A 99016-nucleotide genomic window follows, 5' to 3' on the forward strand; every position below is an offset into this window, starting at 1 on the left:
GCTCACTAAATGCCTGCACCAGTGCTGATGACGGACGGTGCAGGGGGCGAATCAGGCTAACGGTGAACGGAACTGCAATACTAAATCGCCGCACCACTAAACCGCTTGCCGCATAATCCAGTGCGGTGAGCGGGTTAACCACGGAAACTCCCGCCCCCGCCCGTACCATCGCGCAGACTGACGCGGCGCTATGGGTTTCCACAATCATGCGGCGTTTAACCTGATGTTCATTAAATAGTTGATCCAACAACTGGCGATAGCTATCAGTACGGGAAAGGCTGATGTAATTCTCACCCTGAAAATCTTCCGGCGTTAATACCTCTTTTGCCGCCAGCGAATGCCCCTGTGGTAAAACACAGACTTCATCTAAAGACAGTAATTCAGTACGTTCCGTACCCGCAGGCGTATGCAGCGTCTCGGTGAGGCCTAAATCATGGCGCTGGGCTGAGAGCCACTCTTCAAGTAGCGGCGATTCCTGCGGCACAATGTTTAAGCTGACTTCAGGATAGCGGGCCAGAAACGGTTGCATCAGTGGCGGCAAAAAAGACTGCGAAAAGACCGGCAAGCAGGCAATAGACAGTTCGCCCTGGCGAAATTCGCGCAAACTTTCTGCGGCACTGACAATGCGATCCAGGCCGTACCAGGATCGCTGCACCTCTTCAAACAACCGCAGCCCTTGCACGGTAGGATGTAATCGTCCGCGTACGCGCTCAAACAATTTCATCCCAATTACTTTTTCAAAGCGCGCCAGTTCGCGGCTGACGGTGGGTTGTGAAGTATGTAGCAGTTGTGCTGCTTCAGTCAGGCTTCCGGCGGTCATTACCGCATGAAAAATTTCAATATGACGTAAGTTAACGGCGGCCATCTGCTTAATCTCATTCTCCGGTAATCCATATCATTTTTGCATAGACCTGGCATAAATCGATATTTTTTATTCTTTTTATGATGTGGCGTAATCATAAAAAAGCACTTATTCGGAGTTTGTTATGCCACATTCACTGTTCAGCACCGATACCGATCTCACCGCCGAAAATCTGCTGCGCTTGCCTGCAGAATTTGGCTGCCCGGTTTGGGTCTACGATGCACAAATCATTCGTCGGCAGATTGCGGCTCTGAAGCAGTTTGATGTGGTGCGCTTCGCACAGAAAGCCTGTTCCAATATTCATATTTTGCGCTTAATGCGAGAGCAGGGCGTGAAAGTAGATTCCGTCTCGTTGGGCGAAATCGAGCGCGCGCTGGCGGCGGGTTACAATCCACAAACGCATCCCGATGACATCGTCTTTACCGCTGATGTTATCGACCAGGCGACGCTCGAGCGTGTCAGTGAATTGCAAATTCCGGTGAATGCGGGTTCTGTCGATATGCTCGACCAACTAGGCCAGGTTTCGCCAGGGCATCGGGTATGGCTGCGCGTTAACCCGGGGTTTGGTCATGGGCATAGCCAAAAAACCAATACCGGCGGCGAAAACAGCAAGCACGGTATCTGGTACACCGATCTTCCCGCCGCACTGGAAGTGATACAGCGGCATCAATTGCAGCTGGTCGGCATTCACATGCACATTGGTTCCGGTGTTGACTATGCACATCTGGAACAGGTGTGTGGTGCGATGGTGCGGCAGGTTATCGACTTTGGTCAGGATTTACAGGCGATTTCTGCTGGCGGTGGGCTTTCTGTGCCTTATCAGCAGGGAGAAGAAGCGGTTGATACCGAACATTATTATGGCCTGTGGAATGCGGCACGTGAGCAGATTGCTCATTATCTGGGTCACCCTGTGAAACTGGAAATTGAACCAGGTCGTTTCCTGGTGGCGCAGTCTGGTGTGTTGATTACCCAGGTGCGAAGCGTCAAACAGATGGGGAGCCGCCACTTTGTGCTGGTTGACGCCGGATTTAACGATCTGATGCGCCCGGCAATGTACGGCAGTTACCATCACATTAGCGCACTGGCGGCTGATGGTCATTCCCTTGAGCACGCACTAATGGTGGAAACCGTTGTCGCCGGGCCGCTATGTGAATCGGGGGATGTTTTTACCCAGCAGGAGGGGGGGAATGTCGAAACCCGTGCTTTGCCGGAAGTGAAGGCGGGGGATTATCTGGTACTGCATGATACTGGCGCATATGGTGCGTCAATGTCATCAAACTACAATAGTCGCCCACTGCTGCCAGAAGTTCTGTTTGATAATGGTCAGGCGCGGTTGATTCGCCGTCGCCAGACCATTGAAGAATTACTGGCGCTTGAGTTGCTTTAATCGCGGCTAGTTGCTGGAGGCGTTATGACTTGCCTCCAGTGACGGTGTTGAAACTGAATGGCGACGTACCAGCGTTGGACTAAAGACGTTGGTAATTTCAGGAAGCGGGTGATTGTTCGCCAGTGCCAAAGCCAGTTCGGCAGCCTGAGTCGCCATCGTTACAATTGGATAGCGTACTGTCGTCAAACGCGGACGAACATAGCGCGATACCAGCACATCATCAAAGCCAATCAATGAAATCTCACCCGGTACATCAATACCATTATCATTGAGTACACCCATCGCGCCCGCCGCCATTGAGTCGTTATAACAGGCCACGGCAGTGAAATTTCGCCCCCTTCCCAGCAGTTCAGTCATTGCCTGTTCGCCGCCGCTTTCATCCGGTTCGCCAAAAGTTACCAGCCGATCATTGGCCGGAATACCGCTTTCGGCAAGGGCATCGTAATAACCCTGCAGACGATCTTCGGCGTCAGAAATAGAGTGGTTAGAGCAGAGATAACCAATGCGAGTATGGCCTTGTTGAATCAAATGACGCGTCGCCAGCCAGGCGCCATAACGATCGTCCAGTGCGATGCAACGATTCTCAAACCCCGGAAGGATCCGGTTGATCAGCACCATGCCGGGCATTTGTTTCATCAATGCTGTCAAATCGGCATCGGGAATCATTTTGGCATGAACGACCAGTGCGGCGCAGCGATGGCGGATCAACTGCTCAATGGCCTGACGTTCTTTTTGCTCGTTGTGGTAACCATTACCAATCAATAAAAAATTACCCGTGTGATAAGCCACCTGTTCAACCGCTTTCACCATTGCGCCGAAAAAAGGATCGGAGACATCACCAACAATCAACCCAACGGTTTCGGTGGCCTGTTGTGCCAGCGCCCGGGCGTTGGCGTTCGGGTGATAGCTAAGAGACTCCATTGCACTATGTACAGCCAGCCGGGAAGCTTCGCTGGCTTTGGGAGAATTATTAATGACGCGGGAAACTGTGGCGACTGAAACGCCTGCCAGTCGGGCTACATCCTTTATGGTCGCCATGAAAATACCTTTGTGGGTAAACGCTTACATTCTGTCAGTGTTACGGAAAACGTCCGTTGGTTCAAGGGGCGTGGTACTTTCAGCGCGGGGATTGTGAGCGAAACGCAAATAAGTAAGACAAAAAAAGAGATTGCAAACCTTTGGTTACACTTTGCGAAACGCTGTTGCGATTGACCGCTGGTGGCGTTTGGCTTCAGATTGATAAAGTGGTGATCCCAGAGGTATTGATAGGTGAAGTCAACTTCGGGTTGATCACATGAATTACACCAACCTGCGCAGATGCGCAGGTTTTTTTTGTCTGTCATCAATCTGTAACAGTAACCGATAATTTACACACCTGGTTGCATTTCCCTTCACTCCTTTGCGTTTTCTCGCTGGCGAACAGTCTGTGTACAGACCACAATCAAGATCCCAGAGGTATTGATTGGTGAGATTATTCGGTACGCTCTTCGTACCCTGTCTCTTGCACCAGCCTGCGCGGATGCGCAGGTTTTTTTTCGCCCCCATTTTACTGTCGCTCGTGTTCTCCTTCTGGTGTAATCTCGCACCATTCGCTTTTACTGAAGATTGAGCAAAGGGAGTTGGAATGCTTTTTAGCTTTTTTCGTAATTTGTGCCGTGTCCTGTACCGTGTTCGCGTGACAGGCGACACCAAGGCACTGAAGGGCGAGCGTGTTCTTATTACGCCCAATCACGTCTCATTTATTGATGGCATATTGCTGGCGCTGTTTTTACCCGTTCGCCCTGTTTTTGCCGTTTACACCTCTATCAGCCAGCAGTGGTATATGCGTTGGCTGAAATCATTTATCGACTTCGTTCCTCTCGACCCGACGCAACCCATGGCAATTAAACATCTGGTACGTCTGGTTGAACAGGGGCGACCGGTGGTTATTTTCCCTGAAGGACGAATTACGACAACCGGCTCGCTGATGAAAATCTACGATGGCGCGGGTTTTGTCGCTGCGAAGTCAGGTGCGACAGTCATTCCAGTGCGTATTGAAGGGGCGGAACTTACGCACTTCAGCCGCCTGAAAGGTCTGGTTAAACGTCGCTTGTTCCCGCAAATTCATCTGCATATTTTGCCACCAACGCAAGTGCAGATGCCGGATGCGCCGCGTGCCCGTGACCGTCGCAAAATCGCTGGCGAAATGCTGCATCAAATTATGATGGAAGCGCGTATGGCTGTGCGCCCGCGTGAAACGCTGTACGAATCCTTTTTGAGTGCAATGTACCGCTTCGGTGCGGGTAAAAAGTGTGTCGAAGATGTCAATTTTACCCCTGATACCTATCGCAAATTACTTACCAAAACGCTGTTTGTTGGTCGCATCCTCGAAAAATACAGTGTTGAAGGAGAGCGCATCGGCTTAATGCTGCCCAATGCGGGCATCAGTGCGGCAGTGATTTTCGGGGCTATCGCTCGTCGTCGTATTCCGGCCATGATGAACTACACCGCCGGGGTAAAAGGGCTGACCAGCGCCATTACGGCGGCTGAAATAAAAACCATCTTCACTTCCCGTCAGTTTCTCGATAAAGGCAAACTCTGGCATCTGCCGGAACAGCTTACTCAGGTGCGTTGGGTTTATCTGGAAGATTTAAAAGCGGACGTCACCACTGCCGACAAAGTGTGGATCTTCGCGCATTTGCTGGTGCCGCGCCTGGCACAGGTAAAACAGCAGCCAGAAGAAGAGGCGCTGATCCTCTTTACCTCCGGTTCTGAAGGCCATCCGAAAGGCGTGGTCCATAGCCATAAAAGTATTCTGGCGAACGTCGAGCAGATTAAAACTATTGCCGACTTCACCACCAATGACCGCTTTATGTCGGCATTGCCACTGTTCCACTCTTTTGGTCTGACTGTTGGCCTGTTTACGCCACTGCTGACGGGGGCGGAAGTGTTCCTTTATCCAAGTCCGCTGCACTACCGCATTGTGCCGGAACTGGTGTACGACCGCAGTTGTACCGTGCTTTTTGGCACCTCGACCTTCCTCGGTCACTACGCGCGCTTTGCCAACCCGTATGACTTCTATCGTCTACGCTATGTGGTGGCAGGTGCGGAGAAATTGCAAGAAAGCACCAAACAGCTTTGGCAGGATAAATTTGGCCTGCGCATTCTTGAAGGTTACGGTGTGACGGAATGTGCGCCGGTGGTGTCCATCAACGTACCGATGGCGGCGAAACCAGGTACGGTAGGGCGTATTTTGCCTGGTATGGATGCTCGACTGCTGGCGGTTCCGGGTATCGAAGACGGTGGTCGCCTGCAACTAAAAGGGCCGAACATTATGAACGGCTACCTGCGCGTGGAGAAACCGGGCGTGCTGGAAGTGCCCACCGCCGAGAATGTTCGCGGCGAGATGGAGCGCGGCTGGTATGACACGGGCGATATCGTGCGTTTCGACGAACAGGGCTTTGTGCAGATTCAGGGGCGCGCGAAACGCTTTGCCAAAATTGCAGGCGAAATGGTGTCGCTGGAAATGGTGGAACAACTGGCCATTGGCGTTTCTCCAGACAAGATGCATGCCACTGCGATTAAGAGCGATGCCAGCAAAGGTGAGGCGCTGGTGCTTTTCACCACGGACAGTGAACTGGCGCGCGATAAACTGCAACAGTATGCCCGCGAGCACGGCGTGCCGGAACTTGCCGTACCGCGCGACATTCGCTATCTGAAACAGATGCCATTACTGGGCAGCGGTAAACCTGACTTTGTCACGTTGAAAAGCTGGGTAGACGAAGCGGAACAACACGATGAGTGAGTCAGTGCACACTAACACTTCGCTGTGGTCGAAGGGGATGAAAGCAGTTATCGTCGCGCAGTTTCTTTCTGCGTTTGGTGATAACGCGCTGCTGTTTGCTACTCTGGCGTTACTGAAAGCGCAGTTCTATCCGGAGTGGAGTCAGCCTGTCCTGCAAATGGTGTTTGTAGGTGCTTACATTCTTTTTGCGCCGTTTGTCGGGCAGGTGGCGGATAGCTTTGCCAAAGGCCGGGTAATGATGTTTGCTAACGGCCTTAAGCTGTTGGGCGCTGCCAGTATCTGCTTTGGCATCAATCCCTTTCTCGGCTATACGCTGGTGGGAATTGGTGCGGCAGCGTATTCACCGGCGAAATACGGGATTCTTGGTGAATTAACCACGGGTAGTAAGTTAGTGAAAGCTAACGGTTTAATGGAAGCATCCACCATTGCGGCGATTTTGCTCGGTTCCGTAGCCGGTGGTGTACTGGCAGACTGGCATATTCTGGTCGCCCTGGCGGCATGTGCGCTGGCCTACGGCGGGGCGGTCGTCGCCAATATCTATATTCCAAAACTGGCGGCGGCGCGTCCGGGGCAGTCGTGGAATCTCATCAACATGACCCGCAGTTTCCTGAATGCCTGCACCTCGCTATGGCGCAATGGTGAAACGCGTTTTTCGCTGGTAGGCACCAGTTTGTTCTGGGGAGCGGGCGTCACGCTGCGTTTCCTGCTGGTGCTATGGGTGCCGGTGGCGCTGGGCATTACCGATAACGCTACGCCGACCTATCTCAACGCCATGGTGGCGATTGGCATCGTGGTTGGCGCAGGTGCGGCAGCGAAGCTGGTCACGCTGGAAACCGTTTCACGCTGTATGCCTGCCGGGATTTTAATTGGCGTGGTAGTGCTGATTTTCTCCCTGCAACACGATCTACTTCCTGCCTATGCCTTGCTGATGTTGATTGGCGTACTTGGCGGCTTTTTTGTCGTTCCGCTCAATGCGTTGTTACAGGAGCGGGGTAAAAAAAGCGTCGGGGCGGGGAATGCGATTGCAGTACAGAACCTGGGCGAAAACAGTGCCATGTTGCTGATGTTGGGGATTTATTCACTGGCGATCATGGTAGGCATCCCGGTCGTGCCCATTGGCATTGGCTTCGGTACGCTGTTTGCGCTGGCAATAACGGCGCTGTGGGTCTGGCAACGCCGTCATTAATATTTAACGCCGGTTTTAACCGGCGTTAATCCTTAAGGTGCCGGATAAGTATAAACCTGATGCACCGCTTCAATTTCAGCCAATACGTCTTCGCTTAACTCCAGATGCAAACTTTCGATGTTGGTTTTCAACTGTTCCATCGTCGTTGCGCCCAGCAGCGTGCTGGCAACAAACGGTTGGCGGCGTACAAAAGCGAGCGCCATCTGAGCAGGATCCAGGCCATGACGTCTGGCAATATCAACATACGCCGCGACGGCTTTTTGCGTTTGCTCACCACTATAACGGGTGAACCGACTAAAGAGCGTATTACGCGCACCAGCCGGTTTTGCACCATTGAGATATTTACCGGTCAGCGTGCCGAAACCCAGGCACGAATAGGCCAGCAACTCGACGCCTTCATACTGGCTGACTTCCGCCAGACCCACTTCAAAGCTGCGGTTTAACAGACTATAGGGGTTCTGAATAGTGACGATGCGCGGCAGATCGTGTTTGTCCGCCAGATGTAGATAACGCATTACGCCAAATGCGGTTTCATTCGACACGCCGATATAACGAATTTTCCCTGCGCGTTGGTATTCTGCCAGTGCATCCAGCGTATCCAGCAGCGAAACCGCAGGCGCGGAATCCGTCCAACTATAACCGAGTTTGCCGAAGCAGTTGGTCGGGCGCTGCGGCCAGTGTACCTGATAAAGATCGAGGTAATCAGTCTGTAGGCGCTTGAGGCTGTCATGCAGAGCTTCGCGGATATTCTTCCTGTCCAGCGCCTGATCCGGGCGAATTCCCTTGTCATTATTGCGCGACGGTCCGCTCACTTTGGAGGCGATAATTAACTTTTCGCGGTTGCCATGTTTTGCCAGCCAGTTACCGACATAGGTTTCAGTCAATCCCTGCGTTTCGGGGCGCGGCGGTACAGGGTACATCTCGGCAACGTCAATAAGATTAATGCCCTGAGCGACGGCATAGTCGAGTTGTGCGTGGGCGTCGGCTTCGCTGTTCTGTTCACCAAACGTCATCGTGCCAAGCCCCAGCGTGCTGACTTCCAGCGAGCTGTGGGGTATACGGTGATATTGCATAGCCGTTTCCTTTTTATAATCACGACATAAGGAATATAAAAATGGCAGAGGGAAGGGAAAAGGGAAAGCGAAAAATCTTAAGGTCAGCCGGATGCTGACCTTATTTTTTAACGTTCAATAATTTGCGAGACATCATCGCGGTTAATTTGCATCGCGTTACCTTGTTGATCGTGATAACTCACAAGCCCGGTATCATCGTCAATTTCCGGTTTTCCATCAGTCAGGATCATTCGACCATCTTTAGTGGCCATCACATAATCACTACTACAACCGGAAACAGCAAATGCCAGTCCGACTGCGGAAATTAATACTGCCCATTTTTTCATCCGGTTATCCTCATTAAGCCCATCAATGATAATAGTCTGTTTATAATCTGACGTTATACATCTTGAAAGCAGGAAAGTCTTAAACTGTGAGAATAAAGGGAAGACGTTCGCTCTCCCACTGGAGAGCGAACGGAATATCAGAGCGGATTCTTTTTATTGCGAATCAGGTTGAGGCTTTCTACTGCAATGGAGAAGAACATTGCGAAGTAGATGTAACCTTTCGGTACGTGGATATCGAAACTTTCCAGTATCAGGGTAAAGCCCACCAGAATCAGGAAAGAGAGCGCCAGCATTTTTACCGAAGGGTGGCGTTCAACAAAATCACCAATCGAACGCGCGGCGAACATCATCACACCTACTGCAATGACGACGGCCGCCATCATAATAAACAGATGATCCGACAGACCCACGGCGGTAATCACTGAATCGAGGCTGAAAATAATATCCAGCAGCATAATCTGTACGATAGCACCGAGGAATGATGAAACGCGTGTTTTCAGCCCTTCTTCTTCACCTTCGATAGATTCGTGGATCTCCTTACTGGCTTTCCAGATAAGGAACAGACCACCCAGCAGCAGAATCAAATCACGAGCGGAAATTTCCTGACTGAAAATTGTAAAAAGCGGATTCGTCAGGCGCGTAACCCAGGCAATCGACGCCAGCAGCGCCAGACGCATAACCATGGCTCCAGCCAGTCCCAGACGCCGCGCGTGACCACGCTGTGCGGTGGGCAACTTTGCGACCACCAGAGAAAGGAAAATAATATTATCGATCCCAAGAACGATCTCCAGCAGCGTCAGCGTACCGAGCGCAAGCCAGGCGTTAGGATCGGTTATCCATGCAAATAACATCTAAAAAGCCCTGCCAAAAAAATGAAGCGGTAATTATATGCCCGGAATGCAGCAGGTCAAAGCGATGGCTACTGGATCAAAAAATGACGGGCCAGCAGTGCGCTGGTGAACTTCTTCTTCAGATAAAATCCGCGCGGCAATGTCAGAATTCGTTCGCCCCGGGCGCCAATGGCTTCGGTGAGAGCTTTCGCATTCGCCGCTTTCGGTCGTATTTGCAAATATTCCCCGTGACGAGCGGTGATTCGCTCAACCTGACCGAGGACAATCATATCCATCAATTCTTCCCAGTCTTCGCGTAGCTGTCGGTCTTCCTCTTCGTTCGGACTCCACAACAACGGTGCTCCTACGCGACGCTGCGCCAGCGGGATGCTGCGCTCGCCTTCAACCGGTATCCATAACACCCGTTTAAGTTTGTGGCGGACGTGACTGGTTTCCCAGGTCACACCGCTATTGCCGGTTAATGGTGCAACACAAACGAATGTCGTTTCCAGCGGACGACCAAGACTATCCACAGGGATAGTTTTGAGTTCCACGCCTAATGCGGCAAAATCTTGTTCAGGTTTACTCCCTGCGCTGGCGCCAAGCCAGATCTCCAGTAACACACCGATCCAACCTTTATCGCGTTTTAAATTCTCCGGCGCAACCAACCCGGCAAGTGCTGCCAGTTCACCCAGGGTATAGCCAGAAAGTTGCTGTGCTTGTGCTAATAACTGCGCTTCAGTTTCGGGAGGAGAGGACAATGGGCGAGGTTGAGACATGGCATTACACCTTGGTTAAAAAATAAGCAGCTATTTTGTACCGAATATTCAGAGTGTAACTTTTTCCACAAGCGTTATTCAATTCTATGATTTATCTTGTTTTTTAATCCACAGGTGACGGTGTTGCGCAACGTCCTGGTGGGTTTTCCAATTCTGGTCACTGAAAATAAACAGGATCTTACACCATGTTATCCACAGAAAGCTGGGATAACTGTGAAAAACCCTCACTACTGTTTCCATTTACAGCCTTGACGTGCGACGAAACTCTAATTTTTAGTGGTGCGGTGCTTAACTTAGTGGCACATTCTGTGGATAAATACGACGTTGGTTGATCTTTCACCAATGCGAAAATGAGTGGTGTGACATGGGTCACGAATTTCTCTGTTTTATCAATATTTATGTGTTTAATATATTGATTAATAACGAATATTTTAAATTGTATTTTAGCGACTGATTCAGAATGCTCTGGGTTTTCCCGTGGTAATTCCGTAGTTCTTCACAACTCTATCCACAGAAAAGGTGAATAAAAACGGCTATCCACCCCGTCCTCTGTTTATAACTCTGCACTTAACTGTGAGTTATTCAATTGTTATTAGTGTGTAATGCCCTGCAGAGAGTGGTTTACCGTCTTCCTGGAGTATGAAACAATCATTCGTATATAAAGCTTTATTTTGAGGTAGTCCGGTGATTGATGACGATGGCTACCGCCCAAACGTAGGTATCGTGATTTGTAATCGTCAGGGGCAAGTGATGTGGGCCCGGCGATTTGGTCAGCACTCCTGGCAATTTCCGCAAGGCGGAATTAATCCCGGAGAATCCGCAGAACAGGCGATGTACCGTGAATTGTTTGAAGAAGTAGGATTAAGCCGTAAAGACGTTCGAATCCTTGCTTCAACGCGTAACTGGTTGCGCTACAAATTACCGAAACGTTTGGTGCGTTGGGACACGAAGCCGGTTTGTATCGGCCAAAAACAAAAATGGTTTCTCTTGCAGCTGGTGAGCGGCGATGCGGAAATCAATATGCAAACCAGCAGTACACCAGAGTTTGACGGCTGGCGATGGGTAAGTTACTGGTATCCGGTCAGACAGGTGGTGTCATTTAAACGTGATGTCTACCGTAGGGTAATGAAAGAGTTCGCAAGTGTTGTGATGGCGCTGCAAGAAAATACGCCTAAACCACAAAACGTATCTGCTTATCGACGTAAAAGAGGTTAAGTCACGCCCATTATGCTCACTCGCCTGCGCGAAATAGTCGAAAAGGTAGCCAGCGCACCACGCCTGAATGAGGCGTTAAATATTCTGGTTACCGACATCTGTCTTGCGATGGATACCGAGGTCTGTTCGGTCTACCTGGCCGATCACGACCGACGTTGTTACTACCTGATGGCGACCCGAGGATTAAAAAAGCCACGTGGTCGCACCGTAACGCTCGCGTTTGATGAAGGGATCGTCGGCCTGGTTGGCAGGCTGGCGGAACCGATAAACCTTGCGGATGCGCAAAAACACCCCAGCTTCAAATATATCCCCTCCGTAAAAGAAGAACGTTTCCGCGCGTTTTTAGGCGTGCCAATTATTCAACGTCGCCAGTTACTTGGTGTACTGGTGGTACAGCAACGAGAGTTGCGGCAGTACAACGAAAGTGAAGAATCTTTCCTGGTGACGCTTGCCACCCAGATGGCAGCTATTCTTTCTCAGTCGCAGTTGACTGCCTTGTTTGGGCAATATCGCCAGACGCGAATCCGCGCATTACCGGCAGCGCCCGGCGTGGCGATTGCTGAAGGCTGGCAGGATGCCACGTTACCCTTAATGGAACAGGTATATCAGGCATCAACGCTGGATCCGGCTCTGGAACGCGAGCGACTGACCGGGGCGCTGGAAGAAGCGGCTAACGAGTTTCGTCGCTACAGCAAACGCTTTGCTGCCGGTGCACAAAAAGAAACAGCGGCTATTTTCGATCTTTACTCACACCTGCTTTCTGACACGCGTCTGCGTCGCGAATTATTTGACGAGGTGGATAAAGGCTCAGTTGCAGAGTGGGCGGTGAAAACGGTCATTGAAAAATTCGCCGAACAGTTTGCTGCGCTAAGTGATAGCTATCTCAAAGAGCGAGCCGGTGATTTACGTGCGCTGGGTCAGCGATTGTTGTTTCACCTTGATGATGCCAACCAGGGGGCGAACGCCTGGCCGGAACGTTTCATTCTGGTGGCAGATGAACTGTCAGCGACAACCCTTGCAGAGCTGCCTCAGGATCGCTTAGTCGGCGTTGTCGTGCGCGATGGCGCAGCCAACTCCCATGCTGCGATTATGGTACGTGCGCTGGGGATCCCTACCGTGATGGGCGCGGACATTCAGCCTTCGGTGCTGCATCGTCGCACACTGATTGTTGATGGTTATCGCGGTGAATTGCTGGTCGATCCGGAGCCGGTACTGCTGCAAGAATATCAGCGGCTGATTAGCGAAGAGATTGAGCTTAGCCGTCTGGCAGAAGATGACGTCAATTTACCTGCGCAGTTAAAAAGCGGCGAGCGCATAAAAGTTATGCTCAATGCGGGATTAAGCCCGGAACATGAAGAAAAACTGGGCAGTCGCATTGATGGTATCGGTCTTTATCGCACCGAAATCCCTTTCATGCTGCAAAGTGGTTTCCCGTCGGAAGAAGAACAGGTGGCGCAGTATCAGGGGATGCTGCAAATGTTCAATGATAAACCTGTCACCCTGCGTACGCTGGATGTCGGTGCTGACAAACAATTGCCCTACATGCCGATCAGCGAAGAGAATCCATGCCTGGGGTGGCGTGGGATTCGCATTACGCTCGATCAGCCGGAGATCTTTTTGATCCAGGTGCGGGCGATGTTGCGCGCCAATGCTGCAACGGGCAACCTGCACATTCTGTTGCCAATGGTCACAAGCCTGGATGAAGTTGACGAAGCACGCCGCTTGATTGAACGTGCCGGACGTGAAGTCGAGGAGATGATCGGTTACGCAATTCCCAAACCACGCATCGGTATCATGCTGGAAGTACCTTCAATGGTATTTATGCTGCCGCATCTGGCAAACCGGATCGATTTTATCTCTGTTGGCACCAACGACCTGACTCAATACATCCTGGCCGTTGATCGCAACAACACCAGAGTAGCGAACATTTATGACAGTCTTCATCCTGGGATGTTACGTGCTCTGGCGATGATCGCCCGTGAGGCGGAAACGCAGGGAATCGATCTGCGTTTATGCGGTGAAATGGCGGGCGATCCCATGTGCGTGGCAATCCTCATTGGGCTGGGGTATCGCCATCTGTCTATGAACGGACGTTCTGTCGCGCGCGTAAAATACCTGCTGCGGCGCATTGATTTTGCCGAAGCAGAAAATCTTGCGCAGCGCAGTCTGGAAGCGCAACTGGCGACCGAAGTTCGTCATCAGGTAGCGGCATTTATGGAGCGTCGCGGTATGGGCGGGCTGATTCGCGGGGGGTTATAGCGCGGATCATATACATATCTTTTAACGGTATCCGGCAACCAGCCAGGTTCCCTTGTGCTATTATTCGCACCTTTGGAGCGCCTGAAACCTGCGGCGCGCATTTCAATCGCTGTTCTCTTTCAGCGAAATAACAAGAACTTGTGGTGACAGATGACCAGTAGCTATCTGCATTTTCCGGAATTTGATCCGGTCATTTTCTCAATAGGACCCGTGGCGCTTCACTGGTACGGCCTGATGTATCTGGTGGGTTTCATTTTTGCAATGTGGCTGGCTGGGCGTCGGGCTAGCCGTCCAGGCAGCGGCTGGACCAAAAATGAAGTTGAAAACTTACTCTATGCGGGCTTCCTCGGCGTCTTCCTTGGCGGACGTATTGGTTATGTTCTGTTCTACAACTTCCCGCAGTTTATGGCCGATCCGCTGTATCTGTTCCGTGTCTGGGACGGCGGCATGTCCTTCCACGGCGGTCTGATTGGCGTGATTGTGGTGATGATTATCTTCGCCCGCCGCACCAAACGTTCCTTCTTCCAGGTCTCTGATTTTATCGCACCGCTCATTCCATTTGGCCTTGGAGCCGGGCGTCTGGGCAACTTTATTAACGGTGAATTATGGGGGCGCGTTGACCCGAACTTCCCGTTTGCCATGCTGTTCCCTGGCTCCCGTACCGAAGACATTCTGTTGCTGCAAAACAACCCACAGTGGCAATCCATTTTCGACACCTACGGCGTACTACCGCGCCACCCGTCGCAACTTTACGAGATGCTGCTGGAAGGTGTGGTGCTGTTTATTATCCTCAACCTGTATATCCGTAAACCGCGCCCCATGGGGGCTGTCTCAGGCTTGTTCCTGATTGGCTATGGCGCGTTTCGCATCATTGTTGAGTTTTTCCGCCAGCCCGATGCGCAGTTCACCGGTGCATGGGTGCAGTACATCAGCATGGGGCAAATTCTTTCCATCCCGATGATTGTCGCGGGTGTTTTCATGATGGTCTGGGCATATCGTCGCAGCCCACAGCAACACGTTTCCTGAGGAACCATGAAACAGTATTTAGAACTGATGCAAAAAGTGCTCGACGAAGGCACACAGAAAAACGACCGTACCGGAACCGGAACGCTTTCCATTTTTGGTCATCAGATGCGTTTTAACCTGCAGGATGGATTCCCGTTAGTGACAACCAAACGTTGCCACCTGCGTTCCATTATCCATGAACTGCTGTGGTTCCTGCAGGGCGACACTAACATTGCTTACCTGCACGAAAACAATGTCACCATTTGGGACGAGTGGGCCGATGAAAACGGCGATCTCGGTCCGGTTTATGGTAAACAGTGGCGCGCCTGGCCAACGCCAGATGGTCGTCATATTGACCAGATCACTACGGTACTGAACCAGCTGAAAAACGATCCGGATTCCCGCCGTATTATTGTTTCGGCGTGGAACGTAGGCGAACTGGATAAAATGGCGCTGGCGCCGTGCCATGCGTTCTTCCAGTTCTATGTGGCAGACGGCAAACTCTCTTGCCAGCTTTATCAGCGTTCCTGTGACGTTTTCCTCGGCCTGCCGTTTAACATTGCCAGCTACGCGTTACTGGTGCATATGATGGCGCAGCAGTGCGATCTGGAAGTGGGTGATTTTGTCTGGACCGGTGGCGATACGCACCTGTACAGCAATCATATGGATCAAACCCATTTGCAATTAAGTCGTGAACCGCGTCCGCTGCCGAAGCTGATTATCAAACGTAAACCTGAATCCATCTTCGACTACCGTTTCGAAGACTTTGAGATTGAAGGCTACGATCCGCATCCGGGCATTAAAGCGCCGGTTGCTATCTAAATTACGCAACATCCTGCCAGAGCCGACGCCAGTGTGCGTCGGTTTTTTTTATCCTTCGCTAAATTCTTCGAGACGCCTTCCCGAAATTTTGCAACGCCCTGCAACAGCGTAAATAGTCCGGAAGACGCGCCGAAGAATGAGAAACTGACCCTCGTCTTTTTTTCTCCTCGTCGCATACTGCCGGCATGAAAACACAACGTGGTTATACGCTGATTGAAACGCTGGTTGCGATGCTGATTTTGGTCATGCTAAGCGCAAGTGGACTTTATGGCTGGCAATACTGGCAGCAGTCGCAACGGCTATGGCAAACCGCCAGCCAGGCGCGGGACTATTTGCTCTATTTACGTGAGGATGCCAACTGGCATAACCGCGACCACAGTATCAGCGTCATCAGGGAGGGGAAGTTATGGTGTCTTGTGAGTTCTGCCGCAGGGGCGAATGCCTGTCATGGCAGTTCACCGCTGCTCTTCGTGCCACGCTGGCCCGACGTAGAAATGAGCGACCTGACGCCTTCGCTCACTTTATTTGGCATGCGCAATACCGCATGGGCAGGGCATATTCGCTTCAAAAACTCAACGGGCGAGTGGTGGCTGGTGGTTTCGCCGTGGGGAAGGCTCCGGCTTTGCCAGCAAGGAGAAACAGAAGGATGTCTGTAAAAGAGCAAGGATTTTCTCTGCTGGAAGTTTTGATTGCTATGGCGATCAGTAGCGTACTGTTGCTGGGGGCTGCACGATTTCTGCCTGCATTACAGCGTGAAAGTTTGACGAGCGCCCGTAAGCTGGCGCTGGAAGATGAAATCTGGCTGCGGATATTTACAGTCGCGAAGCATCTCCAGAGAGCGGGTTATTGTCATGGTAGCTGCACTGGCAAGGGGCTGGTCATTGTCGGGCAGGGTGACTGCATCATTGTTCAGTGGGATGCGAACAGTAACGGTATCTGGGAGAGCGAACCGGTAAAAGAGTCCGACCAGATTGGATTTCGTCTGAAGGAGCATGTGCTGGAAACGCTACGTGGTGCGACATCTTGTGAAGGTAAGGGCTGGGATAAAGTCACTAATCCGGATGCCATCATTATCGACACTTTTCAGGTCGTGCGTCAGGATGTCAGCGGTTTCTCGCCGGTGTTGACGGTTAATATGCGGGGCGCCAGTAAGGCTGAACCACAAACCGTGGTGGATGCCAGCTATAGCGTAACAGGATTCAACCTGTGAATAGTGAACGGGGAGTTTCATCGCTGGCACTGGTTCTGATGTTGCTGGTTTTGGGCAGCTTGCTGCTACAGGGAATGAGCCAACAGGATCGCAGTTTTGCCTCTCGGGTGACTATGGAAAGCCAGTCATTGCGTCGCCAGGCTATCGTACAGTCGGCGCTGGAATGGGGCAGAATGCACTCCTGGCAGACGCAGCCCGCAGTTCAGTGCTCACAGTACGCTGCAACCGGTGCCCGGGTTTGTCTGCGTTTACTGGCAGATAATGAAATCTTGCTGATTGCCGGTTATGAAGGCGTTTTGTTGTGGCGAACAGGCGAAGTCATCGATGGAAACATTGTTTTTTCGCCACGCGGCTGGAGTGATTTCTGCCCGCAGAAAGAGGGAGCGTTATGTCAGCTTCCCTGAAGAATCAACAAGGCTTTAGCCTGCCGGAAGTGATGTTGGCGATGGTGCTGATGGTAATGATTGTCACTGCATTATCGGGGTATCAGAGAACATTAATAAACAGTTTTGCCAGCAGAAACCAGTATCTGCAACTCTGGCGGCATGGCTGGCAGCAAACGCAACTGCGCGCGATTTCGCCACCTGCCAACTGGCAGGTTAACCGAATGCAGACATCGCAGGCGGGATGTGTCAGCATCAGCGTTACGTTAGTTTCACCCGAGGGCAGAGAAGGCGAGATGACCCGCCTGCATTGCCCGAATCGTCAGTAGTCAGGAGCCGCTATGTTAAGGGTCTACCATTCCAATCGTCTGGACGTGCTGGAAGCGTTGATGGAGTTTATCGTCGAACGCGAACGGCTGGACGATCCTTTCGAACCAGAAATGATTCTGGTGCAAAGTACCGGTATGGCGCAGTGGCTGCAAATGACGCTGTCGCAGAAGTTCGGCATTGCGGCAAACATTGATTTCCCGCTGCCGGCGAGCTTTATCTGGGATATGTTCGTCCGCGTATTGCCGGAGATCCCCAAAGAGAGCGCCTTCAACAAACAGAGCATGAGCTGGAAACTGATGACTCTGCTGCCGCAACTGCTGGATCGCGAAGATTTTACCCTGTTGCGTCATTACCTGACTGACGATAGCGACAAGCGCAAGCTGTTTCAGCTTTCCTCAAAAGCGGCGGATCTGTTTGACCAGTATCTGGTCTATCGCCCGGACTGGCTGGCACAGTGGGAAGCGGGGCGCCTGGTTGAAGGGCTGGGAGAAGCGCAGACCTGGCAAGCTCCTTTGTGGAAGGCGCTGGTGGAATATACCCATGAACTGGGGCAACCGCGCTGGCACCGTGCCAATCTCTATCAACGCTTTATCGAAACGCTGGAGTCCGCGACGACCTGCCCGCCGGGGTTACCTTTGCGTGTCTTTATATGCGGTATTTCCGCGTTACCGCCTGTTTATCTACAGGCGCTACAGGCGCTGGGTAAACATATTGAAATCCATCTTCTGTTTACCAACCCTTGCCGTTATTACTGGGGTGATATTAAAGATCCGGCTTATCTGGCAAAGCTTCTGGCTCGCCAGCGGCGACACAGTTTTGAAGATCGCGAATTGCCGCTATTCCGCGATAGCGAAAACGCCGGACAGTTGTTTAACAGCGACGGCGAACAGGATGTTGGTAACCCGCTACTGGCCTCGTGGGGCAAACTGGGGCGCGACTACATCTATCTGCTTGCCGATCTCCAGAGCAGTCAGGAGCTGGACGCATTCGTTGATGTTACGCCAGACAGCCTGTTGCATAACATCCAGTCCGACATTCTCGAACTGGAAAATCGTGCCGTTGCGGGCGTGAATCTGGCAGAGTTTTCCCGTAGCGATAAAAAACGTCTGCTTGATCCACAAGATAACAGCGTCACCTTCCACGTATGCCACAGCCCGCAGCGCGAAGTGGAAGTTTTGCACGATCGCCTGCTGGCGATGCTGGAAGAAGATCCGACACTTACTCCACGCGACATCATCGTGATGGTGGCCGACATCGATAGCTACAGTCCGTTTATTCAGGCTGTATTTGGTAGCGCACCTGCGGATCGTTACCTGCCTTATGCCATTTCCGACCGTCGGGCGCGTCAGTCGCATCCGGTGCTGGAAGCGTTTATCAGCCTGTTATCACTACCTGACAGTCGCTTTGTGTCAGAGGATGTGCTGGCGCTGCTGGATGTGCCGGTGCTGGCGGCGCGGTTTGACATCACCGAAGAAGGGCTGCGTTATTTACGTCTGTGGGTTAATGAATCCGGCATTCGCTGGGGGATTGATGACGACAACGTTCGCGAGCTGGAACTCCCCGCCACCGGGCAACACACCTGGCGATTTGGCCTGACACGCATGTTGCTGGGCTATGCAATGGAGAGCGCCCAGGGCGAGTGGCAATCGGTTCTTCCTTATGACGAATCGAGCGGCTTAATTGCAGAACTGGTAGGGCATCTGGCGTCACTGCTAATGCAACTGAATATCTGGCGTCGCGGCCTGGCGCAGGAGCGTCCGCTTGAGGAGTGGCTGCCGGTTTGTCGCGATATGCTCAACGCCTTCTTCCTGCCGGATGCGGAAACCGAAGCGGCGATGACGCTTATTGAGCAGCAGTGGCAGGCGATTATCGCCGAAGGTTTAGGTGCGCAGTATGGCGACGCGGTGCCGCTGTCACTGTTACGTGATGAACTGGCACAACGCCTCGATCAAGAACGTATCAGCCAGCGTTTTCTTGCGGGTCCGGTTAACATTTGTACGCTGATGCCAATGCGTTCAATCCCGTTCAAAGTGGTTTGCCTGCTGGGGATGAACGATGGCGTTTACCCACGCCAGCTTGCACCATTGGGCTTTGATTTAATGAGCCAGAAACCGAAGCGTGGCGACCGTAGCCGTCGCGATGACGACCGCTATCTGTTCCTGGAAGCGTTAATTTCCGCGCAGCAAAAACTCTATATCAGCTATATCGGGCGTTCCATCCAGGATAACAGTGAACGTTTCCCGTCGGTGCTGGTGCAGGAACTGATCGACTACATCGGACAAAGTCATTATCTGCCGGGTGATGAAGAGCTTAACTGTGATGAAAGCGAGGCAAGAGTAAAAGAGCATCTTACGTGCCTCCATACCCGGATGCCGTTTGATCCGCAAAACTACCAGCCTGGCGAGTTACAAAGCTATGCGCGTGAGTGGCTACCGGCAGCCAGCCAGGCAGGCAAGGCGCATTCTGAATTTGTCCAGCCTTTACCGTTTACCTTGCCAGAAACCGTGCCGCTGGAAACGCTACAACGATTCTGGGCGCATCCGGTGCGAGCGTTTTTCCAGATGCGTTTACAGGTGCATTTTCGTACCGAAGACAGCGAAATTCCCGATACCGAGCCATTTATTCTCGAAGGGCTTAGCCGTTATCAAATCAATCAGCAGTTATTAAATGCGTTGGTGGATCAGGATGATGCAGAACGTTTGTTCCGCCGCTTCCGGGCGGCAGGGGATTTACCGTACGGTGCTTTTGGTGAAATTTTCTGGGAAACGCAGTGTCAGGAGATGCAGCAGCTTGCCGACAGAGTCATTGCCTGTCGCCAGCCGGGGCAGAGTATGGAAATCGATCTCGCGTGCAACGGTGTGCAGATTACTGGGTGGTTGCCGCAGGTTCAGCCGGATGGCCTGCTGCGCTGGCGTCCCTCTTTGCTCAGTGTGGCACAGGGAATGCAACTTTGGTTAGAACACCTTGTCTACTGTGCCAGTGGTGGTAACGGTGAAAGCCGCCTTTTTCTACGCAAAGACGGCGAGTGGCGTTTCCCGCCGCTTGCAGCCGAACAGGCTTTACATTACCTCTCACAACTGATTGAGGGGTATCGTGAAGGAATGTCCGCGCCGTTGCTGGTGTTACCTGAAAGTGGCGGCGCATGGCTAAAAACCTGTTATGACGCGGCAAACGATGCCATGCTGGATGACGATTCCACGTTGCAAAAAGCTCGAACGAAATTCCTTCAGGCTTACGAGGGCAACATAATGGTGCGTGGTGAAGGTGATGATATCTGGTATCAACGGCTCTGGCGGCAATTAACGCCAGAGACAATGGAAGCCATCGTTGATCAGTCGCAACGTTTCTTGTTACCGCTATTTCGTTTTAATCAATCATGAGTTCTGTATAAAAATTGCGCAATCCATCTGCTTACTTTATGATGCGCACCAGTCACGGACTGATGGTTATATAGACACAGGCTGACTCGTTCAGCACAAGATTATATTCTGCCGGATGATTTTCTTTAAGTTATTGAATCTGGTTGAAAAATAAAGTTGATAATGAGGTTCGTGAATGCCCCGCAGCACCTGGTTCAAAGCATTACTGTTGTTTGTTGCCCTTTGGGCACCCTTAAGTCAGGCAGAAACGGGATGGCAGCCGATTCAGGAAACCATCCGTAAAAGTGATAAAGATAACCGCCAGTATCAGGCTATACGTCTGGATAACGGTATGGTGGTCTTGCTGGTTTCTGATCCGCAGGCGGTTAAATCGCTTTCGGCGCTGGTAGTGCCCGTTGGGTCGCTGGAAGATCCTGAAGCGTATCAGGGGCTGGCACATTACCTTGAACATATGAGTCTGATGGGTTCGAAAAAGTACCCTCAAGCAGATAGCCTCGCTGAATATCTCAAAATGCACGGCGGCAGTCACAATGCCAGCACGGCACCATATCGCACCGCTTTCTATCTGGAAGTTGAGAACGATGCCTTGCCCGGTGCGGTAGATCGCCTGGCTGATGCTATTGCAGAACCCTTGCTCGACAAGAAATATGCCGAACGTGAACGTAATGCAGTGAACGCTGAATTAACCATGGCGCGCACGCGTGACGGGATGCGCATGGCGCAGGTCAGCGCAGAAACCATTAACCCGGCGCACCCAGGTTCAAAGTTTTCTGGCGGTAACCTGGAAACCTTAAGCGACAAACCCGGTAATCCTGTGCAGCAGGCGCTGAAAGATTTCCATGAGAAATATTACTCTGCCAATCTGATGAAGGCGGTTATCTACAGCAACAAGCCATTGCCGGAACTGGCAAAAATGGCGGCGGACACCTTCGGTCGCGTGCCTAACAAAGAGAGCCAGAAACCGGAAATCACCGTGCCGGTAGTCACCGACGCGCAAAAGGGCATTATCATTCATTACGTCCCGGCGCTGCCGCGTAAAGTGCTGCGCGTCGAGTTTCGCATCGATAACAACTCGGAGAAGTTCCGTAGTAAAACGGATGAGTTGATTACCTATCTGATTGGTAATCGCAGCCCAGGTACACTTTCTGACTGGCTGCAAAAGCAGGGATTAGTTGAGGGCATTAGCGCCAACTCCGATCCTATCGTCAACGGTAACAGCGGCGTATTAGCGATTTCTGCGTCCTTAACCGATAAAGGTCTGGCGAATCGCGATCAGGTTGTGGCGGCCATTTTCAGCTACCTCAATCTGTTACGCGAAAAAGGGATTGATAAACAGTATTTCGATGAGCTGGCGAATGTGCTGGATATCGACTTCCGTTATCCGTCAATCACCCGTGATATGGATTACGTCGAATGGCTGGCGGATACCATGATTCGCGTTCCCGTTGAGCATACGCTGGATGCAGTCAATATTGCCGATCGGTACGATGCTAAAGCAGTAAAAGAACGTCTGGCGATGATGACGCCGCAGAACGCGCGTATCTGGTATATCAGCCCGAAAGAGCCGCACAATAAAACGGCTTACTTTGTCGATGCGCCGTATCAGGTCGATAAAATCAGCGCACAAACCTTCGCTGACTGGCAGAAAAAAGCCGCCGACATTGCACTCTCCTTGCCGGAGCTTAACCCCTATATTCCTGACGATTTCTCGCTGATTAAGTCAGAGAAGAAATACGACCATCCAGAGCTGATTGTTGATGAGTCGAATCTGCGTGTGGTGTATGCGCCGAGTCGCTATTTTACCAGCGAACCCAAAGCAGATGTCAGCCTGATTTTGCGTAACCCGAAAGCCATGGACAGCGCCCGTAATCAGGTAATGTTTGCGCTCAATGATTATCTCGCAGGGCTGGCGCTTGATCAGTTAAGCAACCAGGCGTCGGTTGGTGGCATTAGTTTTTCTACTAACGCTAACAACGGTCTTATGGTTAATGCTAATGGTTACACCCAGCGTCTGCCGCAGCTTTTCCTGGCTCTGCTCGATGGGTACTTTAGCTATACCGCTACGAAAGATCAGCTTGAGCAGGCAAAATCCTGGTATACCCAGATGATGGATTCCGCAGAAAAGGGCAAAGCGTTTGAGCAGGCGATTATGCCCGCGCAAATGCTCTCGCAGGTGCCGTACTTCTCGCGAGATGAGCGACGTAAAATTTTGCCCTCCATCACTCTGAAAGAGGTGCTGGCTTACCGCGACGCCTTAAAAACGGGGGCACGACCAGAGTTTATGGTTATCGGCAACATGACCGAAGCCCAGGCAACAACGCTGGCACGCGATGTGCAAAAACAGTTGGGCGCTGATGGTTCAGAGTGGTGTCGTAACAAAGATGTCGTGGTTGAGAAAAAACAGTCCGTCATCTTTGAAAAAGCCGGTAACAGTACCGACTCTGCCCTGGCAGCGGTTTTCGTACCGACTGGCTACGATGAATACACCAGTTCAGCCTACAGTTCTCTGCTGGCGCAGATTGTTCAGCCGTGGTTCTACAATCAGTTGCGTACCGAAGAACAGTTGGGCTATGCCGTGTTCGCGTTTCCTATGAGTGTGGGTCGCCAGTGGGGCATGGGCTTCTTGCTGCAAAGCAATGATAAACAGCCCTCATACCTGTGGGAGCGATACAAAGCCTTTTTCCCAACCGCAGAGGCAAAATTGCGGGCGATGAAGCCAGAAGAGTTCGCGCAAATTCAGCAGGCGGTCATTACCCAGATGCTGCAAGCTCCACAAACGCTCGGCGAAGAAGCATCGAAGTTAAGTAAAGATTTCGATCGCGGCAATATGCGCTTCGATTCGCGTGATAAAATCGTGGCTCAGATAAAACTGCTGACGCCGCAAAAACTGGCCGATTTCTTCCATCAGGCGGTGGTCGAGCCGCAAGGCATGGCTATCCTGTCGCAGATTTCCGGCAGCCAGAACGGGAAAGCCGAATATGTGCATCCTGAAGGCTGGAAAGTGTGGGAGAACGTCAGCGCGTTGCAGCAAACAATGCCCCTGATGAGTGAAAAGAATGAGTGATGTCGCCGAGACACTAGATCCTTTGCGCTTGCCCTTACAGGGCGAGCGCCTGATTGAAGCCTCTGCCGGCACAGGCAAAACCTTTACGATTGCGGCGCTCTATTTGCGCCTGTTACTTGGACTAGGCGGTTCCTCCGCCTTTCCCCGCCCATTGACCGTTGAAGAACTGCTGGTAGTAACCTTTACCGAGGCTGCCACTGCAGAATTGCGCGGTCGTATCCGTAGCAATATTCATGAATTACGCATCGCCTGTCTGCGTGAAACCACCGACAATCCGCTGTATGCACGCCTGCTGGAAGAGATCGACGATAAAGCGCAAGCCGCGCAGTGGTTGCTGTTAGCTGAGCGACAGATGGATGAAGCAGCAGTCTTTACCATCCACGGTTTTTGCCAGCGAATGCTCAACCTGAATGCCTTTGAATCCGGCATGTTGTTTGAGCAGCAGCTGATTGAAGACGAGTCTCTACTGCGCTACCAGGCCTGCGCCGATTTCTGGCGTCGCCATTGCTACCCGTTACCGCGTGAAATTGCCCAGGTCGTCTTTGAAACCTGGAAAGGGCCGCAGGCGTTACTGCGAGATATTAACCGTTATCTGCAAGGGGAAGCGCCGGTTATCAAAGCGCCGCCGCCCGATGATGAAACTCTGGCTTCCCGCCATGCGCAAATTGTGGCGCGTATCGATGCCGTAAAACAGCAGTGGCGTGACGCAGTAGGTGAACTGGATGCGCTGATCGAATCTTCCGGTATTGATCGCCGCAAGTTTAACCGTAGCAATCAGGCTAAATGGATAGACAAGATCAGCGCCTGGGCAGAAGAAGAGACCAACAGCTATCAGTTGCCGGAGTCGCTGGAAAAATTCTCTCAGCGTTTCTTAGAAGATCGCACGAAAGCCGGGGGGGAAACCCCGCGACATCCACTGTTTGAGGCGATCGAACAACTGCTTGCAGAACCATTGTCGATCCGTGATGTGGTGATCACCCGCGCATTGGCTGAGATCCGCGAAACAGTAGCGCGCGAAAAACGCCGCCGTGGCGAACTGGGCTTTGATGACATGCTAAGTCGGCTCGATTCCGCGCTGCGTAGCGAAAGCGGAGAGGCGCTGGCAACGGCGATCCGTACGCGCTTTCCAGTGGCAATGATCGACGAATTTCAGGATACCGACCCCCAGCAGTACCGGATTTTTCGCCGTATCTGGCACCATCAGCCGGAAACCGCATTGCTGCTGATTGGTGATCCGAAACAGGCCATTTATGCGTTCCGTGGTGCGGATATCTTCACTTATATGAAGGCGCGTAGCGAAGTTCACGCCCACTACACCTTAGACACCAACTGGCGCTCCGCACCAGGAATGGTGAACAGCGTGAATAAGCTTTTCAGCCAGACTGATGACGCGTTCATGTTTCGCGAAATACCGTTTATTCCAGTGAAATCAGCCGGGAAAAATCAGGCGTTACGTTTTGTATTTAAAGGTGAAACGCAGCCAGCGATGAAAATGTGGTTGATGGAAGGCGAAAGCTGCGGTGTTGGCGATTATCAAAGTACCATGGCGCAGGTATGTGCTGCGCAAATCCGCGACTGGCTACAGGCCGGGCAGCGGGGCGAAGCATTGCTGATGAATGGCGACACCGCGCGTCCTGTTCGCGCCTCGGACATCAGTGTGCTGGTACGCAGCCGCCAGGAGGCCGCCCAGGTGCGCGATGCCTTAACGCTGCTGGAAATCCCTTCCGTTTACCTTTCGAACCGCGACAGTGTTTTTGAAACACTGGAAGCGCAGGAGATGCTTTGGCTGTTGCAGGCTGTAATGACGCCTGAACGTGAGAACACTCTGCGCAGTGCGTTAGCAACGTCGATGATGGGGTTGAACGCCCTGGATATCGAAACATTGAATGATGACGAAAATGCGTGGGATGCAGTCGTCGAAGAATTTGATGGATATCGACAAATCTGGCGCAAACGCGGCGTTATGCCGATGCTGCGGGCGCTGATGTCGGCGCGTAACATTGCAGAAAACCTGCTGGCCACGGCAGGTGGCGAGCGGCGTCTTACCGATATCTTGCATATCAGCGAACTGCTACAAGAAGCCGGAACGCAGCTGGAAAGTGAACATGCGCTGGTACGCTGGTTATCGCAACATATCCTCGAACCCGACAGTAATGCCTCCAGCCAGCAAATGCGCCTCGAAAGTGATAAACATCTGGTGCAGATTGTCACGATCCATAAATCAAAAGGGCTGGAGTATCCGCTGGTCTGGTTGCCGTTTATTACCAATTTTCGCGTCCAGGATCAGGCGTTCTATCACGATCGCCACTCGTTTGAGGCTGTTCTGGATCTTAACGCTGCGCCAGAAAGCGTCGATCTCGCCGAGGCCGAACGTCTGGCGGAAGATCTGCGTTTGCTTTACGTGGCGCTGACGCGTTCGGTTTGGCATTGCAGTCTCGGCGTTGCGCCGCTGGTGCGCCGTCGTGGTGATAAAAAAGGTGACACCGACGTCCACCAAAGTGCGCTCGGGCGTTTACTGCAAAAAGGGGAACCGCAAGATGCGGCAGGGCTTCGCGCCTGTATTGAAGCGTTATGCGATGATGATATTGCCTGGCAAACGGCGCAAACGGGTGATAATCAACCGTGGCAGGTTAATGATGTTTCTACAGCTGAACTGAATGCGAAGACGTTACAACGATTGCCCGGCGATAACTGGCGCGTCACCAGTTATTCAGGTTTGCAGCAGCGTGGTCATGGTATCGCTCAGGATCTGATGCCACGGCTGGATGTTGATGCCGCAGGCGTGGTCAGCGTCGTTGAAGAACCGACGTTAACACCGCATCAGTTCCCGCGTGGTGCCTCACCGGGGACGTTCTTGCACAGTTTGTTTGAAGACCTCGATTTTACCCAGCCGGTTGACCCGAACTGGGTGCGGGAAAAACTGGAACTTGGCGGCTTTGAACCGCAGTGGGAACCGGTGTTGACTGAGTGGATCACCGCTATTCTTCAGGCGCCGCTCAATGAAACTGGCGTCACTCTGAGTCAGCTTTCCGACCGCGATAAACAGGTGGAGATGGAGTTTTACCTGCCGATTAGCGAACCGCTCATCGCCAGCCAGCTTGATGCACTAATTCGCCAGTTTGACCCGCTATCGGCTGGCTGCCCGCCGCTGGAGTTCATGCAGGTACGCGGCATGTTAAAAGGCTTTATCGACCTGGTGTTCCGCCACGAAGGGCGTTATTACCTGCTCGACTATAAATCCAACTGGTTGGGTGAAGACAGTTCGGCTTACACCCAACAGGCTATGGCAGCGGCAATGCAGGCACACCGATATGATCTGCAATATCAGCTTTATACCCTGGCGCTGCATCGTTATCTGCGCCATCGCATTGCTGATTACGACTATGAGCGTCACTTTGGTGGCGTTATTTATCTGTTCCTGCGTGGCGTTGATAAAGAACATCCGCAACAAGGGATTTACGCAACCCGACCCAACGCCGGGTTGATTGACCTGATGGATGAGATGTTTGCCGGTATGACCCTGGAGGAGGCGTAATGAAATTGCAAAAGCAATTACTGGAAGCTGTGGAGCACAAACAGCTACGCCCGCTGGATGTGCAATTTGCCCTGACTGTGGCGGGTGATGAACATCCTGCCGTCACCCTCGCGGCGGCACTATTAAGTCATGATGCCGGAGAGGGACACGTCTGTTTGCCGCTTTCACGACTGGAAAATAATGAGGCGTCGCATCCGCTGTTGGCGACCTGTGTCAGTGAAATCGGTGAGCTACAAAATTGGGAAGAGTGCTTGCTGGCTTCACAAGCGGTCAGCCGGGGAGATGAACCAACGCCAATGATCCTCTGTGGCGATCGTCTTTACCTGAATCGCATGTGGTGTAATGAGCGCACAGTGGCGCGATTTTTCAACGAAGTGAATCATGCCATTGAGGTGGATGAAGCTCTACTGGCGCAAACCCTGGACAAACTTTTTCCAGTAAGCGATGAAATTAACTGGCAAAAAGTGGCGGCAGCGGTGGCGCTGACGCGGCGGATCTCGGTGATTTCCGGCGGCCCTGGCACCGGTAAAACGACCACCGTGGCGAAGTTGTTGGCTGCGTTAATTCAGATGGCCGACGGTGAACGCTGCCGTATCCGACTGGCCGCGCCAACGGGGAAAGCTGCTGCGCGCTTAACCGAATCGCTTGGCAAGGCTTTGCGCCAGTTACCGCTGACCGATGAACAAAAGAAACGCATTCCGGAAGATGCCAGCACTTTGCACCGATTGCTGGGTGCGCAGCCAGGTAGCCAGCGTTTACGTCATCATGCCGGTAACCCGCTGCATCTTGATGTGCTGGTGGTAGATGAAGCGTCAATGATCGATCTGCCTATGATGTCGAGACTGATCGACGCCTTGCCCGATCATGCGCGAGTGATCTTTCTCGGCGATCGTGATCAACTGGCCTCGGTTGAGGCTGGGGCTGTGCTGGGCGATATCTGCGCCTATGCCAACGCGGGCTTTACCGCCGAGCGTGCCGGGCAGCTAAGCCGCCTGACGGGAACTCACGTTCCGGCAGGAACTGGCACAGAAGCGGCATCTTTGCGTGACAGTCTCTGCCTGCTGCAAAAAAGCTACCGTTTCGGCAGCGATTCTGGCATTGGTCAGTTAGCTGCGGCGATTAACCGTGGTGATAAAACGGCAGTGAAAACCGTTTTTCAGCAGGATTTTACTGACATCGAAAAACGGCTTTTGCAGAACGGCGAAGACTATATTGCGATGCTTGAAGAAGCTCTTGTGGGTTACGGACGTTATCTGGATCTGCTACAAGCACGTGCCGAGCCGGATTTAATCATTCAGGCGTTCAATGAATACCAGCTTTTGTGCGCCCTGCGGGAAGGGCCGTTTGGCGTCGCTGGACTGAATGAGCGAATTGAACAGTTTATGCAACAGAAGCGCAAAATTCATCGTCATCTGCACTCTCGTTGGTACGAAGGCCGACCGGTGATGATTGCCCGTAATGACAGCGCGCTTGGGTTGTTTAATGGCGATATCGGTATTGCGCTGGATCGCGGGCAGGGGACGCGCGTCTGGTTTGCGATGCCGGACGGCAATATCAAGTCAGTACAACCGAGCCGCCTGCCAGAGCACGAAACCACATGGGCGATGACGGTACATAAATCGCAGGGATCGGAGTTCGACCATGCGGCGTTGATTTTACCGAGCCAGCGTACACCGGTAGTAACGCGAGAACTGGTTTACACTGCGGTAACCCGCGCGCGTCGACGTTTGTCTCTGTATGCCGATGAGCGTATTTTGAGTGCGGCAATCGCCACTCGTACCGAGCGACGTAGCGGGCTGGCAGCGTTGTTTGGTGCGCGGGAGTGAACGTGAATGCCTGATGCGACGCTGGCGCGTCTTATCATGCCTACGGAGTGCTGCGTAGGTCGGATAAGGCGTTCACGCCGCATCCGACGATGAGTGCCAATGCCTGATGCGACGGATGCGCGTCTTATCATACCTGGAAGTATTGCGTATGCCGCATCCGGCTATATTCATCGCTTACCCTAAATCCGCCATCAACACTTTGGATTTACGCTGGTAGTTGTACAACTGCTTTTTACTCTCCGGCAGTAAATCAATATCCACCGGGGTAAATCCGCGCTCCTGGAACCAGTGAATACTGCGCGTGGTCAGCACAAACAATTTGCTTAACCCGCTCTGCTTCGCCTGAGCGGCAATGCGTTCCAGTAAAACCTCGCCCCGTGATGAACTACGGTAATCCGGGTGTACTGCCACACAGGCCATTTCGCCAATCTTCTCTTCCGGGAACGGATAAAGCGCGGCGCAGGCAATAGTTGTGTTATCGCGCTGAATAATAGTGAATTTGTCGATTTCCATCTCCAGTTGTTCGCGAGAACGACGTACCAGAATGCCTTGCTGCTCCAGCGGGCGAATCAACTCCAGAATGCCGCCAATATCGTTGATTGTTGCGCGACGAATCTGCTCCGCGCTTTCCATCACAATTTGCGTACCGATACCGTCACGTGAGAACAACTCTTGCAACAGCGCGCCATCTTCCTGATAACTGATTAAATGACAGCGACGAACACCACTGCGGCAGGCTTTCACCGCACCACGCAAAAAGCGCACCGTACCGGAGTTGTAATCGCCTTTCTCTTCCTGAGCTTCTACCCGCGCCTGCGCCTCGTTAGGGAAAAGTTCGGAGACAATATCGCCATCATCATTGGTGACGCCCTGTGAAGAGCAAAAACCAATCATCTTCTCGGCTTTCAGTTTGATGGCAAGTTGTGTGGCAATCTCTTCCGAGGTCAGGTTAAAGCTCTCGCCAGTGACCGAAACCGCCACCGGGCCCATCAGCACAATGGCACTGCTATCCAGTTGGCGATGAATCGCTTCTTCGTCAATCCGCCGGATGCGTCCGCTATGGCAGTAATCCACGCCATCATCCACGCCCAGCGGTTGTGCAATAATAAAATTGCCACTGACGACATTGATATGAGCGCCCTGCAACGGCGTGTTGTTGAGGCTCATCGACAGGCGAGCAGTGATGTCCAGTTGCAATGTCCCCGCAGCCTGCTTCACCAGCTCCAGCGTTTTGCCGTCAGTCACGCGTATATTCTTGTGGTACAGCGGTTCGTGATGATGCGCCGCCAGATTCGCGTCGATCTGTGGACGCGCGCCATAGACGACGACCAGACGGATGCCGAGGCTGTGCAACAACCCGATATCATTAACGATACTGGAGAAATTCTCATGCTCAATGGCTTCGCCGCCGAGCATGATGACAAACGTTTTTCCCCGGTGGGTATTGATATAAGGAACCGAATGGCGGAATCCCTCGACCAGCTCGGTTTTACGTTCCTTCACCACGGCACACCTCTTTGCATGATTATTCGAAATTAATGTATTTTTATTCTGTTTTTTCGCCGTGTGCAAGTGCGAATTTTACGCATGAGCAACTTTTTTATCAGTAATGCCGTGAATATAAAAAGAATGTTTACCGTTTTATAGATGACAGATTATGCGTCTTTCGCTAAAGTTTCCGGTCAAATTGGTCGTTTACTTGTTACACAGCTTAGATTTTTTTGCTCGGGAGAGGCATGTCAGGATCCAATACTGCAATCAGCCGTCGTCGTTTACTGCAAGGCGCGGGTGCCATGTGGCTATTGAGCGTAAGTCAGGTCAGCCTGGCTGCGGTCAGCCAGGTCGTGGCGGTGCGCGTCTGGCCTGCGTCCAGCTATACCCGTGTGACGGTTGAATCAAACCGTCAGCTGAAATATAAGCAGTTCGCGTTGAGTAATCCTGAGCGCGTGGTGGTAGATATTGAAGATGTAAACCTGAACTCGGTGCTCAAGGGGATGGCGGCACAAATTCGTGCTGACGACCCGTTCATCAAGTCAGCACGCGTCGGGCAATTTGATCCGCAAACCGTGCGGATGGTTTTTGAATTAAAGCAAAACGTAAAACCACAGATGTTTGCCCTCGCACCGGTTGCCGGATTTAAAGAGCGCCTGGTGATGGATCTCTATCCGGTCAATGCGCAGGATATGCAAGATCCGCTGCTGGCGCTGCTGGAGGATTACAACAAAGGCGATCTCGAAAAACAGGTGCCGCCTGCGCAAAGTGGTCCGCAGCCAGGTAAGGCAGGGCGCGATCGCCCGATTGTCATCATGCTTGACCCTGGCCACGGTGGCGAAGACTCCGGCGCGGTGGGGAAATACAAAACGCGTGAAAAAGACGTGGTATTACAGATTGCCCGCCGTCTGCGCTCTCTGATCGAGAAAGAGGGCAATATGAAGGTGTACATGACGCGTAATGAAGACATCTTCATTCCATTGCAAGTGCGCGTAGCAAAAGCACAGAAACAACGTGCTGACCTGTTTGTCTCTATCCATGCCGACGCTTTTACCAGCCGCCAGCCAAGCGGCTCCTCGGTGTTTGCGCTTTCGACCAAAGGCGCAACCAGTACTGCGGCAAAATATCTGGCGCAAACCCAGAACGCCTCGGACTTAATTGGTGGTGTGAGCAAAAGTGGCGACCGCTATGTCGACCACACCATGTTTGATATGGTTCAGTCGCTGACCATTGCCGACAGCCTGAAGTTTGGTAGAGCAGTACTGAATAAACTAGGGAAAATCAATAAGTTGCATAAAAATCAGGTCGAGCAGGCCGGGTTTGCTGTGCTGAAAGCGCCTGATATTCCCTCCATTCTGGTCGAAACGGCGTTTATTAGTAACGTTGAGGAAGAGCGCAAACTGAAAACGGCGACTTTCCAGCAGGAAGTTGCAGAGTCCATTCTTGCGGGAATTAAAGCGTATTTTGCCGATGGAGCGACGCTGGCGAGAAGGGGATGATAAAAAGGCGCTGAATGGCGCCTTTTTTATGGGAGAGCAGAAACAAAAAAACACCCGTCAGGGTGTTTAAGTATTGGTTGCGGGGGCCGGATTTGAACCGACGACCTTCGGGTTATGAGCCCGACGAGCTACCAGGCTGCTCCACCCCGCGTCACCGTACTGCTTTTACTTCATCAAATTTTGATTGGTTGCGGGGGCCGGATTTGAACCGACGACCTTCGGGTTATGAGCCCGACGAGCTACCAGGCTGCTCCACCCCGCGTCACCGTACTGCTTTACTTCATCAAATTTTAATTGGTTGCGGGGGCCGGATTTGAACCGACGACCTTCGGGTTATGAGCCCGACGAGCTACCAGGCTGCTCCACCCCGCGTCCGTGGATGCGCACTATACTCCGCTCGCGTTTTCATGCAACCTTTTTTTTACCCGGATCACGGATTTGGCATGATTTTGAACAAAAACAAAACACTACCGCCTATTTTTTGTGCAAAATTTGCGTCAGGGAGAGTCTGCTCATTTCATTAAACGCGACGGTTTGTTATCTTCGTTGTGCCTTATTTTTTAACCTGAAGAAGAGAACAATGAAAGGACGTTGGGTAAAGTACCTTCTTATGGGCGCTGTTGTGGCGATGCTTGCCGCCTGCTCCTCCAAACCAACCGATCGCGGACAGCAATATAAAGACGGGAAATTTACCCAGCCTTTCTCTCTGGTGAACCAGCCAGATGCCGTTGGCGCACCAATTAACGCCGGTGATTTTGCCGAGCAAATTAACCATATTCGTAACTCGTCACCGCGTCTGTATGGCAACCAGAGTAATGTTTATAACGCGGTGCAAGAGTGGCTGCGCGCAGGCGGTGATACCCGCAATATGCGCCAGTTCGGCATTGACGCCTGGCAGATGGAAGGCGCGGACAACTATGGCAACGTGCAGTTTACAGGCTATTACACGCCGGTAATTCAGGCGCGCCATACCCGCCAGGGCGAGTTCCAGTATCCTATTTACCGTATGCCGCCAAAACGCGGCCGTCTGCCGTCTCGTGCGGAGATCTACGCGGGGGCACTGAGCGATAAATATATCCTCGCTTACAGCAACTCTCTGATGGATAACTTCATTATGGATGTACAGGGTAGCGGGTATATCGATTTTGGCGACGGCAGTCCGCTTAACTTCTTCAGCTATGCCGGAAAGAACGGTCATGCCTATCGCAGTATTGGTAAGGTGCTGATCGATCGTGGCGAAGTGAAAAAAGAAGATATGTCGATGCAGGCGATTCGTCACTGGGGGGAAACGCACAGTGAAGCCGAAGTTCGCGAACTGCTGGAACAGAATCCGTCTTTCGTCTTCTTTAAGCCGCAATCTTTTGCACCGGTGAAAGGAGCAAGTGCTGTGCCGCTGGTTGGTCGTGCTTCTGTTGCCTCCGATCGCTCGCTCATCCCGCCAGGCACTACCTTGCTGGCAGAAGTACCGTTGTTGGATAATAACGGTAAATTTAACGGTCAGTACGAACTGCGTCTGATGGTGGCGCTGGATGTCGGTGGCGCAATCAAAGGCCAACATTTCGATATCTATCAAGGGATCGGGCCGGAAGCCGGACACCGCGCAGGTTGGTACAACCACTATGGACGTGTCTGGGTGCTGAAAACGGCACCGGGTGCAGGTAACGTCTTTAGCGGCTGATGTGTTATTCTGTACGCCGTTTTTACGGATAAGACAGGATGAGGGATAACCTCATCTCCTGATTGTTGACTAAGTGCGCATTGTTCATGCCGGATGCGGCGTGAACGCCTTATCCGGCCTACAAATCATGCAAATTCAATATATTGCAGGAGTTATGTAGGCCTGATAAGCGTAGCGCATCAGGCATTTATGCGTTTAGGGTGGGGGATAACCTCACCCTTTTTAATTCTGAGGTGCTATGTCTGTGGTAATTAGTGATGCCTGGCGTCAGCGTTTTGGCGGCACTGCGCGTCTGTATGGTGAGAAAGCCTTGCAACTATTTGCCGATGCACATATCTGTGTGGTCGGCATCGGTGGTGTCGGTTCCTGGGCGGCGGAAGCTCTGGCGCGCACGGGGATTGGCGCAATAACGCTTATCGATATGGATGATGTGTGTGTCACCAATACCAACCGGCAAATTCACGCGCTGCGTGATAACGTCGGGCTGGCAAAAGCGGAAGTGATGGCGGAGCGTATTCGCCAGATTAACCCGGAGTGTCGGGTGACAGTGGTGGACGATTTCGTGACGCCGGATAACGTAGCGCAATATATGAATGCCGGTTATTCGTATGTTATTGATGCCATTGACAGTGTGCGCCCCAAAGCGGCACTAATCGCATACTGTCGTCGCAATAAAATCCCATTGGTAACGACGGGGGGGGCCGGCGGGCAGATTGATCCGACGCAGATTCAGGTTACTGACCTGGCGAAGACTATTCAGGACCCGCTGGCGGCGAAGCTGCGCGAGCGCCTGAAAAGCGATTTTGGCGTGGTGAAAAACAGCAAAGGTAAGCTCGGCGTGGATTGCGTGTTTTCTACCGAGGCGTTGGTATATCCGCAGTCAGACGGTACGGTCTGTGCGATGAAAGCCACGGCGGAAGGACCAAAGCGAATGGATTGCGCATCAGGATTTGGTGCGGCAACGATGGTGACCGCCACCTTTGGTTTTGTTGCGGTTTCTCATGCGCTGAAGAAGATGATGGCGAAAGCGACGCGCAAGGAATAACCATTATGTCGGATGCGACGCGAGCGTCTTATCCGACCTGGATCTGTGCTTAAACCTGTTTCGCCGCCGCGATAATCGCCTCGCTTAATGCATTTAGCCCCTGACTGCGTGAGGCGCTAAGTTGTGCACGCAATCCCAGCTCATCAAACAACGCCAGCGGCGACTGCGTTTGTAACTCGGCGGCGGTTTTGCCCTCCACGGCGGTCAACAACACTGCCAGCAGACCGCGCACAATGCGTCCTTCGCTGTCGCCAAAGAAATGCATCTTGCCGTTTTCAGCCACGGTATATCCCAGCCAGACGCGGTTTTCGCATCCGGCAATCTCTTTGGCCTGTGCTTTTAATTCGTCTGGCAAAGCAGGAAGCTGTTTCCCCAGCATGATCAACTGGCGATATTTATCTTCCCACTGCGTCAACGGCGCGAAAGTATCGTGTAACGTCTCTGCGGTAACGGTTGTGCCGAACGGATGTCCGGCGAATTGCGGGTTTGTCATTAATCCACCAATAATTCCAGCGCGCGGTCAACGGCGTTCACCAGCGCATCCACATCACTCTTTGTATTATATGGCGCAAAAGAGGCGCGCAGTGTGCCGGTTACGCCTAATTCTGCCAGTAGCGGCTGAGCGCAATGCTGCCCGGCGCGCAGGGCAATACCGTACTCTGCCAGCAAAGTCACCATATCGCTGTGATGAACCCCCGCGAAATCAAAGGCCAGCAGGCTGGAATCCTGGCAGCGGAATGAACGAAAGCCTGGACGTTTTGCCAGCGCATCTTCTGCAAGCGTCGCCAGGCTACGACTCCAGCTTTCTGCCTGGTTAATATCATAATCTGCCAGCCATTCCAGCGCCGCGCTTAACCCAATGACGCCTGCGACGTTGGGCGTTCCGGCTTCCAGTTTCCACGGGGCAGATTGTGTGGTGAAGCCGTCAAAACTGACTTCGTGAATCATTTTGCCACCGCCGAGCCAGGGCGACATTGCTTCCAGCAGTTCTGGTTTGCCATACAGCACGCCGATACCCGTCGGGCCGTAAAGTTTGTGACCTGAAAAAGCGTAGAAATCGATATCCAGTTGCTGAACATCTGCAGGGAAATGCACCGCCCCCTGAGCACCATCAACCATCACCACCATCCCGGCTGAATGGGCAAAGGTAATCGCTCGCGCCAGATCCGGGCAGCCGCCAGTGACGTTCGACATCTGGCCCAACGCCAGAATCCGGCTACGGGGAGTAATCAGCTCTGGTAACAAATCGACATCTGGCAGCCGCTGAGCATTAAGCGGCAACTTCACCACTTTGGCTCCGGTTTGTTGGGCGACCATCAGCCAGGGGACGAGGTTGGCGTGGTGCTCTGCCACGCTGACAATAATTTCATCGCCCGGTTGCAGACGCGGACGCGCATAGCATTGCGCCACCATGTTGATGGATTCGGTGGTGCCGCGCGTCCAGACAATGGTTTTGTCATCTGGAGCATTGAGCAATTGCGCCACTTTCTCCCGCGCAGCCTCATAACGTGTGGTCAGACGTTGGGCTTCGGCAAACTGGCTGCGATGGACGTTTCCGGCGCTAAGGCTATAGAACTGTCGGGTAGCCTCAACCACGGCTTCGGGCTTGAGCGCGGTTGCGGCACTGTCGAGATAGACGCCCGCATCCTGTAATGCGGGAAACTGCGCACGGAACTGCGCGGGATTAAAAACGTTCATGGTACTCCTCGGCTTGATTCACCGATCGTGACGCAAAATTCACTTTGATACAAGGAGAGTGCTAACCATCGGAATTATCTGGATATCCTGGCGAAGCCGCGTCAGTAACATATGCTGAATAGTGTTAGGCGTTAATTTTAGCCTGTTAATCAATACTATTAAGATTTATTAATCGCTTTAAGGAGAAGAAGATGAAAAAGACTGCCGCAATTATCTCTGCCTGTATGCTGACTTTTGCCCTGAGCGCCTGTTCCGGTTCGAACTATGTGATGCACACCAATGACGGACGTACCATCGTCTCTGACGGTAAACCACAAACTGATAATGAAACCGGTATGATTTCGTATAAAGACGCTAATGGTAACAAACAGCAGATCAACCGTACCGACGTGAAAGAGATGGTCGAGCTGGATCAGTAATTCGCGATCGCAAGGTAAAAAAAAGCACCGCAATTAGGCGGTGCTACATTAATCACTATGGACAGACAGGGTAAATGTACAGGAAGTGAAAAAAGGTAGCTTAGCTACCATGGTCTGAATCGCAGACCAATTGCAAACACAACAACACAACATCACAACCGTAAGCCAAAAGTTCACCAGAACACGCATTCCGATAAAACTTTTCGTTCCGGCTCAGGAAGTGCCGCCACTATAGGTATTTGCTGGTAGAAGCTCAACGGACAATTTATAATGGCTCAGATAAAAAAAACTAATAGGTTACATAGTGTGATCTAATTGTTAAATTCATTTAACATCAAAGTTTAAAAGCCATGTCAAAACGATTACCACCGCTAAATGCCTTACGAGTTTTTGATGCCGCCGCACGCCATTTAAGCTTCACGCGCGCAGCAGAAGAGCTTTTTGTGACCCAGGCCGCAGTAAGTCATCAAATCAAGTCACTTGAGGATTTTTTGGGACTGAAACTGTTCCGTCGCCGTAATCGTTCACTCCTGCTGACCGAAGAAGGGCAAAGCTATTTCCTCGATATCAAAGAGATATTTTCGCAATTAACCGAAGCGACGCGTAAACTCCAGGCTCGTAGCGCCAAGGGGGCGTTGACGGTCAGTTTACTCCCCAGTTTTGCCATCCACTGGCTGGTGCCGCGACTTTCCAGCTTTAATTCAGCTTATCCGGGAATCGACGTTCGAATCCAGGCGGTCGATCGCCAGGAAGATAAACTGGCGGATGATGTTGATGTGGCGATATTTTATGGTCGGGGCAACTGGCCGGGGCTGCGGGTCGAAAAACTTTATGCCGAATATTTGTTGCCGGTGTGTTCTCCGCTACTGTTAACCGGCGAAAAACCCTTGAAGACGCCAGAAGATCTGGCTAAACATACGTTATTACACGATGCGTCCCGGCGTGACTGGCAGACATATACTCGCCAGTTGGGGTTAAATCATATCAACGTTCAACAAGGGCCGATCTTCAGTCACAGCGCGATGGTGCTGCAAGCGGCTATCCACGGGCAGGGAGTCGCATTGGCGAATAATGTGATGGCGCAATCGGAAATCGAGGCCGGACGCCTTGTCTGCCCGTTTAATGATGTTCTGGTCAGTAAAAATGCTTTTTATCTGGTATGTCATGACAGCCAGGCAGAACTGGGTAAAATAGCCGCCTTTCGCCAATGGATCCTGGCGAAAGCCGCTGCTGAACAAGAAAAATTCCGCTTTCGTTATGAACAATAATTTACGTAGGGTACGACCATGACCAGCCGTTTTATGCTGATTTTCGCCGCCATTAGCGGCTTCATTTTTGTGGCTCTCGGCGCTTTTGGCGCGCATGTGTTAAGTAAAACCATGGGAGCCGTTGAGATGGGCTGGATCCAGACCGGCCTCGAATACCAGGCGTTCCATACGCTGGCGATTTTAGGTCTGGCGGTGGCGATGCAGCGTCGCATCAGTATCTGGTTTTACTGGAGTAGCGTTTTCCTCGCGTTAGGCACGGTGCTGTTCAGCGGCAGCCTTTATTGCCTGGCGCTGTCCCATCTGCGTTTGTGGGCGTTTGTCACACCGGTTGGCGGCGTGAGCTTCCTCGCGGGCTGGGCGTTAATGTTAGTCGGAGCTATCCGTTTAAAGCGCAAGGGCGTAAATCATGAATAAGGTTGTATTGTTGTGCCGTCCTGGCTTTGAAAAAGAGTGTGCTGCGGAAATTACCGATAAAGCCGGTCAGCGGGAAATATTTGGTTTTGCCCGCGTTAAAGACAATGCGGGTTATGTCATCTATGAATGTTATCAACCGGATGATGGCGATAAGTTAATCCGCGAACTGCCGTTCAGTTCATTAATTTTTGCTCGCCAGTGGTTTGTTGTGGGGGAACTCCTGCAGCATTTGCCGCCAGAAGATCGAATTACCCCCATTGTCGGCATGTTACAGGGCGTAGTAGAGAAGGGCGGTGAACTGCGTGTTGAAGTTGCCGATACCAACGAAAGCAAAGAGTTGCTGAAATTCTGCCGTAAATTCACCGTGCCGCTACGCGCTGCCTTGCGCGATGCGGGTGTGCTGGCGAACTATGAAACGCCGAAGCGTCCGGTTGTGCATGTATTCTTTATTGCACCAGGCTGCTGCTATACCGGCTACTCCTACAGCAATAATAATTCGCCGTTCTATATGGGGATTCCACGCCTGAAGTTTCCGGCGGATGCGCCAAGCCGTTCCACGCTCAAACTGGAAGAGGCATTTCATGTGTTTATTCCTGCGGATGAGTGGGATGAACGCCTGGCAAATGGAATGTGGGCGGTAGATTTGGGCGCTTGTCCAGGCGGCTGGACCTACCAACTGGTGAAGCGCAACATGTGGGTATACTCCGTCGATAACGGCCCGATGGCGCAAAGTCTGATGGATACCGGACAGGTGACGTGGCTGCGGGAAGATGGTTTCAAATTCCGCCCAACACGTAGCAACATCTCATGGATGGTATGCGATATGGTTGAAAAACCAGCGAAAGTTGCGGCACTGATGGCACAGTGGCTGGTTAATGGCTGGTGTCGTGAAACTATCTTCAACCTTAAATTGCCGATGAAAAAACGCTACGAAGAAGTGTCACACAATCTGGCGTACATTCAGGCACAGCTTGATGAACATGGTATTAACGCCCAGATTCAGGCGCGGCAGTTGTATCACGATCGCGAAGAAGTGACGGTGCATGTCCGTCGTATCTGGGCTGCGGTGGGTGGTCGTCGCGACGAACGGTAAGTGAGTTGGCTGGGGCATTGACTCCGGTCTGGCATCCGATGTTTGTACCGGTGGCAACCCGCGTGAAGCAACGCTTGAGGATATTGTCGAGCTTTACCATACCGCCTGGTAAATACGCTGATGTGATAATGCCGGATGCGACGCTAGCCGCGTCTTATCCGGCCTACAAGTGCATTTAATTCAATGAGGTGTTAATCGGTAGTATTCGGCACGCCGTTATCGTACCAACCGCAATTGCTGTAAATTGCCGTCGATATGCAAGTCGGTTTGTAAGCGGGCAATATCGCGACACAGAAACGCCATCTCTTTATGTTCTTCCAGTTTCTTGCGCCACTTTTCGGCAACCGCGTCGATATTTTCATATATCCCTTCCAGACTCTGAAACTCGACGAGTAACTGCGTGGCGCTTTTTGGCCCAATCCCCGCAACACCCGGCACCTTTGAGCTGCTGATCCCCGCCAGCCCCCAATAATCGGGTAATTGCTGAGGTTGAACGCCAAATTCTTTATCGATAAACGGCGCATCAAGCCAACGTTTCTGAAAGTAATCACGAATACGCAGTGCAGGTGAAAGGAGCTGACAGTAGCCTTTATCTGTCGAAACAATGGTTGCCTGATGCCCGGCCTGGGTCACTTTTACTGCCAGCGTGGCGGCTAAGTCATCTGCTTCGTTGCCGCTGGCTGACCAGCATCGGACTCCGCGTTGTTCAAAGGCTGCGCGTAACGCAGGCATTTCGTTGTGCAACTCTTCCGGCATTGGCGGACGACCGGCTTTGTAATCCGGTAAACGCTGATGACGCCAGCCGCTACTGCGGTTTTCATCATCAAAAACGGCGACGGCGTGGGTTGGCTGGCTGTGCATAATGAGCTGATCGAGCGCGTGCTGGCAGGTCTCCACGCAGGGCGAGCCCTGAACGGCATGAATGCGACGAATAAGATTCAGTGCATCGACAATAAGCAAATGAACAGCCACGATAACCCCCTTAAAGATCAGGCGATAAGGGTAACATTCGATGTCGGAACAGGCTACGGCTGGATGAGAAATCGGGAAGAGAGCTCGCAAAACGAGGTCTGATATTGATGACAACGCCAAATTGCCTGATGCGCTACGCTTATCATGCCTACAAAAGAATTACAATCTATTGAATTTTCGCTGTTTTGTAGGTCGGGTAAGGCGTTTACGCCGCATCCGACATAAACAACAGGCACATTCTCAACAATGTGAGGCCTCGCAAAACGAGGCCTCTGGAGAGAGATTAATCGCAGGCAACAATCTTCATTGCCAGGCCGCCGCGAGAAGTTTCACGGTACTTGGCGTTCATATCTTTACCTGTTTCGTACATGGTTTCGATAACTTTATCGAGGCAGACGCGCGGCTCGCTGGTACGGCGCAGCGCCATACGCGCGGCGTTCACCGCTTTCACTGCCGCAATGGCATTACGCTCAATGCACGGCACCTGTACCTGTCCGGCAACCGGGTCACACGTCAGGCCGAGGTTATGCTCCATTGCGATTTCTGCCGCGATGCATACCTGTGCCGGGCTTGCGCCTAACAGTTCTGCCAGACCCGCCGCTGCCATAGAGCACGCTACGCCAACTTCGCCCTGGCAGCCGACTTCGGCACCAGAAATCGAGGCGTTCATCTTATAAAGAGAACCAATGGCGCTTGCCACCAGCAGGTAACGAGCCAGTGAGTTAGCGTTCACTTCACGGATAAACTTGTCGTAGTACGCCAGCACTGCCGGGATAATCCCGCACGCGCCGTTAGTCGGTGCAGTCACCACGCGACCACCAGCAGCGTTCTCTTCGTTCACCGCCAGAGCGAACATGTTGATCCAGTCAACAACCGCCATCGGGTCAGTGGTGTTTTTGTCCTGGCTGACCAGCATCCGGCGCAGAGCCGCCGCACGGCGTGGAACGCGCAGTTTGCCTGGCAGCACGCCTTCGGTGGCAATACCGCGCTCAATACCGCCGCGCATCACTTCCCAGACGTTCGCCAGGTGCTGTTCCAGCTCTTCTTTGCTGTGCAGCGCCAGTTCGTTTTTCATCATCAGGCCAGAGAGTGACAGCCCGGTTTCCTGACAATGCTTTTGCAGATCGGCTGCTGAGCTGTACGGATAAGGAACTTCAACCGGTGCGCTATCCTGCTGACCAAAATGTTCTTCATCAACGATAAAGCCACCGCCGATGGAGTAGTAAGTCTGGCTGTAAACAACTTTATCGCCCGCCAGCGCGGTGATGCGCATACCGTTTTCATGCAGAGAAAGGTTGTCGGCATGGAAGTTCATGCACTGATCAACCGGGAACTCCACTTCGTGCTGACCATTTGCCAGCATCAGGCGACCATGAGTATTCACATCCTGAATAAAACCAGGGATGGAATCGATATCAACGGTATCCGGCAGGTTACCCGCCAGCCCCATAATAATGGCGATATCAGTGTGGTGGCCTTTACCGGTCAGAGAGAGCGAGCCGTAGACATCAACCACCACGCGGGTCACGTCTTTAAGCAGGTTACGGGCAATCAGATCGTCGGTAAATTGTTTACCCGCTTTCATTGGTCCAACGGTATGGGAACTGGAAGGACCAATGCCGATTTTGAAAATATCGAATACGCTAATCATAGGAAATTCATCGGGTTAAAACGGAGGAAGCGCCGCCCGAAAGCGGCGCGAAAGGATTTAGCTGAACAGAGAGTAGAAAATTGCGGAGATAGCAATCAGACCCATCACGACAACGAATACGTTGCTGATGTGACCGCTGTACTTACGCATTGCCGGTACTTTCTGGATTGCGTACATCGGCATCAGGAACAGGATCATCGCGATGATTGGACCGCCCAGGGTTTCAATCATCCCCAGGATGCTTGGGTTCAGCGTAGCAACAATCCAGGTCGTTACCAGCATAAACAGTGCAGTGATACGGTTCAGCTTGTTGATTTCGATAGACTTACCTTTACCACGCAGAGATTTGATCACCATACCGTTGAAGCCTTCACGCGCACCCAGGTAGTGGCCGAGGAAGGATTTGGTGATAGCGATAATCGCGATAATCGGAGCCATCCACGCGATGATCGGCGCGTTAAAGTGGTTCGCCAGGTAAGACAGAATCGAGATGTTCTGCTCTTTAGCCGCAGCCAGGTCTGCCGGAGTCAGGCTCAGTACGCAGCTGAAGACGAAGAACATTACGGTCAGCACCATCATGATGTGAGCGAATGCCAGGATCTTCGAGCATTTCTGTTCTGCCATATCGCCGTACTCTTCACGCTTCGCAACGGCGAAAGAAGAGATGATCGGAGAGTGGTTGAACGAGAATACCATTACCGGAATCGCCAGCCACAGGGTCATCCACAGACCGTTTCCGGTTGCAGATGCAGTGTCCAGAGACAGCGTTTCCAGAGCTGCGCCGTTCCACTGCGGGATCAGGTACAGAGCCAGCAGCATCAGTACGCCAACAAACGGGAATACCAGAATACTCATCGCCTTAACGATCATCTGCTCACCGAAGCGAACGATGGTCATCATACCCACGATCAGGATCAGGGACAGAATCGCACGCGGCGGCGGCGTCATACCCAGCTGGTGAGACATGAAGCTTTCAACCGTGTTGGTGATTGCCACGCTATAAACCAGCAGGATCGGGTAGATAGCGAAGAAGTACAGCAGAGTAATCAGTTTACCTGCACCAATACCAAAGTGTTCTTCTACTACCTCAGTGATGTCTTCGCCTGGGTTTTTACCAGACAGTACGAAGCGAGTCAGGCCACGGTGAGCAAAAAACGTCATCGGGAACGCAAGGATGGCCATGATGATCAGCGGGATCATACCGCCAACACCGGCGTTGATTGGCAGGAACAGTACACCCGCGCCGATTGCCGTGCCGTAGAGGCCCAGCATCCACATGGTGTCTGTCTTGCGCCAGGCACTGCGAGAGTCTTTCGACGCAATCGTGCTGGTTTGAGTCGTTTCCATCTATTTCTCCTGGAGGAATGCAAATAATTCAGCTTTTAGCCAGTTCAGCCCGGGAAGGTGCCTGGCCGTAAAAATGAAATCTGTCTATCGGCGATGGCTTAATCATTTTCCGCCGTAATAATTTGAGGGCGGAAAGATACACACAAGTTATGCATCTATCAGTGATCTTGATCTCAAATACAATAATCTACTTAGAAGATAGATAATCCCAACTCTTTACTCTGTAAATCAAAAGTAAAAGAGAATTTAAGGGCAATATTTTCCCACTAAACGATATCTGGTTTCTTCCGGGGCGCGCAATATATGTAGGTTGAACTGAAAAAATCAATACTTTTAGTTAATCATGATAAGAATTTCTTTTTCACAGTAATAAAATGCGGTTTATGAAAGCAGGTAAACGTTTGCGTGGCAATATAAATTGTATGACATATTAATATTGGTGATATTAAGTGTCTTATGATGCGTTGAAACATTCAGATAACAAATGAAATGGATTGGTGAGTGAGTGACCAAATAAGAGAAAAACCCGGCAACAAACGTTACCGGGGGAGGGGAGATTACGTGCAGATTTCGTAGCAAGGGATGTAGGCTGAGCCAGGCAACTTCATACGGTGCTGGGCGACAAAACCCTGAAGCAGGTCGTCCATACGACGCATTATCTCTTTATCGCCGTTGATTTTATAAGGCCCAAACTCTTCAATGGCGCGAATACCGACTTCTTTTACGTTACCCGCCACAATACCGGAGAACGCACGACGCAGGTCAGCAGCCAGCACTTCAACGGGTTGATCCGGGTACAGTTTCAGATTAGCCATGTTCTCGTGAGACGGCTCAAACGGCATTTGCAGATCTGGCGCAATGCGCATTGACCAGTTAAAGCTGTAAGCATCACCGGTGTCACGGCGATTTTCTTTCACCAGCGGCATCGATTTTTTCATCTGACGAGCGACTTCAGCAGCGTCATCAATGATGATGCGGTAATGGCGGCGCGCGTTTTCTCCCAGCGTATGCACGACAAACTCGTCCAGTACGCGGAAGTAATCGGCGCTCTCTTTCGGACCGGTGAGGATCAGCGGTAAGACCTGATCTTTATTTGCCGGATTCATCAAAATTCCCAGCAAATAGAGCAACTCTTCTGCCGTACCCACACCGCCAGGGAAGATAATGATGCCGTGAGCGATACGCACAAACGCTTCCAGACGTTTTTCGATATCCGGCATGATGATCAATTCGTTGACCAGCGGGTTAGGCGGTTCAGCAGCGATAATCGACGGCTCTGTCATACCAATAAAACGGCTGTCTTTGTAACGCTGCTGAGCGTGACCCACTGCTGCGCCTTTCATCGGCGCTTCCATCGCTCCTGGACCACAACCGGTGCAGATATTTAACTCACGCAGACCCAGCTGATTTCCGACGCGACGGGCATATAAATACTCGTTTTCGTTGATTGAGTGACCGCCCCAGCACACAACCATATTTGGCGCTTCGCCGACATGCAGTGCGCGAGCATTACGCAATATAGAAAAGACCAGATTAGTAATGTGGACAGAGTTGTCGAGATTCAGGTTTGGAAAACGAACGGTGTTATGGATTTGCCCATAGACGAAGAGAATGTCGCGCAGAACAGCGAACAAGTTGGCCTGCAAGGCGCGAATAATGCGCCCATCGACAAAAGCCTCTTCCGGGGGATTGATCAGTTCTAACTTAACGCCACGTTCACGGCGCAGCACGTTAATGTCAAAACTTTCAAAACGAGACAGCAATTCTTTGCTGTTATCGGTCAAACTACCGGAGTTCAGAACAGCAAGTGAACAGTTGCGAAAGAGTTGATAGAGGTCGCTGCTGGCGGTGCGTTTAAGCATATCCACTTCCAGCTGCGACAACATATCCATGGAGCCAAGCGGGCTAATATGTGTAATCAAGAAAAACTCCTTATGGGACGAATATCGTCATTCCCTTTGATTACAATAGCCCTGCATGATGGCCTTTCACAACTCTATGCGTGAATCCAGTACGCAAAAATGAGAAAAAATTTATTGTCGTACCAGTCGGGTCGTCGATGGGACAAAGTCGCTATTGCTACGCCAGGGGTTAATGTCCAGGCCGCCACGACGGGTATAACGCGCATAGACGCTTAATTTCTCTGGCTGGCAGAAGCGTAGCAGGTCATTAAAAATACGCTCTACGCATTGCTCATGGAACTCGTTGTGATGACGGAAAGAAACCAGATAGCGCAGCAGTTTTTCCCTGTCAATTTTGTGTCCACGGTACTGAATTTGGATTGACCCCCAGTCTGGCTGATGGGTGATCAGACAGTTTGACTTCAGCAAATGGCTGACTAGCGTCTCTTCCACCACTTTTTCACCGCTGGCGGCATTCTCAAGATAGTCAGTGGTAAATTCATAGTTATCGATAGCGATATCCTGTTCATCAATGCAGGTGCCATTGAAATGTCCCACCGGCTGGCCTTCCAGTTCATCAAGACGATATAAGGCCACGCTAACCTTACCCTGGGCACAGGTGCTTAAATCGCGCTCCAGCGTCTGGCGCACCTCCTCCCAGTTATTAAAACGCGTCTGGTTAAAGCTATTGAGATAGAGCTTAAAACTCTTCGACTCAATCAGATTTACGCTGGTGTAATCAAGTTCAACATGACCGACAGCGACCTGTGGCAAACCTTTGGCATTCAGCCAGGAAAGCTCATACAGCGTCCAGATATCCGCGCCGTGAAAAGGCAGGTTATCCGCTTTCAGGCCCAGAGGATCGCGATTCAGACTACGCGGAACGCCTTGCAGCAGGCTGGCGTCATAGGTATCCCGGTAATCGGTTGATTTTCCGAGAGTCAGGCCCGCAAGTGCCTGATGGTTTGTATAAGAAGACATGTTTCACCGTCATAAACCAGATAAACTAAACGACAAGTGTATCTGGTTTAAGTGAAGAGAGAAATTAGTGGACGATTTGACCGCACATGCCCTGAAAGATTTTACTGCACGCTACTGCGATGCGTGGCATGAAGAGCATAAAAGCTGGCCGTTAAGTGAGGAGCTGTATGGCGTGCCTTCACCATGCATTATTTCAACCACCGATGACGCCGTATACTGGCAACCCCAGCCGTTTACCGGTGAACAAAATGTAAACGCGGTTGAACGGGCGTTTGATATTGTGATACAACCCACAATTCATACCTTCTATACAACCCAGTTTGCTGGGGATATGCATGCGCAGTTTGGCGATATCAAACTGACATTACTGCAAACCTGGAGCGAAGACGACTTCCGCCGGGTGCAGGAAAATCTGATTGGTCATCTGGTGACTCAGAAACGGTTAAAACTGCCGCCCACGCTATTTATCGCAACACTGGAAGAAGAGTTAGAGGTCATCTCGGTGTGTAATCTCTCTGGTGAAGTGTGCAAAGAGACGCTGGGAACGCGTAAACGGACGCATTTAGCCTCAAATCTTGCGGAATTCCTTAACCAACTTAAGCCTCTTCTGTAATCCAAATACCCCGTCTGGTTGTGAGAGATCTCTTACAGACCCTGTAGGAGATCGCCAGGAAATAAGCGAATACTCAAACAGATAAGAATCGATATTTTTATTTATAATCAATGGATTATATGAAATTTCTTAACTTTCATATGAAATTATCCTTAAGGCTTTGTCTGTAAGCGCCTTGTAAGACTCAGCGAAAAAGACGATTCTATCTTCGTCGACAGGGAGTCAGACAACGAAGTGAACATCAGGATGATGACACTTCTGAAGGACACGCCAGGACGGTGTTTCAGGGAAAGGCTTCTGGATGAAGCGAAGAGGAAAACGCTGGATGCGTTAAAGGACACCTCCAGGATGGAGAATGAGAACCGGTCAGGATGATTCGGTGGGTCAGGAAGGCCAGGGACACTTCAGGATGAAGTATCACATCGGGGTGGTGTGAGCAGGAAGCAATAGTTCAGGATGAACAATTGGTCGCAAGACCAGAGGAAAAGTTGTCAAGGATGAGCAGGGAGCAACAAAAGTAGCTGGATTGCTGCTAAACGAACCGGGAGCACTGTGAATACAGTGCTCCCTTTTTTTATTCCTGCTATCCTTCGCGGCAGTTTTTTCTTATTGAGGTTGCTTTATGACCACTCATGACCGCGTTCGTCTTCAGTTGCAGGCGCTTGAATCGTTACTGCGTGAACATCAGCACTGGCGAAACGATGAGCCCCAGCCGCATCAATTCAACAGTACCCAACCGTTCTTTATGGACACCATGGAACCACTGGAGTGGTTGCAGTGGGTGCTTATCCCACGAATGCACGATTTATTAGATAACAACCAGCCATTACCGGGGGCATTTGCCGTGGCGCCGTACTATGAAATGGCGCTGGCGACGGATCACCCGCAACGCACGCTTATTCTGGCGGAACTGGAAAAGCTGGATGCCCTTTTTGCGGATGACGCAAACTGATGCTGGAAATACTCTACCAGGATGAATGGCTGGTTGCGGTAAATAAACCGTCCGGCTGGCTGGTCCACCGTAGCTGGCTGGATCGCGATGAGAAAGTGGTGGTCATGCAAACCGTGCGTGACCAGATAGGCCAGCACGTGTTTACCGCGCATCGCCTGGACAGACCTACTTCCGGCGTATTGCTGATGGGACTGTCCAGCGAAGCTGGACGGCTGCTGGCACAACAGTTTGAACAGCATCAAATCCAGAAACGTTACCATGCGATAGTTCGTGGCTGGCTAATGGAAGAAGCGGTGCTGGATTATCCACTGGTGGAAGAACTGGACAAAATCGCTGATAAATTTGCCCGTGAAGATAAAGGGCCACAGCCAGCGGTAACGCATTATCGCGGTCTGGCGACGGTAGAAATGCCAGTCGCAACCGGACGTTATCCGACCACGCGCTACGGCTTGGTGGAACTGGAGCCGAAAACCGGACGCAAACATCAGCTCCGACGCCATCTCGCCCATTTGCGTCATCCAATTATTGGCGACAGCAAACATGGCGATTTACGCCAGAATCGCAGTGGGGCTGAACATTTTGGCCTCCAGCGGTTAATGCTACATGCCAGTCAGTTATCATTGATGCATCCGTTCACCGGCGAACCGCTGACTATTCACGCGGGTCTGGACGACACCTGGATGCAGGCGTTATCACAATTTGGCTGGCGTGGTCTGCTTCCTGAAAATGAAAGGGTTGAGTTCAGTGCGCCATCAGGTCAGGATGGTGAGATAAGTTCCTAATCCAGGGAGAAAACGGTATGGCGGAAATTGGTATTTTTGTGGGCACCATGTACGGAAATTCACTGTTAGTGGCGGAGGAAGCGGAAGCAATTCTGACTGCGCAGGGGCACAAAGCCACGGTGTTTGAAGATCCAGAATTAAGCGATTGGCTGCTCTATCAGGACAAGTTCGTTCTGGTGGTTACGTCCACGACCGGGCAAGGCGACCTGCCTGACAGCATTGTGCCGCTTTTTCAGGGAATCAAAGATAGCCTCGGTTTTCAGCCGAATCTTCGTTATGGCGTAATTGCGCTCGGCGACAGTAGCTATGTGAATTTCTGCAACGGCGGCAAACAGTTCGATGCCTTGTTGCAGGAACAGAGTGCGCAGCGGATAGGGGAAATGCTGCTGATTGACGCCAGTGAGAACCCGGAACCGGAAACGGAATCAAACCCGTGGGTCGAACATTGGGGCACGCTGTTGTCCTGACAGATTGCCGTTTTAAGCAAACTGAATCGAATCCTTTCAGGCAAATGCCAGTAAAAACTTACAAATGTGACGGTTTTTTACTGGCGTTTGCCTGGAGTCAAGCGATCCATTTCATACTCTTCTTTATTTCTCCGTTATAACCCTTCCTTTCTTGTTCTTGTTTTCATTTCCGTGAAGTTGATTCCACCGTCCAGGGCTAATGCCAAAATCGGGCCTCATTGAACGCATTAATGTTGTGTTGTTGCACGGTGAGCCGCTATGGCGCGCTTTTTATACTGCTATTGCCAGATATAAACACGCGCCGCATTCGGCGAACGACCTATAAAAACGGCAAAAAACACCCTACGTCACCTCTGATTTCCTGGCGGTATTGCAGTCCAGAGTGAGCGTGGCTAACGCGAATTTTCAGGAGTGCAACAATGAGTTCTTTAAGTCAGGCTGCGAGCAGTGTTGAAAAACGCACGAATGCTCGTTACTGGATAGTGGTGATGTTGTTTATCGTCACATCCTTCAACTACGGCGACCGCGCTACGCTCTCTATCGCCGGTTCAGAAATGGCCAAAGATATCGGCCTTGATCCCGTGGGAATGGGTTATGTGTTCTCTGCTTTCTCATGGGCTTATGTAATAGGGCAGATCCCAGGTGGCTGGTTGTTGGATCGCTTTGGTTCAAAACGCGTCTACTTCTGGTCGATCTTTATCTGGTCGATGTTTACCTTGCTGCAAGGCTTCGTCGATATCTTTAGTGGATTCGGCATTATCGTTGCCCTGTTTACGCTGCGCTTCCTGGTCGGGCTTGCTGAAGCGCCCTCTTTCCCCGGCAACAGTCGCATTGTAGCGGCCTGGTTTCCTGCGCAGGAAAGGGGAACGGCGGTGTCGATTTTTAACTCCGCACAATACTTCGCAACGGTTATCTTCGCGCCGATTATGGGCTGGCTGACTCATGAAGTGGGCTGGTCACACGTTTTCTTCTTTATGGGCGGTCTGGGCATTGTCATCAGCTTTATCTGGTTGAAAGTCATCCACGAGCCAAATCAACATCCGGGCGTAAATCAGAAAGAGCTGGACTACATTGCTGCGGGCGGGGCGCTGATCAATATGGATCAGCAAAACGCCAAAGTTAAAGTGCCGTTCAGCGTGAAGTGGGGGCAGATCAAACAGTTGCTAGGTTCGCGGATGATGATCGGCGTTTATATCGGTCAGTATTGTATCAACGCCATGACTTACTTCTTTATCACCTGGTTTCCGGTTTATCTGGTGCAGGCGCGTGGGATGTCGATTCTGAAAGCGGGCTTTGTGGCTTCCGTTCCGGCGGTTTGCGGTTTTATCGGCGGTGTGCTGGGTGGGATTATTTCCGACTGGCTGATGCGCCGCACGGGATCGCTGAACATTGCGCGTAAAACACCGATCGTAATGGGCATGTTGCTGTCGATGGTGATGGTGTTCTGCAACTACGTCAACGTTGAGTGGATGATCATCGGCTTTATGGCGCTGGCCTTCTTCGGTAAGGGCATCGGGGCGCTGGGTTGGGCAGTAATGGCAGATACCGCGCCAAAAGAGATCAGCGGTCTTTCCGGTGGCCTGTTCAACATGTTCGGTAACATTTCTGGCATCGTCACGCCAATCGCAATTGGTTATATCGTTGGCACGACTGGCTCGTTTAATGGGGCGCTGATTTATGTTGGGGTTCATGCCTTAATCGCGGTACTGAGCTACCTGGTGCTGGTGGGCGATATCAAGCGTATTGAGCTGAAACCTGTCGCGGGAAAGTAAGATGATAACCCAGATTAACATCCCGGCTCCTGAATTTCTGACCGTAAACGTCCCGTTTTCGGCCGTCATTGATTCTGAATAAGGACATAAACATGAGTTCTCAATTTACGACGCCTGTTGTTACTGAAATGCAGGTCATCCCGGTGGCGGGTCATGACAGTATGCTGATGAATCTGAGTGGTGCACACGCACCGTTCTTCACGCGTAATATTGTGATTATCAAAGATAATTCTGGTCACACTGGCGTAGGGGAAATTCCCGGCGGCGAGAAAATCCGTAAAACGCTGGAAGATGCGATTCCGCTGGTGGTGGGTAAAACGCTGGGCGAGTACAAAAACGTTCTGACGCTGGTGCGTAACACGTTTGCCGATCGTGATGCTGGCGGGCGTGGTTTGCAGACTTTTGACCTGCGTACCACGATTCATGTGGTGACTGGAATTGAAGCGGCAATGCTGGATCTGCTGGGGCAGCATCTGGGGGTTAACGTGGCGTCGTTGCTGGGCGATGGTCAACAGCGTAGCGAAGTCGAAATGCTCGGTTATCTGTTCTTTGTCGGCAATCGCAACGCTACACCGCTGCCGTATCAAAGCCAGCCGGATGACTCATGCGACTGGTATCGCCTGCGTCACGAAGAAGCGATGACGCCGGATGCTGTGGTGCGCCTGGCGGAAGCAGCATATGAAAAATATGGTTTTAATGATTTCAAACTGAAGGGCGGTGTACTGGCCGGAGAAGAAGAAGCCGAGTCTATTGTGGCGCTGGCGAAACGCTTCCCGCAGGCGCGTATTACGCTCGATCCTAACGGTGCCTGGTCGCTGAACGAAGCGATTAAAATTGGTAAATACCTGAAAGGTTCTCTGGCTTATGCAGAAGATCCGTGTGGTGCGGAGCAAGGTTTCTCCGGGCGTGAAGTGATGGCAGAGTTCCGTTGCGCAACTGGCCTGCCGACTGCAACCAATATGATAGCCACCGACTGGCGGCAGATGGGCCATACGCTCTCGTTACAATCCGTTGATATCCCGCTGGCTGACCCGCATTTCTGGACGATGCAAGGTTCAGTGCGTGTGGCGCAAATGTGCCATGAATTTGGCCTGACCTGGGGTTCACACTCTAACAACCACTTCGATATTTCCCTGGCGATGTTTACCCATGTTGCCGCTGCTGCACCGGGTAAAATTACTGCTATTGATACGCACTGGATTTGGCAGGAAGGTAATCAGCGCCTGACCAAAGAACCGTTCGAGATCAAAGGCGGTCTGGTTCAGGTGCCAGAAAAACCGGGGCTGGGTGTAGAAATCGATATGGATCAAGTGATGAAAGCCCATGAGCTGTATCAGAAACACGGGCTTGGCGCGCGTGATGATGCGATGGGAATGCAGTACCTGATTCCTGGCTGGACGTTCGATAACAAGCGTCCGTGCATGGTGCGTTAAGACAGAAAACCAAAACCGGCTCTGTCTGGAGCCGGTTTGAGACTGATGTCAAACGCAAAAATTGCCTGATGCGCTGCGCTTATCAAGCCTACATGATTTTTTAATTCATTGAATTTAATTGGTTTTGTAGGCCGGATAAGGCGTTAACGCCGCATCCGGCATAAACACAGGCACTTTGCCCTCAATCAAAAACCGACTTCATAAGAAGCCGGTTTTTACTCGATAAAATATTTATTACCCAAGAATTTTGCTGGCTTCTCGCGCCACATTATCCATCTCGTCCAGCAATTCCAGAAGCTCTGGCTCCAAATCTTCTTCTTTAGTACCGCTGCGTAGCTGTTGTTCAATCAGCTGGCAGAGATTCTTCATACGCGGCACACCGCTATAGCCGCAACTGCCATGCAGTTTATGAATTAAATCAACCAGACCTTCCGGGTTTTCTCCAACCAGTTGTTCCTCAACTTTGTTGCGAACTTCTGGCAGGAAATCGAGCAACATTTGCAGCATATCGCGCGCTAAATCGGTTTTTCCTGCTGCCTGGCGTAGTGCCAGTTGCCAGTCGAGGGTTGCATTCTGGTTCACCACAATTTCGTTCACTTCTGGTGTTACGACGCGAGAGGAAATACCGCTGCCAGGCTTGTAGCGCAACAGCAAATTATGCAATCGCTCTTCTTCAATCGGTTTTGCCAGATAATCGCTCATCCCCGCGCCAAGCAGTTTCTCTTTTTGCCCTGCCATCGCATGTGCCGTTACCGCGATAACCGGCGTTTGCTGCTGATGTGGGAGCTGGTGGATGAGTTCGCACGCCCGAATGCCGTCCATGTCCGGCATTTGAATATCCATTAAGATTAAATCGAACGGCATCTGTTTTGCTCGTTCAACGGCCTGATGCCCGCTATCGCAAAGCTCCACATGTTGCACCATATCTTCCAGCAACGCGCCGATAAGTTTCAGGTTAGCGGGGTTGTCATCAACCGCCATGACTGTCATTGCCAGCTTACTTTCATCGGTAACAGGCAAAAGTGTGTTTTGTTTGTGATGACAAAATTCCGTCAGTGCTGGCAACAGGCGCGTAGGCGTTAACGGTTTCAGTAGACACGCGCCGATACCATCTTGCTTGAGTTTTTCGGCATTGACCTGTGCATGACAAGGAAGCGCCAGCATCAGGAAATCGGTCATTGACACCGCTTGCGCCAACCGCTCATGTTGTATCGTCAGCGGCTCGCGGAAGGTCACTGCAATCCCTAACAACATCATGTCGTAATGCGCGGGAGGCAGCGCGGAGAACGTTGGGCTATAAACCACTTCCAGCGGCGTTTCACTTAAAATATCCAGCGTACATTGTGCTGCTGCGGAGTTCGGTTCGACATAGGCAAGACGCTTACCGGCGAGGCACTGGGTAGATGGCCCTTCGATAATAATATTCGGGTTCAGATCGAGATTAATGTGGAACCAGAAGGTAGAACCGCGATTCGGCTGGCTATGGAACGAAATATCGCCGCCCATTTCATTAACCAGTTTCTGTGTGATCACCAGCCCCAGCCCGGTGCCACCATGACGGCGGGAAATACTGGCATCAGCCTGTCGGAAGGCCTGGAATAAGCGCGATTGATCGCGTTCAGGAATACCAATACCGGTATCACGAATCTGCACTTCAATCTGCACTTTGGTATTACTTAGCGCACGTTTTTCTACCAGAATATCAATGTTGCCATTCTCGGTGAATTTAATCGCATTCCCCACCAGGTTAGTGATGATTTGTTGTAAACGCAGTGGGTCACCAATAACGTTATCGGGCACGTCGCTTTTAATATTGAGCGTTAATTCCAGCCCTTTATCGTGAGAAGAATGTGCCAGCAGGGTAACGACTTCATCCAGCGTGCTACGCAATGGGAACGGAATACTTTCCAGAATCAGCTTGCCCGCTTCCAGTTTCGAGAAGTCGAGAACATCATTAATAATTGCCAGCAAATTATTTGCCGAACGTTCAATGGTATTCAGGTGATCGCGCTGTGTTGGCGTTAATTCTGTTTTCAGCGTCAGGCGGGTAAAGCCAATAACACCATTCAGCGGTGTACGCAGCTCATGTGACATATTCGCCAGAAACTCGGATTTAATACGTGCCGCTTCCTGGGCGCGCTTTTTCGCCAAATCCAACTCAACGTTCTGAATTTCCATTTGCTCTAGCGTTTCCCGCAGATCGGACGTCGCCTGGTCGATATTGTGCTGCATCTCTTCGTGATAAGCTGCCAGCGACATTGCCATCGAGTTGATACCGTTTTTCAGCATATCCAGCTCGCCGAGCATAAATCCTTCCACCCGGCTGTCGAGTTGCCCACGACGGATGCGGTCGACGGTATTCACCATGTTACGAATTGGACCGGTTACATCGCGCATTAAGCGCCAGCCAAAAATAAGCGCAATACCGATACAAAACAGCATCATCACACTGGAAATAAAGATCTCTTTATATTGCTGCAAGCGAACCGATTTAAGATCCAGCTCAAGCGCAATATATCCCAACATATTCTGGCTATTTTTGGCATCACTACTGGGCGATTCGTCGGGGGAATAACTCTCAGAAATAATCGGTGTGCGCAGGATCATAATGTCGCCGTCACGTGTGACAGTGAGCTGGCGAGGAAACGGCACGTTGCTGCCGAGCTGCATTGATGAAGGATCAAGATGAAAATTGGAGGTGACAAAGAGTCGGTTATTTTCATCATAAACCGAAATCGCGCGAACAATATCGGAATGGCGACGATGCAGTACGCTTATTAACTGACCGATAGATTCGCGATTTTGCAGGCTCATGCCATATTCAGTAGAAACTGCAAGCGGCTCAATAATGCTGGCACCGGCATCTTCCAGTTGACGCTGCAAGTCGTTATAGCGATGCACGACGAAAAAGATACTCAGCAATAAACCAATAAGGACGGTCGGTGCCAGGATCAGAATCATCATGCGTGCGCGCAGGCTGTAGTTGGTCATGGAGTTCCGTTATGGGACAATTAAGGTCACACTGTTAAATTGAGAAAGTCTCGCCAATGGCGCAATTCTACTCTGCAAAACGACGCACGACGACGCGTCAGATCATAACCGTTTCAGTCAACGACCTCGACTCTTTTGGTCAGGGCGTGGCGCGACATAACGGCAAAACGCTATTTATCCCCGGATTATTGCCGCAGGAAAAAGCGGAAGTTACTGTTACTGAAGATAAAAAACAGTATGCCCGCGCTAAAGTCGTACGGCGGTTAAGCGACAGTCCGGAACGCGAAACGCCACGCTGCCCTCATTTTGGCGTATGCGGTGGCTGTCAGCAACAACACGCCAGCGTGGATTTACAGCAGCGAAGCAAAAGTGCGGCGCTCGCCCGGTTAATGAAACACGACGTATCTGAAGTGATCGCCGACGTCCCCTGGGGCTATCGGCGGCGTGCGCGTTTAAGTCTGAACTTTCAGCCGAAAACACAACAACTCCAGATGGGATTTCGCAAAGCGGGTTCCAGTGACATTGTCGATGTTAAACAATGCCCTGTTTTAGTGCCCCAACTTGAAGCATTGCTGCCCAAAGTCAGAGCATGTCTGACGAGCTTACAGGGAATGCGCCACCTTGGGCATGTTGAACTGGTGCAGGCAACCAGCGGCACGCTGATAATTTTGCGCCATACCGCACCGCTAAGTTCGGCTGATCGCGAAAAACTGGAACGCTTTTCGCATTCTGAAGGCCTGGATCTGTATCTCGCCCCCGATAGTGAGATACTCGAAACGGTCTCTGGTGAGATGCCCTGGTATGACTCAAACGGGTTGCGCTTAACTTTTAGCCCGCGCGATTTTATTCAGGTCAACGCGGGTGTGAACCAGAAAATGGTGGCGCGCGCGCTGGAGTGGCTTGATGTGCAACCTGACGAGCGCGTGCTGGATCTGTTCTGCGGCATGGGCAATTTTACGCTGCCGTTAGCCACTCGTGCGGCAAACGTAGTGGGCGTAGAAGGTGTTCCGGCACTGGTGGAAAAAGGCCAGCAGAATGCGCGCCTTAATGGCTTACAAAATGTGACGTTTTATCACGAAAATCTTGAAGAAGATGTCACAAAGCAGCCGTGGGCGAAAAGCGGCTTCGATAAAGTGTTGCTGGACCCAGCGCGAGCAGGTGCCGCAGGTGTTATGCAACAAATTATAAAACTGGAACCCATTCGTATAGTTTATGTATCCTGTAACCCTGCAACGCTGGCTCGGGATAGCGAAGCGTTATTAAAAGCAGGATATACCATTGCGCGGCTGGCGATGCTGGATATGTTCCCACACACGGGACATCTGGAATCGATGGTACTTTTCTCGCGCGTAAAATAGTTACGATTTGCTGATTTCGGCAGGTCTGGTCCCTAAAGGAGAGGACGATGGTTGCGGTAAGAAGTGCACATATCAATAAGGCTGGTGAATTTGATCCGCAAAAATGGATCGCAAGTCTGGGTATTACCAGCCAGAAGTCGTGTGAGTGCTTAGCCGAAACCTGGGCGTATTGTCTGCAGCAGACGCAGGGGCATCCGGATGCCAGTCTGCTATTGTGGCGTGGTGTTGAGATGGTGGAAATCCTCTCGACATTAAGTATGGACATTGACACGCTGCGGGCGGCGCTGCTGTTCCCTCTGGCGGATGCCAACGTAGTCAGCGAAGATGTGCTGCGTGAGAGCGTCGGTAAGTCGGTCGTGAATCTCATTCACGGTGTGCGTGATATGGCGGCGATCCGCCAGCTGAAAGCGACGCACACCGATTCTGTATCCTCCGAACAGGTCGATAACGTTCGCCGGATGTTATTGGCGATGGTCGATGATTTTCGCTGCGTGGTCATCAAACTGGCAGAGCGTATTGCTCATCTGCGCGAAGTAAAAGACGCGCCGGAAGATGAACGCGTACTGGCGGCAAAAGAGTGCACCAATATCTACGCGCCGCTGGCGAACCGTCTCGGGATCGGGCAACTGAAATGGGAGCTGGAAGATTACTGCTTCCGTTATCTCCACCCGACCGAATACAAACGCATTGCAAAACTGCTGCATGAACGCCGCCTCGACCGCGAACACTACATCGAAGAGTTTGTCGGTCATCTGCGCGCTGAGATGAAAGCTGAAGGCGTTAAAGCTGAAGTGTATGGTCGTCCGAAACACATCTACAGCATCTGGCGCAAAATGCAGAAAAAGAATCTCGCCTTTGATGAGCTGTTTGATGTGCGTGCAGTACGTATTGTCGCCGAGCGTTTACAGGACTGCTACGCCGCGTTGGGGATAGTGCACACTCACTATCGCCATCTGCCGGATGAGTTCGACGATTACGTCGCGAACCCGAAACCGAACGGTTATCAGTCTATTCACACCGTGGTGCTGGGGCCGGGCGGTAAAACCGTTGAGATCCAAATCCGCACCAAACAGATGCATGAAGATGCAGAACTGGGCGTTGCTGCGCACTGGAAATACAAAGAAGGCGCGGCTGCTGGCGGCGCACGTTCGGGACATGAAGACCGGATTGCCTGGCTGCGTAAACTGATTGCGTGGCAGGAAGAGATGGCCGATTCCGGCGAAATGCTCGACGAAGTACGCAGCCAGGTCTTTGACGACCGGGTGTACGTCTTTACGCCGAAAGGTGATGTCGTTGATTTGCCTGCGGGATCAACGCCGCTGGACTTCGCTTACCACATCCATAGTGATGTCGGACACCGCTGCATCGGGGCAAAAATTGGCGGGCGCATCGTGCCGTTCACCTACCAGTTGCAGATGGGCGACCAGATCGAAATTATCACCCAGAAACAGCCGAACCCCAGCCGTGACTGGTTAAACCCAAACCTCGGTTACGTCACAACCAGCCGTGGGCGTTCGAAAATTCACGCCTGGTTCCGTAAACAGGATCGTGACAAAAACATTCTGGCTGGGCGGCAAATCCTTGACGACGAGCTGGAACATCTGGGGATCAGCCTGAAAGAAGCAGAAAAACACCTGCTGCCGCGTTACAACTTCAATGATGTTGATGAGTTGCTGGCGGCGATTGGCGGCGGGGATATCCGTCTCAATCAGATGGTGAACTTCCTGCAATCGCAATTTAATAAGCCGAGTGCCGAAGAGCAGGACGCCGCCGCGCTGAAGCAGCTTCAGCAAAAAAGCTATACGCCGCAAAACCGCAGTAAAGATAACGGTCGCGTGGTGGTAGAAGGTGTCGGCAACCTGATGCACCACATCGCGCGCTGCTGCCAGCCGATTCCTGGGGATGAGATTGTCGGCTTTATTACCCAGGGACGTGGTATTTCAGTACACCGCGCCGATTGCGAACAACTGGCGGAACTGCGCTCTCATGCGCCGGAACGCATTGTTGACGCGGTATGGGGCGAAAGCTACTCCGCTGGGTATTCGCTGGTGGTTCGCGTAACGGCGAACGATCGTAGCGGTCTGTTGCGTGATATCACCACCATTCTCGCCAACGAGAAGGTGAACGTACTGGGCGTTGCCAGCCGTAGCGATACCAAACAGCAACTGGCGACCATCGACATGACCATTGAGATTTATAACCTGCAGGTGCTGGGGCGCGTGCTGGGTAAGCTCAATCAGGTGCCGGACGTTATCGACGCGCGTCGGTTGCACGGGAATTAATCTTACATAGCTGGATATGGCGTCAGCCGTATCCAGCGATATCTTTTACTCGAAGGTATTACACCTGACAGACCCGCAATTTTCAGGACATTCCAATGAATCAAATCGACCGTTTGCTCACTATTATGCAGCGTCTTCGCGACCCGGATAACGGCTGCCCGTGGGATAAAGAGCAGACATTCGCCTCTATTGCACCTTATACCCTTGAAGAAACCTACGAAGTGCTGGATGCCATTGCCCGCGAAGATTTTGACGATCTGCGCGGTGAACTCGGCGATCTGCTGTTCCAGGTGGTGTTTTACGCGCAAATGGCCCAGGAAGAAGGGCGCTTTGACTTTAATGATATTTGCGCTGCGATTAGCGATAAATTAGAGCGTCGCCATCCACATGTTTTTGCCGACAGTTCTGCCGAAAACAGCAGTGAAGTGCTTGCCCGTTGGGAGCAAATAAAAACTGAAGAACGCGCACAGAAAGCGCAGCATTCGGCGCTGGACGATATTCCTCGTAGTTTACCGGCCTTAATGCGTGCGCAAAAAATCCAGAAACGCTGCGCCAACGTTGGCTTCGACTGGACAACACTTGGCCCCGTGGTCGATAAAGTCTACGAAGAGATCGACGAGGTGATGTACGAGGCGCGGCAGGCTGTTGTCGACCAGGCTAAACTGGAGGAAGAAATGGGTGACCTGCTGTTTGCTACGGTCAACCTGGCTCGCCATTTAGGGACAAAAGCGGAAATTGCATTGCAAAAAGCAAACGAAAAATTCGAGCGTCGTTTTCGCGAAGTGGAGCGTATTGTTGCCGCGCGTGGACTGGAAATGACAGGTGTTGACCTCGAAACAATGGAAGAAGTCTGGCAACAGGTAAAACGGCAGGAAATTGATCTCTAAGGGAATTACGCGGTCAAGCGCGATTTGTGTCATTTTTTAAATGACAAGCGATTGATTTGCGTCAAAAACATTTACCCCAAAGGGGCTATTTTCTCACTCCTGATTTCAATAGTGCGCTGGCGAAGAGGAGGGATAATGAAAGTTTGTGGCACAGGTCATGTTCGGGTATACTGCTTTCCCGTCCTGGTTATTCCATCGTCTTTTCAACCTAACTTCTCAGGTTCAGCATGACAACGAACTATATTTTTGTGACCGGCGGGGTCGTATCCTCTCTGGGTAAAGGCATTGCCGCAGCCTCCCTCGCAGCCATTCTTGAAGCCCGTGGCCTCAATGTGACCATCATGAAACTGGATCCGTACATCAACGTCGATCCAGGTACTATGAGCCCAATCCAACACGGGGAAGTGTTCGTTACTGAAGACGGCGCTGAAACCGACCTGGACCTGGGGCACTACGAGCGTTTCATTCGTACCAAAATGAGCCGCCGTAACAACTTCACCACGGGTCGTATCTACTCTGACGTTCTGCGTAAAGAACGCCGTGGCGACTACCTTGGCGCAACCGTACAGGTTATCCCGCACATTACTAACGCTATCAAAGAACGCGTTCTTGCCGGTGGCGAAGGCCACGACGTGGTTCTGGTCGAAATCGGCGGTACTGTAGGTGATATTGAATCTCTGCCGTTCCTCGAAGCGATTCGCCAGTTGGCTGTTGAAATTGGCCGCGAACATACTCTGTTTATGCACCTGACGCTGGTGCCGTACATGGCAGCGTCTGGTGAAGTCAAAACTAAACCGACTCAGCACTCTGTAAAAGAGCTGCTCTCTATCGGTATCCAGCCTGACATCCTGATTTGTCGTTCAGATCGCGCCGTACCGGCAAACGAACGTGCGAAGATTGCATTGTTCTGTAATGTTCCGGAAAAAGCGGTTATTTCTCTGAAAGACGTCGATTCCATCTATAAAATTCCGGGCCTGTTGAAATCTCAGGGGCTGGACGATTATATTTGTAAACGATTCAGCTTGAACTGCCCGGAAGCGGATCTGTCCGAATGGGAACAGGTTATCTTTGAAGAAGCGAATCCGGTGAGTGAAGTCACCATCGGTATGGTCGGTAAGTACATCGAACTGCCAGACGCTTACAAATCCGTGATTGAAGCACTGAAACACGGTGGGCTGAAGAATCGTGTCAGCGTCAACATCAAACTGATCGATTCACAAGATGTTGAAACGCGCGGTGTTGAAATCCTTAAAGGTCTGGACGCGATCCTCGTACCTGGCGGTTTCGGCTATCGTGGCGTAGAAGGCATGATTACTACCGCACGCTTTGCGCGTGAGAACAATATTCCTTATCTGGGCATTTGCCTGGGTATGCAGGTGGCGTTAATTGATTACGCTCGACATGTTGCCAACATGGAGAACGCCAACTCTACGGAATTTGTGCCAGACTGTAAGTACCCGGTTGTGGCGCTGATTACCGAGTGGCGTGATGAAAACGGCAACGTTGAAGTTCGTAGCGAGAAGAGCGATCTCGGTGGCACCATGCGTCTCGGCGCACAGCAGTGCCAGTTGGTTGACGATAGCCTGGTTCGCCAGCTGTACAATGCGCCGACAATTGTTGAGCGTCATCGTCACCGTTACGAAGTCAACAACATGCTGTTGAAACAGATTGAAGATGCAGGTCTGCGCGTTGCGGGCCGTTCCGGGGATGATCAGTTGGTCGAGATCATCGAAGTTCCGAATCACCCGTGGTTCGTGGCTTGTCAGTTCCATCCGGAGTTTACTTCTACTCCACGTGATGGCCACCCGCTGTTTGCCGGCTTTGTGAAAGCCGCCAGCGAGTTCCAGAAACGTCAGGCGAAGTAAGTAAAAAAGTTAGAACGGCAACGCGTACCCAGGGTACGCGTTGTTTGTCTGGAGTTTTAGTTTAACTAGTGACTTGAGGAAACCCTAATGTCCAAAATCGTAAAAATCATCGGTCGTGAAATCATCGACTCCCGTGGTAACCCGACTGTTGAAGCCGAAGTACACCTGGAGGGTGGTTTCGTCGGTATGGCAGCTGCTCCGTCAGGTGCTTCTACTGGTTCCCGTGAAGCACTGGAACTGCGCGATGGCGACAAATCCCGTTTCCTGGGCAAAGGCGTAACCAAAGCTGTTGCTGCGGTAAACGGCCCGATCGCTCAGGCGCTGATTGGCAAAGATGCCAAAGATCAGGCTGGCATTGACAAGATCATGATCGACCTGGACGGCACTGAAAACAAATCCAAATTCGGCGCGAACGCAATCCTGGCTGTATCTCTGGCTAACGCCAAAGCTGCTGCAGCTGCTAAAGGTATGCCGCTGTACGAGCACATCGCTGAACTGAACGGTACTCCGGGCAAATACTCCATGCCGGTTCCGATGATGAACATCATCAACGGTGGTGAGCACGCTGACAACAACGTTGATATCCAGGAATTCATGATTCAGCCGGTTGGCGCGAAAACTGTGAAAGAAGCCATCCGCATGGGTTCTGAAGTTTTCCATCACCTGGCAAAAGTTCTGAAAGCGAAAGGCATGAACACTGCAGTTGGTGACGAAGGTGGCTATGCGCCGAACCTGGGTTCCAACGCTGAAGCTCTGGCTGTTATCGCTGAAGCTGTTAAAGCTGCTGGTTATGAACTGGGCAAAGACATCACTCTGGCGATGGACTGCGCAGCTTCTGAATTCTACAAAGACGGTAAATACGTTCTGGCTGGCGAAGGCAACAAAGCGTTCACCTCTGAAGAATTTACTCACTTCCTGGAAGAACTGACCAAACAGTACCCGATCGTTTCTATCGAAGACGGTCTGGACGAATCTGACTGGGACGGTTTCGCATACCAGACCAAAGTTCTGGGCGACAAAATCCAGCTGGTTGGTGACGACCTGTTCGTAACCAACACCAAGATCCTGAAAGAAGGTATCGAAAAAGGCATCGCTAACTCCATCCTGATCAAATTCAACCAGATCGGTTCTCTGACCGAAACTCTGGCTGCAATCAAGATGGCGAAAGATGCTGGCTACACTGCAGTTATCTCTCACCGTTCTGGCGAAACTGAAGACGCTACCATCGCTGACCTGGCTGTTGGTACTGCTGCAGGCCAGATCAAAACTGGTTCTATGAGCCGTTCTGACCGCGTTGCTAAATACAACCAGCTGATTCGTATCGAAGAAGCTCTGGGCGAAAAAGCACCGTACAACGGTCGTAAAGAGATCAAAGGCCAGGCATAAGTCTGACTTAGCATCTTAATAAAAAACCCGCTTCGGCGGGTTTTTTTACGTCCATTTATAGCACAGCCGCTGCGCATGACCGGGCGGGGGAAATCTGCAATAATTAACAATTATCCACTTTACAGAGAATGCTATGCAGTACCCGATTAACGAGATGTTCCAGACCCTGCAAGGTGAGGGTTACTTTACCGGCGTCCCCGCCATTTTTATTCGTTTACAGGGATGCCCGGTCGGCTGTGCCTGGTGTGATACCAAACACACATGGGAAAAACTTGAGGATCGGGAAGTTTCTCTTTTTAGCATTTTGGCGAAAACCAAAGAGAGTGATAAGTGGGGGGCTGCGAGCAGCGAAGATTTGTTAGCGGTCATAAGTCGTCAGGGGTATACCGCGCGTCACGTGGTGATTACTGGTGGTGAACCTTGCATTCATGATTTGCTGCCATTGACTGACCTGCTAGAAAAGAACGGTTTTAGCTGCCAGATCGAAACCAGCGGCACTCATGAAGTGCGTTGCACACCGAATACCTGGGTTACCGTGTCGCCAAAGCTGAACATGCGCGGCGGCTATGAAGTGTTGTCTCAGGCGCTGGAACGAGCTAATGAAATTAAACATCCGGTTGGACGCGTACGGGATATTGAAGCACTGGATGAATTGTTGGCGACGCTGACCGATGATAAACCGCGAGTCATTGCCCTTCAGCCGATTAGTCAGAAAGAAGATGCCACGCGTTTATGTATCGATACCTGCATTGCGCGGAACTGGCGTTTGTCGATGCAAACGCATAAATATTTGAATATTGCCTGACTAAACATTTATAAGCGTTATAAATGGGTGGAACCTGTAAAAGAATTCCACTCATTTATATTCTTTGTCGCCTCTGAAAAACCTCCATTTTGCTTATCCTGGACTAATCATTGCCATTCTCTACAAATTCTGTGGCGTTAATTTTTCGCTGGTGTGAAAATTATTGCGGTGAAGTTTGGCAGATTTTAGTTTTTATAGATTTATTTTAAATATTTACCTTTTCAGTCAATGGATTAAGTGCTCTTTAACATAGTAGATGTGTTGTTTGTGTGATCCTGTAAAGTTGGTAGATTGTGACTGGCTTAAAAAATCATTAATTAATAATAGGTTATGTTTAGAGAGTTCCCCGTGTCAGTGGGGATAAACCTTTCAGTAGGGTTCAGCCCGGGCAGTTTCCCGCCCGGTCTTCCTTACTTACGCATTCGACCAGCTCTGGATCGAATCCGCACTCCCCAGCTCACCATGCATCACTTCATACGATTTTTTCAAAATCACATCTGTGTGTTTGGTTAGGTCTTTGAAAATGCCTTTATTCATCGCGTCGTAGCGTTTGGCATTGCACTCAACAGGCATAAAGATATCTTTCACGCGAACCATTTTGTCGACTGCCGTTGCGTAATCCGGATACAGACCCAGACCTACCGCCGTATTGATTGCTGCTCCCAAACTTGCACAGCCGTTAATGGCGTTACGCCGTGCCGGAAGGTTGAACACGTCGGCAAAAATTTGCATAAACAGATCGCTGTTCGAACCGCCGCCAGTAATGATCACATGTTTGGCAAATTGATTCATTTCATTACACATATTGTCGTAATTATTCTTCAGCGTCAGCGCCACGCTTTCCAGAATCGAACGATATATCCATGCGTAGTCCATGCTGGAATCAAAGCCGATCATAATCCCGCGTTTATACGGTTCCCACGGGTTGGTCAGCCAGTCCAGCACCGTCATCAGTCCGTTACAACCCGGTGGTACGCAAGACGCCTTTTTGTTGAGCAAATCCTCCGGCGACAGATTCTGCGCTTTGGCATCCTGAATTAACGACTCGCCCAACATGTCGCGTAGCCAGCTCACCGTCCACATACCTTTGCGAATACCGTAACCTTCATACAGCAACGTTTGCGGAATAGAAGACATAATCGGCCAGTACGCTACCGGATCTTTCGGCAGTACTTTGCCGTTCATCATCAACGCAATGTAGGTGCCTAATGAAATCACTGCCGTTTCATCGTCCAGTAACCCGGCACCTAGTGCTTCTACCGGTTTATCACTGGTGGTACACACCACCGGCAGCCCGGTCGGGAAATGTGTCGCCAGTGCAGCTTGTGGTGTTATATGCCCAAGCACGGTGCCCGGCATTTGCACATCAAACAGCATTTGGCGAGGGATATTAAACTTCTCCATCACTGCGGCATCTTCGCCCCATGCCCAGGTTTTATAATCCACTGGCCACTGACCAAAATAGTTAGCGATATTGTCTTTAAACTCGCCCGTTAAACGGTGCGTCAGGTAGCCCGAAAAAGAGGTGACATACGCCACGTCAGGATTAGTGTGTTCGTAGGGACGCGTTACGCGTGCATCCTGCCAGCTAATCAACGGCGCGGCTGGCGTACCATCGGCTTTCAATAACGCACGGCAGCAACGGATTGATCCCAGACCAATGCCAACAATATCTTCTTTATTTCCGGCAAACTGGCTCATCAAATCGTGACCGGCAAAACATAATGATGCCCATAAATCATCGTCAGGATGTTCTGCGGTATCGGCATCCGGCGTGTGCATCGGCTGTAATAAGCCTTTGCCTTCGCAAACCACGTTACCTTCCAGATCGTACATCACCACTTTTGTGCTCTGACTTCCGCCATCAATCCCTATGATGTATTTTTTCGACATGATTTTTCTCCTGTAATTTTTCTGGCTTACTTGCTGTTAGCCATTGCGGGGGCGCTATCAGCAGTACGAATTTTTTGGAACAGCAAAAAGGTAAAGACGATCACCATGCCAAGCGCCGCCATGCCCATCAGCCACATGTTGCGGTAGGCTTCTGCTGCGGGCAGAGTGTCTTGCCAGTGGCCGATAATTGGGTAAACGAAGACATCCGGCAGGAATCCAATCACTGAACAAATTCCTACCGTGGTGCCCATAATGTAAGACGGCGTTCTCGCTTCGCCGGGGCAGGCCCAGTACAACCCACGTGAGGCGTAGCAGGTGAATCCCAGCAGTAAAATCAGGCCAATCCCCATCGCGACCGATTGCGGGTTAGAGTTGGTGACGAGCAGGGCAGTCAGCGCCAGTAAACCGATTACGGAAAGGATTTGGATCACGCGGGTAGGAGATTTCACTTTGCTGTAGGTGGTGATAATGCCGCCAAGCGGACCGCACAGCGCGCGGAAGATTTTGTTGATCACAATCCCCATGTAGCTCGCCGCCACCAGCGACATGCCATACATTTCGGTCAGATAGTTGGTGGAGTAACTCAGAATGGCGTAGATGGTGAAGACGCCAAAAATCACCATGCTGCAATACCAGGTTGTGCTGATGCGCAAAACGGCCAGGATGTCGCTAAGCTGGAATGACTGTTTTTCTTCGTTATTGGTACTACGCAGGCTATTGTTATCACTAACAAAAAACCAGCACAAGATGCCCAGCAGAATGTAAACCACACTGTAGATGATAATGACCGTTTTCAGGCTGGCACTGTCATCCGGTGCGAAGCGGGAAAAGACCCACATGGTAAACACCGCCAGCGACATTACGCCGACGCCGCGCAGCCCTTCCATCCAGCCCATGATCTTCCCTTGCTCGCTATGATCGCCAAGCAATGAGGCGGCTTTTATCGATACCGACCACAGCATTAAAATCGTCGTTATCGCAAACGCGACCTGGATACAAAGCATTACCCATAATGGTGGATATGTTGCCATTATCAGGCCTAATAATCCGGTAATGATCATCGCGGAAGTAATCATTTTGCGGTGTGAAAATTTATCGGCAATAACGCCGCTGGGGGCATAAAGAATAATAGCCGCAATACCAAAGGTACTCATTATTAAACCTATCTCGGTATTGCTGAATCCCATAAATTTTGCCATGGGAATTTGGTAAATATAACGTAAATAAGCCAGATCGAAACTAACGCCGCCGCTAAAACTGATTATCGCGAGGGTTATCCAACGGCGATATGAGTGGTGTTGCATATCGTATTCCCATTTGTAATAGACAAAAAAAAGAGAAAAGTAAGCCGCCCTTTCAGGAGGATTACTTTTCTCAGGTCTCTAGTAATTGCGATAAGAAATAACATGGAAAGCAGAGGTGTTGTGTGAGAGTAATCACGATTCTACTTTTTAAAAACATTTGACAATACAAATAGCACACTGTGATTATGATCACATAAGCGATTATGTCCTTATGCTAAAAATTATTCCCAGTTACCAGAGATAATGAGAAAGGTAACTTCCCTCTCGCGGGGGAAGTTACCTTTCTTTTTTTTTGCCTTACGGAAATTGGAGCTAACTATGTCAATCGAATCTCTCAATGCGTTCTCAATGGATTTTTTCTCCCTGAAAGGTAAAACGGCAATTGTTACCGGCGGGAATAGCGGGTTAGGCCAGGCATTTGCGATGGCACTGGCAAAAGCAGGTGCAAATATCTTTATTCCAAGCTTCGTCAAAGATAATGGCGAAACGAAGGAAATTATTGAAAAACAGGGCGTTGAAGTTGATTTTATGCAGGTGGATATCACCGCAGAAGGCGCGCCACAGAAGATCATCGCCGCCTGTTGTGAGCGTTTTGGCACCGTCGATATTCTGGTCAATAACGCAGGTATTTGTAAGCTGAATAAGGTGCTGGACTTCGGTCGTGCTGACTGGGACCCGATGATTGATGTGAACCTGACAGCCGCTTTTGAGCTGAGTTACGAAGCGGCAAAAATTATGATCCAGCAAAAAAGCGGTAAAATCATTAATATCTGTTCATTGTTTTCTTACTTGGGCGGGCAATGGTCTCCAGCATATTCTGCCACTAAACACGCCCTTGCCGGGTTCACCAAAGCTTATTGTGATGAACTAGGTCAATATAATATTCAGGTAAATGGTATTGCCCCTGGCTATTATGCAACAGATATTACGCTGGCGACACGCAGTAATCCAGAAACTAATCAGCGTGTTCTTGACCATATTCCGGCAAACCGTTGGGGTGATACTCAGGATTTAATGGGGGCAGCAATATTCCTCGCAAGTCCTGCATCGAATTATGTCAATGGACATTTATTAGTGGTTGATGGCGGTTATTTAGTGCGCTAATCCATAACGGTGGTTTCTGTTTTTTTATTAATGACTATTCCATTTTTATTATCAGGAAGGAATTATTATGTCTTTATCTCGCGCAGCGATTGTCGACCAGCTAAAGGAAATTGTTGGTGCAGATCGCGTTATTACCGATGAAACTGTATTAAAGAAAAACAGCATTGACCGTTTTCGTAAATTTCCGGATATTCATGGTATTTATACTTTGCCTATTCCGGCAGCGGTCGTAAAACTCGGTTCCACAGAACAAGTATCCCGTGTGCTGAATTTTATGAATGCGCACAAAATTAACGGTGTGCCGCGTACCGGCGCTTCCGCCACCGAAGGTGGACTGGAAACCGTAGTGGAAAACTCGGTGGTGCTCGATGGCTCCGCCATGAATCAAATCATTAATATTGATATTGAGAATATGCAGGCGACGGCGCAATGTGGCGTTCCGCTGGAAGTGCTGGAAAACGCGTTGCGTGAAAAAGGTTACACCACGGGGCATTCTCCGCAGTCAAAACCGCTGGCACAGATGGGCGGCCTGGTAGCAACCCGCAGTATCGGGCAGTTCTCCACACTCTACGGCGCAATCGAAGATATGGTCGTTGGTCTGGAGGCAGTGTTGGCAGATGGCACCGTGACACGCATTAAAAACGTGCCACGCCGCGCGGCTGGCCCGGACATTCGTCACATCATCATCGGCAACGAAGGTGCATTGTGCTATATCACTGAAGTAACAGTGAAAATCTTCAAATTCACGCCAGAAAACAACCTCTTCTACGGCTATATCCTGGAAGACATGAAAACCGGCTTCGACATCCTGCGCGAAATCATGGTGGAAGGGTATCGCCCGTCGATTGCTCGTTTGTATGACGCTGAAGATGGCACCCAACATTTCACCCATTTTGCAGACGGAAAATGTGTGCTGATCTTTATGGCTGAAGGTAACCCTCGCATTGCGAAGGCGACGGGCGAAGGGATTGCGGAAATCGTTGCCCGCTACCCGCAATGCCGGCGCGTGGACAGCAAGCTGATCGAAACCTGGTTTAATCACCTGAACTGGGGACCGGATAAAGTTGCCGCCGAACGCGTGCAGATCCTCAAAACCGGCAACATGGGCTTTACCACCGAAGTGTCCGGCTGCTGGAGCTGCATTCACGAAATTTACGAAAGCGTCATCAACCGTATTCGTACCGAGTTCCCACACGCCGACGACATCACCATGCTGGGCGGTCACTCCTCTCATAGCTATCAGAACGGCACCAACATGTACTTCGTTTACGACTACAACGTTGTTGACTGTAAGCCGGAAGAGGAAATCGACAAGTACCATAATCCGCTCAACAAAATTATCTGCGAAGAAACCATTCGCCTCGGTGGTTCGATGGTGCACCACCACGGTATCGGTAAACATCGCGTTCACTGGAGCAAACTGGAACACGGCAGCGCGTGGGCATTGCTGGAAGGACTGAAAAAGCAGTTCGATCCTAACGGCATTATGAACACGGGTACTATCTATCCGATTGAAAAATAATGTGTCAGGCAGCGTCCCGCGATGACGGGGCGTTGCCTTTTCGGCTTCTCAACCGGGAAGCCGTTCTTATTACCGGACAATGAAGGGGTAAAGATGAACACTTCACCGGTGCGAATGGATGATTTACCACTTAACCGTTTTCACTGTCGAATTGCTGCGCTCACTTTCGGCGCGCACCTGACCGACGGTTATGTTCTTGGCGTCATTGGTTACGCCATCATTCAGCTTACGCCTGTCATGCAACTGACGCCGTTTATGGCGGGAATGATCGGCGGCTCGGCGCTGCTTGGCCTGTTTATCGGCAGCCTGGTTCTGGGCTGGATCTCCGACCATATTGGCCGGCAAAAAATATTCACTTTCAGCTTCTTGCTGATTACGCTCGCTTCGTTTTTACAATATTTTGCCACTACGCCAGAGCATCTTATTGGGCTGCGCATTTTGATCGGCATTGGTCTGGGAGGCGACTATTCAGTAGGCCACACGTTGCTGGCAGAATTTTCCCCGCGCCGCCATCGCGGTATTTTGCTGGGGGCGTTCAGCGTGGTATGGACGGTGGGCTACGTGCTGGCAAGTCTTGCCGGACATCACTTTATTAGCGAAAGCCCGGAAGCCTGGCGCTGGCTGCTGGCTTCTGCGGCGTTGCCAGCCTTGCTGATTACGCTTTTACGCTGGGGAACGCCGGAATCGCCGCGCTGGTTGCTGCGTCAGGGACGTTTTGCAGAAGCTCACGCTATCGTACATCGCTATTTTGGTTCCCATGTTTTACTGGGCGATGAAGTCGCAACGGCGACCCATAAACACATCAGAACTTTGTTCTCTTCGCGCTACTGGCGACGCACGGTGTTTAACAGCGTGTTCTTTGTCTGCCTCGTGATCCCGTGGTTTGTGATTTACACCTGGCTGCCGACTATCGCCCAGACTATTGGTCTGGAAGATGCGCTGACTGCCAGCCTGATGCTTAACGCGTTGTTAATTGTTGGCGCGATATTAGGTTTATTCCTGACCCACCTGCTGGCACATCGAAAATTTTTACTTGGCAGTTTTCTGCTGCTGGCGGTCACGTTGATGGTGATGGCCTGTTTGCCTTCTGGCAGTTCGCTAACGTTGCTGCTTTTTGTCCTCTTCAGTACCACCATTTCGGCAGTCAGTAACCTGGTGGGCATTTTGCCTGCGGAAAGTTTTCCTACTGACATTCGCTCGTTGGGCGTTGGTTTTGCCACCGCCATGAGTCGACTCGGCGCGGCGGTAAGTACTGGCCTGCTGCCGTGGATTCTGGCGCAGTGGGGAATGCAGGTCACCTTATTGCTCCTGGCGGCAGTGTTATTGATTGGTTTTATCGTGACCTGGCTTTGGGCGCCAGAAACTAAAGCACTCCCGCTGGTGGCGGCGGGAAATGTTGGAGGTGCAAATGAACATTCTGTTAGCGTTTAAAGCTGAACCGGATGCCGGAATGTTAGCGGAAAAAGAGTGGCAGGCGGCGGCTCAGGGGCATAGTGGGCCGGATGTTTCGTTGCTGCGAAGTTTACTCGGCGCTGATGAACAGGCCGCTGCCGCGCTACTGTTGGCGCAGAGAAAAAGTGGCACGCCGATGACTTTAACCGCGTTGAGCATGGGCGATGAACGGGCGTTGCACTGGCTGCGCTATCTCACTGCTCTTGGGTTTGAGGAAGCTGTATTACTGGAGACGACGGCAATACTGCGTTTTGCCCCGGAATTTGTCGCTCGCCATATTGCCGAATGGCAGCGTCAGAATCCGCTGGATCTGATAATTACTGGCTGCCAAAGCAGCGAAGGGCAGAATGGGCAAACACCATTTTTGCTGGCGGAAATGCTGGGCTGGCCCTGTTTCACGCAGGTGGAGCGTTTTACTCTCGACGCGCCGTTTATCACTCTCGAACAGCGTACTGAAAACGGGCTGCGTTGTTGCCGTGTCCGCTTACCTGCGGTGATTGCCGTGCGTCAGTGTGGCGAAGTGGCCTTGCCTGTACCGGGGATGCGCCAGCGTATGGCGGCGGGGAAAGCGGAGATTACCCGCGAAACTCTTGTCGCAGAAGCGCCAGCGATACAGTGCCTGCAACTGGAAAGACCGGAGCAACGGCGCGGTGCGACGCTGGTTAATGGGCAAACAGCTAAAGAAAAAGCACAAATACTGTGGCGGGATTATTTGTGCCAGAGGATGCAGCCATGAATATCGCCATCGTGACAATCAATCAGGATCATTCCGCAATGGCAGGCTGGCTGGCAGAACAGGATTTCAGCGGTTGTACACTGACGCACTGGCGAATTGAACCTCAGCCCGTAGTGGCGGAACAAGTGCTGGATGCGCTGGTGGAACAGTGGCAGCGAACGCCTGCGGAAGTTGTTCTCTTTCCGTCGGGCGCGTTTGGCGATGAACTGGCTACCCGGCTGGCCTGGCGTGTACATGGTGCCAGTATCTGCCAGGTAACTTCGTTAGATATTCCAACCGTAAGCGTGCGCAAATCCCACTGGGGAAATGCGCTGACGGCGACGCTGCAAACAGAAAAACGTCCGCTATGTCTTTCTCTGGCGCGCCAGGCTGGAGCAGCGAAAAACGCTATGCTGCCATCCGGTATGCAGCAACTAAACATTGTCCCCGGCGCACTTCCAGACTGGTTTGTTAGCATCGAAAACCTGAAAAATACTACCCGTGACCCATTAGTAGAAGCCAGACGGGTGCTGGTGGTGGGGCAGGGTGGCGAGGCTGATAGCCATGAAATCGCTATGCTGGCTGAAAAGCTGGGCGCCGAAGTGGGCTACAGTCGGGCGCGAGTGATGAACGGTGGTTTTGATGCGGAAAAAGTGATTGGAATTTCCGGGCATTTGCTGGCGCCAGAGATTTGCATTGTTGCCGGGGCGTCCGGCGCGGCAGCGTTAATGGCAGGCGTGCGTAATAGCCAGTTTGTGGTGGCTGTGAATCATGACGCCAGCGCGGCGGTATTTTCACAGGCAGATGTTGGCGTGGTAGATGACTGGAAAGCGGTACTGGAGGCGCTGGTGACAAATATTCGCGCAGAATGCCAATAACGTACTGCCGGATGCGGTTCTGGGGCAGGGACTTGTAGGCCTGATAGGACGCGTTAGCGTCGCATCAGACATCGCTTGTCGGATGCGGCGCAAACGCCTTATCCGACCTACATTGGTGGCTCCCGTAGGCCTGATAAGACGCGTTAGCGTCGCATCAGGCGCTGAATGCCGGATGTGGCCTATAAACCACACAAATTCCGTTACGATAATCCCGTTAAAGCAATTTTTTCGCCAACGTCCAGACGCTGGTATTGGTGGTCGAAAGCGCCACCACACCGGCGTCAATTGCATTGCGCGCATCTTCTTCATCGCACACCAGTCCGCCTGCAATCAGCGGCTGGCGGATTTTCTCCGTCACCCAGCCCAGTACTTTGGGCATACAGCCAGGCAGGATCTCAATGCAATCAGGGTTCGATTGCGCAACCTGCTTATCAATATTGTGAAACGAAATCGAATCGACAATAAACAGGCGATGAATACAGAAAAAACCTTCCGCTCTTGCCGCTTTCAGCATTGAGGCTTTGGTACTGATAATACCGTCCGCCTCGGTCACCAGTTTCAGAAACTGAATGACGACCTCTTTATTTGACGCTCCTTCCAGCAAATCGACATGAATAAAGGCATATTTCCCGGCGTTTTTAATCTTTTTGACGATTTGACTGATGGTGCAGATATTGCCGTACAACACGGAAATAAACTGGCATTCAGAATCAATGGCCAGTTGCAGACTGGCATTATCTTTAACGGCAGCAATCACCGGATTCTGGCGGAGCAGGTGTAAGAGGGGCATAAATTATCCTTATTATTTATCCAAAGCGGTAGGTGATGCCGAATCCGGAAGGCGGATAGCGCCACTGTTGTAGTGTTTTTTCATTGCACAGCAAACGGCAGGTGCCGCACTCCAGGCAGTTACGATAATCAACGCGCAAATCACCTTCCGGCGTGAGCGAAAAAAGACCTGCCGGGCAGGCGTTAATCAACCGTTCTGCCGTCTGGCGCTCAACGGAATCAGACGGAACAATATGCGGCGCATCAGCCGCGCGCCAGAGATTACGGGCTACAGACATCGCAGACTCCTGATAACATCGCCTGCCAGATGCCACAATCCGTGACGACGTAAATGACGCCAGAATAACTGGCGCAGCGGTGGAACAGGTTTATCTCCCTGATCCCATAAATCACGGGAAATATCCTGCATTAACGCTGGCCATTTCCGATACCAGCCAGGGCGGTGTAAAAGCGCCGGAACATGCTGATAACGTTGTAGAACATCCCACAGCAGGCTACGTTCTACGTTGTGATGATAAAGCGGAAAAAGATTTTGCGGCTCGCGGTGCTGGCAGGCGCTAATCAGCGTTTGCGCTGCTGCCTGCGCACCAGTCAGCGCCATGTCCATGCCGCGCACTGAAATTCCAGTATTGACGCAACTGCGTAATGCATCGCCCACCAGCAACCAGCCGTTACCAGCGTATTGCACCGGCATACTGTGCAGGCCACCTTCTGGCACCAGATGCGCGCCATACTCCAGCGATTCCGTGTTTTTGATAAGCGGGCGCACTGCCGGATGTGTTTTAAAACGAGCTAACAGCTCGCTTGCTGGAACACAGCTTTGTGCAAGGGAAGAGAGCGGGCAAACAATCCCAACTGAAAGCGTTTGTTGATTGGTATAAAGAAAGGCGCCGCCGGGCAAGTCATCACAGATTTCGCCGCTAAACAATAGCGCCGCACCTTCGTTATTCTCCAGATGAAAACGTTCTTCGATAATGGATCTTTCAAGCGACAGAACTTCTTTGATTCCCAACGCCATCGCTTCGCTAGCAGGGCGGGTAACTAACCCATGGCGTTCTGCCAGTACGCTATTGGCACCTTCCGCCAGCACCACATAACGAGCGCGGATAATATCGTCACCACAAATAACGCCACATACTCTGCCGTTTTCTATATGTAGTGCATCCACCGTTGCGCCAGGGATGCACTCGACACCTTCTTTTTCGGCTTCGGCAACCAGCCACGGATCGAAGCGAGCGCGTAAGACACTCCAGGATTCACCGCCAGGCTGTAAGCTGGAAAATGTCGTTGCGCCATCCGGCGTTAGCAGAGAAAGGCTTTCGTGAGTGATGCGTCGCTCAAGGGGGGCCGTCAGGTAAAATTGCGGGAGGAGTTCCGCGAGTGCATGGGTATATAGCCGTCCGCCGGAAAGATTTTTGCTGCCAGGGATTTCAGCGCGTTCCAGTAACAGAACGGATAAGCCCGCTCGCGCGCAGCGTAACGCACAAGCGGTGCCCGCAATGCCGGCACCGATAATAATAATGTCGCAGTCGTCTTCCATGTCGTGCCCCATATATCCAGAGCGCAACACCCTAACATAGCGTTACTTAAGCGAAATTGACCGCCGACACACTCTTATCATTCGCCGCGATAGATGCAACCTGCAGTGCAGGTTTCTTTCACCATAACCGCACTTAACAACGGAACAACCGGTTTAACCTGATCCCAAATCCATTTTGCTAAAACCTCGCTGGTCGGGTTTTCCAGGCCAGGAATATCATTGAGATAATAGTGATCGAGGCGATCATAGGTTGGTTTAAATGCCGCTTTCAGTTCAGCGAAATCGATAATCCAGCCCGTATGCGGATCGACTTCCCCGGTAATTTCCAGGCGCACCATAAAAGAGTGCCCGTGAAGGCGACCACATTTATGCCCTTGTGGGACGTGTGGCAAGCGGTGAGCGGCTTCGAAGGTGAAATCTTTAAATAACGTGGTGGACATCATAATTTCTCTACAGGACGACAAAACGGGCGTAGAGTACCGGAAAGCCTGTTTTTTCGCATTATCTAAAATGGGTTTGTTGCGCAAAATAGCCTAATTATCTTAATGATGGTCGATATTTATTTAATTTTCATTGGGTTAATAAATCTATTTTGTTGTTAAAGACTATTGCTAAAACAGGTTAGTCGATTTGGTTATTAGTTATCGCTATCCCGTCTTTAATCCACACCGTTCGCCCCGTTAACCTTACCTTCTCTTTTGTTTTATGGGCGCAGACAGGGCGCAGAAACAGCTTTGCTTACTGGAACATAACGACGAATGACGACACAGGCCCCACCTTCCGCTTTGCTTCCGCTGAACCCGGAGCAACTGGCTCGCCTCCAGGCAGCCACTACTGATTTGACACCTACCCAGCTTGCGTGGGTATCCGGCTATTTCTGGGGAATACTTAACCAGCAGCCAGGTACACTTGCAGCTACACCTGCGCCTGGCGCAGAAATGCCGGGTATCACCATCATCTCCGCTTCGCAAACGGGTAATGCTCGCCGGGTCGCTGAAGCGTTACGTGACGACTTATTAGCGGCAAAACTGAACGTTAAGTTGGTGAACGCAGGCGACTATAAATTCAAACAAATCGCCAGTGAAAAACTGCTCATTGTGGTGACTTCAACACAAGGGGAAGGGGAACCGCCGGAAGAAGCCGTCGCGCTGCATAAGTTCCTGTTCTCCAAAAAAGCGCCGAAGCTGGAAAATACCGCTTTTGCCGTGTTTAGCCTTGGTGACACCTCTTATGAGTTTTTCTGCCAGTCCGGTAAAGATTTTGACAGCAAGCTGGCGGAACTGGGCGGTGAGCGCCTGCTCGACCGTGTTGATGCTGATGTCGAATATCAGGCAGCCGCCAGCGAATGGCGCGCCCGCGTGGTTGATGTTCTGAAGTCCCGCGCGCCTGTTGCGGCACCTTCGCAATCTGTCGCTACTGGCGCGGTAAATGAAATTCACACCAGCCCGTATAGCAAAGAAGCGCCGCTGGTGGCGAGCCTTTCGGTTAACCAGAAAATTACCGGACGCAATTCTGAAAAAGACGTTCGCCATATCGAGATCGATTTAGGTGATTCAGGCCTGCACTATCAGCCGGGCGACGCGCTGGGCGTCTGGTATCAGAACGATCCGGCACTGGTAAAAGAGATTGTTGAATTGCTGTGGTTGAAAGGCGATGAGCCTGTCACTGTTGATGGCAAAACGCTACCGCTGGCAGAAGCCTTACAGTGGCATTTTGAACTGACCGTCAACACCGCGAATATTGTTGAGAACTACGCCACTTTAACGCGCAGTGAAACGCTGCTGCCGCTGGTGGGCGATAAAGCGAAGTTGCAGCATTACGCGGCAACCACGCCAATTGTCGATATGTTGCGTTTCTCTCCGGCACAACTGGACGCTGATGCATTCATCGGTATTTTGCGCCCGTTGACGCCGCGCTTATATTCCATCGCCTCATCGCAGGCGGAAGTCGAGAGCGAAGTGCACATCACCGTCGGCGTTGTGCGTTATGACGTGGAAGGTCGCGCCCGTGCGGGTGGTGCCTCCAGCTTCCTCGCCGATCGCGTGGAAGAAGAGGGCGAAGTTCGGGTGTTTATCGAACATAACGACAACTTCCGTTTGCCTGCTAATCCGGAAACGCCGGTGATTATGATTGGCCCCGGTACGGGCATCGCGCCGTTCCGCGCCTTTATGCAGCAGCGTGCCGCCGACGAAGCGCCGGGTAAAAACTGGCTGTTCTTTGGTAATCCGCACTTTACGGAAGATTTCCTCTATCAGGTGGAATGGCAGCGTTACGTCAAAGAAGGCGTGCTGACGCGTATCGATCTCGCCTGGTCGCGCGATCAAAAAGAAAAAATTTACGTACAAGACAAACTGCGCGAACAGGGCGCAGAGCTGTGGCGCTGGATCAATGACGGTGCCCACATTTATGTCTGCGGCGACGCCAATCGCATGGCGAAAGACGTTGAACAGGCACTTCTGGAAGTGATTGCCGAATTTGGTGGCATGGGCACCGAAGCGGCGGATGAATTTTTAAGTGAGCTGCGCGTTGAGCGCCGTTATCAGCGAGATGTCTACTAATGAGCGAAAAACATCCAGGGCCTTTAGTGGTCGAAGGTAAACTGGCAGACGCGGAGCGCATGAAGCTTGAGAGCAACTATCTGCGCGGCACGATTGCTGAAGATTTAAACGACGGCCTGACCGGCGGCTTTAAAGGCGACAACTTTCTGCTGATCCGTTTCCACGGTATGTATCAGCAGGATGACCGCGATATCCGCGCTGAGCGTGCCGAGCAGAAGCTGGAACCACGTCACGCGATGATGCTGCGCTGCCGTCTGCCTGGTGGAGTGATCACCACCAGACAATGGCAGGCGATTGATAAATTTGCTGAAGATAACACGATTTACGGCAGCATTCGTCTGACCAACCGCCAGACGTTCCAGTTCCACGGCATTCTGAAAAAGAACGTCAAGCCGGCACACCAGATGCTGCACTCGGTCGGGCTTGATGCGCTGGCAACCGCCAACGACATGAACCGTAACGTGCTTTGCACCTCGAACCCGTTTGAATCGCAGCTGCACGCGGAAGCGTATGAATGGGCGAAGAAAATTTCTGAGCACCTGCTGCCACGTACTCGTGCATATGCGGAGATCTGGCTCGATCAGGAGAAAGTCGCTACCACTGATGAAGAACCGATCCTCGGTCAGACTTATTTGCCGCGTAAATTCAAAACCACGGTAGTGATCCCGCCGCAGAACGATATCGATCTGCATGCCAATGACATGAACTTTGTGGCAATAGCAGAAAACGGCAAGCTGGTAGGCTTCAATTTGCTGGTGGGCGGTGGGCTGTCTATCGAACACGGTAACAAAAAAACCTACGCCCGCACCGCGAGCGAGTTTGGTTATCTGCCGCTGGAGCATACGCTGGCGGTGGCGGAAGCCGTCGTGACGACTCAGCGTGACTGGGGTAATCGAACCGATCGTAAAAATGCCAAAACCAAATACACGCTGGAACGTGTGGGTGTTGAGACGTTTAAAGCGGAAGTGGAACGTCGCGCGGGGATCAAGTTCGAACCGATCCGTCCGTATGAGTTCACCGGACGCGGTGATCGCATCGGCTGGGTTAAAGGCATTGATGATAACTGGCACCTGACGCTGTTTATCGAAAATGGTCGCATCCTTGATTATCCGGGGCGTCCGTTGAAAACCGGTCTGCTGGAGATCGCGAAGATCCACAAAGGCGATTTCCGCATTACGGCGAACCAGAATCTGATCATCGCCGGTGTGCCGGAAAGCGAGAAAGCGAAGATCGAGAAGATCGCCAAAGAGAGCGGGTTAATGAATGTCGTCACGCCGCAGCGTGAAAACTCGATGGCCTGCGTGTCATTCCCGACTTGCCCGCTGGCAATGGCGGAAGCGGAGCGTTTCCTGCCGTCTTTTATCGACAACATCGATAATTTAATGGCGAAACATGGTGTCAGCGATGAGCATATCGTGATGCGTGTAACAGGCTGCCCGAACGGTTGTGGTCGCGCGATGCTGGCGGAAGTGGGCCTGGTGGGTAAAGCGCCGGGTCGCTACAACCTGCATCTTGGCGGCAACCGCATTGGGACACGTATCCCTCGGATGTATAAAGAAAACATCACCGAGCCGGAAATCCTGGCGTCGCTTGATGAACTGATAGGGCGCTGGGCGAAAGAGCGCGAAGCGGGTGAAGGCTTCGGCGACTTTACGGTGCGTGCGGGCATCATTCGCCCGGTGCTCGATCCGGCACGCGATTTGTGGGATTAACTATCAGCGGGATATTGTAGGCCTGATAAGACGCGTGAGCGTCGCATCAGGCAAGGCAAACAGTGAGGAATCTATGTCCAGACTCGATCTAAACGTCCTGAATGACCTGCCAAAGGTAGACAGCATTTTGGCACTGGCAGAAATTAATGCCCAACTGGAAAAACTGGACGCTGAAAGCCGCGTTGCCTGGGCGCTGGAAAATCTGCCCGGTGAATATGTGCTCTCTTCCAGCTTCGGTATTCAGGCGGCGGTTAGCCTGCATCTGGTGAACCTGATTCGCCCGGATATTCCGGTGATCCTCACCGATACCGGTTATCTGTTCCCGGAAACCTACCGCTTTATTGACGAGTTAACGGACAAACTCAAACTAAATCTGAAGGTCTACAGGGCAAAAGAAAGCGCCGCCTGGCAGGAAGCGCGCTACGGTAAACTGTGGGAGCAAGGTGTTGAAGGCATTGAAAAGTACAATGACATCAACAAAGTCGAACCCATGAACCGGGCGCTGAAAGAACTTAACGCGCAAACCTGGTTTGCTGGCCTGCGCCGCGAACAATCCGGCAGTCGCGCCAATTTACCGGTGCTGGCTATCCAGCGTGGTGTATTTAAAGTCCTGCCGATTATCGACTGGGATAACCGAACTATTTATCAGTACCTGCAAAAACACGGCCTTAAATATCACCCATTGTGGGATGAAGGATATTTATCGGTCGGTGATACTCATACAACCCGTAAATGGGAACCCGGCATGGCGGAAGAAGAAACGCGTTTCTTTGGCTTAAAAAGGGAATGTGGGTTACACGAAGGGTAAATATTGCCGGATAAATTAAACGCCTCTGTCAGAAATGATGGGGGCGTTTTTATTTTGCGAGCAGCATTCCGGCATTTAAAGGTGAACATCGCAGGGAAAATCAACAGGTATAGAATGGTGTTGGGTGCTTGAGGCTGTCTGGCGTTAAGCATTCGCGAGGTTCCAGATGGACAAAAGCCCCAGGCGATATTTCTATCAACCTGAGGCCAGCGTTCGAACCTAAGCAATTCGGATGTTAGTCTCTTCTTTGCAGGGAGGCAAGACATGCTGACAAAATATGCCCTTGTGGCAATCATAGTGCTGTGTTTTACAGCATTGGGATTCACGCTGATGGTAGGCGACTCGTTGTGTGAGTTGAGTATCAGAGAACGTGGTATGGAGTTTAAGGCAGTTCTCGCTTACGAATCGAAGAAGTAGCCACCACGCGGGGGTAAAACCCCGCGTATTGGATTGTGATGGTTTGGTCTCCTGCACCCTTTTTTTACTCTGTTTCAGGTGGCGTTGATTTCCTGCAGGCACGGGAATAATCAATTAAAACCCATCAAGACGCCTTCGCCAGCTCTTTCACTAGCGGTAGCATTATCCGCATTACATCACGGCAGCGGCGTTCTATTCTTCCAGGAAGTGCCTTATCAATATGCTGTTGATTATCCAGTCTTACATCATGCCAGCTAGTTCCCTCAGGGAATGCGGCTGTTTTTGCGCGTTGCTGATAACCATCTTTATTTCCCAGATTCCAGTTTGTTGCTTCTACCGAAAGTACGGCAATACCGGCTTTGTCGAAAACCTCGGCGTCATTACAACACCCAGTGCCTTTCGGATAATTTTTATTCAAACCCGGATTGGTCGTCGCGGCTATTCCGTGACTGCGCGCAATTGCCAGTGCCCTGTCGCGCGTTAATTTCCTTACTGCTTCAGGGGTTTTTACACCGCTGTTGAAATACAATTTATCGCCAACAATTAAGTTATCGAGATTAATCACCAGCAGCGTATTTTTCTTTTCGGTGTCACTCATCCGCTTGAGTAAATTCTCAGCGCCTAATTTCCCTTCCTCTTCGCCACTGGTCGCCACAAATCGAATACCATACTCGGTAGGCGTATTTTTCAGGCGTTCTGCCAGTTCCAGCATGACACCTAAACCTGCGGCGTTATCATCCATTCCTTGTAACGTCAGCCCGCCGAGATTGGCATCGGCGTCAGCATCGCTCTGCGGGGCGTAGGTATCCAGATGCGCCATAATAATGATCTGCTGCGGCGCTTTGCCTTCATGAGCGGCAATCACCGTACTTCCCGTCACGTTATGCCAGTTTTTGCGATTATCGCGGGCGGTATAAATATATCGGCTATTAAATGTCCGAATATCACTGCGATAACCCATTTGCTGAAACTGTTGCTGAATATAATCGGCAGATAACATTTCTGCGGGGGTTCCGGTCATGCGTCCCGGAAAGAAAGTGGCAATATGTCGTGCCTGGGTATTAGCAAAATCGCCAAGTTTAGGTGACGAGGCGTGTACGGGGAGAATAAAGCATACGCCGAGCGCCAGGGCAGCGGTACGGTGGCGCAATGCGGAAAACATAGTGAGTCCTTAAATACCATGCAAATTTTTTTACCGCCATAGTATGAAACTGCCGCTGCGCTAAAACAATTTCAAATCTTCCTAAATGCCCGAAATCCGGAGCCTTAAGCACTTTTTGATATTAGCTTTGCCAAATCGTTATTCCGTTAAGGAACTACTCATTCTAATTGGTAATTTCATTCGTTCTCTTACGCTCCCTATAGTCGAAACATCTGATGGCAAGAAAATAGCGGTATTGCAAAGGAACGGTTATGGATCAAAAACGACTTACTCACCTGCGGCAACTGGAGGCGGAAAGTATCCACATTATTCGCGAGGTGGCGGCAGAATTTTCAAATCCGGTGATGCTCTACTCTATCGGTAAAGATTCCAGCGTCATGCTGCATCTGGCGCGCAAGGCGTTTTATCCAGGTACGCTGCCTTTCCCATTGCTGCATGTTGATACTGGCTGGAAATTCCGCGAGATGTATGAGTTCCGCGATCGCACAGCTAAAGCCTATGGCTGCGAACTGTTGGTACATAAAAATCCAGAAGGCGTGGCGATGGGGATTAATCCATTCGTGCACGGCAGCGCCAAACATACCGACATCATGAAAACTGAAGGCCTGAAACAGGCGCTGAACAAATACGGTTTTGATGCCGCCTTTGGTGGTGCACGCCGTGACGAAGAAAAATCCCGTGCTAAAGAGCGTATCTACTCTTTCCGTGACCGCTTTCATCGCTGGGATCCGAAAAATCAGCGTCCGGAGCTGTGGCATAACTACAACGGACAAATTAACAAAGGTGAAAGTATCCGCGTCTTTCCGCTCTCTAACTGGACTGAGCAGGATATCTGGCAATACATCTGGCTGGAAAATATCGACATTGTTCCGCTGTATCTCGCTGCTGAGCGTCCGGTTCTGGAACGTGACGGTATGTTGATGATGATTGATGACAACCGTATCGACCTGCAACCCGGCGAAGTGATTAAAAAACGGATGGTGCGTTTCCGCACTCTGGGCTGCTGGCCGCTGACCGGTGCGGTGGAGTCAAATGCGCAAACACTGCCGGAGATCATCGAAGAAATGCTGGTTTCCACCACCAGTGAACGTCAGGGCCGCGTGATTGACCGCGACCAGGCAGGATCTATGGAGCTGAAAAAACGTCAGGGGTATTTTTAAGATGAACACCGCACTTGCACAACAAATCGCCAATGAAGGCGGCGTCGAAGCCTGGATGATCGCGCAACAACATAAAAGCCTGCTGCGTTTTCTGACCTGTGGCAGCGTTGATGACGGCAAAAGTACCCTGATTGGTCGTTTGCTGCACGATACCCGCCAAATCTACGAAGATCAGCTCTCATCGCTGCATAACGACAGTAAACGTCACGGCACTCAGGGCGAAAAACTGGATCTGGCATTGCTGGTGGATGGTCTGCAAGCCGAGCGCGAACAGGGCATCACTATCGATGTGGCATATCGCTATTTCTCCACCGAGAAGCGTAAATTTATTATCGCCGACACCCCAGGGCACGAGCAGTACACCCGCAATATGGCGACCGGCGCATCGACATGTGAGCTGGCGATCTTGCTGATCGACGCCCGAAAAGGCGTGCTCGATCAAACCCGTCGCCACAGTTTTATCTCCACGCTGTTGGGGATCAAACATCTGGTCGTGGCGATCAACAAAATGGATCTGGTGGATTACAGCGAAGAGACGTTCACCCGCATTCGTGAAGACTACCTGACTTTTGCGGAACAATTACCGGGCAATCTGGATATCCGCTTTGTGCCACTCTCCGCGCTGGAAGGCGATAACGTGGCTTCGCAAAGTGAAAGTATGCCGTGGTACAGCGGTTCGACATTGCTCGAAATGCTCGAAACCGTAGAGATCCAGCGAGTGGTGGATGCCCAGCCAATGCGCTTCCCGGTGCAGTACGTTAACCGCCCGAATCTTGATTTTCGTGGCTACGCCGGAACGCTGGCATCCGGTCGTGTGGAAGTCGGGCAACGAGTCAAAGTGTTGCCTTCGGGAGTGGAGTCAAACATTGCGCGGATCGTCACTTTTGATGGCGATCGCGAAGAAGCCTTTGCCGGAGAGGCGATCACTCTGGTGCTGACGGATGAGATCGACATCAGCCGTGGCGATCTGCTGCTGGCGGCAGACGAAGCATTACCGGCAGTGCAGAGCGCGTCGGTGGATGTGGTATGGATGGCGGAACAGCCGCTTTCCCCAGGGCAGAGTTACGACATCAAAATTGCCGGTAAGAAGACGCGTGCTCGTGTTGATGGCATTCGCTATCAGGTTGATATTAATAACCTTAACCAACATGAAGTTGAAAATTTACCGCTCAATGGCATTGGTCAGGTTGATCTCACCTTTGACGAGCCGTTGGTGTTAGATCGCTATCAGCAAAACCCTGTTACCGGTGGGCTGATTTTTATCGATCGCCTGAGCAACGTGACTGTTGGTGCCGGTATGGTGCATGAGCCGAAAAACGAGGCCGCCGTTGCGCCGTCGGAATTTAGCGCGTTCGAGCTGGAACTGAATGCGTTAGTGCGCCGCCATTTCCCTCACTGGAGCGCGCGCGATTTGCTGGGAGATAAATAATGGCGCTGCATGACGAAAACGTCGTCTGGCATAGCCATCCGGTCACTGTGCAACAACGCGAGCAACACCACGGTCATCGTGGTGTTGTGCTGTGGTTCACCGGTCTCTCTGGTTCCGGTAAATCAACGGTCGCGGGGGCACTGGAGGAGGCGTTACATAAACTTGGTGTCAGTACGTATTTGCTGGACGGCGACAACGTTCGCCACGGTTTATGCAGCGATCTCGGTTTTAGCGATGCCGATCGTAAAGAAAATATCCGCCGCGTCGGTGAAGTGGCGAATTTAATGGTTGAAGCCGGACTGGTGGTGTTGACTGCGTTTATTTCACCACACCGCGCCGAACGCCAGATGGTTCGTGAACGTGTAGGAGAAGGGCGATTTATCGAAGTGTTTGTCGATACGCCGCTGGCGATTTGCGAAGCTCGCGATCCAAAAGGCTTATATAAGAAAGCGCGTGCCGGTGAACTGCGCAACTTTACCGGAATTGATTCGGTTTACGAAGCGCCTGAATCGGCAGAAATTCATCTCAATGGTGAACAATTAGTAACAAATTTGGTTCAGCAATTATTAGATCTACTGAGACAGAACGATATTATCAGATCCTGAGACACCACCGGGTTTCCATGCCCGGTTCGTCAAAGTAACAGGATCAGATATGCGTAATAGCCATAACATTACACTAACAAATAGCGAAAGCCTTACTGAGGATGAAGAAACCACATGGTCGCTGCCAGGCGCCGTGGTCGGTTTTGTCTCCTGGCTGTGTGCGCTGGCGATACCGATGTTGATTTATGGCTCTAACACGCTGTTCTTTTTTATCTATACCTGGCCTTTCTTTCTGGCGCTGATGCCCGTCGCGGTGGTGGTGGGTATTGCGCTGCATTCATTGATGGACGGAAAGCTACGCTACAGTATTGTTTTTACCCTGGTGACTGTAGGTATTATGTTTGGTGCACTGTTTATGTGGTTGTTGGGCTAATTTGTTCTTTCCCGTCTACTCTGTTCATAATTCAAACCGTAACCAATAATGAGATTATGTTCCGCACGCCCTGGGTATACGTAACAATGGACAAATGTGGTACATTTGCCCGCGTTGTCGCGGTATCCCCAACAGAGGATGTAGAGTCGTCTTCGGATGTATGGGATGAAGATGCCGTTTTTCAGGGGGCAGGATGGGTAAACTAACGCTGCTGTTGCTGGCTATTCTGGTCTGGCTACAGTATTCGCTGTGGTTCGGTAAGAACGGTATACATGACTATACCCGCGTCAATAATGATGTGGCGGCACAGCAAGCTACAAACGCGAAACTTAAAGCGCGAAACGATCAGCTTTTTGCCGAAATTGACGATCTCAATGGCGGTCAGGAGGCGCTCGAAGAACGAGCGCGTAATGAACTCAGCATGACCAGGCCGGGCGAAACTTTCTATCGTCTGGTGCCTGACGCGTCGAAACGCGCACAGTCTGCGGGGCAAAACAATCGATAAATCAGCCCAGGAATTAACATGGCAACCACTCATTTGGATGTTTGCGCCGTGGTTCCGGCGGCCGGATTTGGCCGCCGAATGCAAACGGAATGTCCTAAGCAATATCTCTCAATCGGTAATCAAACCATTCTTGAACACTCGGTACATGCGCTGCTGGCGCATCCCCGTGTGTCGCGTGTCGTCATTGCTATAAGCCCTGGCGATAGTCGTTTTGCACAACTTCCTCTGGCAAATCATCCGCAGATCACCGTTGTTGACGGTGGTGAAGAGCGTGCTAATTCCGTGCTGGCAGGTCTGAAAGCCGCTGGCGACGCGCAGTGGGTGTTGGTGCATGACGCCGCTCGCCCTTGCCTGCATCAGGATGACCTTGCGCGTCTGTTGGCGTTGAGCGAAACCAGCCGCACGGGGGGCATTCTCGCTGCGCCGGTGCGTGATACCATGAAACGTGCCGAACCGGGCAAAAATGCCATTGCTCATACTGTTGATCGCAACGGCCTATGGCACGCGTTGACGCCGCAATTTTTCCCTCGTGAGCTGTTATATGACTGCCTGACGCGTGCATTAAATGAAGGCGCTACCATTACCGATGAAGCCTCGGCGCTGGAATACTGCGGTTTTCATCCGCAGCTGGTCGAAGGCCGTGCGGATAACATTAAAGTCACGCGCCCGGAAGATTTGGCGCTTGCCGAATTTTACCTCACCCGAACCATCCATCAGGAGAATACATAATGCGAATTGGACACGGATTTGACGTACACGCCTTTGGCGGCGAAGGCCCAATTATCATTGGTGGTGTGCGCATCCCTTACGAAAAAGGGCTGCTGGCGCATTCTGATGGCGACGTGGCACTCCATGCGTTGACCGATGCATTGCTTGGTGCAGCGGCGCTGGGGGATATCGGCAAACTGTTTCCGGATACCGATCCGGCATTTAAAGGAGCAGACAGCCGCGAGCTGCTGCGTGAAGCCTGGCGACGCATTCAGGCGAAGGGGTATACCCTCGGCAACGTCGATGTCACTATCATCGCTCAGGCACCGAAAATGCTGCCGCACATCCCACAAATGCGCGTGTTTATTGCCGAAGATCTCGGCTGCCATATGGATGATGTTAACGTGAAAGCCACTACTACGGAAAAACTCGGATTTACCGGCCGTGGGGAAGGGATTGCCTGTGAAGCGGTGGCGCTACTCATTAAGGCAACAAAATGATTGAGTTTGATAATCTCACTTACCTCCACGGTAAACCGCAAGGCACCGGGCTGCTGAAAGCCAACCCGGAAGATTTTGTGGTGGTGGAAGATTTAGGCTTTGAGCCTGATGGTGAAGGTGAGCATATTCTGGTGCGCATTCTTAAAAACGGCTGCAATACCCGTTTTGTGGCTGACGCGCTGGCGAAATTCCTGAAAATTCATGCGCGTGAAGTCAGCTTCGCCGGGCAGAAAGACAAACATGCAGTGACGGAACAGTGGTTATGCGCTCGCGTTCCGGGCAAAGAGATGCCCGATCTGAGCGCGTTTCAACTGGAAGGTTGTCAGGTGCTGGAGTATGCGCGCCACAAGCGTAAACTGCGTTTAGGGGCACTGAAAGGCAACGCCTTTACCCTGGTACTACGCGAAGTGAGCAATCGCGATGACGTTGAACAACGTCTGATCGATATTTGCGTAAAAGGTGTACCGAACTACTTTGGCGCGCAGCGTTTCGGTATTGGCGGTAGTAACTTGCAGGGCGCGCTGCGCTGGGCGCAAACCAATACTCCGGTACGCGATCGCAATAAACGCAGTTTTTGGTTGTCGGCAGCACGTAGTGCGTTGTTTAATCAGATTGTTGCTGAGCGCCTCAAAAAAGCAGAAGTTAATCAAGTTGTTGACGGCGATGCGCTACAATTAGCCGGGCGCGGCAGTTGGTTTGTTGCAACTCACGAAGAACTGGCGGAATTACAGCGTCGCGTCAACGATAAAGAGCTGATGATTACCGCAGCTTTGCCCGGTAGCGGCGAGTGGGGAACCCAACGTGAGGCTCTGGCATTCGAACAAGCGGCGATAGCCGACGAAACTGAATTACAAGCTTTGCTGCTGCGCGAAAAAGTTGAAGCCGCGCGCAGAGCGATGCTGTTATATCCGCAACAATTAAGCTGGAACTGGTGGGATGACGTCACCGTAGAAATCCGTTTCTGGCTTCCGGCGGGAAGTTTTGCGACCAGCGTTGTCAGGGAACTTATCAACACAACAGGTGATTATGCGCATATTGCTGAGTAATGATGACGGGGTACATGCACCCGGTATACAAACGCTGGCGAAAGCCTTGCGTGAGTTTGCTGATGTTCAGGTGGTTGCCCCCGATCGTAACCGCAGCGGCGCTTCAAATTCCCTGACGCTGGAATCCTCCCTGCGCACGTTTACCTTTGAAAATGGTGATATCGCTGTGCAAATGGGAACCCCGACCGACTGCGTCTATCTTGGCGTGAACGCACTAATGCGTCCACGTCCGGATATTGTGGTTTCGGGCATTAACGCCGGCCCCAATCTGGGGGATGATGTTATCTATTCCGGTACGGTAGCCGCCGCGATGGAAGGCCGTCATTTAGGTTTTCCGGCGCTGGCTGTCTCGCTTGATGGACATAAACATTATGACACTGCTGCGGCGGTAACGTGTTCCATTTTGCGCGCACTGTGTAAAGAGCCGCTGCGCACCGGGCGTATTCTTAATATTAATGTTCCGGATTTACCCTTGGATCAAATCAAAGGTATTCGCGTGACGCGCTGCGGTACACGACATCCGGCAGATCAGGTGATCCCGCAGCAAGATCCGCGCGGCAATACGCTGTACTGGATTGGCCCGCCGGGCGGTAAATGTGATGCCGGTCCGGGGACCGATTTTGCTGCGGTAGATGAGGGCTATGTCTCCATCACGCCGCTGCATGTGGATTTAACTGCGCATAGCGCGCAAGATGTGGTTTCAGACTGGTTAAACAGCGTGGGAGTTGGCACGCAATGGTAAGCAGACGCGTACAAGCACTTCTGGATCAATTACGTGCGCAAGGTATTCAGGATGAGCAGGTGCTGAATGCACTCGCCGCCGTGCCGCGTGAAAAATTCATTGATGAAGCGTTTGAACAAAAGGCCTGGGATAATATCGCGTTGCCGATAGGTCAGGGGCAGACAATTTCGCAGCCATATATGGTGGCGCGAATGACCGAATTACTTGAACTGACGCCGCAGTCGCGGGTGCTGGAAATCGGCACTGGTTCGGGATATCAAACGGCAATCCTGGCGCATCTTGTCCAGCATGTATGTTCGGTCGAACGGATTAAAGGCTTGCAGTGGCAGGCGCGTCGTCGCCTGAAAAATCTTGATTTACATAATGTTTCAACCCGTCACGGCGATGGATGGCAAGGTTGGCAAGCACGTGCGCCGTTTGACGCTATCATTGTAACGGCGGCACCGCCCGAAATTCCTACTGCGCTAATGACGCAACTGGATGAAGGCGGGATTCTCGTCTTGCCGGTCGGGGAAGAGCACCAGTATTTGAAACGGGTGCGTCGTCGTGGGGGCGAATTTATTATCGATACCGTAGAGGCCGTGCGCTTTGTCCCCTTAGTGAAGGGGGAGCTGGCTTGAATTGCGAGGAAATACCTGGAATTTTCCTGGTTATTTTGCAGCAAGTCAGCGTATCGTGAACATCTTTTCCAGTGTTCAGTAGGGTGCCTTGCACGGTAATTATGTCACTGGTTATTAATCAATTTTTCCTGGGGGATAAATGAGCGCGGGAAGCCCAAAATTCACCGTTCGCCGTATTGCGGCTTTGTCACTGGTTTCGCTATGGCTGGCTGGCTGTTCTGACACATCGAATCCACCGGCACCGGTCAGTTCCGTTAATGGTAATGCGCCTGCAAATACCAATTCAGGTATGTTGATTACGCCACCGCCGAAAATGGGAACGACATCTACAGCGCAGCAACCGCAAATTCAGCCGGTACAGCAGCCACAAATTCAGTCTACACAACAACCACAAATCCAACCGGTACAGCCTGTCGCTCAGCAACCGGTGCAAATGGAAAATGGGCGTATCGTCTACAACCGCCAGTACGGGAATATTCCGAAAGGCAGTTATAGCGGCAGTACCTATACCGTGAAAAAAGGCGACACACTTTTCTATATCGCCTGGATCACCGGCAACGATTTCCGTGACCTCGCTCAGCGCAATAATATTCAGGCACCATACGCGTTGAACGTCGGTCAGACCTTGCAGGTTGGCAACGCCTCCGGTACGCCGATTACTGGCGGAAATGCCATTACCCAGGCGGATGCAGCAGAGCAAGGAGTTGTGATCAAGCCTGCACAAAATTCCACCGTTGCTGTTGCGTCGCAACCGACAATTACGTATTCTGAGTCTTCGGGTGAACAGAGTGCTAACAAAATGTTGCCGAACAACAAGCCAACTGCGACCACGGTCACAGCGCCTGTAACGGTGCCAACAGCAAGCACAACCGAGCCGACTGTCAGCAGTACATCAACCAGCACGCCTATCTCCACCTGGCGCTGGCCAACTGAGGGCAAAGTGATTGAAACCTTTGGCGCTTCTGAGGGGGGCAATAAGGGGATTGATATCGCAGGTAGCAAAGGACAGGCAATTACCGCGACCGCAGATGGCCGCGTTGTTTATGCCGGTAATGCGCTGCGCGGTTACGGTAATCTGATTATCATCAAACATAATGATGATTACCTGAGTGCCTACGCCCATAACGACACAATGCTGGTCCGGGAACAACAAGAAGTGAAGGCGGGGCAAAAAATAGCAACCATGGGTAGCACCGGAACCAGTTCAACACGCTTGCATTTTGAAATTCGTTACAAGGGGAAATCCGTAAACCCGCTGCGTTATTTGCCGCAGCGATAATTCGGCGGAACCAGGCTGTTGCTTGAGCGTTCCGTCAAGGGATCACGGGTAGGAGCCACCTTATGAGTCAGAATACGCTGAAAGTTCATGATTTAAATGAAGATGCGGAATTTGATGAGAACGGAGTTGAGGTTTTTGACGAAAAGGCCTTAGTAGAAGAGGAACCCAGTGATAACGATTTGGCCGAAGAGGAACTGTTATCGCAGGGTGCCACACAGCGTGTGTTGGACGCGACTCAGCTTTACCTTGGTGAGATTGGTTATTCGCCACTGTTAACGGCCGAAGAAGAAGTTTATTTTGCGCGTCGCGCACTGCGTGGAGATGTTGCCTCCCGCCGCCGGATGATTGAGAGTAACTTACGTCTGGTGGTAAAAATTGCCCGCCGTTATGGCAATCGTGGTCTGGCTTTGCTGGATCTTATCGAAGAGGGCAACCTGGGGCTTATCCGCGCGGTTGAGAAGTTTGACCCGGAACGCGGTTTCCGCTTCTCAACATACGCAACCTGGTGGATTCGCCAGACGATCGAACGGGCGATTATGAACCAAACCCGTACTATTCGTTTGCCGATTCACATCGTAAAGGAGCTGAACGTTTACCTGCGAACCGCACGTGAGTTGTCCCATAAACTGGACCACGAACCGAGTGCGGAAGAGATCGCAGAGCAACTGGATAAGCCAGTTGATGACGTCAGCCGTATGCTTCGTCTTAACGAGCGCATTACCTCGGTAGACACCCCTCTGGGCGGTGATTCCGAAAAAGCGTTGCTGGACATTCTGGCCGATGAAAAAGAGAACGGTCCGGAAGACACCACGCAAGATGACGATATGAAGCAGAGCATCGTCAAATGGCTGTTCGAGCTGAACGCCAAACAGCGTGAAGTGCTGGCACGTCGATTCGGTTTGCTGGGGTACGAAGCGGCAACACTGGAAGATGTAGGTCGTGAAATTGGCCTCACTCGTGAACGTGTTCGCCAGATTCAGGTTGAAGGCCTGCGCCGTCTGCGTGAGATTTTGCAGACTCAGGGGCTGAATATCGAGGCGCTGTTCCGCGAATAAGCAAGCATCTGTCAGAAAGGCCAGTCTCAAGTGAGGCTGGCCTTTTTCTTTTGTATGACTTGTCCTGAATAGCGTTGATGGTGACGCCAGCTCCTGACAGTAAACTGGTGTGCGAAACCCGATGTCTTTATGAAGAAATTCATGACCGATATTGGCAATAGCGGATCTGAACCAGAGATGATCCTTATCCTGACTGGATTAATTATTTAATTTTATAAAACGATAACCGTCCGCTTTTCGGCGATCCGGTATCAATATAAATCTGGTTAGCGAATGTCTGAATGTTATCAAACATCATATGTCCAAATATAAAATAATCAGCACCGTTTATTTTTTGTAACTCGCCATTAAGCGACTTCTGCACGCGATCAACAGGCCAGAGTAATTCGCTTTCCGCGATTTCTTTGCCAAAGTGATATTCATTACCCGGATAATCTGCATGTGTGATGACATATTTTATAAAATCGTTACTCAATTCGATAATATGCGGGAGATGATGAAATCTCAGTAACAGATCTATTGCTTCTTTTTTCTCTGAATCATTTAAATCAAAGAACCAGTCACCGCCGCTGGCTAACCACATATTGCCATCACCAGTCGCGAATGCATCAAGCGCCATCGCTTCATGGTTACCTTTAACCGACGTAAACCAAGGTTGATTTAACAGGCGTAGCACATTAAGACTCTCCGACCCACGATCAATATTATCGCCTGTGGAAATAAGTAAGTCTGTTTCGTGACAAAAAGATAATTCATGCAAACGGGATTGTAATAATTGATAGTCACCATGAATATCACCAACAACCCATATATGGCGGTAGTGATGAGCATCAATTTTTTGATAGCGTGTTGATGGCATGATTTTACCCTGTAAAATAATCTCTACTATTATACAGGGTATTTTTATTAGATTCGTCAGTTGTCGTTAATATTCCCGATAGTAAAAGGCTATCGGGAATTATTTTTACACCAGACTCTTCAACCGATAAATCCACTCCAGCGCCTGACGCGGAGTCAGAGAATCTGGATCGAGATTTTCCAGTGCTTCGACCGCTGGCGAGGTTTCTTCCGGCACAGAAAGTAGTGACATTTGCGTACCATCTACCTGTGTAGCGGCAGCATTCGGCGAAATGCTTTCCAGCTCACGCAGTTTCTGTCGCGCACGTTTGATCACCTCTTTCGGTACACCTGCCAGCGCAGCAACCGCCAGACCGTAGCTCTTACTCGCCGCGCCGTCCTGTACGCTGTGCATAAAGGCGATAGTGTCTCCGTGCTCCAGCGCATCGAGATGCACGTTGGCGACGCCTTCCATTTTCTCCGGCAGTTGAGTCAGCTCGAAGTAATGGGTAGCAAACAGCGTCAACGCTTTAATTTTATTCGCCAGATTTTCGGCACATGCCCACGCCAGCGACAGGCCATCGTAAGTCGACGTTCCGCGCCCAATCTCATCCATCAATACCAGACTATACTCGGTGGCGTTATGCAGAATATTAGCGGTTTCGGTCATCTCCACCATAAAGGTTGAACGTCCGGAAGCCAGATCATCCGCTGCGCCAACACGGGTGAAGATGCGATCGATCGGTCCAATCTCGACTTTTTGTGCCGGTACGTAACTGCCAATATACGCCATCAGCGCAATCAACGCGGTCTGGCGCATATAGGTACTTTTACCGCCCATGTTCGGACCGGTGATGATCAACATGCGACGCTGAGGCGACAGATTCAGCGGGTTAGCGATAAACGGCTCATTCAGCACCTGTTCAACCACCGGATGGCGACCTTCGGTAATACGAATGCCGGGTTTATCAATAAAGGTCGGGCAGGTGTAGTTCAGGGTATATGCGCGTTCCGCCAGATTTACCAGTACGTCCAGTTCTGCCAGCGCGCTCGCACTCTGTTGTAACGCTTCCAGATGCGGCAACAGCAGGTCGAACAGCTCCTCATAAAGCTGTTTTTCCAGCGCCAGTGCTTTGCCTTTTGAAGTCAGTACCTTGTCTTCGTACTCTTTCAGCTCCGGAATAATGTAACGTTCGGCGTTTTTCAGCGTCTGGCGGCGCATATAGTTGATTGGCGCCAGATGGCTTTGCCCACGGCTGATTTGAATGTAGTAGCCGTGCACCGCATTAAAGCCGACTTTCAGTGTGTCCAGACCGGTACGTTCACGCTCGCGGATTTCCAGACGCTCCAGATAATCGGTCGCACCGTCAGCCAGCGCACGCCACTCATCCAGTTCTTCGTTATAGCCTGGAGCGATGACGCCACCGTCGCGTACCAGCACTGGCGGTGTCTCGATAATTGCCCGCTCCAGCAGGTCACGCAGCTCGGCAAACTCACCCATTTTTTCACGCAGCGCCTGTACTGGTGCGCTATCGATATTTTCTAACAGTGCGCGCAGTTCCGGCAGTTGCTGGAAGGCATGACGCATACGAGCCAGATCGCGCGGGCGAGCAGTGCGTAACGCCAGGCGCGCCAGAATACGCTCCAGATCGCCGACCTGCCGTAGTACCGGCTGTAACTCGGCGGTGAAATCCTGCAATGCGCCAATAGTTTGCTGACGCTCAAGCAACACACGGGTGTCGCGCACCGGCATATGCAGCCAGCGTTTCAGCATACGGCTACCCATCGGCGTGACGGTGCAATCGAGCACGGAAGCCAATGTATTTTCCGCACCGCCCGCCAGATTCTGGGTAATTTCCAGATTACGACGTGTCGCAGCATCCATAATGATGCTGTCCTGCTCACGTTCCATAGTGATAGAACGAATATGCGGCAGGGTCGTGCGTTGGGTATCTTTCGCATACTGTAACAGGCAACCGGCAGCACAAAGCCCGCGAGGCGCGTTCTCGACGCCAAAACCGACCAGATCGCGGGTGCCAAATTGCAGGTTCAACTGCTGGCGCGCGGTGTCGATTTCAAACTCCCACAGCGGACGACGGCGCAGGCCGCGACGACCTTCAATCAGCGACATCTCGGCGAAATCTTCTGCATAAAGCAGTTCCGCCGGATTGGTGCGTTGCAGTTCTGCCGCCATCGTTTCGCGGTCAGCCGGTTCGCTCAGACGAAAACGGCCGGAGCTGATATCCAGCGTCGCGTAACCGAAACCTTTGCTGTCCTGCCAGATAGCCGCCAGCAGATTGTCCTGACGCTCCTGTAGCAGGGCTTCATCGCTGATCGTGCCCGGCGTGACGATACGGACAACTTTGCGCTCAACCGGCCCTTTGCTGGTAGCCGGATCGCCGATTTGTTCACAAATCGCAACCGACTCGCCTTGATTCACCAGTTTGGCGAGATAGTTTTCCACTGCATGGTAGGGAATACCCGCCATCGGGATCGGCTCGCCCGCAGATGCGCCGCGTTTAGTCAGTGAAATATCCAGCAGCTGCGACGCTCGTTTTGCGTCGTCATAAAATAGCTCGTAAAAGTCACCCATCCGGTAGAACAGCAGGATCTCAGGATGCTGGGCTTTCAGCTTGAGGTACTGCTGCATCATTGGCGTATGGTCTGAGAGATCCTTGTCGATAGACTCTTTCATATTGATTTTACTCATTTTTTAAGTCTTGCGGTTACCCATATGGCCCCATGTGAAACCGCTTTAAACCCATATAAATCGATAAATTTGTATACCAGAAGTATACCGGTTAGTATCGGGTATACACTCTGACTTGCTGGTATACATTTATGAAAATGACACTTACTCAGTCGATTATAATCAATAAGTTATCTATCGACGTGAAACCAGATCTCGACCAGCAAGGGCGAGTAGTCTACTTACCCAATCCTGAACGAAAGCCATATATTATCACTGACAACCACAGGGATTCACCCGTAGGTTTCGGTGTCAAAATCAGTGCCACTAAAAAAACCTATATCATTCAACGACGGGTGGCATCAGCAGACAAGCGACCCTCGACGGGTGGCAAGGCACCGAAACAGGTTATCAGATCTACGATTGGTAATGTTTCAGATTTTGCCAACATTGATCAGGCTCGCGATGCTGCTCGCAAATTCGTTGAAACTATGAAGTTGACCAGACGAAATCCGAATGCAGTAAAGCGAGAAGCAGAGGCTTCTGAGCTAACGATCAGTGAAGTTTTTGCGCAATACAGAAGTCATCTTATGGGCAGATCGAAACCGGCAAAGCCCAACACATTAAATGTGCTGAATAAAGCCGAAAACCGCCTGAAAGAGTGGGAAAATCTTAGAGTAAAAGATCTGACAGGCAACGAGATATTGCGCAAGTTTGATGAGATCGCTTCAAGAGCCAGAACTGCGGCAGAGCAGACTTTTCGCTGGGTGAATGTGGCGGTAAGACATGCGATTGAGATCGAAGCGGGAAATGCTCAGACACAACAACGACAACCGACACTAAGCTACAACCCTTTCTCAATTCTGACGATACAGAAAAAATTCAGAACCCGTTCACAGCTTGAAGAAAGCTATCGCGCAAAAGGTGTACGAAACCCACTGTCGCCAAAAGACACCTTGGGGCGATTTTTAACGGCATTGCACAACAAGAGAAGCTTCAACCGCCTGGGATGCGATTATCTTTTGCTGACTGTTCTGACAGGAGCCAGGAAAGAAGAAACAGCTTCATTGTGCTGGCGAGAAGCTCTGACAGAAGAAGAAGCCAGAACGACCAGCTATGTTGATCTTGAAAATAGGATAATTCGATTTTACGACACTAAAAACCGCAACGACCATGAACTTCCAATTTGTGATGCTACGAAGCGAATTCTTGAAGACCGAAGAGATTTAGTCAACGAGACTGAAAAGCGAGCAGATAAACGCAAATGGGTTTTTCCTGCCCGGTCGTCGCGAAGCAAAGTTGGGCACTATTCAGACAGCAAAAGCCTACGCGAGTATATCTGCCAGGAAGCCGGAATAGGGAAGTTGGGAATGCACGACCTGCGAAGAACCTTTGGTCGTGTTGCAGAAGGACTCACTTCATATAGTGTGGTGAAAATGTTGCTCAACCATCGCAATACAACTGATCCTACTGAACGGTATGCAATGCCTGATAATGACCGAATTTATGAGGCACTTCAAAGTATTGAGCTCCATATGCTTATGACTGCATCAGAGTTGTATAATACACTTCTGGCTTCGGCGAAATATCAACCATTGCCAACAAATTAGGGGAACAGGGAATGAGTGCAATCGATACTTTAAGGGAGTATGCCGAAGTATGGCGGCTATTTGGTAGTATGCCAGATGATGCAACCCTGAGTGCTGAGGTTTCGGCCCTTTATCTTGGTGTAAGTGTCAAAACATTGGCTCGTTATCGCCAGACTGGTAATGGCCCTGCTTATATCCAATACCAGGCAGAAGACAGCAAAGCAAGGAATCAACGAGTAAATTATCTATTAGGTGATTTAAGAACATGGCGTGATCGTCATAAGGTCAGCAGCACAATGGAGGCTGCACAGGTCCGTGGACTGGCTTTTACTTCGTTGGTTGACTTTATCGAACCGGAACCTTTCTGGACTATTGATAATAAAATTTATTCACATGTTCTTACTGTTTCTGACGAAATATTCAAGGAACTATTAAATACAAGCCGTGCAGAAGTTATCTGGATCTCTGTGGAAAAAGTTTTGTCTGAGGACTGGCATACTGCGAGAGAACGGCAGAGATGGAATGATTTGTTTGTTGGGGTTATGACAGGATTGGTAGATGCTTGTGTGGCTGAGCAGGAGAGGCATGTATTGTATGAAGAATTTTTGCAATCATAATTTAATTTCTATTTTTTTGTTATTTTGAATAAGTTTATTATTGGTTATGCTCAGTGTAATAATATTCAGTTAATTATGGATTACAAAGAGTAAATAATTTGAAAATTCAATATCGTAGCACATATATCTTTTAATCTTTTATCATTCCGGAGTTAACTATGAGTATTGACTCACGATTTGAAAAATTCATGCTTTCATTACCTTCAATAGAAAGCATAGATTCAATAGAATTGAGTGAGGAACTCAGAAAAGAGAAAAAGGCTGATTATTTGGGAATGGGAAGGAAGATCATTTTTGAACAAAAATGTATAACACAAGAGCAATCTCAAAAAATCGAACTTGAGTTAGAGCAATATGTCAATGACGAAAACTATCCTGTTTTCTATGGTGAAAGGGATTTCAATTTAGTCATAAAAGATCTTCCTAATAGTGAAGATATCAAAAACAGAGTATTTGTTCGAATTACAAAATTACTTGAGTCATATTTGAGTCAGGCATGTAAACAAATAGAATCATCTAAAAATATTTTTAATTTAGATGACTCAATTGGTGTTCTTATCATTTTGAATGAAAAAATAAAAATACTATCACCTGACTTAGTAGTTTATCGATTGCAACAAAGAATGAAAGAAAAAAAAGATGGAGAGTATAGATTTAACTCTATTGACTATATAATATTTATATCTGAAACACATGAGATAAACGGTAATCCAGTTGTGATTATTTTAGAAGGTTCTAATGCAGAAAAAAATCCTGCAGAAATCAATGAATACTTGAATTATATTTTACATGGTTGGGCTCAATTTAATGGCCGCAATACTATGAAAATTGGTGATGCCAGTGATTTATTCATAAATTTAGAGGAAAAAGAAGAGCCTCAATCAAATCGTTTAACTCGAACAGATGCCAGAAAACTATGGTATCGTAAAAATCGATATATGAAAGATTGGTCAGATGATAAAGTTTTTCAGCAGGCGGTTTATCATATGAATAAAATAAAGCCATTTATTTTAAAAGATGGGCCAAAACTACCCGTGGAACAGTTAGGTGAGTTAATGTTGTCATTTTGCGATTTTATTGAAGAGTCCAACATGCGTGGCTT

Annotated in this window: 83 protein-coding genes, 3 tRNA genes and 1 pseudogene (1 of these 87 only partly in view); 60 read left to right on the plus strand and 27 right to left on the minus strand. The window is 51.1% G+C overall.

Going from position 1 to position 99016, the window contains the following annotated elements:
- Positions 1-865: the 5' portion of a DNA-binding transcriptional regulator LysR gene (gene lysR, locus A7Z06_RS13315; protein ID WP_000741845.1), read on the minus strand. It extends 53 nt beyond the left edge of the window; only the first 865 of its 918 coding nucleotides appear in the window; its start codon is at positions 863-865; the stop codon falls past the left edge of the window.
- Between the two features lie 121 nt (positions 866-986).
- Here lysR and lysA point away from each other — a divergent pair, with 121 nt between their 5' ends.
- Positions 987-2249 (plus strand): diaminopimelate decarboxylase, encoded by a 1263-nt coding sequence (lysA, locus tag A7Z06_RS13320; RefSeq protein WP_105279456.1) that lies wholly within the window; start codon positions 987-989, stop codon positions 2247-2249.
- A gap of 6 nt (positions 2250-2255) precedes the next feature.
- Here the strand turns inward: lysA and galR are convergent, their stop codons facing one another.
- Positions 2256-3287: an HTH-type transcriptional regulator GalR gene (gene galR / locus A7Z06_RS13325; RefSeq protein WP_000201036.1), complete on the minus strand. Its 1032-nt coding sequence runs from the start codon at positions 3285-3287 to the stop codon at positions 2256-2258.
- A gap of 586 nt (positions 3288-3873) precedes the next feature.
- Here galR and aas point away from each other — a divergent pair.
- Positions 3874-6033 (plus strand): bifunctional acyl-ACP--phospholipid O-acyltransferase/long-chain-fatty-acid--ACP ligase, encoded by a 2160-nt coding sequence (aas, locus tag A7Z06_RS13335; protein WP_000899017.1) that lies wholly within the window; start codon positions 3874-3876, stop codon positions 6031-6033.
- On the plus strand, positions 6026-7219 hold the full coding sequence (gene lplT / locus A7Z06_RS13340; RefSeq protein WP_000004642.1) for a lysophospholipid transporter LplT: 1194 nt from the start codon (positions 6026-6028) through the stop codon (positions 7217-7219). The genes aas and lplT overlap by 8 nt, the downstream gene beginning before the upstream one ends.
- Positions 7220-7251: 32 nt before the next feature.
- On the opposite strand, the gene A7Z06_RS13345 is transcribed toward lplT, so the two are convergent.
- The 4 genes from A7Z06_RS13345 to mutH form a co-directional block, all read right to left on the minus strand.
- Positions 7252-8292 (minus strand): NADP(H)-dependent aldo-keto reductase, encoded by a 1041-nt coding sequence (locus A7Z06_RS13345; RefSeq protein ID WP_001199281.1) that lies wholly within the window; start codon positions 8290-8292, stop codon positions 7252-7254.
- A 107-nt stretch (positions 8293-8399) separates the two neighbouring features.
- A complete protein-coding gene (gene ygdR / locus A7Z06_RS13350; RefSeq protein ID WP_000758660.1) occupies positions 8400-8618 on the minus strand; it encodes a lipoprotein YgdR in 219 nt (72 codons plus the stop codon).
- Positions 8619-8755: 137 nt separating this feature from the next.
- Positions 8756-9469 carry a TerC family protein gene (locus tag A7Z06_RS13355; protein ID WP_000895631.1) on the minus strand — a complete coding sequence of 238 codons (714 nt, stop codon included), beginning with the start codon at positions 9467-9469 and terminating at the stop codon, positions 8756-8758.
- A 68-nt stretch (positions 9470-9537) separates the two neighbouring features.
- Positions 9538-10227 (minus strand): DNA mismatch repair endonuclease MutH, encoded by a 690-nt coding sequence (gene mutH / locus A7Z06_RS13360; RefSeq protein ID WP_000082203.1) that lies wholly within the window; start codon positions 10225-10227, stop codon positions 9538-9540.
- Between the two features lie 185 nt (positions 10228-10412).
- Between mutH and A7Z06_RS22265 the strand changes: the two genes are divergently transcribed.
- The 13 genes from A7Z06_RS22265 (at position 10413) to recD (ending at position 29256) form a co-directional block, all read left to right on the plus strand.
- Positions 10413-10559 carry a hypothetical protein gene (locus tag A7Z06_RS22265; RefSeq protein WP_274541214.1) on the plus strand — a complete coding sequence of 49 codons (147 nt, stop codon included), beginning with the start codon at positions 10413-10415 and terminating at the stop codon, positions 10557-10559.
- 352 nt (positions 10560-10911) lie between these two features.
- Positions 10912-11442 (plus strand): RNA pyrophosphohydrolase, encoded by a 531-nt coding sequence (gene rppH, locus A7Z06_RS13365; RefSeq protein WP_000564488.1) that lies wholly within the window; start codon positions 10912-10914, stop codon positions 11440-11442.
- 12 nt (positions 11443-11454) lie between these two features.
- Positions 11455-13701 (plus strand): phosphoenolpyruvate--protein phosphotransferase, encoded by a 2247-nt coding sequence (ptsP, locus tag A7Z06_RS13370; RefSeq protein WP_000957932.1) that lies wholly within the window; start codon positions 11455-11457, stop codon positions 13699-13701.
- A 150-nt stretch (positions 13702-13851) separates the two neighbouring features.
- Positions 13852-14727, plus strand: coding sequence for a prolipoprotein diacylglyceryl transferase (gene lgt, locus A7Z06_RS13375; RefSeq protein ID WP_000204651.1), 876 nt, complete (start codon positions 13852-13854; stop codon positions 14725-14727).
- A gap of 6 nt (positions 14728-14733) precedes the next feature.
- A complete protein-coding gene (gene thyA / locus A7Z06_RS13380; protein WP_000816232.1) occupies positions 14734-15528 on the plus strand; it encodes a thymidylate synthase in 795 nt (264 codons plus the stop codon).
- 185 nt (positions 15529-15713) lie between these two features.
- Complete coding sequence (locus A7Z06_RS13385; RefSeq protein WP_000857047.1) at positions 15714-16184, plus strand: prepilin peptidase-dependent protein; 471 nt, start codon at positions 15714-15716, stop codon at positions 16182-16184.
- Positions 16175-16738: a prepilin peptidase-dependent protein gene (locus tag A7Z06_RS13390; RefSeq protein WP_000111602.1), complete on the plus strand. Its 564-nt coding sequence runs from the start codon at positions 16175-16177 to the stop codon at positions 16736-16738. The genes A7Z06_RS13385 and A7Z06_RS13390 overlap by 10 nt, the downstream gene beginning before the upstream one ends.
- Positions 16735-17142, plus strand: a complete 408-nt coding sequence (locus A7Z06_RS13395; RefSeq protein ID WP_001083702.1) for a DUF2509 family protein — start codon at positions 16735-16737, stop codon at positions 17140-17142. Before A7Z06_RS13390 ends, A7Z06_RS13395 begins: the two co-directional genes overlap by 4 nt.
- Positions 17127-17450 (plus strand): prepilin-type N-terminal cleavage/methylation domain-containing protein, encoded by a 324-nt coding sequence (locus tag A7Z06_RS13400; RefSeq protein WP_001276466.1) that lies wholly within the window; start codon positions 17127-17129, stop codon positions 17448-17450. Before A7Z06_RS13395 ends, A7Z06_RS13400 begins: the two co-directional genes overlap by 16 nt.
- Before the next feature lie 12 nt (positions 17451-17462).
- Complete coding sequence (recC, locus tag A7Z06_RS13405; RefSeq protein WP_000946853.1) at positions 17463-20831, plus strand: exodeoxyribonuclease V subunit gamma; 3369 nt, start codon at positions 17463-17465, stop codon at positions 20829-20831.
- A gap of 175 nt (positions 20832-21006) precedes the next feature.
- Complete coding sequence (gene ptrA, locus A7Z06_RS13410; RefSeq protein ID WP_001138174.1) at positions 21007-23895, plus strand: pitrilysin; 2889 nt, start codon at positions 21007-21009, stop codon at positions 23893-23895.
- A complete protein-coding gene (gene recB, locus A7Z06_RS13415; protein ID WP_105279457.1) occupies positions 23888-27430 on the plus strand; it encodes an exodeoxyribonuclease V subunit beta in 3543 nt (1180 codons plus the stop codon). The genes ptrA and recB overlap by 8 nt, the downstream gene beginning before the upstream one ends.
- The gene (gene recD, locus A7Z06_RS13420) at positions 27430-29256 is read left to right on the plus strand and encodes an exodeoxyribonuclease V subunit alpha (RefSeq protein WP_000775945.1); all 1827 of its coding nucleotides are present in this window, start codon (positions 27430-27432) and stop codon (positions 29254-29256) included. Before recB ends, recD begins: the two co-directional genes overlap by 1 nt.
- 174 nt (positions 29257-29430) lie before the next feature.
- Here the strand turns inward: recD and argA are convergent, their stop codons facing one another.
- Positions 29431-30762 (minus strand): amino-acid N-acetyltransferase, encoded by a 1332-nt coding sequence (argA, locus tag A7Z06_RS13425; protein ID WP_000237967.1) that lies wholly within the window; start codon positions 30760-30762, stop codon positions 29431-29433.
- 230 nt (positions 30763-30992) lie between these two features.
- Between argA and amiC the strand changes: the two genes are divergently transcribed.
- Positions 30993-32246, plus strand: coding sequence for an N-acetylmuramoyl-L-alanine amidase AmiC (amiC, locus tag A7Z06_RS13435; protein WP_000016908.1), 1254 nt, complete (start codon positions 30993-30995; stop codon positions 32244-32246).
- Between the two features lie 74 nt (positions 32247-32320).
- Here the strand turns inward: amiC and A7Z06_RS13440 are convergent.
- The 3 genes from A7Z06_RS13440 to A7Z06_RS13450 all read right to left on the minus strand — a co-directional run bounded on the left by A7Z06_RS13440 (position 32321) and on the right by A7Z06_RS13450 (position 32618).
- Positions 32321-32397: transfer RNA gene (locus tag A7Z06_RS13440), tRNA-Met, on the minus strand.
- Between the two features lie 34 nt (positions 32398-32431).
- Positions 32432-32508 (minus strand) — tRNA-Met (locus A7Z06_RS13445).
- A 33-nt stretch (positions 32509-32541) separates the two neighbouring features.
- Positions 32542-32618 (minus strand) — tRNA-Met (locus tag A7Z06_RS13450).
- Positions 32619-32826: 208 nt separating this feature from the next.
- On the opposite strand from A7Z06_RS13450, the gene mltA reads away from it, so the two are divergent.
- Both mltA and tcdA read left to right on the plus strand, forming a co-directional pair.
- Positions 32827-33924: a murein transglycosylase A gene (mltA, locus tag A7Z06_RS13460; protein ID WP_000678631.1), complete on the plus strand. Its 1098-nt coding sequence runs from the start codon at positions 32827-32829 to the stop codon at positions 33922-33924.
- Positions 33925-34162: 238 nt separating this feature from the next.
- Positions 34163-34969, plus strand: coding sequence for a tRNA cyclic N6-threonylcarbamoyladenosine(37) synthase TcdA (tcdA, locus tag A7Z06_RS13465; RefSeq protein WP_000117717.1), 807 nt, complete (start codon positions 34163-34165; stop codon positions 34967-34969).
- Between the two features lie 49 nt (positions 34970-35018).
- Here tcdA and csdE read toward each other — a convergent pair whose 3' ends face one another.
- Both csdE and csdA read right to left on the minus strand, forming a co-directional pair.
- Positions 35019-35462, minus strand: a complete 444-nt coding sequence (csdE, locus tag A7Z06_RS13470; RefSeq protein ID WP_000184240.1) for a cysteine desulfurase sulfur acceptor subunit CsdE — start codon at positions 35460-35462, stop codon at positions 35019-35021.
- Entirely contained in the window at positions 35462-36667 is a 1206-nt protein-coding gene (gene csdA, locus A7Z06_RS13475) for a cysteine desulfurase CsdA (protein WP_001100455.1), read from the minus strand. Before csdA ends, csdE begins: the two co-directional genes overlap by 1 nt.
- 191 nt (positions 36668-36858) lie before the next feature.
- Between csdA and A7Z06_RS13480 the strand changes: the two genes are divergently transcribed.
- The 5 genes and pseudogenes from A7Z06_RS13480 to A7Z06_RS22070 form a co-directional block, all read left to right on the plus strand.
- Positions 36859-37086, plus strand: coding sequence for a YgdI/YgdR family lipoprotein (locus A7Z06_RS13480; RefSeq protein ID WP_000750399.1), 228 nt, complete (start codon positions 36859-36861; stop codon positions 37084-37086).
- A 350-nt stretch (positions 37087-37436) separates the two neighbouring features.
- Positions 37437-38354 (plus strand): glycine cleavage system transcriptional regulator GcvA, encoded by a 918-nt coding sequence (gene gcvA / locus A7Z06_RS13485; protein WP_000044401.1) that lies wholly within the window; start codon positions 37437-37439, stop codon positions 38352-38354.
- Between the two features lie 18 nt (positions 38355-38372).
- Complete coding sequence (locus A7Z06_RS13490) at positions 38373-38768, plus strand: DUF423 domain-containing protein (RefSeq protein WP_000203904.1); 396 nt, start codon at positions 38373-38375, stop codon at positions 38766-38768.
- Positions 38761-39861 carry a 23S rRNA (cytidine(2498)-2'-O)-methyltransferase RlmM gene (gene rlmM / locus A7Z06_RS13495; RefSeq protein WP_001045502.1) on the plus strand — a complete coding sequence of 367 codons (1101 nt, stop codon included), beginning with the start codon at positions 38761-38763 and terminating at the stop codon, positions 39859-39861. The genes A7Z06_RS13490 and rlmM overlap by 8 nt, the downstream gene beginning before the upstream one ends.
- 37 nt (positions 39862-39898) lie before the next feature.
- A pseudogene (locus tag A7Z06_RS22070) lies at positions 39899-39973 on the plus strand (hypothetical protein); the annotation flags it as partial.
- 104 nt (positions 39974-40077) lie between these two features.
- Here the strand turns inward: A7Z06_RS22070 and xni are convergent.
- The 5 genes from xni to queF all read right to left on the minus strand — a co-directional run bounded on the left by xni (position 40078) and on the right by queF (position 46713).
- Positions 40078-40833 (minus strand): flap endonuclease Xni, encoded by a 756-nt coding sequence (gene xni / locus A7Z06_RS13500; RefSeq protein WP_024165228.1) that lies wholly within the window; start codon positions 40831-40833, stop codon positions 40078-40080.
- A gap of 283 nt (positions 40834-41116) precedes the next feature.
- A complete protein-coding gene (sdaB, locus tag A7Z06_RS13505; RefSeq protein ID WP_000626400.1) occupies positions 41117-42484 on the minus strand; it encodes an L-serine ammonia-lyase II in 1368 nt (455 codons plus the stop codon).
- A 57-nt stretch (positions 42485-42541) separates the two neighbouring features.
- Positions 42542-43831 carry an HAAAP family serine/threonine permease SdaC gene (sdaC, locus tag A7Z06_RS13510; RefSeq protein ID WP_000450473.1) on the minus strand — a complete coding sequence of 430 codons (1290 nt, stop codon included), beginning with the start codon at positions 43829-43831 and terminating at the stop codon, positions 42542-42544.
- Between the two features lie 557 nt (positions 43832-44388).
- Complete coding sequence (gene ppnN / locus A7Z06_RS13515) at positions 44389-45753, minus strand: nucleotide 5'-monophosphate nucleosidase PpnN (RefSeq protein WP_000628012.1); 1365 nt, start codon at positions 45751-45753, stop codon at positions 44389-44391.
- A 111-nt stretch (positions 45754-45864) separates the two neighbouring features.
- Positions 45865-46713: an NADPH-dependent 7-cyano-7-deazaguanine reductase QueF gene (queF, locus tag A7Z06_RS13520; RefSeq protein WP_000100577.1), complete on the minus strand. Its 849-nt coding sequence runs from the start codon at positions 46711-46713 to the stop codon at positions 45865-45867.
- Between the two features lie 67 nt (positions 46714-46780).
- Between queF and syd the strand changes: the two genes are divergently transcribed.
- The 6 genes from syd (at position 46781) to gudD (ending at position 52732) form a co-directional block, all read left to right on the plus strand.
- The gene (gene syd / locus A7Z06_RS13525; RefSeq protein WP_000342418.1) at positions 46781-47326 is read left to right on the plus strand and encodes a SecY-interacting protein; all 546 of its coding nucleotides are present in this window, start codon (positions 46781-46783) and stop codon (positions 47324-47326) included.
- Positions 47327-47948: 622 nt separating this feature from the next.
- Complete coding sequence (locus tag A7Z06_RS13530) at positions 47949-48278, plus strand: YqcC family protein (protein ID WP_000207002.1); 330 nt, start codon at positions 47949-47951, stop codon at positions 48276-48278.
- Positions 48278-49060, plus strand: coding sequence for a tRNA pseudouridine(65) synthase TruC (gene truC, locus A7Z06_RS13535; RefSeq protein ID WP_000889998.1), 783 nt, complete (start codon positions 48278-48280; stop codon positions 49058-49060). Before A7Z06_RS13530 ends, truC begins: the two co-directional genes overlap by 1 nt.
- A 17-nt stretch (positions 49061-49077) precedes the next feature.
- Complete coding sequence (locus tag A7Z06_RS13540; protein WP_000807742.1) at positions 49078-49527, plus strand: flavodoxin; 450 nt, start codon at positions 49078-49080, stop codon at positions 49525-49527.
- Positions 49528-49946: 419 nt separating this feature from the next.
- Positions 49947-51299, plus strand: coding sequence for a galactarate/glucarate/glycerate transporter GudP (gudP, locus tag A7Z06_RS13545; RefSeq protein WP_000097074.1), 1353 nt, complete (start codon positions 49947-49949; stop codon positions 51297-51299).
- A gap of 92 nt (positions 51300-51391) precedes the next feature.
- Complete coding sequence (gudD, locus tag A7Z06_RS13550) at positions 51392-52732, plus strand: glucarate dehydratase (RefSeq protein ID WP_000098263.1); 1341 nt, start codon at positions 51392-51394, stop codon at positions 52730-52732.
- A gap of 234 nt (positions 52733-52966) precedes the next feature.
- Here the strand turns inward: gudD and barA are convergent, their stop codons facing one another.
- Positions 52967-55723 (minus strand): two-component sensor histidine kinase BarA, encoded by a 2757-nt coding sequence (gene barA / locus A7Z06_RS13555; RefSeq protein ID WP_000186436.1) that lies wholly within the window; start codon positions 55721-55723, stop codon positions 52967-52969.
- Positions 55724-55779: 56 nt separating this feature from the next.
- Here barA and rlmD point away from each other — a divergent pair, with 56 nt between their 5' ends.
- From rlmD to queE, 6 genes are all read left to right on the plus strand, one after another.
- The gene (gene rlmD, locus A7Z06_RS13560; RefSeq protein WP_000046795.1) at positions 55780-57081 is read left to right on the plus strand and encodes a 23S rRNA (uracil(1939)-C(5))-methyltransferase RlmD; all 1302 of its coding nucleotides are present in this window, start codon (positions 55780-55782) and stop codon (positions 57079-57081) included.
- A 47-nt stretch (positions 57082-57128) separates the two neighbouring features.
- The gene (gene relA, locus A7Z06_RS13565) at positions 57129-59363 is read left to right on the plus strand and encodes a GTP diphosphokinase (protein ID WP_000226849.1); all 2235 of its coding nucleotides are present in this window, start codon (positions 57129-57131) and stop codon (positions 59361-59363) included.
- A 95-nt stretch (positions 59364-59458) separates the two neighbouring features.
- Entirely contained in the window at positions 59459-60250 is a 792-nt protein-coding gene (gene mazG, locus A7Z06_RS13570; RefSeq protein WP_001071625.1) for a nucleoside triphosphate pyrophosphohydrolase, read from the plus strand.
- Positions 60251-60477: 227 nt separating this feature from the next.
- On the plus strand, positions 60478-62115 hold the full coding sequence (gene pyrG, locus A7Z06_RS13575) for a glutamine hydrolyzing CTP synthase (RefSeq protein ID WP_000210857.1): 1638 nt from the start codon (positions 60478-60480) through the stop codon (positions 62113-62115).
- A gap of 87 nt (positions 62116-62202) precedes the next feature.
- Positions 62203-63501 (plus strand): phosphopyruvate hydratase, encoded by a 1299-nt coding sequence (eno, locus tag A7Z06_RS13580; protein WP_000036723.1) that lies wholly within the window; start codon positions 62203-62205, stop codon positions 63499-63501.
- 133 nt (positions 63502-63634) lie between these two features.
- Entirely contained in the window at positions 63635-64306 is a 672-nt protein-coding gene (gene queE, locus A7Z06_RS13585) for a 7-carboxy-7-deazaguanine synthase QueE (protein WP_001199980.1), read from the plus strand.
- Positions 64307-64720: 414 nt separating this feature from the next.
- Here queE and A7Z06_RS13590 read toward each other — a convergent pair whose 3' ends face one another.
- Together A7Z06_RS13590 and A7Z06_RS13595 are read right to left on the minus strand one after the other, a co-directional pair.
- Positions 64721-66199, minus strand: a complete 1479-nt coding sequence (locus A7Z06_RS13590) for an FGGY-family carbohydrate kinase (RefSeq protein WP_000039717.1) — start codon at positions 66197-66199, stop codon at positions 64721-64723.
- A 26-nt stretch (positions 66200-66225) separates the two neighbouring features.
- Positions 66226-67503: an MFS transporter gene (locus tag A7Z06_RS13595; RefSeq protein ID WP_001163772.1), complete on the minus strand. Its 1278-nt coding sequence runs from the start codon at positions 67501-67503 to the stop codon at positions 66226-66228.
- Between the two features lie 318 nt (positions 67504-67821).
- Between A7Z06_RS13595 and A7Z06_RS13600 the strand changes: the two genes are divergently transcribed.
- The 5 genes from A7Z06_RS13600 to A7Z06_RS13620 all read left to right on the plus strand — a co-directional run bounded on the left by A7Z06_RS13600 (position 67822) and on the right by A7Z06_RS13620 (position 73174).
- On the plus strand, positions 67822-68607 hold the full coding sequence (locus tag A7Z06_RS13600) for an SDR family oxidoreductase (RefSeq protein WP_105279458.1): 786 nt from the start codon (positions 67822-67824) through the stop codon (positions 68605-68607).
- A gap of 67 nt (positions 68608-68674) precedes the next feature.
- Positions 68675-70129 (plus strand): FAD-binding oxidoreductase, encoded by a 1455-nt coding sequence (locus A7Z06_RS13605; protein ID WP_000059290.1) that lies wholly within the window; start codon positions 68675-68677, stop codon positions 70127-70129.
- Positions 70130-70222: 93 nt separating this feature from the next.
- Positions 70223-71560, plus strand: a complete 1338-nt coding sequence (locus tag A7Z06_RS13610; RefSeq protein WP_001098115.1) for an MFS transporter — start codon at positions 70223-70225, stop codon at positions 71558-71560.
- Positions 71538-72317: an electron transfer flavoprotein subunit beta/FixA family protein gene (locus A7Z06_RS13615; RefSeq protein WP_010348025.1), complete on the plus strand. Its 780-nt coding sequence runs from the start codon at positions 71538-71540 to the stop codon at positions 72315-72317. The genes A7Z06_RS13610 and A7Z06_RS13615 overlap by 23 nt, the downstream gene beginning before the upstream one ends.
- Positions 72314-73174 carry an electron transfer flavoprotein subunit alpha/FixB family protein gene (locus tag A7Z06_RS13620; RefSeq protein WP_001017363.1) on the plus strand — a complete coding sequence of 287 codons (861 nt, stop codon included), beginning with the start codon at positions 72314-72316 and terminating at the stop codon, positions 73172-73174. Before A7Z06_RS13615 ends, A7Z06_RS13620 begins: the two co-directional genes overlap by 4 nt.
- Positions 73175-73388: 214 nt before the next feature.
- Here the strand turns inward: A7Z06_RS13620 and A7Z06_RS13625 are convergent, their stop codons facing one another.
- The 4 genes from A7Z06_RS13625 to queD form a co-directional block, all read right to left on the minus strand.
- Positions 73389-73964: a glycerol-3-phosphate responsive antiterminator gene (locus tag A7Z06_RS13625; protein ID WP_001130277.1), complete on the minus strand. Its 576-nt coding sequence runs from the start codon at positions 73962-73964 to the stop codon at positions 73389-73391.
- A gap of 16 nt (positions 73965-73980) precedes the next feature.
- Positions 73981-74241: a ferredoxin family protein gene (locus A7Z06_RS13630; protein WP_000109515.1), complete on the minus strand. Its 261-nt coding sequence runs from the start codon at positions 74239-74241 to the stop codon at positions 73981-73983.
- Positions 74232-75503: an FAD-dependent oxidoreductase gene (locus A7Z06_RS13635; RefSeq protein WP_010348027.1), complete on the minus strand. Its 1272-nt coding sequence runs from the start codon at positions 75501-75503 to the stop codon at positions 74232-74234. The genes A7Z06_RS13630 and A7Z06_RS13635 overlap by 10 nt, the downstream gene beginning before the upstream one ends.
- A 77-nt stretch (positions 75504-75580) precedes the next feature.
- Entirely contained in the window at positions 75581-75946 is a 366-nt protein-coding gene (gene queD / locus A7Z06_RS13640; RefSeq protein WP_016159619.1) for a 6-carboxytetrahydropterin synthase QueD, read from the minus strand.
- Positions 75947-76261: 315 nt separating this feature from the next.
- Between queD and cysJ the strand changes: the two genes are divergently transcribed.
- The 4 genes from cysJ (at position 76262) to A7Z06_RS13665 (ending at position 80998) form a co-directional block, all read left to right on the plus strand.
- Positions 76262-78061 carry an NADPH-dependent assimilatory sulfite reductase flavoprotein subunit gene (gene cysJ, locus A7Z06_RS13645; protein WP_000211336.1) on the plus strand — a complete coding sequence of 600 codons (1800 nt, stop codon included), beginning with the start codon at positions 76262-76264 and terminating at the stop codon, positions 78059-78061.
- A complete protein-coding gene (cysI, locus tag A7Z06_RS13650) occupies positions 78061-79773 on the plus strand; it encodes an assimilatory sulfite reductase (NADPH) hemoprotein subunit (RefSeq protein WP_001290645.1) in 1713 nt (570 codons plus the stop codon). Before cysJ ends, cysI begins: the two co-directional genes overlap by 1 nt.
- 73 nt (positions 79774-79846) lie before the next feature.
- Positions 79847-80581 (plus strand): phosphoadenosine phosphosulfate reductase, encoded by a 735-nt coding sequence (gene cysH / locus A7Z06_RS13655; protein WP_105279459.1) that lies wholly within the window; start codon positions 79847-79849, stop codon positions 80579-80581.
- Positions 80582-80845: 264 nt separating this feature from the next.
- On the plus strand, positions 80846-80998 hold the full coding sequence (locus tag A7Z06_RS13665; RefSeq protein ID WP_000956459.1) for a Hok/Gef family protein: 153 nt from the start codon (positions 80846-80848) through the stop codon (positions 80996-80998).
- Between the two features lie 124 nt (positions 80999-81122).
- Here the strand turns inward: A7Z06_RS13665 and iap are convergent, their stop codons facing one another.
- The gene (gene iap, locus A7Z06_RS13670; protein WP_000490392.1) at positions 81123-82160 is read right to left on the minus strand and encodes an alkaline phosphatase isozyme conversion aminopeptidase; all 1038 of its coding nucleotides are present in this window, start codon (positions 82158-82160) and stop codon (positions 81123-81125) included.
- 251 nt (positions 82161-82411) lie between these two features.
- On the opposite strand from iap, the gene cysD reads away from it, so the two are divergent.
- The 12 genes from cysD (at position 82412) to rpoS (ending at position 92182) form a co-directional block, all read left to right on the plus strand.
- Complete coding sequence (gene cysD / locus A7Z06_RS13675; RefSeq protein WP_000372392.1) at positions 82412-83320, plus strand: sulfate adenylyltransferase subunit CysD; 909 nt, start codon at positions 82412-82414, stop codon at positions 83318-83320.
- A 1-nt stretch (position 83321) separates the two neighbouring features.
- Positions 83322-84749, plus strand: coding sequence for a sulfate adenylyltransferase subunit CysN (gene cysN / locus A7Z06_RS13680; protein ID WP_001090351.1), 1428 nt, complete (start codon positions 83322-83324; stop codon positions 84747-84749).
- On the plus strand, positions 84749-85354 hold the full coding sequence (cysC, locus tag A7Z06_RS13685; RefSeq protein ID WP_001173681.1) for an adenylyl-sulfate kinase: 606 nt from the start codon (positions 84749-84751) through the stop codon (positions 85352-85354). The genes cysN and cysC overlap by 1 nt, the downstream gene beginning before the upstream one ends.
- A 49-nt stretch (positions 85355-85403) precedes the next feature.
- Positions 85404-85727: a DUF3561 family protein gene (locus tag A7Z06_RS13690; protein ID WP_001246115.1), complete on the plus strand. Its 324-nt coding sequence runs from the start codon at positions 85404-85406 to the stop codon at positions 85725-85727.
- Positions 85728-85920: 193 nt separating this feature from the next.
- Entirely contained in the window at positions 85921-86232 is a 312-nt protein-coding gene (gene ftsB / locus A7Z06_RS13695; RefSeq protein ID WP_000517479.1) for a cell division protein FtsB, read from the plus strand.
- An 18-nt stretch (positions 86233-86250) separates the two neighbouring features.
- Positions 86251-86961 carry a 2-C-methyl-D-erythritol 4-phosphate cytidylyltransferase gene (gene ispD, locus A7Z06_RS13700; RefSeq protein ID WP_085461083.1) on the plus strand — a complete coding sequence of 237 codons (711 nt, stop codon included), beginning with the start codon at positions 86251-86253 and terminating at the stop codon, positions 86959-86961.
- A complete protein-coding gene (gene ispF / locus A7Z06_RS13705) occupies positions 86961-87440 on the plus strand; it encodes a 2-C-methyl-D-erythritol 2,4-cyclodiphosphate synthase (RefSeq protein WP_001219242.1) in 480 nt (159 codons plus the stop codon). Before ispD ends, ispF begins: the two co-directional genes overlap by 1 nt.
- Complete coding sequence (gene truD / locus A7Z06_RS13710) at positions 87437-88486, plus strand: tRNA pseudouridine(13) synthase TruD (RefSeq protein ID WP_000568937.1); 1050 nt, start codon at positions 87437-87439, stop codon at positions 88484-88486. Before ispF ends, truD begins: the two co-directional genes overlap by 4 nt.
- Positions 88467-89228 (plus strand): 5'/3'-nucleotidase SurE, encoded by a 762-nt coding sequence (gene surE, locus A7Z06_RS13715; RefSeq protein WP_001295182.1) that lies wholly within the window; start codon positions 88467-88469, stop codon positions 89226-89228. Before truD ends, surE begins: the two co-directional genes overlap by 20 nt.
- A complete protein-coding gene (gene pcm / locus A7Z06_RS13720) occupies positions 89222-89848 on the plus strand; it encodes a protein-L-isoaspartate O-methyltransferase (protein ID WP_000254703.1) in 627 nt (208 codons plus the stop codon). Before surE ends, pcm begins: the two co-directional genes overlap by 7 nt.
- A 184-nt stretch (positions 89849-90032) precedes the next feature.
- On the plus strand, positions 90033-91127 hold the full coding sequence (gene nlpD, locus A7Z06_RS13725) for a murein hydrolase activator NlpD (RefSeq protein WP_333642520.1): 1095 nt from the start codon (positions 90033-90035) through the stop codon (positions 91125-91127).
- Positions 91128-91189: 62 nt separating this feature from the next.
- Positions 91190-92182: an RNA polymerase sigma factor RpoS gene (gene rpoS / locus A7Z06_RS13730; RefSeq protein ID WP_000081550.1), complete on the plus strand. Its 993-nt coding sequence runs from the start codon at positions 91190-91192 to the stop codon at positions 92180-92182.
- Positions 92183-92384: 202 nt separating this feature from the next.
- On the opposite strand, the gene pphB is transcribed toward rpoS, so the two are convergent.
- Both pphB and mutS read right to left on the minus strand, forming a co-directional pair.
- Positions 92385-93041 (minus strand): protein-serine/threonine phosphatase, encoded by a 657-nt coding sequence (gene pphB, locus A7Z06_RS13735; RefSeq protein WP_001141279.1) that lies wholly within the window; start codon positions 93039-93041, stop codon positions 92385-92387.
- A 105-nt stretch (positions 93042-93146) separates the two neighbouring features.
- On the minus strand, positions 93147-95714 hold the full coding sequence (gene mutS / locus A7Z06_RS13740; RefSeq protein WP_105279462.1) for a DNA mismatch repair protein MutS: 2568 nt from the start codon (positions 95712-95714) through the stop codon (positions 93147-93149).
- 146 nt (positions 95715-95860) lie between these two features.
- Between mutS and A7Z06_RS13745 the strand changes: the two genes are divergently transcribed.
- From A7Z06_RS13745 to A7Z06_RS13755, 3 genes are all read left to right on the plus strand, one after another.
- Positions 95861-97318: a tyrosine-type recombinase/integrase gene (locus tag A7Z06_RS13745; RefSeq protein ID WP_000784516.1), complete on the plus strand. Its 1458-nt coding sequence runs from the start codon at positions 95861-95863 to the stop codon at positions 97316-97318.
- 11 nt (positions 97319-97329) lie between these two features.
- Positions 97330-97914, plus strand: coding sequence for a hypothetical protein (locus A7Z06_RS13750; RefSeq protein ID WP_001272879.1), 585 nt, complete (start codon positions 97330-97332; stop codon positions 97912-97914).
- A gap of 158 nt (positions 97915-98072) precedes the next feature.
- A partial coding sequence (locus tag A7Z06_RS13755; RefSeq protein ID WP_105279461.1) for a hypothetical protein occupies positions 98073-99016 on the plus strand: 944 nt, incomplete at its 3' end.

The organism is Escherichia sp. MOD1-EC6819, assembly GCF_002965765.1.
In the GTDB taxonomy this organism is placed as follows: Bacteria; Pseudomonadota; Gammaproteobacteria; order Enterobacterales; family Enterobacteriaceae; genus Escherichia; species Escherichia ruysiae.

Excerpts from the sequence above, each read along its gene's own strand:
- lysA (WP_105279456.1), top strand. The coding sequence starts at position 987 with ATGCCACATTCACTGTTCAGCACCGATACCGATCTCACCGCCGAAAAT.
- galR (WP_000201036.1), bottom strand. The coding sequence starts at position 3,287 with ATGGCGACCATAAAGGATGTAGCCCGACTGGCAGGCGTTTCAGTCGCC.
- aas (WP_000899017.1), top strand. The coding sequence starts at position 3,874 with ATGCTTTTTAGCTTTTTTCGTAATTTGTGCCGTGTCCTGTACCGTGTT.
- lplT (WP_000004642.1), top strand. The coding sequence starts at position 6,026 with ATGAGTGAGTCAGTGCACACTAACACTTCGCTGTGGTCGAAGGGGATG.
- A7Z06_RS13345 (WP_001199281.1), bottom strand. The coding sequence starts at position 8,292 with ATGCAATATCACCGTATACCCCACAGCTCGCTGGAAGTCAGCACGCTG.
- ygdR (WP_000758660.1), bottom strand. The coding sequence starts at position 8,618 with ATGAAAAAATGGGCAGTATTAATTTCCGCAGTCGGACTGGCATTTGCT.
- A7Z06_RS13355 (WP_000895631.1), bottom strand. The coding sequence starts at position 9,469 with ATGTTATTTGCATGGATAACCGATCCTAACGCCTGGCTTGCGCTCGGT.
- mutH (WP_000082203.1), bottom strand. The coding sequence starts at position 10,227 with ATGTCTCAACCTCGCCCATTGTCCTCTCCTCCCGAAACTGAAGCGCAG.
- A7Z06_RS22265 (WP_274541214.1), top strand. The coding sequence starts at position 10,413 with ATGTTATCCACAGAAAGCTGGGATAACTGTGAAAAACCCTCACTACTG.
- ptsP (WP_000957932.1), top strand. The coding sequence starts at position 11,455 with ATGCTCACTCGCCTGCGCGAAATAGTCGAAAAGGTAGCCAGCGCACCA.
- lgt (WP_000204651.1), top strand. The coding sequence starts at position 13,852 with ATGACCAGTAGCTATCTGCATTTTCCGGAATTTGATCCGGTCATTTTC.
- thyA (WP_000816232.1), top strand. The coding sequence starts at position 14,734 with ATGAAACAGTATTTAGAACTGATGCAAAAAGTGCTCGACGAAGGCACA.
- A7Z06_RS13385 (WP_000857047.1), top strand. The coding sequence starts at position 15,714 with ATGAAAACACAACGTGGTTATACGCTGATTGAAACGCTGGTTGCGATG.
- A7Z06_RS13390 (WP_000111602.1), top strand. The coding sequence starts at position 16,175 with ATGTCTGTAAAAGAGCAAGGATTTTCTCTGCTGGAAGTTTTGATTGCT.
- A7Z06_RS13400 (WP_001276466.1), top strand. The coding sequence starts at position 17,127 with ATGTCAGCTTCCCTGAAGAATCAACAAGGCTTTAGCCTGCCGGAAGTG.
- recC (WP_000946853.1), top strand. The coding sequence starts at position 17,463 with ATGTTAAGGGTCTACCATTCCAATCGTCTGGACGTGCTGGAAGCGTTG.
- ptrA (WP_001138174.1), top strand. The coding sequence starts at position 21,007 with ATGCCCCGCAGCACCTGGTTCAAAGCATTACTGTTGTTTGTTGCCCTT.
- recB (WP_105279457.1), top strand. The coding sequence starts at position 23,888 with ATGAGTGATGTCGCCGAGACACTAGATCCTTTGCGCTTGCCCTTACAG.
- recD (WP_000775945.1), top strand. The coding sequence starts at position 27,430 with ATGAAATTGCAAAAGCAATTACTGGAAGCTGTGGAGCACAAACAGCTA.
- amiC (WP_000016908.1), top strand. The coding sequence starts at position 30,993 with ATGTCAGGATCCAATACTGCAATCAGCCGTCGTCGTTTACTGCAAGGC.
- mltA (WP_000678631.1), top strand. The coding sequence starts at position 32,827 with ATGAAAGGACGTTGGGTAAAGTACCTTCTTATGGGCGCTGTTGTGGCG.
- tcdA (WP_000117717.1), top strand. The coding sequence starts at position 34,163 with ATGTCTGTGGTAATTAGTGATGCCTGGCGTCAGCGTTTTGGCGGCACT.
- csdE (WP_000184240.1), bottom strand. The coding sequence starts at position 35,462 with ATGACAAACCCGCAATTCGCCGGACATCCGTTCGGCACAACCGTTACC.
- csdA (WP_001100455.1), bottom strand. The coding sequence starts at position 36,667 with ATGAACGTTTTTAATCCCGCGCAGTTCCGTGCGCAGTTTCCCGCATTA.
- A7Z06_RS13480 (WP_000750399.1), top strand. The coding sequence starts at position 36,859 with ATGAAAAAGACTGCCGCAATTATCTCTGCCTGTATGCTGACTTTTGCC.
- gcvA (WP_000044401.1), top strand. The coding sequence starts at position 37,437 with ATGTCAAAACGATTACCACCGCTAAATGCCTTACGAGTTTTTGATGCC.
- A7Z06_RS13490 (WP_000203904.1), top strand. The coding sequence starts at position 38,373 with ATGACCAGCCGTTTTATGCTGATTTTCGCCGCCATTAGCGGCTTCATT.
- rlmM (WP_001045502.1), top strand. The coding sequence starts at position 38,761 with ATGAATAAGGTTGTATTGTTGTGCCGTCCTGGCTTTGAAAAAGAGTGT.
- sdaB (WP_000626400.1), bottom strand. The coding sequence starts at position 42,484 with ATGATTAGCGTATTCGATATTTTCAAAATCGGCATTGGTCCTTCCAGT.
- sdaC (WP_000450473.1), bottom strand. The coding sequence starts at position 43,831 with ATGGAAACGACTCAAACCAGCACGATTGCGTCGAAAGACTCTCGCAGT.
- queF (WP_000100577.1), bottom strand. The coding sequence starts at position 46,713 with ATGTCTTCTTATACAAACCATCAGGCACTTGCGGGCCTGACTCTCGGA.
- A7Z06_RS13530 (WP_000207002.1), top strand. The coding sequence starts at position 47,949 with ATGACCACTCATGACCGCGTTCGTCTTCAGTTGCAGGCGCTTGAATCG.
- truC (WP_000889998.1), top strand. The coding sequence starts at position 48,278 with ATGCTGGAAATACTCTACCAGGATGAATGGCTGGTTGCGGTAAATAAA.
- A7Z06_RS13540 (WP_000807742.1), top strand. The coding sequence starts at position 49,078 with ATGGCGGAAATTGGTATTTTTGTGGGCACCATGTACGGAAATTCACTG.
- gudP (WP_000097074.1), top strand. The coding sequence starts at position 49,947 with ATGAGTTCTTTAAGTCAGGCTGCGAGCAGTGTTGAAAAACGCACGAAT.
- gudD (WP_000098263.1), top strand. The coding sequence starts at position 51,392 with ATGAGTTCTCAATTTACGACGCCTGTTGTTACTGAAATGCAGGTCATC.
- barA (WP_000186436.1), bottom strand. The coding sequence starts at position 55,723 with ATGACCAACTACAGCCTGCGCGCACGCATGATGATTCTGATCCTGGCA.
- rlmD (WP_000046795.1), top strand. The coding sequence starts at position 55,780 with ATGGCGCAATTCTACTCTGCAAAACGACGCACGACGACGCGTCAGATC.
- relA (WP_000226849.1), top strand. The coding sequence starts at position 57,129 with ATGGTTGCGGTAAGAAGTGCACATATCAATAAGGCTGGTGAATTTGAT.
- mazG (WP_001071625.1), top strand. The coding sequence starts at position 59,459 with ATGAATCAAATCGACCGTTTGCTCACTATTATGCAGCGTCTTCGCGAC.
- pyrG (WP_000210857.1), top strand. The coding sequence starts at position 60,478 with ATGACAACGAACTATATTTTTGTGACCGGCGGGGTCGTATCCTCTCTG.
- eno (WP_000036723.1), top strand. The coding sequence starts at position 62,203 with ATGTCCAAAATCGTAAAAATCATCGGTCGTGAAATCATCGACTCCCGT.
- queE (WP_001199980.1), top strand. The coding sequence starts at position 63,635 with ATGCAGTACCCGATTAACGAGATGTTCCAGACCCTGCAAGGTGAGGGT.
- A7Z06_RS13590 (WP_000039717.1), bottom strand. The coding sequence starts at position 66,199 with ATGTCGAAAAAATACATCATAGGGATTGATGGCGGAAGTCAGAGCACA.
- A7Z06_RS13595 (WP_001163772.1), bottom strand. The coding sequence starts at position 67,503 with ATGCAACACCACTCATATCGCCGTTGGATAACCCTCGCGATAATCAGT.
- A7Z06_RS13600 (WP_105279458.1), top strand. The coding sequence starts at position 67,822 with ATGTCAATCGAATCTCTCAATGCGTTCTCAATGGATTTTTTCTCCCTG.
- A7Z06_RS13605 (WP_000059290.1), top strand. The coding sequence starts at position 68,675 with ATGTCTTTATCTCGCGCAGCGATTGTCGACCAGCTAAAGGAAATTGTT.
- A7Z06_RS13610 (WP_001098115.1), top strand. The coding sequence starts at position 70,223 with ATGAACACTTCACCGGTGCGAATGGATGATTTACCACTTAACCGTTTT.
- A7Z06_RS13615 (WP_010348025.1), top strand. The coding sequence starts at position 71,538 with ATGAACATTCTGTTAGCGTTTAAAGCTGAACCGGATGCCGGAATGTTA.
- A7Z06_RS13620 (WP_001017363.1), top strand. The coding sequence starts at position 72,314 with ATGAATATCGCCATCGTGACAATCAATCAGGATCATTCCGCAATGGCA.
- A7Z06_RS13625 (WP_001130277.1), bottom strand. The coding sequence starts at position 73,964 with ATGCCCCTCTTACACCTGCTCCGCCAGAATCCGGTGATTGCTGCCGTT.
- A7Z06_RS13630 (WP_000109515.1), bottom strand. The coding sequence starts at position 74,241 with ATGTCTGTAGCCCGTAATCTCTGGCGCGCGGCTGATGCGCCGCATATT.
- A7Z06_RS13635 (WP_010348027.1), bottom strand. The coding sequence starts at position 75,503 with ATGGAAGACGACTGCGACATTATTATTATCGGTGCCGGCATTGCGGGC.
- queD (WP_016159619.1), bottom strand. The coding sequence starts at position 75,946 with ATGATGTCCACCACGTTATTTAAAGATTTCACCTTCGAAGCCGCTCAC.
- cysJ (WP_000211336.1), top strand. The coding sequence starts at position 76,262 with ATGACGACACAGGCCCCACCTTCCGCTTTGCTTCCGCTGAACCCGGAG.
- cysI (WP_001290645.1), top strand. The coding sequence starts at position 78,061 with ATGAGCGAAAAACATCCAGGGCCTTTAGTGGTCGAAGGTAAACTGGCA.
- cysH (WP_105279459.1), top strand. The coding sequence starts at position 79,847 with ATGTCCAGACTCGATCTAAACGTCCTGAATGACCTGCCAAAGGTAGAC.
- A7Z06_RS13665 (WP_000956459.1), top strand. The coding sequence starts at position 80,846 with ATGCTGACAAAATATGCCCTTGTGGCAATCATAGTGCTGTGTTTTACA.
- iap (WP_000490392.1), bottom strand. The coding sequence starts at position 82,160 with ATGTTTTCCGCATTGCGCCACCGTACCGCTGCCCTGGCGCTCGGCGTA.
- cysD (WP_000372392.1), top strand. The coding sequence starts at position 82,412 with ATGGATCAAAAACGACTTACTCACCTGCGGCAACTGGAGGCGGAAAGT.
- cysN (WP_001090351.1), top strand. The coding sequence starts at position 83,322 with ATGAACACCGCACTTGCACAACAAATCGCCAATGAAGGCGGCGTCGAA.
- cysC (WP_001173681.1), top strand. The coding sequence starts at position 84,749 with ATGGCGCTGCATGACGAAAACGTCGTCTGGCATAGCCATCCGGTCACT.
- A7Z06_RS13690 (WP_001246115.1), top strand. The coding sequence starts at position 85,404 with ATGCGTAATAGCCATAACATTACACTAACAAATAGCGAAAGCCTTACT.
- ftsB (WP_000517479.1), top strand. The coding sequence starts at position 85,921 with ATGGGTAAACTAACGCTGCTGTTGCTGGCTATTCTGGTCTGGCTACAG.
- ispD (WP_085461083.1), top strand. The coding sequence starts at position 86,251 with ATGGCAACCACTCATTTGGATGTTTGCGCCGTGGTTCCGGCGGCCGGA.
- ispF (WP_001219242.1), top strand. The coding sequence starts at position 86,961 with ATGCGAATTGGACACGGATTTGACGTACACGCCTTTGGCGGCGAAGGC.
- truD (WP_000568937.1), top strand. The coding sequence starts at position 87,437 with ATGATTGAGTTTGATAATCTCACTTACCTCCACGGTAAACCGCAAGGC.
- surE (WP_001295182.1), top strand. The coding sequence starts at position 88,467 with ATGCGCATATTGCTGAGTAATGATGACGGGGTACATGCACCCGGTATA.
- pcm (WP_000254703.1), top strand. The coding sequence starts at position 89,222 with ATGGTAAGCAGACGCGTACAAGCACTTCTGGATCAATTACGTGCGCAA.
- rpoS (WP_000081550.1), top strand. The coding sequence starts at position 91,190 with ATGAGTCAGAATACGCTGAAAGTTCATGATTTAAATGAAGATGCGGAA.
- pphB (WP_001141279.1), bottom strand. The coding sequence starts at position 93,041 with ATGCCATCAACACGCTATCAAAAAATTGATGCTCATCACTACCGCCAT.
- mutS (WP_105279462.1), bottom strand. The coding sequence starts at position 95,714 with ATGAAAGAGTCTATCGACAAGGATCTCTCAGACCATACGCCAATGATG.
- A7Z06_RS13745 (WP_000784516.1), top strand. The coding sequence starts at position 95,861 with ATGAAAATGACACTTACTCAGTCGATTATAATCAATAAGTTATCTATC.
- A7Z06_RS13750 (WP_001272879.1), top strand. The coding sequence starts at position 97,330 with ATGAGTGCAATCGATACTTTAAGGGAGTATGCCGAAGTATGGCGGCTA.